Source organism: Tepidibacter sp. Z1-5 (genome assembly GCF_037844525.1).
GTDB lineage: Bacteria > Bacillota > Clostridia > Peptostreptococcales > Peptostreptococcaceae > Tepidibacter_A.
Map to the genome: position 1 here is coordinate 1 of NZ_JBBMMD010000004.1, position 113,210 is coordinate 113,210.

The window sequence follows — 113,210 nt, forward strand, 5'->3', positions numbered from 1 at the left end:
ATGGATAAAAAATCCCGAAATACTATTTCTTATACTCTCTATCTTAAAAAATTAAATATTGCAATATTCCTGTGACCTTTGCAACTCCTTAGCTTTATGGCTATGGGATGTACCCACGATTCGTGTAAAAACTGCAATAAGGAGTAAATATTTGTGAAATACAGTTTCGTAAATTACATTTTTAGAATTATAGAACTGATAATAATATAGAACTATTTATGTTATCTGTCTTAATAGGACTTATAATTAAAAATAGTTCATTATGTGTAAGTGATATATACCAAGGTTTGTGGTACTTACTTACAGATTTCAACTCTCTATTGCACTTTTTACATGAATCGTTGCCGTATGCCATTACCTTATGTTTTTTATTTGAGAAATTAAAAATTTGATTAGGAACAAACTAATTACAAAGAGCGTACTTTTTGATAGAGTTAAAAATATGTCTTCTTTAAAATCTAAAGTCGAAACCATATATATACTGAACATTATAAAAATACTAATAGATAAAAGAATATATACTTTAAAATATTTAGGGTAATAAATATTTGTCTTTTTAGGCATATATACAAATAAGAAAAGATTAAAAAAAATCATAAGATAATATATACTTATGATCTTTTGTTTTAAATCATTTACTGTAATAAAATCAATAATACCTTTTATTAAAAATACACATCCTATTATTAATAAAATAATTTTATGATTTAAAGTTGGTTCATTCATAAATTAATTCGCTCCTTTTTATGAAGCAATCTCTTTTTAATAAAATTAAAAAGAGATTGTCATACTATATATTACCCTTCATTTTTGATAGCAAAATATTGTTTTCTTGCTTTCATTATATTATCATAATAATCCCTTGATGCATTTATAAGACCATAAGATACGCTTACTCCTCCAGCTGCATAAATAGTTTTCATTGTACTTTCTGACCATTCTGGATTTTCAGTAGCGTATGCTACGATTAAAGCTCCAGCTGTGGCTCCTCCAATAATTCCTATACTATGTTCCGCTGTTTGTGCCTTATCTATATATCCTTCAAATTTTTCCGCTCTTTCTGATTTCTCACTACCATCTTTGTCTACTCTTATAGGATCACACCACTTCATAATATCCCAACTATAAGAAGGTATATCAATTATCCAATAGTATTTCTTTTTATTTGTTTTATAATATTTATAACTATGGAAGTGAACACTTTCGCTATCTATGAAAGTATCTGAGTTATAACTTCTTTTAGATCGACTTTTAGCTTCTGAATCTTTTGTATCTAGAGTATAACTTCTTCCATTTTCTTCAACTTCCATTTTCCCTGTTTCTTTATAGTAAGTAGCTATAATTCCATCATTAGATACTTTTCTAACTTCATCATTATCTTCAATTATTTTTATTTCTGAAGAGCATTCTATAGTGCTATTTTTAGATACATTTGAATTTATTTGTTCTGAGTCTGCAAAACTTATACCTACTGTTCCTAAAAGTAAACTTGCTGTAACAGCTAAAATAACAGCTTTATTTTTAACATTTGATTTCATTTTCATAAAAAATTCCTCCTAAGTTTATTAAAAATTGATTTATATAAATATTCAATTATAATGCAAATTATACAGCCATGGTACTACCATAACGACAATTAAGATTTTGAGTTTCAAATGGCCATTTAAAAACTTAATAAAATCCTTTACATAAATAAAGACAAATCAAACTGCAAAAAGTTTCAACTTTTTTCTATTTTTTTTGAAACTTTTTTTAGTTTAATTTGTCTTTATTTGTAGAAAGACAAATTAAGGAGGATTTTTATTATGAAAAAATTAGTTGCAATGATTTTATGTAGTGTTTGTTTTTTATCATTTAGTTTGGTAAGTTTTGGGGAAGAGATTAGCTCTGAAAGTAATGACATTGAATTAGGAAATACTCGAATTAATCGTTCTAAAAGATCGGCTGATTATATTTCTTCAACAGATTGCGAAATAGATTTTTATTATAGCAATGGAAAATTAGTTGTAAGTGGACATACAAAAGCATATGATAATGTAGATAATGTATCTATTGTAATTTATGTTCAAAAATATGATGAAAAATCAAGAACATGGAGAAATGTTTATACAATATCAGAAAACAAAAGAAATTCAGATTCTATAAGATGTTCAAAGTCTTATACTGTTTCTTCAGGAAAATATAGAGCTAAATCACATCATGAATTAAAAGAAGGTTCTTCAAGAGAAACCGAAAGAAATACTACAAAAACAATAAGAGTAAATTAAAAGGGCCTAAGGCCCTTTTAATTTACTCTTATTTTAATGATTTTATAATAGTTATAGCTTCCTCTTTTAATATAGTATAGTTTGTAGTTATACAAGATTTTACTCCAAAAGAAGACCACATGATTTTAAAATTTTTATTATTTATATTAATTAATGTATACTCTATATTCCCTATTTTAAAAGATTCTATAATAGAATCTTTAGCTACAGTCATTGATGAACTCGATTCATCACCCTCAAGTTTTTGAATAAGCTCAATTTTTCCTTTTTCATTAATATAATTCAATATAATTTTGTACTCATTGACAACAATAGCTTCTTCTAATTTATAAGGTAATTCTCTAAAATTAAAATCTATAAAATTACGAGCTTCTTCAATATTATTTATTTCAACAGATGAGTTATCAATTTCATCATACTCTTTTAATTCTTGTGAAGAAGATTGTTCCTCTATACTTATACTTCCTTCTGTTTTTTCACTTATATTCTTTTGCTTAAAGATTTTCCATGAATATGATTTAGTTGATGAAAAAGAGTTTACCATCATTAAAGAAATAGTTATTATAGCTGCTATTGAGGCTATTTTCTTATAGCTTTTCTTATTTTCTTTTTTGCTTTTTTCTAATCCTTGTAGCTTTCTCCATTCAAATTCAATTTCACTATTTGAAATCTGTACATCTTCTACATCTTCTTTTAAAATTTCTTTTATTAGATCGTCAATTCTATCTTCTTTATTCATTATAATCACCTTCCATATTAAGTAGATTATATAGTTTTTCTTTTGCTCTATTTACTCTAGATTTAACCGTATTTATATTTAAATCTAGTTTTTCAGAAATATCATTATATGATAATTCATTATAGTACCTCATAAAGATAACTTCTTTATATTTTACATCTAATTTGGAGATAGTATTTCTAACCTTTTGTCTTATATGATTTTTATGCATTTTGTCTATTACTTCATCTTCCATATTTTCAGATATTAAATTTAAATTTTCAGTATCATCTACTAAGGTTATTTTATTATTTCTAGTAACATAGTTTTTGGCTATATTGAGCCCTATCCTGCATATCCATGGCTTAAACTTATCTATTTCGTCTAGATTATCATACTTTTCAAAAGCCTTAATATAAGCTTCATTAGTCAGTTCCTTAGAAACTTCTTTATCCTTTGTAAAATAATAAATGGTTTTAAAAACATCTTTATAATAAGTTTTATACAAAATATGTTTTTGATCTTTACTTAAACTGCTGGATTTATTGCTACTTTTTAGTACTGCCAATTCGAGACCCCCTGTTTAGAACATTATTTTCTACAATATTCAATATTTAAAGACAATATTCTTAATTTACCATAATGTAGAAAAAATAAAAACCCTATAAAGTTTTGATTTATATAAAATCATACAGTTTATATAAAGTAAAGCTTTGTATAAATTAGACCCCTCTTTATATATATAAACAAATAAAACAGAAAAAAGTTTCATTTTATCTGCATCTCAATATCAAAATAACTAAAGATTCTTTCTCTTTCAAAGTATCTACTCCACTCAGGCTAATATAAGCCATACTCACATCTTCGCATAGCTCAAATTAGCCTAGTATATTTGGTTAAAGTGTACTAAAATAACCATGGCTAGTCTAAAGCCCCTCCTAATCATAGATTAGTCAGCTTAACACTAGCCAATATAGTCTTCATATTAAAATTTTGAGTTAATGTATATAATCATCATTAAAGGTACAGCTATCGCTAATATAGAGGCTGATAACGTAGGCAGAAATATATTAAGAATAATTAGACTGCGATAGCGGACAGTTAAATAGAAATGCTTTGAATACATAGAGACTTTGATGTTAGAGCTACACTAAGCAAGTCTTGGATTAATATTGCTTGAGGGACAAAGGAAATGTTAATTCAAGTCTTGCTGGGTTACTTGTTTAAAATAAAATAGGAATAGGGTGAGTTGGGTTTGCACTCTATTCCTTTCCTTTATGCGTGAGCTGTTGCCATTGCTTTTTATTAAAAAATGTAGGGATTTTATGTAAAAGTTTAACAAGCATTTTTTATGCAATTCTTATCTGATATTGTAGTATTATGCGAAGTTTTTTTGCATTTGAAAAATATTCCATGATATAATTAGATTTAAAATTCAAATACAATAATAGGAGAACTTTTTATGAAAAAAATTATATTTGGAATCATATTTCTTTTGTTTGTAGGAATATGTATAGACTTATATTATACCGATAGCGATTCACAAGAATTTGAAAAATATATCATGACACATATAAACAACAAAAATAAGTCAGTTATAGATTTAAAAGAAAATCTTCCATTTGAGTGGGAAAAATTCTATATTTTTGGACCATATCAATCTAAAAAAGAGATGTATAAAGAAGTAGGTTTTAAATGGTTTACCTTTGAAATTATGACAGAAGGATATTATAAAGTTGTATTCGTAAACAAATCTAAAGTAGTGTGTGATACTGATATTTCTACAGGAACTTTTAGCATGGAAACAAAATCAAATCCTGTATATAGCAATAATTCTAAATTCAAACTACAATGGACTGATGATAAATATGTTGTTTTAAAACAAATTTTAAATTAAATAAAAACATAGTTGGTAATATATGTAGACTAGATACTAAATCGATAAAACTGAGTTTAACAAAATTGTTATTCTGTGCGGTTAGAAGTCACCTAAATTTAAAGTAGGTGGCTTTTTTTATTGTTAAATATGGGAAATCAAAGAACGGTTTTGAATTGTTTTTTTGTTTTGTAAGTTTAAATAGACTATACCCTAATGAAACAAACTAAAAAGATATTAATAATGTTTCAATAGAGTTGTTTTTCGATTAAACAAACAGATGTTGAATAAAGTCTTTGACTCTATTCAAACAGAAGATGTAGTTGATAATAAGATTACTAACACTTAATTTAACATAGATAATCTAAATCAATTTAAAAAAATAAAAAAAATAGTAAAAAGTGTTGACATATGTAGAAAAAGCTAGTATTATATATACTTGTCAGCAGGAAACACATGACCTATTAGCTCAGTCGGTATAAGTAGAGAACCGAAATTTTTAATTTCGTGTGAATCACTTAGTGGTACATTAACTACTAAAACTAGACTAGGCAATAAAGCAAATTAACAATAATATGACCTATTAGCTCAGTCGGTAGAGCACCTGACTTTTAATCAGGGTGTCCCGCGTTCGAGTCGCGGATGGGTCACCAAAGCATGGCCCCTTGGTCAAGCGGTCAAGACACCGCCCTTTCACGGCGGTAACAGGGGTTCGATTCCCCTAGGGGTCACCATTAATAATTGGGCTCATAGCTCAGCTGGGAGAGCACCTGCCTTACAAGCAGGGGGTCACAGGTTCGAGCCCTGTTGAGCCCACCAATTATTTGGCCTGGTAGTTCAGTTGGTTAGAATGCCAGCCTGTCACGCTGGAGGTCGAGGGTTCGAGTCCCTTCCAGGTCGCCAAATAATTTAAAGAATAAGCTCATAGATATTAGATATCTTTGAGTTTTTATTATATAAAAAACTATATGCTAGTGTGGCTCAACGGTAGAGCAGCTGACTTGTAATCAGCAGGTTGTAGGTTGGATTCCTATCACTAGCTCCAATAAAAAAACTAAGGATTTTTGTTCCTTAGTTTTTTTTGCATACAAGTAAATTATATAATTTTCGACCTATCTCAAATCTTCACCTATAAATCTTAAAAATCTATAATGAGAAGCTATTCTAGACCATATTCGCTCAGTATAGTTATTAGCCATTTGAACGGGAGATAAATTTGTAGATATTATAGTTTTCTTTCCATCTATCAATCTTGAATTAATTATATTAAATAGTTCGCTTATAGTAAATGAGTTAGTCATTTCTGAACCCAAGTCGTCTATAATCAAAAGGTCAGATTCAAATAAAAGCTTATAATTTTGTTTATCTGTTGAAGTATAATTTTTTTCAAACTTATAATTTTTAAAAATTTCAACTATGTTATATGAAGTTTCATAAAGAACGGTATATCCCTTATCTAGAATTTTTTTAGCTATGCAACTACACATAAATGTTTTACCTACTCCAGTTTGTCCATGAAATAGCAAGTTTTCTCCATTATCTTTGCTAAAATTTAGAGTAAAGCTTTCACACAAAGAATATATATTCAACATATTTTCTTTTTGAGATATTTCGTCAGAATTAATTTTTATATCAGAGTATATATTCATATCGAATGTATCAAAATTTTGCTTTTCTATAAGCTTAGAAAAATTAGATATTTTATAAGCATCTTTAATTAATTCTTGTTTTAAACATTCACATTTACTTCCGTCTGGTCTAAATCCTTTATCCTTACAGTGATTACACTTATATTGCATTTGAAGATAGTCTGATGGAATATTATATTGAGTTAGAAGATCTTGTTTTTGTTTTTTTAAATTATCCATTTCAATTCTAGTTTTTTCAACTATTTTTTCTTGATCATCTTGATTCATCAACAAAGATTTACTTAAAGATAGACCTATTTGAAATATCTTATCGTCTATATCTTTCATTTTAGGTATCTTGTTATATACCTTATTTTTTCTCATCTCTAAATCTAATTTAGCTTTATCGCGGTTGTTCTCGTATTTTACAAATATCTCTCTTAATTTATCATTATTCACATAATCACCTACTTAAATCTCTTTTTTTGTTTTTCCATAAGAATTCGCTCTAATTCTTCTGGTGTATAGTTAGATGTTCTTTGATCAAAATTATGGAACTTAGTTTTTGTAGAGGAATACGATTTGGGTTCGTATTTCTTAGATTTAGCTTCTTCTTGAGTTTGCTCAACAGTTCTAAATCCTTTTCTATTCCAATCATTTAAAATAGCATCTATATAGTTTATAGATGGATTAGAAGTGTTTTTAGATTTAGAGCAAGCATGTAACACTAAATCCATAGGAAGATTCATATCGTTTATCCACTTATCCATAGTTCGTATTTCTTCTTTAGAAGGTGGTTTCTTAAATCCTAATGCTTCGAATATAATTTTGTATATTTCTAATCTTTCTGAGCGCTTTGAATCATGCTCTTTTATATCTTGATAAGACCTAAACCCTTTGTCATTCCAATTTTTGAGGATAGCATCTATATAAGATATAGTGGGATTGGAAGTATTCTTTGACTTAGAACAAGCGAAAGCGATTAAATCATTAGAAAATTTGAACTCATCAAGCCATTTATCCATAATTCTTCTTTCTTCCATTGTAGGTTCTCTATAAAAACCTAACTCTTTGAAAACTTTTTTGTATAAACCAAATCTCTCTGTGTTTTTTGCAAAGTGCTGCTCTAAATCTTCAATTGTATATATTTTATTATCATACCAATTTCGGATTATTCCTTCTACGTATTTTATACTTTTTATACCTCTTTTTTGCTTAGAATAAGCATAAGCACTTTTTATCATATCTGGCCCCATATTATATCTGTCCATTATATCTAATATCTGAATTTTTTCATTTGGAACTAAAGGTCTGCTTATAATTTCATTTATATAATTAAAAAGCTTAGTTATATTAGGATTCTGAGTTACAGATATAAGCTCATTAGGAGTTGTTTTCTCTTTTTTAGGATCACTAGTTTTAATAATATTTTCTATATATAATTTCTTTAAATTTAAAAACTCAACGGAATAATCCCACTGCTTGTCTTCTTCTTTAAAGTGTTTTTTTATTATTTTCTTGTCTTCCCAAAAATCCCAAGCTGATAAAACATCTGACAGAGGTATATTTAAATTCTTAGCCAAGGTCTGATTTGATACTTCTGCTTTTGATGCATCAAAGGCATATTTATAAGCTAATAAATAAACTTTTACGTATGTACCATTAGCCATTGGCATAAATATATCTATAAATATATTATCAATAGGAGTCTCTCCTAAGTCTATTTCATTAATTTCTTTAAAAAACATAAAAATCACCTCGGTCTAATTATATCACAATAAAGCGAAACTTAATTCAGACGCAATTTTCTTTCGACTGAAATTTTAGCTGCGTAAGTGCCCTATGGGTAAGCTAATCGAGAAGCTGTTAAGTTCTTAGCTCTAATATTAAGGGGAGAGAGCTTTAGAACTAGTTATAGAATCTCAAATTTTCATATTACAAAGGGGGTAGTATTCTTGTTAATCATTTTAAACAAAAAAAAGTTTTTGAAGTTATTTATTGTATTATTTTTATTATTTTCTGTTATAACATGCTTTGAAAAAATAGATCTTCAAGCATTCAAAGGAGAAAAAAAAGATGATTTAAATTCGTACACTATAAAAGCATCTTTTGATGACAAGCTAAAAAATCTAAGTTGTAATCAAAATATAGTATATGTAAATAATACTCAAAATAATTTAAATGAATTATATTTTCATATATATCCTAATGCATTCTCTAAAGAGGAATATGCACCGTTTGCTAAAAATGAATTAAAAGATGCATATCCAAATGGATTCAGTGAAGGTCATATAAATATTAAAAGTATTTTAAATGATAAAAATAAATTAAATTATTCTATATCAGGTAAAAAAGAAGATATATTAATGGTTAAATTAAATAAGGAATTAAAGCCTTCTGAAAAAATCGATGTATATATAGAATATGATGTAAAACTACCTAATTCAATAGGTAGATTTGGTTATGGAGATAACACTATAAATATCACAAATTGGTATCCAATAGCATGTGTATACGATGAAAGAGGATGGAATAAAAAAGGATATGAAAAAATAGGAGATCCTTTTTACAGTAATGTAAGTGATTTTAATGTTAGTATAGATATTCCAAATAAGTATAAAATAGCATCAACAGGAATAATAAAAAGCAATAAAAAAACAAACAATAGAAATACATTTAAAGTAGATGCTAAAAATGTAAGAGATTTTGCATTTATATTAAGTGATAAGTTCTCTATATTATCGACTAATATAAAAGATACAAACATATATAGTTATTTCTTTGATGAAAAATATGGAAAAGAAGCTTTGGATGTAGCTAAGGATTCATTGGTAGTATTCAATGATTTATTTGGAAAATATCCATATAAAACTTATTCAGTTGTCGAGTCTGATTTTTTTATAGGTGGAATGGAGTATCCTAATCTTGTTATGATTGATAAAGGTCTTTATGATCAAAATTCCAAATTTTATTTAGAGTATGTAGTTGCTCATGAAACAGCACATCAATGGTGGTATTCATTAGTTGGTAATGATGAAATAAGTGAACCTTGGCTGGATGAGGCTTTGACAGAATATTCAACAATACTGTATTTTGAACAGAAATATGGAAAGGAAGTAAAAGATAGACTTATAAAGAATATGAAAGTTAGAACTATAACTAAACAGAGCAAAAATATATTCAAAAGTACGACAGAATTTGATGATTCTATAGATTACAGCTTATGTGTATACAGCAAAGGTGCTCTTATGATAGATGATATAAGAAAAAAGGTCGGAGATGATGTATTTTTTGAGACATTGAGGAAATACTATAATGACAATATGTATAAAAATGTTACAACTAATCAATTTATGAATATATGGGAAAAAGAGGGTGTTAATACTGAAAAAATAATGGGTGGAAATAATTAACTTGAAATATGAATGGTTTGTTTGATATAATGTATGGGTAACTGTCTTGAAAGGAGCCTACTTATGAATAAGTTAAACAATATACTTAAGAAAAAATACTTACTTCATTACATAGCTTTATCTATAACTATAATAACTTGTAGTATGATATATTTTTCTACTTTATCATATGAAGTAAGCATAGATGGTAAAAACGTAGGTATAGTTGAAAGCAAGAAAGAAGTGTATGAATTAATAGAAAAGAAAAAATCGTATATAAAAAAGGAATTTGAAAAAGACGTTAAAATAGATCAAGAAATAGTATTTACTAAGTGTAGAGTAGGAAAAGATAAGATAACATCAACGGAGCAATTTAATGAAAATTTAAATGATGTTATAGATCTTACAATACAAGCATGTGCTATTAACATACAAGGTAAAGATATAGTTTTTGTAAAAGACAAGAAGTCAGCAGAAAAAGTTTTAAACAGAATTAAGGATGAAAATAAAGAAGGAATAAAAGATATAAAAGAAATAAATTTTATAGAAAAAATAGATTTTATAGAAAAAGATATAAAAATATCTAAGTTGAAAAATGAAGAATCAGCTTATAAGTATTTATTAACAGGTACAGATGAAATGCAAAAATATACAGTAAAAGATGGAGATAATCTATGGAATATATCCAGAAAATACAATCTTAGTATGGATAATATTCAAAAAGCTAATCCTCAAATAGATATCGAAAAGTTACATATAGATCAAGAAATAAATATAACTGTACCTAAGTCGTATTTAAATGTAAGAGTAACTAGTGTAGCTGCGTATGATGAAAAAATACCTTACAATATAGTTTATGAAGAGACTGCATCTCTTTATAAAGGAGATAAAAAAGTAAAGACTGAAGGTAAAGAAGGATCTAAAAAAATAACTGCAGAGGTTACTAGGATAAATGGACAAGTAAACTCGACTAATGTATTAGAAGAAGAAATAGTTGAAGATGCTCAAGATAAAATAGTATTAAAAGGTACAAAGAAAAAGCCTACTTATATAGCATCTGGAGCTTTTTCAAACCCAACAAGGGGAACATTGTCTTCAAAGTACGGAAGAAGATGGGGAAAAAATCATACCGGTATAGATATAGCAGCACCTAAAGGAACACCTATTAAGGCTTCTGATGGAGGAACTGTAGTTTTTGCTGGAACTCAAAATGGTTATGGAAAGCTTATAATAATAAATCATAATAATGGATATAAGACTTATTATGGACATTGTAGCTCGTTGGTAGCTACTAAAGGACAAAAGGTTGCTAAAGGCGATGTTGTAGCTAAGGTAGGAAGTACAGGAAGATCTACTGGAAATCACTTACATTTTGAAGTTAGAAAGAATAATGTACCATTAAATCCAACTGGATATGTTAAGTATTAAAGCTGTTGAATTTCAACAGCTTTTTTTAATATCTAAAAATAGTAAAATATATATAGATAGGAGTTGAAGAGAAAAAGTGAAAGATAAACTATCAATTGGTGAATTTGCTAAGTTAAGAAATATTACCACTGAAACATTAAGACACTATGATAGAATAGGCTTGATTAAACCTGTTAAAGTAGATTCTAAAACGGGATATAGATATTATTCTATTTTACAGTATGAAGAATTGGGAACTATTAAAGAACTTCGTCAACTAGGGATGAGCACTGATGAAATTAAGAAGTACTTTAATAATAGGAATCTAGAACAGTCTGTTAATATATTAAAAAATAAGCATTATGAACTTAAGAATAGAATAGAAGAATTACAACAATTAGAAGAAAGTATTAATGAAAAAATAGAACACTTAGAAGATATTTCAAACGTATTAGATTTTGAAAGTATAGTTATTAAACAAATTAAAGAAAGAGAAATAATTACTTTTGACAAGTACATAAAAAATGAAATTGATTTAAGTTATGCATGCCTTGAATTAGAGAATTCACTAAAAGAAGTAGCTCCTATACTTGCAAGTAATCGAATTGGAACGATTATAAAAGAAAAAGATATAGAGCTTAATAAGTATACAGAGTCAGTAGCTTTATTTTTATTTATAAAAGATAAGGCGAATATTGATGAAAATTATATAAAAAAAATTCCTAAGGGGAATTATGCTTGCATGTATTACAAAGGAAGTATTTGGGATATAGAAGTTAATTTAAAAAAATTAATCGAATATATTAATAAAGAGGGATATAAAGTATGTGGCGATGCTCTTCAAATTATTCAAATAGATATTAGTGTTACAGATAAAAGAGAAGAACTATTATTCGAAATACAAATCCCTGTAAAGTAAAACTCAATACATATGAATATAACTTTTAACTTTCCGATAAAAAGATATTGACCTTTGTGTGGCACAAAGGTTTATAATGAATTTCATTAGAGCAAAATATATGTGTATATATTTTGTTATGTTTTTTTGGAGGTAGAGATAATGAATGAAAATATATTAGGAACAGAGAAAATATCTAAATTATTTATTAAATTTTCAATTCCAGCGATAATTTCTATGGTAATAGCAGGAGCACAAACTATAATAGATGGAATATTTTTAGGAAATTTTGTTGGTCAAAATGCACTGGCTAGTGTAAATATAGTTCAACCATTTATGCAAGTTATAATAGGTTTTAGTATGATAATAAGTGTTGGTTCTCTAAGTTTTATAGGAAGAAGCTTGGGAGAAGGTAAAAAAGAAGAATCACAAAATATATTCCAAACCGCATTTATAGTTCTTACAGTAATAGCTATAACTATATTATTAGTTGGAAGGTTATTTAGCCAAGAAATTGCGGTATTATTAGGTGCAAATGAAGTATTACTAGAAGGGGTATCAATGTATGCGAGAACTATAGCTATATTTGCTCCAATAATGTCTTTAATGTTCTTATTTGGATTTATTAATAGAGTAGTAGGAAAACCAGAGTTATATTTAAAAGGTATGATTTTGAGTGTAATTGTTAATATAAGTTTAGATTTTATACTTATAAAGCAATTAAGTTTAGGAATAATGGGAGCAGCATTTGCTACAGGAATAGCATATGTAGCATCGTTCTTTATAGTAGCACATCCTATGTTAAATAAAAATAATATAGTGAATGTATTTAGTGGTAAATTTGATAAATCAGTTATAATACCTATGGCATACAATGGATCATCAGAAGGAGTAATATCAATTGCAACGGCTACAACTGCATATTTATTTAATATGACATTTATGAGAATAGCTGGGGAAGCTGGTGTTGCAGCATTTACAACAATAAACTATATATCTCAGTTTGGAACACTTATAATGTTTGGTATATCGGATGGAATAGGACCTATACTCAGCTATAATTACGGGAATAGAAAGAATGATAGATTAGATGATACATTGAAGTTAGCATCAAAGGTAAATTTAGTTGTTGGAGTAGTTTTATTTCTTATATTGTTTGTATTTGGAGAACAATTAGTATCGTTATTTGCAAGTGGAAATGAAACAATTTTAAACTTAGCAGTAAGTGGGTCAAGAGTATATGCATTTGCATTTTTATTGAATGGATTTAATATAATTAATTCGGGATACTTTACAGCAATAGGAAATGCTAGAGCCTCTATTATAATAGCAGCCAGTAGGGGGATGATATTTATAATTATAGGTATAAATATACTTCCTATGATTATAGGAAGGAGTGGAGTATGGCTCACAGTTCCATTTGCTGAATTTATGACATTTATTATAGGTATATATTTAGTAAAAAAGAATAATAATTTATGTATGAAATTAGTTTAATATTAAAGGAAAAAACCTTAAGAGAAAATTTTTCTTTTAAGGTTTTTTAGCATTTACAAATAGGGAAATTATATACTTTTTAATTCTCACAATATATAATTTAGTTATCCGAAAAATAATACTACAACATAGGGGGAATCATTTGTGAAAATATTAGTCACAGGAGGAGCTGGATTTATAGGTTCGAATTTAGTTGATAAACTAATAGGTTTAGATTATGATGTTGTTGTTATAGATGATTTGTCAACAGGCAGAGCTGAAAATTTAAATACGAAAGCTAAGTTATATAAAATGGATATATGTGATAAATATATTTTAGAAGTATTCAAAAATGAAAAATTTGATATTGTATATCATATGGCAGCTCAAATAGATATTCAAAAATCCATCAAAGATCCTATACATGATGCAATGGTAAATATAATAGGAACTATAAATATTCTAGAGGCTTGCAGAAAAAGCAATGTGAAAAAAATAATCTATTCTTCTACTGCAGCTGCTTATGGAAATCCTGATTATTTAGGAATAGATGAAGAACATTATAAAGAACCTATTTCATTTTATGGTTCATCTAAATTAAGCTCTGAATATTATATACATGTTTATTATAGATTATATGATTTAGATTATACAATTTTAAGATATTCTAACGTATATGGCATTAGGCAGGATAAAAATGGAGAAGGTGGAGTTGTATCTATATTTTTGGATAAGATTATGAATTATAAAGACGTAACAATATTTGGTGATGGAAGTGCAACAAGGGATTATATATATGTAGAGGATGTAGTTGATGCAAATATAAACTCTATAGAGTATGGAAATAGAGAAGTTTTTAATATAGGAACGGGAAAATATACATCAGTTATAGAACTGTTTGGTATTATGAAAAACATAGCTAATAAAGATATAGATATAGTATTTGAAGATGAAAGGCTTGAGGATATAAAAGATTCTTATTTTGAAATTAATAAGTCATTGAGTATGCTTAACTGGAAACCAAAATTTTGTTTAGAATATGGTTTAAAGAAGACTATAGAATATTATAAAAGTAAATATATTTAAAAAAGTTATAAACCTTAAAGTAATTATAGAAGTTTTAAATACAATGGAATAATAACGTTTATTAACTTGTCGGCTGTCTATGAATTATAGTAATATAGATTTATATAAAAGGAAACTTAATTAAATCTAAGGAGCAAATAATATGAATATGTTTTATTATGATTCCATATGTGATGGCAGTAGTATAATAAATGAAGATGTTGCTAATATAAATAAATATGGAGCTTGGATATTAGATGGAGCTACAGGTCTTAATGGTAAAAATCTAATAGATAAAGACAGTGATGCAAAATGGTATGTAAAACAGTGGGATGAATATGTTAATAAAAATTTTCATAGAACAGATATTGATTTAAAAAGAATTGTAAAAGAAGGAATTAATGTAGTAAAAGATAAGTATTACAAAAGAGTTAAAGATAAGTGTGTTAAATCTTTAGATTTACCGTCAAGTTCTATAGTTTTGACAAGATGGATTGAAGATACTTTAGAGTACTTTATATTAGGGGATTGTACTTTAATAATAGAAAATAATAATAAGTTGAATGTTATAAAAGATTATTCTGTAACTAGATTAGATAATAAGGTTTTTGAGGCAATGGATGAGATAATGAGAAAAGAAGGCAAGACATTATCTGAAGCTAAAAAAGAAGTAAGCAATTTAATTGTTAGAAATAGATTATTGAAAAATACAAATGATGGGTACTGGATATTAGGATTTGATGCAGAGGCTGTTGATAGAGGTCTTTATGGAAAGATACCATTTAGCAGTGATACAAAATTATTAATGGCTAGTGATGGTTTTTCTGCTATAACAGATAGATATAACTATATAGATATGAAAAATTTAATTCATGAGGCACAAAACAAAGGTCTAGATAATCTTTGTAGAAAGTTACGACAAATTGAAGAAGAGGATTCTAGTGGAGATAAGTATCCTAGATTTAAAAAGAATGATGATGCGTCTGCAATATATATTGAATTAATGAACAGGGTAAATTAAGAGATAAGGCAGTGGTAAACGATATTTAATTACGTATACCATTGCTTTTTTATTGTTCGATTGATAAAATTAATGAAAATGTTATTATATAGAATAGGAGACAATTAAAGGTGAAGATACTTCATATTACAGCTCAAAAACCATTCAAAACTGGAAGTGGTATATACGTTAGAAAAGTTATAGAACAATTTGATAAAAAGGGTTTTAAACAAGCTATTATTGCAGGTATTTCAAATGAAGAAAAGATAGATATAACCACTGATTTATCTTTAGAAAAATACGCTGTGTATTTTAATGTAAAAGAAATGCCTTTTCCTGTTATAGGTATGAGTGATGTAATGCCTTATGAAAGTACTAGATATAGGGATCTTGATGAAAATATGATAGATTGTTTTACACAAGCCTTCAGCAGACAAGTAATGGAAGCAGTTAAGATGTTCAATCCAGATATAATAATATGTCATCATCTGTATCTTTTAACGGCTCTTACTCGTTCATTGATAAAAGATAAAAAGATATTTGGAGTATGCCATGGCACTGATCTAAGACAACTTAAATCCATAAATCTAAAGCAAGATTTCATAAAAGATAATATAAGAAAACTAGATGCTATCTTAGCTCTTCACAATGACCAAAAGAAAGATATAAAAGAGTATTTTGATATAGAAGAAAGTAATATTCACGTTGTAGGTAGTGGATATGATGATTCGATTTTTTATTGTAGAGATTTATTTGATAAAAAAGAATATATAAAAGTCATATATGCAGGAAAAATCTCATATTCTAAGGGTTTGATACCTTTAATTAAAGCTTTCTCATCTTTAGATATACCAAAGGATAAAATTAAATTAAGTTTAGCGGGTATGGGTAATGGAAGAGAATATGAGGAAATATTAAATACAGCTAAAGAATCACCGTATAAAATTGAATTCCTTGGTAATTTAAGACAAGAGGATTTAGCAGAGAAATTTAGAAAATCAGATATATTTATACTTCCTTCTTTTTATGAAGGTTTACCACTTGTACTAATAGAAGCTTTAGCTTCAGGTTTACATGTTATTACGTCAGAAATACCAGGTGTAAGACAGTGGTTAGGAGAAAAAATAAATAATTCTGGTAAAATAAGATATGTGCCTTTACCTAGACTAACAAAAGTAGATATTCCTGTAGAAGAGGATTTGCCAAGATTTGAAAGTAATATAAAAAAGGAAATTCAGCAAGCTATAAAATATATTAATGAGAACACGTACAATGATAATCTAGATGTAAGATATCTTAGTTGGAGAGAATTAGCGAATAGAATTGAGAAAATTTTGTATGATTTTTAAATAAGATAATACATAAATATAAAAAACCTTAAGAAAATTAAAATGTACCCTATAAAGTAGACACTTAAAAAAGTCTACCATATAGGGTACATTTTATTAGGTTCAGGTTTTTTATCATTATTATTTATGTGATCTGAATAATAATTCTATCTAATATTAGCTTTATAGTTTGTTTTTTAGTTGATCTAAGGCTTGGATTACTTCTTTAGAACATACATCCATTTCTCTTAGAGCATTTTCTGCTTCATTAATATTGTTGTTGTTATATGCCTGGGTAGCTTTTTTAGCTAATTCATGAAGTCTAATATGAGGTTTCTCAAATTCAATAAAAACCTTATCATTTTTGAAATTTTTACTATCATTGCTGTAATACCATTTACCTAGACGACAATCCTTATGAGTTCCTATACTATTTATATCAATTGTATCGTAGCCTAGAATCATATTGTAGACACGCCATCTCCATATTAGATGGTCTGATATACATATATCCAATAGTTCTTTATCTTCCAAGCATAGTCCACTACTTATCATATTTAATCTTAAGCTATTTACTGATTTGCTTAAATCAAAAATAGCTTTTCCTGTTTTATCACATTCAGTTAAAAGTTTATCTGATTTTTCACTTAGAGAATTCATTTCTTCTGTAGTTTCTTCTGTAGCTGCAGTTTGTTCTTCAACATTGGAAGATATTTGAGTCATATCATTATTTACTTCTTGGATTATACCTACTATAGATTCCATTGAAATAAGTGCAGTATCAACCAAATTCTTGCCTGAATCTAGTTTTGATGCTGTTTCATCTGATTTCAATACTGATTCTTCGATATTTGTCTTAAGAACATTTATATTTTCATATATGTCTGAAATAGATTCTTTAGTATGCTCTGCTAATTTTCTTACTTCATCTGCAACTACTGCAAAACCCCTACCCTGTTCTCCTGCTCTAGCTGCCTCTATAGCTGCATTTAGTGCAAGTAGATTTGTCTGTTCGGCAATTCCTTTAACTATATCCACTACTTTATTTATTTTTTCAGCTTTATCCATTACAATTTTCATCTGCTCATTTATACTTTCTATTTCTTCAAAAGAACCTTGAACAAAAGATAAAGCTTTATTTATATTTTCACCACTCTCAAAGGCAACTTTCTCAGCATTATTTGTTTTATTAGCAACATTTTCAACAAAGCTGGCAACATCATCTATTGAAGCCGACATTTCTTCACTACTAGATGCTATACTATGGAAAGTTTCAGTTTGATATCTTACATTATTGATCATATCCTTTACAAAATCCATTTTAGTGATAAGTTCTAATGTTTCATTAACTTCCATAGTATTTTTCTTTTTATCACTACAAATTGAATCTATCATTGTATTCCATAAAGTAGCTAATTCTTTACATCCGATATCATCTTCATGAATATGTGATGCTCTTCCCTCAATCACATTACTTATTGCTTTTTTTAGATTGTCTTTACAAACTATATCCTCTTTCATATTATTTTCTGATGATTTACGTTTTAATAATTTGTCTCCAAACATTTTCTCAACTCCTTATTTGTAATATTTAATGTCATATTATGAAAAAATGCGAATATTAACTAGAATTACCTCATTACAGGTGTTTTGAATCTGATTATAAAGGCAAACTTAATTCAGATGGAGTTTTACTCCATCTGAATTTTGAGCGTAAGCAATCTAGAAGCTATAGAGCTCTAAGCTTTCGGATAATATTAGAGAATATTCTTTCTTTAATTATATGATATATAAAGATTCTATACAATCGGGTAAAATTTACCCCAAATTGGGGTATTATAAATAAATAAAAATTAATTTATATATTACTATTCTTTTTTTATAAGGTTTAATTAAGGTTTAGTTCATTTTTATTAAATGCAAACAAGGAAATTATATACTTTTAAATTTTGAAAATGTATAATCTAGTTATATAATAATTTTGTATAATATGGTTAAAATAAAGTATTACCTAAAACAAGAAATTGGAGGTAAATATATGAATAGTAAGATATTAATAATCGAGGATGAAAAACCTATATCTGATATATTAAAGTTTAATTTAAAGAAGGAAGGATATGAGATTGAGACGGCTTTTGATGGAGAGGAAGGAATAAATAAAACTTACAGTTTTAAACCGGATTTAATACTTCTTGATGTTATGATACCTGTATATGATGGATTTCAGGTTTGTAAAAAGGTAAGAGAAACTTTATCGACTCCTATAATAATGGTTACAGCTAAAGAAGAAGAAGTAGATAAGGTGTTAGGACTTGAACTTGGAGCAGATGATTATATAACAAAGCCATTTAGCGTAAGAGAACTTATGGCTAGAGTTAAGGCTAATCTTAGAAGAACTCAAATGCTAAACACAGATAATAAAAACGGAGATATAATAACTGATGGAAGTTTAAGTGTTGATTTAGTTAAATATGAGGTTAACAAGAATGATGATAATATAGATTTGACTATAAGAGAGTTTGAATTATTGAAATTTTTAATAACCCAAAAGAATCAAGTGTTTTCAAGAGAACAGTTACTTGAACAGGTATGGGGATATGAATATTATGGAGATATTAGGACTGTAGATGTTACTGTTAGAAGGTTAAGAGAAAAAATAGAAGATAACTCATCAAACCCTAATTATATAATAACTAAACGAGGAGTAGGTTATTACTTTAAGGGGGAATAGATTTTGTTTAAAAGTATAAGATACAAAATAATAGTCATATACTTCCTGTTGGTATTTATAGCTATGGCAATAGTCGGAGTGTTTATGATAAATCAATTTAAAAATTTGCATATAAATACAGCTACAAATACACTAAACAGAATAGTTGATAACATAATAAAGCCTCAAATAAGTAATATAGACTTTACAAAATATGATGATTTAAGATATGAGATTCAAAAGATACCAGTTCTTCCTGGAGAATATGAATTATTGATGATAGATTCTAATACGTATAAGGTTATTGCATCTACTAAAAGTGATAGTAGGTTAATAGGAAAAGATGCTCTTAATAATCTTAATAAAGAGGTAATATCAAATTCATTCGAGAATGGATATATGAAGGATGAAGAAAATGTGAAAAACATAGGATATATATATACTAATGAAAAGAATCAAAAGATAATAATATATGGGAAAGCATACCTTGCGAATATATATGAAGTTCTGGATGAATCTAAGAAAATATTTTTACAAGCTATAATAATGGCTTTAATAGTAACTGTAATACTGGGATTTTTAATATCAAAGACAATAACGAATCCTATAAAGGATGTAACGAGCAAAGCTTCTAAGATGGCAAAGGGAGATTTTGATCAAAAGGTAGATATAAAATCTGATGATGAGATAGGACAACTAGGAAAGATGTTCAACTATTTAACTGCTAGGCTTAAAAATACATTAGAGGAGATATCTAGTGAAAAGAGTAAACTTAATGCAATAATAAATCAAATGGGAGATGGATTGATAGCTGTTGACAATGAGGGATATATAATACATGTAAATCCGACATTTATAGAAATGCTAAGAATAAAAGAAATAGATGTTACAAAACCCGTATATGATGATATGGTTAGTAAATATAATAAAAATTTAACATTGAAGCATATAAAAAATAAAAATATATCTCAGGGAAGTGGGATAATAAAGCTTGAAAATAAAGATATATTAAGAGCTAATTTTGTATATCTTAAAAATGAGAAAGAAGAAGTAAAAGGACTTATATTAGTGCTTCAAGATATAACAGAACATGAAAAATTAGATACTATGAGAAAAGAGTTTGTAGCGAATGTATCTCATGAATTAAAGACACCTATAACAACTATAAAAAGTTATACAGAGACCTTGCTTGATGGTGCCGTTGAGGATAAGGAAATATGTAATTCATTCTTGAATGTGATAGACAAAGAATCAGACAGAATGGCAAGGCTTGTTAGTGATTTGCTTCAATTATCAAGAATGGATCATAAGAAAAATAACTTTAATTCGTCAAGATTTGATATAGATAATTTGATAAAGGATATAGTGAATAAATTAGATATTTCTTTTAAAGAAAAAAACCATATAATAAAAATCGGACTTTGTGATAAAAACATAATAATAAATGGAGATAAAGACAGAATAGAACAGGTTATTCAAAATATACTTACTAATGCTATAAAATACACACCTGATAATGGAGTAGTTAGTATAAATATAAAAGAAGAAGATGAACAAGCTATTATATCGATAAAAGACAATGGAATAGGTATTCCTAAAAAGGATGTGTCTAGAATTTTTGAAAGATTCTATAGAGTAGACAAAGCAAGGTCTAGAGACATGGGAGGTACTGGACTTGGACTTTCTATAGCGAAGCACATAATAGAACAACACGGTGGGGATATATCTGTGAAAAGTGAAGTTGGAAAAGGAACTGAATTCAAAATAAAATTACCTGTGGATAAATCTGTGGATATATAATAATTATTTAACTTATATGTAATAATTCTGTAATATTATTTGTGTATAATTTATATTAAAGGTTTAATATGGGGATAACATTAAAATTATACATATAAAGTGAAGCTTAATTCAGATGGAGTTTTTATTTTAACTGAATTTCTAGTTGAACTAATCCACAGGCTATAGAGTTTTTATTTGCAGACAGATAACTCTTAGCTTTCGGATAAATAGAATATCAAGGAGGCTTAGAAATGAAGAAGTTAGGAGCATCTTTAATTATTTGTGGAATGTTGGCTTCAAGCAATGTTGTGGCTTTTGCAGATACAAATAATTCAAAAGATGTACAAATACAAACAAATAATCAAGTAACACAAGCACCAATAGAAACACCACAAGCATCAAAAATAGAAACGCCAAAAACAGAAACAGTAAAATCAGAAATGCCCAAAATAGAAACACCAAAAAATCAACCAATAGTTAAAAATAATGAGAAAAAAGAACAAAAGTCTATTCAAATAATGAAACCTGTTTCTGATTATACAGTTACTACTAACAATAAAGTTGTTGTATCTGGAACAGGCGAAGAAGGCAGTATCGTTTATTTAGATGTTTATTTAAAAAATGATAAAGACGGTGTTTTTAAGAAAACGGATAATTCAAAGACACTTGAAATAGGAGCTATGGGATTCTTTTTAACAGAGGTAAACTTAACTCCTGGGGAGAATAAAATAGTCATAAAAAATAATAATAAAGAAAAAAATAGAATTGTAAGATATACAAAAATAGAGAATAAAAAAGAAATACAAAATAACATGGATAAAGTAACAGATAAAAGAATTCAGGATATTTTCAAAGATATAATTACCCCAAAAAAATAAATTTGGAGTGTTAAATTGTGAATAAAGAAAAATTCAAAACATATACGTTAGCAATATTGTTTTTTATGTCGGCCTTTCTTTTATTGTTGAATATAAGTTTGGTAGGATTTAAATTTGATCTTAAAAAGATATATGGAAGTCCAAATATAAAATACAATATTTATTCAGTTGTAAGACCATACAGAGTATTCGTATACTTTGGAGGAGGAAAAAGTAGTACTGAGATATTGGATATACAGGATGAATATTGGAATCAAATAAAAATCATGTTAAAGCAGGAATTGTCTAAACAAAAAAAGATAAGTGAGATAAGCTATGATAATTACTTAAGCAAAAAGAATATGAAGAGTATAGAAGCTAATTTTGCTAAAGGATTAGATGTTGAATTGATAAATAGGAGCATATTCTTAAATGAAAGTGCTATAAGTGATATTGGAAATATTCGTGAAATACTTATACCGTTGGTAGATGATAAGTCTATATATTTTTTGAATAATAAACAAAAAGTATATAAAGTAGATTTAGATAAGGTAAAGCATATAGATTTGGTAGATAAGCTTGAGAAAAAAGAATATACGGAATACTTCACTGTAGACAGCTTATTTACTATAGATAACAATACATTAATTCCTATTAAGTTAGATGGTATTTCTTATGATAATATTAGTTCGAAGAACATTATAGATGTCAAAGATGATAAGGTAGTACAAAAAATAGGAGAAAATATTTTAGGTAATAAGTATGACTTTACTAATAGGATCGTTGAGAAAAATGGCAATAATACATTCATATACGGATATGGAGAGAAGACCTTAAGAATATATAATAATGGATATATAGAATTTTTAAATGAAGATATAGAGAATAAAAATATAAGCTTGGATCAATCTTTAAATATAGCTTTAGCTTTTTTAGCTAATCAGAATATAAATATAGATAACTTATCTTTGTATAGTGTAAAACAAAACTCTATAAACAATATAAATTCATATGAATTTAATTTTTATTATAAAGTTAATAATCTCAAACTAAAGACTGATAATGTTTTTAATCCTATACAAATAAAAATAGCTGGAGAAGATGTTTATAGCTATGAGGGTTTTTTAAAAGAAGTAGATCAATCTGTGGATGGAAATAAAGATAAGAATATAATACCACCTGATCAAATACTTAACATGAATTTCTCTTTGTTGAAAAAGAACCTCAAATATCAAAGTGGTGAAGAGGTATGGAAAAATATAAACGGGATAGAGCTTATATATTTTTCTAAGGATAATCACTTTATTCCATCATGGGAAGTAACTATAGGCAATGAGGTATATGTATTTGATGCCTATAAAGGGGATGTTTTATAGAATGGATTGGTCAAAATCTAAAACCATACTAATTATTGCATTTATATTAACCAATATAGTTTTGGGATATAATCTTTATATAAATGTATTTAGATATGATAGTCAGGATATTTTTAGTGATAGTTCTATAAATAACTTGAATAAATTGTTAAGTACTAAAAATATATCAATAAATACTCAAATACCTAAAGAGATACCAAGTCTTAGTACCTTAAGTATAAAGTATGAGGACTTAAGTAAGTCTGACTTAGATGCTGTATTTAAAGGAAGTGGATTATATAAGATTCAGAATAAGCATATAATGTACAATGGAAAGTCCGATATAAATGATTTTGATATAAATGAATGTACATCGTTTACTAAGAAATTTTTGAAGAAATACAATTTTGATGATGATACTTATTTAAAGTCTACAATTAATAAACAAGATTGTATAGAAATTATATATACTGGAAAATATAAAGATTATTTTTTGGAAGATAGCTATATGAAGTTTGTATTTTATGATAATAAAGATTTTTTATTTGAAAGATTATGGATAGTTCCTATAGAGGAAAAGAAACAGAAAAAAAGAGTTATATCTAGTGTGGAAGCTATTATGTCTGCTTATAGTCAGATGCCAAAAGATTCTGTTATAAATGAAATAAGATTGGGATATTATTTTGAATCTAATAATATGGATATAGAACAAGGGGATATAGGCCCCGTTTGGAGATTAAAAGTTAATAATGAATATATATATATAAAAGCCTTTGATTTATAATTGAAGGCTTTTATATTTTCGTAAATAGCGAATTTAATGGTATAATATATTTTAAAATGATAAATTGGAGGTTGAAGATGAGTTTTAATTACGCTTCAGTAGCTAGTGGCAGTTGTGGTAACTGTCATTATTTAGAGTATAAAGATACTAAAATTTTAATAGATGCAGGGCTTAGTGGCAAGAAAATTGAAGAAAATTTAAGAAAATTAGACAAAAACCTTGAAAATATTTCAGGAATACTGATTACGCATGAACATACAGATCATATAAAAGGTGCGGGAATTTTATCGAGAAGATATAATATACCTATATACGCAAATAGAAATACTTGGAACTGTATGACAGATAAGCTTGGAAAATTGAAAGAAGATAATGTTAAATTTTTTGATAATGATATTCCTTTTATTATTGGGGATATTAATATAAAGGCTTTTCCTATTCATCATGATGCAGCTGATCCTGTGGGATATACTTTAGATAATGGAAGTACTACTAAAATAAGTGTAGCTACGGATTTAGGGCATGTATGTGATAATATAAAGAATAACTTATTTGATTCAAAGCTGGTAGTTCTTGAGTCTAATCATGATGTAGAGATGTTAAAGATGGGATCATACCCGTATTATCTTAAACAAAGGGTAATGTCTAATAAAGGACATTTGTCTAATGAAGATGCAGGTAAGTTTTGTGTAGAGCTCGTAAAAAGAGGGACTAAAAAGATATTACTTGCTCATTTAAGTAAAGAAAATAATTTTCCAGAACTAGCATTTGAAACAGTAAAAAGTGTTTTGAAAGAGAAAAACATATCAATAGGAAAGAACTTAGAACTTGAGGTCTTAAGAAGAGGAACAGTATCAAATTTATACGCTGTGTAAGGAGTGATTGAGATGAAACGAGGAGGATATTTTATAACAGGTTTAATAGGTGCTATTATAGGAAGTCTGCTTACTTTATATATAGCTCCAAACTTTATATTAGATGATATTAAAACTGGCAATGGACAAGAAAAAAATACTCAAATAGTAGTAAATTCAGGAGAAGAAGAAAGCATATATAAGGCAGTAGCTAAAAAAGCTATGCCATCAGTTGTAGGTATAACTACAGTAACTGTTGAAAAAGACCGTTTTTTTGGAATGGCTAGAGAGTCAAGCGGAGTAGGAACTGGTGTTATTATAGATGAAAGAGGGTATGTGCTTACTAATTCTCATGTTATAGGAGATGGAAATGCAAAGGAAGTTAATGTACTTTTTTATGATGGAAGTAATGAAAAGGCGGATGTTCTTTGGAATGATTCAACGCTGGATTTAGCTATAATAAAAGTAGATAAAAAAGGACTTCCAGTAGCAGAACTTGGAGATAGCGATAAGGTAGAAGTCGGAGATATAGCAATAGCTATAGGTAATCCTCTTGGACTTGAGTTTGAAAGAAGTTTAACTCAAGGTGTTATAAGTGGATTACATAGAAGCATTAAGGTAAATGAGTATGAGTCTGTAGACGATATGATTCAAACGGATGCATCTATCAACCCTGGTAATAGTGGAGGACCACTTTTAAACTCTAAAGGACAGGTTGTTGGTATAAACACAGCTAAAATTCAAACTGGAGAGGGATTAGGTTTTTCTATACCTATAAATATTGCAAAACCTATAGTAGATCAGTTTATAGAAAAAGGTGAATTTAAGAGAGTTACTCTTGGAATAAAAGCTGTAGATGCTAAATATTTTGAAGATAGAATGGGTGAAGAGCTAGCTGTAAATGAAGGTATATATGTATACCAAATTATGAGTGATTCATCAGCAGAAAAGGCAGGAATGAAAGCAGGAGATGTAATAGTTAAAATAGGAGAAACTGATATAAAGACAATGGGCAATTTAACTAGGGAGCTTTATAAGCATAGACCTGAGGATGTTGTTGAGGTTAAAGTTAATAGAGGCGGAAAAGAAAAAGTATTAAAAATAACTTTTTAGTAAATAATGCTTGGATATTTATATCCAAGCATTATTTTTATATATCTATTTTGAAAAAACTTAGTTTTTAGGATAATATATTATTAGATTGAAATTAGGGGGGATATTTGTGAAACGAGTTATAATAAATAGACTTATATACTTGACACTTATATGTATAGGAGTCTTTTTAGCTCTTGAGGACATGTACTATATAATAGCGATACCTGTAATAATGTGGTTGTTGGTTGAAAGAGTGTACTGGAAAACTTTTTATGATGGGAAAAAGATGCTTTATAAGAAGCAGTTTAAGAGTGCAGCTGGGAAGTTTGAGGCTTTTTTAAAGGAGTTGGATGAGAAGCCTTGGCTTAATAATCTTAGAATGTTCAATATAGGAATATATACTCACAACCTACAAGCCCAATGCTATAACAATATAGGAATATGCTATTTAGAATCAAAGTCATATAAAAAGGCTACTAACTACTTCAATAAAGCAATAGAGCTAGATGACTTGTTTTGTATACCTTATTATAATTTAGCAATAATAAAACTTATACATGATAATGAAGTAGATGCTAGAGACTATCTATTACAATCTATAAAAAGAGGATACAACAAAGTAAAATTTGAACAGCTTAAAGGATATGTAATGATGAAATATAAGATGTAGAAGGTATAAAAACAGGTCTATAAAAATATCTAAAAGCAATCACTAACATTTATATAGACCTGTTTTTGTGAATAGAATTAAGTTATTTAAAGAAAGGATTTAAAGATGAATATAAAAATAGTTACTGTAGGAAAGATTAAAGAAAAGTATTTAAAGCTTGGAATAGATGAGTTTAGTAAAAGGTTAACTAAATACTGTAAGTTAGATATAGTTGAACTTAATGATGAGAAGGCTCCAGAGAATTTAAGCGAAAAAGAAATGCTTATGATAAAGGATAAAGAAGGAAAGAAGATTCTATCTCATGTAAAGGATACAACTTATGCTATAGCACTTGCTATTGATGGAAAAAATTTGTCTTCAGAGGACTTAGCTAATAAGTTAAACAATCTTAGTATAATGGGAAAGAGCAATGTAACATTCATAATAGGAGGATCACTAGGTCTTTCTGATGAAGTGCTAAAAAGAGCAGATTTTAAGCTTTCATTCTCAAAGATGACATTTCCTCACCAGCTTATGAGACTTATACTTCTTGAGCAGGTGTATAGAAGTTTTAGGATAATTAAGGGGGAACCTTACCACAAATAAAGGCGGTTTTCTTTTGAATTGTTGATATGACTAGGAGGATAAGCTTTTGCCTAATAAAACATCATACCATAAGTAACGGATAAATTTATAAATAAAAAGCAGAGCCTAAAGTATCTTAATGGAAAATAATGAGGTAATACAAGATGGGTTTCTTGAATAAATTATTTAGCAAAAAATTGGATTTACAGTCCCAAGATGCATTTATACATTTTATATTGACGATATATTTACAATTAAAACAGCAGGCTGTATTGTAGTTGGTATAGTAAAAGGTTCAGATATTCGAGGCGGTGACGATGTATATATTATAGATACCAATGGAAACAGGCTGCTATCCAAAGTCATGAGTATGGAAAATCCAAGAGTAGGCAAAATGAATATAGCACCTGTTGGAAGCAATGTGGGTATTCTTTTATCCGATATTGAGGCAAAGCAGTTACATAGAGGTGATATTCTGACCAATGAAAAGAAAATTAATTAGAGGTGATTTAATTGAACGAAGTTTTATCCGATTATATTGAATGGTGTAAGGAGCCTTGCAAAGAAAGTCAAGCTATAGAAATTAAGAATCTTTATGAAAATGAAAGGTTTCAAAAGTTATATAAATATACTGAGGAAAATCCTAATATTGTAGCAGATGTATTAAAAATACTAGGGAGTTTCTTAAAGGAAATGGATATATCAAAGGCATGTGCGACTGCCCATTTTTGTGGAGCATTAATTGAAAGCAATAATGTATTTGATATAGGAAATAATTTAATAGATTTATTTGAAAAAGTGATTAATTTAAGTGCTGAATGTATAACTAAAATTCCAGATATAAATAATGTAGATTGGAACATATTACTTGAAAACTTCCCAAATGAAGTTAAGGCTTATCATGGAAGCGAGCTATTAACACTTGCAATTATGGCTGTTATTACAAGAACTTCGGAAAGTCGTTATTATTTGAGAGAAAAGAAATTATATCAAAAATTAGAACTTTTAGAGCCATATATAAGATCTATAGTATATGTAACATTTGTACATGATGCTTGTTATGATTTTAAGGTATTAGTATTAGCGCCAGAAATAAGAAAAGGTTTTTGGATGAAGGTTCATGACATTCATAACTGTTTTTATCTTTTTACATTATTAGAAGCAGAGTTATATAAAAAAGGCTGGCATAATGATTATGGACTTAAAGATTACACTTTTAATGAGGAAATTTATAATACTGCTATAGGGACTTTTTATCCTAAAAAAGTATATACAATAGAAGCTCATTGTTCTTATCAAACTTATCTTGCAATAAATGGACAAGAAGAAGAAAAATCAAATTTAAGTAACATGATTTTTGGAGAAATGCCTCCAGAGTATCTTCCAAAGCTGAAAGGATGTCCTATTATTGTTATGAAGGAAGATAACATAAAGGGACGTAGAAGCTGGGATAGTAATTTTTCTTCTAAATGCCATGATGGACTATCACCTCATATAGAAATTTTAGAGAAGCTAACAGAAAAAGAAGTAGAAGAATGGATAGATAGTTTATTAAATAAAGAACAAGAGAAAGGGATTATAAGTAAAATCCAAAAATTTATAAAATCTCTTAAATAAAATTAAATATTTTATTATATTATTATTTACTTGAATGGGATTTGAGATGGACTGCAGACTATTAGTCAAGTATCTAAGATATTCAAAATTTCAACAAGAATATTACGATATTATGAAGGAATTGGATTAATATTAAAGCAAATTGAACAGATACTCAAAAATAATGAAATAACATATGCAATATAAGTATAATAAATGAGCAAAATAAAAATAGGGTGTTGGTAGCACCCTATAGCATACAACTTTAGTTACTTAGACAACTAATAGCACTATTAATGTTAATAGTGCTATCAAGAAGAATCCTGCTCCAAATAGTAACATTAAAACGTCGTCACTAATATGTATGACCTCCCTTCGAAAGGGATGAATGATAGCAGTAGCCTATATTAGACTATTAAATTGTACATTCATATTAGTTGCTTTTTATATGCTAATAATTATTTTTTTTAATTTGGATTATATATAAAATATGATTCAATCTTCACTGAATCAACATTTTGTCCTTTCTCAGTTGGTAAATGTATATCCCCTTCTGTTGTAAATCCGTAGGGATAGCCTTCAATAGTATATTCCCTATTACTATCTGCATTATTCATTGAAAAATTATTATCTATAAACATAATATTTTTCCCTTCAAGTTGGCCAACAAATGCTTTCGTATATTTTTTGTTCTTAGAATTCTCTTCATTAAGTTCTTCTTTTTTACGAAAATCAAATTTACCATTTTCATCAACATAAACGTAAATATTAAGAGGTATAATGTTTTTTAAATATACATAATGTAATAATACAGAATGGCTTTCTTCAAGTTCCTTTAGTGTCTTGACAACTTTAATCCTTGTACCATTATGTACCTCTAAAGACTCATTATGTTTTCTTAACCTTTCAACTTCTTTTGGGGAGCAATCTATATATATTCCATTTCTCCAATCTTTATTATTTTTATTTTGTGTTTTAATGCTTTCATAAGTTTTGCTATCAATTGCACACATAGCTCCTTCTAATTTATATTTAATCTTTTTATTGAGATCATAATTTTTATCCGCAAATAATATAGAACCAGTATCAAAAATTCCTACATATATTTTACTTTCAATCTTTTCCTGAAGATTATTATCCTTAATTTCTTCTTTTGATAGTATATTCTTACCTTTGAATTCCTCTGATATCTTAAAATAATCTGTTGGTTTTATCTCATCTAAATATATCCTTACATTAATATAGTAGTCTACTTTACGCAGATCTTCCCTGGTTCTTATTGTTTTAAAAACTGTCTCGTCTTCATTAAGAAGCTCATTTTTATTATCATTTTGTTTATCGTTATTATTTTGTAATTCTGTAATTTTTTGAGTATCATTATTATTAACTGGCGATTGAAACATGAAACATAATTTAAAGACTATAACTGCTGCTATTAGTAAAATTATAATTAGTTTGAATCTTACCTTTTCCGTAGAAGCTTCTGTTTTGGGTTTTTGTTTTTTCTTTTTAATAGCCTTTTTCATTCTAGGGTTATACGTTTTTAACTTTAACGTCTTAACATTCTTGCCTTCTAACTTTGATTCTATATTCCTTAGATATTTTTTTATTCTTCTATTATAAGGTTGAAGTTCTATCAGTCTTTTAAATCGTTCTCTCGCCTTCACTAAGTTATCTGTAAAATAATAGCAGTATCCTATACTATGTAATGCTAATTCATTATCAGGATCAGAAGCTAAATATGGTTCAATATATGGTAGTGCTTCTAAATAACGGCCCATACCTGTTAAAATACTTCCAATAAACAAATTAATCCTTAAATCAAATGGATCTATTTTAAAGGCTAATTCAAAGAATTCTAATGATTTTTCTAAATGTCTAAACTGATAATAGAATTCTCCTAATATTTTTAATAATTTTTCATCGTGATTGAATATTTTATAAGCCTCGAGTAAAGATTCTTGAGCTTGGTAATAATCTCTAATTTTTAAGGACTCACTACCTTGACTATATAATGATAAATATTTTTCAATGAAATTTGGATCTATTTCTTTTATATATTCATATTTAATTTGACCAATATTTTGTAGGATTTTAAGAACTTTTTCAACTTTTTGTTCATCATATTTTTCATATAACATTCTTTCTTTATTAGTCCAATTAAAATGATAATTTAATATATACCATATATTTAGAGGCAAATCTTCATGATTTAATAAAAATTCAAATATATAATCTTCTATAATAAGTGAACTAAAGACATTCCAAACTACATCATTGTTTAATAATTTTTCCCATGCATTAATATCACTTTTTAAGGAATTATCATTATAAAGTTCATTTAGCTTATCTAAAAATTCTTCTATTTGTAGATTTACATCATTACTAGTGTGCTGTTCATAACTATTATTAATATTTTGATATTGTCTTTCAATGGTTTTTTTATCTATATTTGCTTTATCTTCCAAAATACTTACTTCATCATTAATATTTTCAACTAAGTTAATATGCAAATCTTGTTGTTTATTATTCTTAACATATTTTATAGCTGTATCGTATGTTTCCCTAAGTCTTTGATACCCTTCAGGATCATCTTCTGGATTGTATATTTTTAATAATTTTGCATAGGCTTTTTTTATAGTCTTTAAATCACTATCATATGGTATCTCCAAAATTTCCCACCAATTCATAATTAATAATATTTCTCCAATTGATCTAATTTTTCAGCAAATAACTTTACATTTTTCTCTATAAGCTTAGGATTTTGGGTTAAAAGAATTCTTTCGAAATTATCCAATAACGTTGCTATATATTCTCGTTTCTCACCAAGTGATTCTTCATATAATCTTTCTCCCCTAGCTAAAAACAACCTGTTTTCAAGTTTATCTCTTGGATGAATTTTTATATCTTTAAGCTCTAACATACGCTTCTTTATTTCTTCCTCTGACATTAAATTTTCGGAGTTTTGAATTATTAATGATTTCTTTTCTCCTGTACTTAGTAAAGTAGCTTCTACTTCTAGTAATCCATTTATATCATACGTATATCTAAGAGCTACCATTTGCTCCCCTGATTTTCCACGTGGTACTGAAACATTTAATTCTCCAAGCTTTATATTGTTTTCAACTCGTCTACTTTCACCTTGATATACTTTGATTACCATCCTGGTTTGATTATCCCTAATAGTTACTAAGCTTTCAACTTTACTTATTGGTATTGGCGAATTTCTTTCAATTATAGGTAGGAAATATCCTGATTCGTAATTATTTTTACCTAAATTATTTACTATTTCCACTCCAAGGGTATATGGACATATATCTGTTAATACTAATTCTTTCAAATCAGAATTTCTTTCTTTTAGAGCTGCTTGTATTGCTGTACCTAAGGCTACTGTCTCATCTGGATTTATATTAGAATATGGTAATTTATTAAACATTTTGCTAACTACGGATCTCACCAAAGGCATCCTCGAACTTCCGCCAATTAAGATAATTGTATCAATTTCTGCTGGTGATATGTCAGCATCTCTAAGAGCTCTTTCTACCGGATGACGTAACCTTAAAAATATATCTGAACATATTTTTGCAAATTTATTTCTATCGATTTCAGTTTCAAAAGATTCCTCGTTTATAGTTAAAATCATGCTTGCTTTCTCTTGTTCTGATAATGCTTTTTTGCAAAGCTCAGCCTGTTTGCATAAAGCTGATAATGTCTTTTTATCTAATACATTCAAATCTAAATCATTTTCTTGCAGGAAATAATCAACAAGCAGTTTATTAAAATCTTCACCACCTAAATAATTGTCCCCAGCGATAGCTTTTACTTCCATTACACCTTCAAAAAGATCTAGTATTGATATATCAAAGGTTCCTCCACCTAAATCAAATACTAAGAACTGTGTGTCTTCATTTTCCTGATGAAGCCCATAGGCTATAGCAGATGCTGTTGGCTCACTAATTAACCTTTCAACCTTGAGCCCTGCAAGTTCACCTGCTCTTTTAGTCGCCTTTCGCTGAGCATCATTAAAATAAGCAGGAACACTGATAACTGCTTCTATAATTTCTTCACATATATATTTTTCTGCGTCTTCTTTTAAAGACTTTAAGATAAATGAAGATAATTCTTCGGGTGTAAAGGTATAAGTTCCTAGATTAAACTTTTTCGATGATCCCATAAATCTTTTAAAATTAGATACTGTTGATTCAGGGTGAGTAATAAGTCTTTCTTTTGCTACATCTCCAATTAAAATTTCATTGTTCTCATCAACACTTATAATCGATGGTGTTAAATGTTTTTTTAGAACATTTGGGATAATTTGTGCTTGTCCATCTTTCCATATAGCAACTAAACTATTTGTTGTTCCCAAATCTATTCCAATAATAGCCATAATAATCTCCTCCTTAATATTAGTTAATCATATAAGGTTAATTTGTTATATATCGAATAAAACTAGTTTATTATTTTTATTAGATAACATAAGAAAACCTCCTTGTTAATGATTACTTGAAACTTCCATTTAAAAACAAGGAGATTTTCTTTTTTTATATACAAATACCTTATTATAAGTAAAGCCAATTATCTTAAATCCACTAAAATATATCACTTTCATTAAATATAATTGAAAGTAATACAAATAATCCATTCACTAAAATTAATAATTTATTGGACATAATATAAACATAATTCTGTAAATCATTTATTACATAAAAAGCTAGTTAGAGCATGTCCCATAATCACAGTCATTGAATTTATCATCGACATTTAAATGTGTTTTTATTACAATTATAACATAATTATGCTAAAAAAAAGAAAAGGATAGAATGTATATAAGTGTTTTATAATTAAGGAAATTATAATGTAAAAACTAGTTAATAGACTACAGATGGATCCGGTATTTAAACATATATTAATAATTTAAAATGGGTTTGAAATTTGTGGATTTGTATTTAATATTTATATCAAACAGAATTAGGTAAAGGTATACCAGATAATTATGTATATTTGAGATAGGAGTACTAAACAGAAAAACCTCATTTGAAGTAGTTAGGGTGAACCGTACCATAAATAGGTGCGGTTTTTTTGATTTATAGTTTCCTAAATTGTACATCGAAGATTCGAATCTTCTTAGGAGTACTAAATTACAAAAATGTAATATTAATTAGAGCAAATGTAATATAAATCGATGGTTAGATATATATGATTTTTATATAATTTAATTAAGATAAGAAATGAAAAGGAAATCAAAATGTTAAAAATTAATAGGTTAGGCAGGATTTATAATAGAATTTTGAAATTAACTTTTTACAACTGTATGACAACTTAGCAATACTTTTAATAAATTCAAAAGTTACAATTAAATCATAATAAAAAAATAAATTTAAAAGAAAGAGGGTTGAAATAAAATGATGATTAATATAATAGTAATATTATTAGCAACACCATTTATCGTGGGAATACTAGCACCTATATTTTTAGAGAAAGATATTGAAATTGTTGAATATTAATATGAATTATAAAATTAAAAAATATATAAATTTTGATGAGAAAAATTACATGAAGAATATATTTATTTCTATGTGCCTATTTAATTTACTTTTTAGTATTTTATATTGTGGCTACATATAAGCCATATCTTATTTATAAATAGGATAATGGCTTTTTTTTATTTACAACTTTATTACAAAAAAAACATAGTTCTTATATATTTGATTTGTATAATGAATTTAACGAAAGAAATTAAATACATAGGGGGAATAAATTATGAAATTTATGAAAATGAAAAAAGGATTACCAATAGCATTAATAGCAGGAATGTTATTAACAGGAGGAGTACAAAGTTTTGCAGCAATGAACAATGTATCACAAACACAAGCAGTACAAGTTAATGCACAAGTAAACAAAGAACAAGCAAAAGAAATGGCTATAAAAGCATTTGAAAAATATTTAAATACAAATATAGATGAAAAAAAATTATTTGAAGAAACAAAATTATTAAAAGTAGGAGATAAATATAATTTTGAAGGAAAGGATCATTGGAATATTACTTGGACAACATATGATAATAACAAGGATATAGAGAGTATGACAGATGCTGAGTTAGATAAGTATAATGAAGATATTCATAAGGGTATAGGTTATTGTATAGGAATAGACGAAAAAAGCGGACAAATAATGGGAATATCAATAATAGATGGAAATAGAACTTGTACAAAAGAACAAGAAATAAAAACAGAAGATGCAAAGAAAATTGTATTAGATTACATAAAGAAAAACAAACTAGTAGACAATGTAGAAAAATTAGAGTTCTTAGGAGATGTAAGAATGGATCCATCATTATGCACTATTGCATATAAATATGGAGAAAATAAAGTTGTAACTGTTTCAGTAGAGTCAGTTTCAAAAAAAGTAGCAGGTTTTAGTTATACAGATGAAGAAAGTACAAAGAAAGCAATAGAAAATACTAAAGATTATAAAGAAAAAGGACTAGTTGGATAAAAAATATATTTGAGTTAAAGAGGTATTGTAAAATTGCAATACCTCTTTAAAATTTAAACAAAATAGATATGGGGAAGGGTATTAATGAATAATTTTATGAAAGAACTTATTGAAATAGGAAAAACTATAATTATATCATTTATGTTAGTATTAGTTATAACTATGCTTATAAAGCCTACTACTGTAAATGGTCATTCCATGAATCCAACTCTTGACAATAAAGATTATCTTCTTATGGACAGAGTATCTTACAAAATAGATACTCCATCAAAAGGAGATGTAGTGGTTTTTAAATCTCAAATAACTATGGAAAATGGTAAACAAAAACATTTAATAAAAAGGGTAATAGGAACTGCTGGTGATAAAATAAAAATTGCAGATGGAAAAGTATATGTAAATGATAAAGAAATAAAAGAAAATTATATAAATGGAAGCAATACATATGGAAACATAGATACAACTGTTCCAAAAGACAGTTTATTTGTTATGGGGGATAACAGACTGCCAGGACAAAGTCTTGATAGTAGAGAGGATATAGTTGGATTTGTAAAAACAGAAGATATAGTAGGAAAAGCATTTGTAAGATTATATCCATTTAATAAAATTACTTTATTAGATTAATTAAAAAGTAAGGTTAGGTATTAGTTAAAATACTTAGCCTTATTTTTTTTACACTACCGACATGTATATCATTGTTATTTTATATATACATATTCATTCAACTCAGCTAACTTAACAGCTTAGGCTCCAAACAAATCATAGCTGACTTTGTGTAGTCTTTGCAAGGAGCAAACTGATTTAGAGCTGAACGTATCGCAGCCCTTCATAAAAACACCTCCAATAAGTTGCGCCTATCATATCATAATTAAAATAAAATTGAATATTTTACTAAATTTACATTAAAATGGTTAGAAAATTCTGATATAATAGATTCAAATGTTTTTTTAAAATGATTCTAAAGGAGAAAGATTGATGAACCAAGCTTTATTAAGTATTCTGCTAATTATATCTTCAATATTTCTTAGTAATCTAGCTATTTATGCGATTAAAAGAAAAGAAGTTCCGGGGGCTTTTGCATTTTTTATTCTTTTGATGGCAATGACATTGCATTCTTTAGGTTATACGTTTGAGCTATTAAGTGATACCGTAGAAAAGATGTATTTTTGGATAAGAATTGAATATATAGGAGTGGCTTTTTATCCTTTTCTCATTATGTTATTTGCAAGGGAGTATACAGATGAGAAAAAATTAGCTAATAGATATGTATTAAGTTTGATGATAACGGTTAATATCGCCACCTTAGTTTTTGTTAATACAAATTCTTATCACTTGCTGTATTATACTTCAGCTAAAGTTGAGTCTTCATTGGGATTCAATGTTTTGAAATTAGAAAAAGGAATTTGGTATTGTGTGCAGGTGACTGCATTATGCATTTCAAATATGTACGGCATTGTAGTTTTTGTTATGAAATCTAAAAAATCAAAAGGAGACTACAGAAAAAGATCTTTCTTTATGCTTTTGGGACTCACAATACAGATGGTAGTTTTTATTGTATATATTTTGGGATTGGGGCCAAGATATATTGACTTACTGCCATTTTCATATATATTTATGGGTCTTTTAATTGGAGTTGGGCTTTTCAGGTATGATATACTTTTTTTGACCCCCATAACTCATGAAATGGTATTTAATGCTATAGATGAAGCTGTGTTGGTTGTAGATAGGAAGGGAATGCTTATAAGCTTTAATAGAGCATCAAAACAGTTTTTCCCATCACTTGAAAACATAAGGTCTGGCGAATCTATTCGCTCGATTAGAGAATTGATTGAATATGATTTTGATTTAAATCGGGATAGTTATGAAATAGATGACAGGACATACAATTTCAAGGTTATCGAAATGAAAAACAACAGAGGGAGACTTTATGTTGTAAATGATATAACCGAATCAGAACAGGCCAAAAAACAGCTTGAAATTCTAGCAACTACGGATACGTTGACTGGAATTTACAACAGACGCTATTTTATGGACAAAATTGAAAGAGATGCGACTGCAGGTGTTTTTGTCATAATTGATATTGATAATTTCAAAGATATTAATGATAGATTCGGCCATGTTGAAGGTGATAAGGTACTGAGTTATTTTGGAGATGAATTTAAAAATTTCTTTAAAGAATATATGGTATGTAGATATGGAGGCGAGGAGTTCGCCATGTTTATTAAGAATGGTAATTTGAATGAGGCATTTAGAAAATCAGAGGTATTCAGGAAAAAAATAGCATATAGTGAACATGATTTAAGATTTACATTTTCGGCCGGAATGGCTGAATATACAACAGGTGAGATATCAAATGCAATTATTGAAGCTGACAAAAAACTTTACGAGGCAAAGGAAAAAGGGCGCAATCAAATTAGATACTAAGAGATTTTTCTATAATACAAACTGTGACATAAGCAACAAGTGATTTTAAGCGGAGGTTATAGGTAGGTTTGTCAATATTATAAAACTATGATAGTATATAATCCGATAAGAAACTCATATATGTTTTTTATAAAAAGTAAACTAAAAATAAATTTTATATATTAGAATCAAAAATGATGAATGGAGGAAATTAAATTATGACTAATCTACCAAATTGTCCAAAATGTAATTCAGAATATACTTATGAAGATGGAAGTCTTCTTGTTTGTCCAGAATGTGCTCATGAATGGTCTTTAGAGTCAGAGGCTGAAGAAACAAATGTTATAAAAGATGCAAATGGAAATATCTTAAATGATGGTGATTCTGTAACAGTAATCAGAGACCTTAAAGTAAAAGGAAGTTCATCAAGTATAAAAATAGGTACAAAAGTAAAGAATATACGTTTAATTCATAATCCATCTGATGGAGAACATGATATAGAGTGTAAGATTGATGGTTTCGGAGCTATGAAATTAAAATCTTCAGTTGTTAAAAAGGCATAGATTTAAATATAAAAGTATATAAGAAGCCCAACATTTCTTTGATTTTATAAGAAAAGGTCGGGCTTTTCTTTTTCCAAAAATCAAATCCGCTGCTTTTTTATAAAATTATGACAATAAATATTAAAAAAAATTATATAAAAATTCTAACTATAGAAAAAATCTATAATGATTTACACTAACCGACATATAATGATATACTAGTCCCAAAAACAGTCAGAGGAGTTGGAGCTAGCATGAAAAAAGCACTTATAATAATACTATCTTTAATGATGGTTATATTTGGTCTTGCAGGATGTTCAAATGATGATAAAAACCAAGAAGCAAATAATAGTTCTCAAGAGGAATATAATATTGCTGATACTCAAAAAGTTGAAGATGCACTTAAAGATGAATCTTGGGTAGTTGTAGATACACGTTTAAATGATGCTTTCAATGGATGGAAGTTAGATGGTATTAGTAGAGGTGGAAGAATTAAAGGAGCTGTAGATTTTTCTGCTAACTGGTTAAAGGTGGAAGTAGATAAAAAGAAGGTTAATAAAGAAGAGGTTTTAAATGAAGCACTTGAAACAAAGGGAATAACAAAAGATAAAAATATAGTTTTATATGATGCAAATGGAAAAGATTCTAAAGACGTGGCTGATTATTTAAAAGGAAAAGGATTTAACAACCTATACATATATGACGTTAATAAATGGGCAGATGATGAAAAATTGCCAATGGAAAAATACAAAAACTATCAATTAGTTGTACCAGCATCAATTACAAAAGATGTTATTGATGGAAAGAAACCAGAAAGCTTTGAGAATGCTAAAAATATAAAAATTGTTGAAGCGAGTTGGGGAGAAGAAAAAACTTCTTATGCAAATGGACATATTCCTACTTCGTTCCATATAAATACAGATGAAATTGAACCTCCAACAACTGAAGGTCCAATGATGTGGATGTTAGCTGATGATGAAACTCTTAAAAAAGTTGCTCTTAAATATGGATTTACGAAAGATGATACTGTAATAGTTACAGGAGAAGAACCTATGTCTTCATATAGAGTAGCTACAGTACTTAGATATATAGGAGTTAATGATGTAAGAGTTTTAAATGGTGGAACAATGGCTTGGACTATGGCAGGATATGAATTGGAAACTACAAGTAATAAAGCTACACCAGTTGAAGATTTTGGTGGAGTTATACCAGGGAATCCAGATGTTATAGATACAATGGAAGAAACTAAAGCAGGATTAAAAACACCTGATAAATTCACATTAGTAGACAACCGTACTTGGGATGAGCATATAGGTAAGTCAAGTGGATATTCATACCATGATAAAATGGGGAGAGTACCTGGATCAGTATTTGGATATGCAGGAAAAACAGATTCTTATTCATTAGACTATTATAGAAATATAGACAAGACTATGAGAAATGCAAATGAATTCCTTGATCTTTGGAAAAAACAAGGTATAGATACAAATAAGCACTTATCATTCATGTGTGGTAGTGGATGGAGAGTTGCTGAGATTTATACTTATGCTGATGTTGTTGGACTTAACGATATATCTATATTTAGTGATGGATGGATTGGATGGAGTAATGACCCTAGTAATCCAACTGAAACAGGAGAGCCTAAAAAGTAGGTGAAAAAGTTTGAAAAATAAATTTGTTAATATCACATTATATGGAATTGAGTTTATAGGATTTATAGCACTATTAGTTCTAGAGTATTTATCAGGATATAAAGCTGGTGTTATGAAACATTTATATTTTAAGAAAATGGAGTATTTAGCTAAAGTATATACTCAAGATGCAATGATGATTCATTCTATAGTACTATTAGTTGTGTTTATAGGAGTATTATTAATATGTAAGAGAAGGCTTAACTGTAATTGTAAGCGAAGTATAATTATGTTTGCTGTATATGGCATTGTTTTAATTACAGCATTTCATATGCCTTATATGAAGGAATTAAACACATATGCTTATATATTGATAGTTTTAGAAACATTAATTGCAATTGAGACGATAAGAATCATTATTAATAAATAATAAGAAGCACTATATCTTTTATAGATATGGTGCTTTTTTTGGTGGGTTATCAAAAACTAAGCTATATTAATAAAAATAGTTTAACTTAGTTTAGGCATAATAATATTTGGTATAATCTATATATAGTTAAAAACAATGTTTAATAAAGGAGATTATTATGAAGCTTATATCTTGGAATGTAAATGGCTTAAGGGCTATAGTTAAAAAGAATTTTATGGAGTTTTTTGAAGAAATAGATGCTGATATATTCTGCTTGCAGGAAATAAAACTACAAGAGGGTCAGATAGATCTTGAGCTTGAAGGATATGAACAGTACTTTAATTATGCTGAGAAAAAAGGTTACTCTGGAACGGCCATATTTACGAAATTTAAGCCTATATCAGTACAATATGGGATAGGAATAGAGGAACATGATAAAGAAGGTCGTGTCATAACTATAGAGCTTGAGGATTACTATGTTATAACAGTATATACACCAAATTCTCAAACAAAGCTTGCAAGACTTGACTATAGAATGAAGTGGGAAAATGATTTTAGAGATTATCTTAAAAATCTAGAAAAATCAAAGCCTGTTGTAGTTTGTGGAGATTTAAATGTGGCTCACAAAGAAATAGATCTTAAAAATCCTAAAACAAACAGAAAAAATGCAGGTTTTTCAGATGAAGAAAGAGAGAAGATGACTAATCTTTTAGATTCTGGATTTATAGATACTTATAGATATTTTAATCCTGATAAAGAAGGGGTATACTCTTGGTGGAGCTACAGATTCAATGCTAGAGCCAATAATGCTGGTTGGCGTATAGATTATTTTTTAGCATCAAAAGAATTGAAGGATAGATTGATTTCAGCAAATATACATACTGAAGTTATAGGATCGGATCATTGCCCTATTGAACTTATATTAAAATAAAATTATATACGTTTAATCCCAAAACAAATGGCATTAAAATAACGCTAATGTGGCAAATATTTTAATGCCATTTGTTTTTTAGTATGTATATTTAAACTTTTTAAAGCTATGAAACGTCTAAGTATAGTAAAGATTAAATAATATAAAAAATATAGAGAGGAATAGGGTTATGATAAGACGTAAAAACAAGAATTACAATGAACTCGTAAAATATATAACTGATAACCAAGAGTGTTTGTACAGATTTGCATATACTTATGTAAAGAATCAGCAAGAGGCATTAGATATAGTTCAGGAGTCTATATATAAAGCATTGTCCTCGATTGACACATTAAAAAATTCGGAGCATATGAAATCTTGGTTGTACAGAATAATAATAAATACAAGTATAAATCATATAAGGAAGAACAAAAGGGTATTACTTATAGATGAGATAAATGATAAAGGTGAATGTAGAGAATATGATTTAGATAGAAATATAGATTTATATGAAGCTATAGATAAATTGGATGAAAATCAAAAAACAATAGTAGTATTAAGATACTTTGAAGATATGAAAATAGATGAAATAGCTAAGACGACAAATTGTAATATAAGCACTGTTAAATCTAGGTTATACAGTGCATTAGATAAGCTTAAATTAATTATGGGAGAAGGGGTGTAAATATGGATAATAAACTTAAAGATTTAAAAAACGAGTATTACTCTATACAAATACCTAATGAATTAGAGAATATAGTTAATTCTACTATAAAAAATTATGAGAAAAATAATGAAAAAAGACCATCGTATATAAGAAATTTTGCACTAGCAGCATCTATATTTATTGTATTTGCAGGAATGTTTGTAACTACTTTGAATATGAATAAATCTTTTGCTCAAAGTATGAGTAAGGTTCCTATAATAGGTAGTATAGCTGAATTGTTGATATTTAAAGATTATGAAATTCATAGTGATGTAGTAGATGCAGAAATTAAAATACCTAAGGTTGAGGGGTTACCAGATAAAAAGATTGAGCAAAAAATAAATGATGAAATATATGAAAAAATGAAGTCTGGAGTAAAAGAAGCAGAAGAGAGAGCTAAGGAGTATAAAGATGCATATATATCGACTGGAGGAACTGAAGAAAGCTTTAGAAAAATAAAAGTTACAGTGGATTATAATCTTAAATCAGTTAATGATAATTTAATATCTTTTATTGTATATCAGCATGAATCATTAGCGACTGCATATGCAGAAACCTATTACTATAATATAGATATTACAAATAATGAAATTATAAATATAGAGAATATATTAGGAAAAGATTATAAAAAAATAATAGATGAGAGCGTATATACCCAAATAGAAGAAAGAAAAAAAGACGAAAATAATAGTTTCTTTGAAGGAGATATGGGATTCAATGGAATAACAAAAGTGCCTAATTTTTATATAAACAAAGATGGAAAAGTAGTAGTTGTGTTTGATAAATATGAAATAGCACCTGGATATATGGGTGAGCAAGAGTTCGTTATAGAATAATTTAAAAAAATAAAAACAAAATATAAATTAAAACAAAAATGCAATTTCGAATAAACGAAGTTGCATTTTTGTTTTAATAAAATTAATTTTAAATAAATTATAGTGCTTTGAATAAAATTTATTAATTTTTAAACACTATGATTACAGAATAATAAAATATGCTTGAACATATTATTTATAAGAGTGTAAATAAGCATTGTAAAATAATGTAGCCTGTTTGAATTCTTATAGCTATTGTATTGCATAAAGTTTAATCAGTAAAATATAGAATTTATCATTGGGTATTTAAGTAAAAATTATTTAATATATCAATAAGCGAGAATGTTGGATATATCAAATTATGAAATTTAAACAAATATATATTGCATAAATAATATGAAGTGAAAACACACAACCTATTAGAAGGAGGAGCTATTATAGATGAAGGATATAGAAACTTTTAAAAAAATATATTATTGACAAAAATAAAGGTTAAATAGTAATATATCATTTATTATAAGCACTAGTGCTAATTTTCGGGAAAAGGTGGTTGGAAATGATAAAAAATCAAAATGTAACTCCGTTATTTGATGCTTTAAAAGAGTACCGAAAAAAGGAAGTAGTCCCATTTGATGTGCCTGGTCATAAGCATGGAAGAGGATTGCCTGAACTTGCGAATTATTTAGGTGAAACAGTTTTGCAGGTTGATGTGAATTCCATGAAATGTTTGGACAATATAAGTAATCCTGTGGGGGTTATCAAAGAATCGGAAGAGCTTATGGCTCAAGCTTATTGTGCAGATCATGCATTTTTCTTAGTTAATGGAACATCATCTGGAGTTCAAGCTATGATAATGAGCGTATGTAACCCTGGTGATAAAATTATAATCCCAAGAAATGCACATAAATCTGCTATAAATGGACTTATATTAAGTGGAGGTATACCTGTATATGTTCAGCCACAGACTAATCATGAACTTGGAATAGCAATGGGAGTTTCTGTTGAAAGTATTGAAGAAGCTATTGAAGAAAATCCTGATGTTAAGGCTGTATTTATAATAAATCCAACTTATTACGGTGCAACATCGAATTTAAAACGAATAATTGAAATAGCACATAAAAAAAATATAGCAGTTATAGTTGATGAAGCTCATGGAGCTCATTTTAGATTTCACAAGGAACTTCCAATGGCAGCTATGGAACTAGGAGCAGATATGTCTGCAGTTAGTATTCATAAAACAGGAGGATCTTTAACTCAAAGCTCGGCTTTACTGCTAAATGAAGGAATTATAGATAAAAATAGAGTTAAAACAATATTAAATCTAACTCAAACTACTAGTGCATCATATTTGCTTATGTCTAGCCTTGATGTAGCTAGAAAAATGCTTGCAACTCAAGGGAATGAAGTATTTACGAGAGTATTAGAGGTTTCAAGAAAAGCTAGAGATGAAATAAACAAAATCGAAGGATTATATGCTTTTGGTAATGAATTGATAGGGCAAAGTGGAGTGTATAATTTTGACGAGACAAAGCTTGGAATATGTGTTAAAGGGATTGGAATGACTGGGTTTGAGGTGTATGATGTGCTTAGGGATGAGTATAATATACAAGTTGAACTTGGAGATGTATATAATATATTAGCAATTATAAGTGTTGGAGATGATAGTTATTCTGTAAAAAGACTTGTAGATGCTCTTAAGGATATTAGTGACAAGTATAACAAAGGCAGTGTTGATTTTGATAAGGTTGTGTTGAATAATCCTCAGATTGTAGTATCGCCAAGAGATGCTTTTTATGCTAGAAAAAAAATAATAAAGCTTGAAGATTCAGAAGGTGAAGTAAGTGGAGAATCCATCATGGCATATCCACCTGGAATACCTATAATTACACCTGGAGAGAGAATAAGTAGTGAAATTATAGAATATATAAAATTCATCAAAAATCAACATAGCATGATGACTGATACGGAGGATCCGTATGTTGAAAATATAAAGGTTCTAGGAATATAAATAAAAAGACAGAGTACTCATTTAAATGAGTACTCTGTGTTTTTATGGTTATAATAATTATTGGATTATTTTTCTGAAGTATAAAACTAAAAAAATTCGAAAAATTATTGACAAACTCAAAAAAAATAGTATAGTAGATAATGTATTTACTATAAATCAATTTTAAGTTTACAAATAGTAAACAACAGTATAAATCAATTTTAAGTTTACAAATAAGAAACTTTTAGAACAAAAATAAACTTAGTGTTTACAAATAGTAAACGAATTTATATATTTTTTAAATCTTACAATGAAAAGGAGACATGGATATGAAAATAGAACAATTAGGAAGACATATTTTAGTTGAGTATTATGATTGCGATAAGGACATTTTAAATAATCATGCTTTAATTGAGAAGTATATGGTTGAGGCGGCTAAAGAGGCAAATGCGACTGTGGTTACTAGCTGTTTTCATATGTTCAATCCATGGGGAGTTAGTGGAGCTGTTATAATTCAAGAGTCTCACCTGACAATACACACTTGGCCAGAGTATGGATATGCTTCTGTTGACTTATTTACTTGTGGAGATTCTGTGAATCCTTGGATAGCATTTGATTATCTTGAAAAGAATCTTAAAGCACAAAAAAGTGAAGCTTCAGAAGTTGCAAGAGGACTTGTAGATAGAATAAGACATAACTCTAAAGAAAAATTCGAAGAGATTAAATTTAAGCCAGACGCAGAGTAATAAAATTAGAATATAATAAAAAAATAGAGATAAATAAAGGGGTGTAAAAAATGCAATTATGGTATACGGAAGATCAAACAAATAATGTAAAATTTTCAATGAAAGTGAAAAAACACCTTTTTTCTGAAACTAGTGAATTTCAGCAAGTAGATGTTTTTGATACACATGAATTCGGAAGATTACTTACTATAGATGGACTTGTAATGGTTACAGAAAAAGATGAGTTTATATATCATGACATGATAACTCATGTTGCTATGGCTACTAATTTAGATATTAAAAATGTTCTTGTAATAGGAGCAGGGGATGGCGGAACAGTAAGAGAGCTAACAAGATATAAAAGTATAGAGAAAATCGATATGGTTGAAATAGATGAACTAGTAGTTAGAGCGTCAAAAGAATATTTACCTATAACATCGTGCAAACTAGATGATCCTAGAGTTAATGTATACTTTGAAGATGGACTTAAATTTGTAGATGGCAAAGAGAATATGTATGATTTAATAATCGTAGACTCTACTGATCCAATAGGCCCAGGAGAAGGTCTTTTTACAACAAAATTCTATACGGATTGCTATAATGCCTTAACAGAAAAAGGTATACTAATAAATCAAAATGAAAGTCCATACTACTCAGACAATGCAAGAGAGATGAGCAGAGCTCATAGAAAAATTAAAAACATATTCCCAATAGCAAAGGCATACCAATATCATATGCCGACATATCCATCTGGACATTGGTTATTTGGATTTGCATCAAAGCAATTAGATCCTATAAAAGATTTAGATAAAGAAAAGTGGAATGAATTAGGAATTAAGACTAAATATTACAATACAGACATTCACGTAGGAGCATTCGCTCTTCCTACATACGTTAAGGAGATGTTGGAAGATGAATCTGTTTAAGAATGTATCTACTTTTTTAGGTTTTGATAATGAATATGAAGAATCTGAGCTAGTTTTGTTTGGAAGTCCATTTGATGGAACAACTTCATTTAGACCTGGAACAAGATTTGCTCCTAATATAATGAGAAATGAATCATATGGACTTGAAACATATAGTCCGTACTTAGATAAAGACTTAGAAGATGTTAAAGCATTTGATGCAGGAGATTTAGAATTTCCATTCGGAAATACACAAAAGGTATTAGATGAGATATATGATTTCACATCAAAAATATTAAAAGATGGAAAAACTCCTGTTATGATAGGAGGAGAACATCTAGTATCATTAGGAAGTATAAAAGCGGTATATGAAAAGTATAATGATATATACTTGATCCACTTTGATGCACATACAGATCTTAGAGATGATTATTTAGGAGAGCCATTATCTCATGCATCAGTAATAAAAAGATGTTGGGATTTTATAGGTGATGATAAAATATATCAATTTGGAATAAGATCTGGAGAAAAAACAGAGTTTGATTGGGCAAAAAAACATACTAATTTAACTAAGTTTTCTTGTGAAGGTCTTAAAGAAGCAGTTGAAAGAATAGGAAATAATCCTGTATATATAACTATAGATTTAGATATTTTAGATCCATCTGTTTTTTCAGGAACTGGAACACCAGAACCTGGAGGAATTACTTTCAATGAAATGATGGAAGCTATAAAAACTATGAAGTCATTAAATATAGTTGGGGCTGACATTGTAGAACTTGCTCCCCAGTATGATACAAGCGGAGTTTCAAATGCAGTTGCATGCAAGGTATTAAGAGAGATGGCATTGATAATAGGAAAATAGTTGTATAATTTAATTCTATATAAAAATAACGCTTATTAAATTTAATAAGCGTTATTTTTTTTATTTTGAAATTTCGATAAAATATGTTTCACATTAAACAATTTATCTCCATACTTAGACATAACAACTGCTATTGATATAAATATACATCCTATAACCATATTTTTTGTAAAAATTTCTCCTAGAAAAATTACCGATAGTAAGCTTCCAAATAGAGATTGAAGAGATACTAATAGAAGCGTGTGTATCTGATGTATATTTTTGCGCTGTGTTTTGAATTAAGAAAGCTAGTGTAGTATTTAGTATAATTAGATATGAAATAGAAAGAAATGTATTTCTATTGAAATTATTTAAATCAGGCCAAAGAAGAAAGCGCTTATAAGGGATAAAATTCCCGCTACTATTAATTGAATACTAGTCAAAGGAATAGGGTCTATATCTTTTACATAAATACCGATTAAAACTACTTGAATAGCAAATACAACAGCATAAAGTAAAGTTAATGTATCTCCAAAACTTAAATAAAATTTATTTTGAATACTTAAAAAACCGATATCTATAATTGTTAAAAAACCGGATATAACAGAGTATATAGTTGGTTTTTTCTTATTAAAATACCAAGATACAAATGGGACAAATATAGTGTAAGTAGCAACTAAGAATGATTGCTTTCTCGCGGTTGTATACTTAAGACCTATTGTTTGAAGTGATTGTCCTTTTATATCATAAATTTTTTTAAATTGTATGAAATAAAAATATATATTAAGGTTAAAAATTACTGTATTGAGTAATAATATTAACTAAAGTATATATTTTTTTGATGATAAAAAATTATAATGGTTCTAAAAATATTATATAGATAAAAATTAGTTTGTTGTATATAATAGATATAGCGAGTATTATAAAGAATAAGTATGCATAATAAAGCTTATTTAAACTGAAGTCGCCATATTAGTGTATAGAGGAGAAGATCGATGAAAGGCTGGATTATTTACAGTGAGAATGAAACAGAAATTGTTTCGGAAAGAAATGAAGTAAATAGGTTTATTGAGGAAGCTGAATCTGAAGGAATTGAGCTTAGAGTATTAAGACCTGAACAAATAGATTTGGTTGTAACTAGTCAAAATAGAAAAAGTATATTGATTGATGGAGAGGTAACAACGTTACCAGATTTTGTACTTCCTAGAATGGGAGCTGGAACGACGTATTTTGCTTTAGCAGTTATTAGGCATCTAGAGAGACTTGGTGTACCGTGTATAAATTCATCTCATCCGATAGAGATAGTAAAGGATAAGTTGTATACACAACAGATATTAGCTGAAAATAATTTTCCATTTCCAAAAACTATGTTGGCTAAGTTTCCAATAAATATAGATTTAATAGAGAAGAACATAGGATTTCCAGCTGTTATAAAAACATTATCAGGTACTCAAGGAAAAGGTGTATTTTTAACTAATACAAAATCTTCTTTTAAGGATTTGATGCAGTTAATAGAGATAACTAATTCTAGATTGAATATAATAATTCAAGAATTTGTAAAAGATAGTTATGGAAGAGATTTGAGAGTCTTAATAGTAGGAGGAAGAGCTATTGCATGTATGGAGAGAACGGCTCCATCTGATGGTTTTAAATCTAATTTTTCAGATGGAGGAACTGTAAAAGAATATCAATTGACTCCTGAAATAGAATGGCTAGCTACAGAAGCTTGTAAAATTACTGGACTTGAGATAGCGGGTGTGGATTTATTGTTTGATGGTGATCACTATAAGATATGTGAAATAAACTCATCTCCTGGATTTAGAGGAATTGAATCATGCTGTGATATAAATGTTGCTAAAGAAATTTTTAAGTATTTAAAAATAAGATTTGGTATATACAATTAAGTTTATTGTATTTGAGGAGATTAGTATGATAAAAATACATGAAATAAATAATTTTAATTCATCATGTGATACACATAATAAAAATGAATTAAGCTTTAAAATAGCTGATTTAGTGAATTTTAATATGACACATGAAAATAAAAATAATACTTACTCAAAAGATGAAATAGAAAATTTAAGTAGAAATAAGACCGCAGAATCTATGGAAGAGTTAATAGGTAGATCTTATTTAGTTTATTTGACTAATGAAAAAAATGAAATAATAGGATGTGGAATGGTAGTTAAACAAGATGGTCTATATTTTGCTAAAACTCTTCATATCAGATCTGATTATAGAGGCCTTGGATATGCTCAGCAGATATGTGATTTGCGTGAAGATTTTCTTAGAAGTATAGGAGCGAATGAAATATATATAGAGTCTTTAAAGTATCCTAAAACTATAGAATTTCATAAAAAAAGAGGTTTTAAAGAAGCTCCTAATTATAGAGAATTAAAATATACTATACTTATGAAAAAAGATTTATAAAAAATAGGTTGATGTCAATTGTATTGACATCAACCTATTTTTTATAATGAAAGCTTTTACATATGTATTAATTTGGTAAATTTTATGTTATTATATTTAGAAATTAACAAACTAGGGGGATCTACTGTGAAATTTAAAGTTTATAAAGAGGTATTTGATAAGATTAATGATGTATGTTTTGGAGTTGTAGTAGCATATAATATAGATAATACGGTTACGAATTTTGATATTGAAAAAATTTTAAAAAATGAGATGGATGACTTGAAAAAAAAGATTGACGGCCGTAATATAAAGGAGTATGAGAGTATAATTCCTTATAGAAATGCATTTAAAAACTTAGGAATGAATCCTAATAAGTATATGAGCTCCATAGAAGATATGACAAAGAGAGTATCAAAAGGAAGTAAGCTATCTTTTATAAATCCAGTAGTAAATTTAGTAAATTCATTATCTTTAAAATATATATTGCCTATAGGTGCACATGATATGGATAATTTGAAAGATGAAATAGATGTTAGATTTTCAAAAGAAGGAGATATATTTATACCTTTTGGATCTAATGAAGTAGAAGCTGTTGAAGCTGGAGAATTGGTGTATTCTGATAGGGATAGAATAAGAACTCGTAGATGGATATGCAGACAAAGTGCTATAGGAAACATAACTGAAAATAGTAAAAATATATTTTTCCCTATAGATGGGTTTAAATCGAAGAATAGGGAAAATGTAGAGAAGGCTATGAATGAACTAGAAGAGCTTTTAGTTAAATATTTCAACTGTGAAACTAAGACTTTTTTTGTTGATGAAGATAATAGAGAGATAGATATATACTAAGGTGGTTGAGCTAAAAATGACGATAGTTGAAATATATTTAATATTTCAACTATCGTCATTTTTAAATTTAAAGGATGAAATACAGCAAAAAAATTTAGTAGTGTAAACCAAATTAAGTATTTTGCATATTATATGAATACAGTGAAATATTTAAGGGGGTATATAATGTATTTTAATCCTATGTTTTTTCAACAACCTATGAGAAAAAATAATAATAAAAGTTATATACTAGATTTTGAAAGAGGAGATGTCAATGGAGATAAAGTGGTTGATAATGTATATCTGATAGGAGATAAGCCTCATGGAGATAGTAGTCCATTTAGAGATAATATAAGAATAAAAATAATAGATGGAAAAACAGGTCGCCAATATATAATTCCACTTAAAGAAAATGCTGGATATAATCCAACTATATTCTTAGGAGATTTTACAAATGCTGGAGTAAATAATATTTTTGTAGCTATAGATTCTGGTGGAAGTGGAGGATATGCTTTTTATTATATATACTCATTCTTAAACAATAAAAGTAAGCTAATATTTGATTTTGAAAAATTTAATAAAGATAACGAATATGAAGTAAACTATATGGATTATTATGAAGCAGAAGTTATAGAAGAAAGTGATAAAGAACGATATATAATAAATCTTGAATACAAGGGAGATAAGTATTTATCTGAGATATACAATAAAGATGGAACATTAAAAGAGAGTATTAGTGGATGGGTGAATCCTCTTGGGGGATTATATCCAATAGATTTTAATAGAAATGGAGTATATGGTTTATATGCTGAGCAGAGAATAGCTGGAAGATATAATGCAGATGGAATTGGGTATGTTCAAACATCTCTTCAATGGAATGGTAGTAATTTTGCACCATTTTTCCAAACGGTTGGTGTGTTTGGATCAGAACAAGAAGATGAAGTTAAGATGTTTTGCGGGTCAGATTTTTCGGATGTAAAATATACTAATTCTGAAAATATCAAAGATGAAAAGCTTGAAGAAGCTATTATAGATTTATATAAACTAGAAAAATCAGACAATACTAGATATTATTATAATAGAATAGATTTTGATTCTGATGGAGTTCCTGAAGTATTTGTATATTTAGTAGGGGCTGCTACCTGTGGAAGTGGAGGATGTAGTGCGGCTATATTCAAAGAGTTGAAGGGTGAATATAAAGTTGTTTCACAGTTTACATTAGTTAATACACCTGTAATAGTAAGTGATACGAAAACTAATGGATATAATGATTTGATAATGTACGTATCGGGTGGAGGAATTAAGCCGTTTTGCGCTGTGGTGAAACATGATGGAAATAACTATCCTCAAAATCCTTCAATGCAACCTAAATTAGAAGAAGGAACTAAGGTTATAGGAACTGGAATAATAAATGATGAAATAAATCCAAATACAGGAATAAACATAGGGTTTTGATATCAAAACCCTATATTTTTACATATTTAAGTTATATAAATTGAAAACAATAAAAGGTTTTGTTATAATTAGGAGGGTTATACTAAAAAATGGGAGGTATATACAATGGAAATAAAAAGATATGAAGGAACAGGAAGAATGAGTCGTGCTGTTGTACATAATGGAACTGTTTACTTATGTGGACAAACTTGTTCAGATAAAGAAGGTATAAAAGAGCAAACTAAGGTTGTACTTGAAAAAATAGAAGATTTATTAAATAAATATGGATCAGATAAAAAACATATATTATCTGTTACTATTTATGTAAAAGATATGTCTATGTTCCAAGATATGAATGAAATATGGGATAATTGGGTTGAAGATGGATTTGAACCTGCAAGAGCATGTGTTGAAGCAAAGATGGCTAGAGAATCTATATTAGTTGAAATGTCAGTTGTAGCGGCTGTTAAATAAATAAAAAAATCTCCTATAACATAAAATGTTATAGGAGATTTTTTTATTTAAATTGTCGTTGTTGTTAAATTTAAATATTAAGGCTATAAACAAAAACTTAAATAGTTCGAAAAATATTATAATACATAAAACTTAAAAGGATATTAAAAAATTCTTAAATTTATAATAAATATAAATTATAATAATATATACAGACTTATGAAAGGAGTCACTATATGCATATAAATATTTTAATAGTAGAAGATGAGGAGGATATAAGAAATCTATTATCTGTTAATTTATCTAATCAAGGATATAATATAATTGAAGCATCAAATGGGATAGAAGCCTTAGAGTTGTTTTATAAAAATGATATTGATTTGATAATTATAGATGTTATGATGCCGATTATGGATGGGTTTAAGACTGTTTCTAAAATACGTACAACAAGTAAAGTTCCTATAATATTTTTGACAGCAAGAGATGATGAAACAGACAAAATCTTAGGATTTGGATTAGGTGCTGATGATTATGTTGTAAAGCCTTTTAGTATAGTAGAGGTAATTTCTAGAGTACAAGCTCATCTTAGAAGATATATAGAGTATGGTATAAATAATTCTAATAAAGTAATTACAAATGGAAGTATAAGTATAGATACTGAAAATTATATAGCTAGAAAAAATAATATAGATATAGATTTAAATCCTAAGGAATTAAAGATACTGTCGCTTTTTATGGAAAATGTAGGGCGTATATATACTAAAAAACAGATATATGAAAATGTATGGGAAGATATATATCATGGAGATGATAATACTATAATGGTTCATATAAGCCATATAAGAGAAAAAATAGAGGATGATCCTAAAAAGCCTAAATATATAAAGACTATAAGAGGAATAGGATATAGAATGGAAAAAAGTTATGGTTAAGATATCTAATCCTTTTAGAAAAATAAATATATCTACAAAGTTATTTTTAAACTATTTATTTTTATTCGTAATAGTTGTATTCATATTGATTTTTAGCTTTACAGGAGGTATGGATTATATTGAAAAACAGAATATTGGAACTATAGATTCTGTAGACATGGTGAGTCTTTATGAAAATATATATGATTATGGAATAGATAGAGCATGTAAAAAAGAGAGAATTAAAGATAATTCATATGTAGAACTGTTAGATGAAAATCTAAAAGTAATAGAAGCGTATAACAGCGTACATCCAAAAGGATATATATATGAACAAAAAGAATTTAATAAAATAATAATACCTAATTATTATTATTATCAATACTCAGAGGATATAAATGAAAAATCAAATAGTTTTAATGTTTACTATTCTAAAGAAACTGGAAATATTTTATTGGCATCTGTTCCGAACCAGGAAATCAAATTCATACAAAAGGTATTTAAAGTTACATTCACAATATTTGTATTAGTACTATTGATAGTTATAATTATTTATGCTAAATGGACTTCTATAAGCTTAGTAAAACCTATTAAATCTTTGGTTAAAGGTGTTAATGAAATAAGTAAAGGTAATTATGACACTAGAATTAATATAAAATCTAAGAATGAATTAGGTATTCTTAAGGATGCTATAAATAATATGAGTAAAAAGATAGAGGAAGAAATATTTCTTAGGGAGAAAGCTGAGAAGAATAGAAAAAGATTGATACTTGATATATCTCATGATTTAAAAACTCCTCTTACTAATATAATGGGATATTCTGAGACGATATATTATAATCTAGAATTAGATGAATCAATTAAAAATAGATATTTAAATATAATAATGTCTAATAGCAAAAAAGCTAACAATCTAATAAGTGATTTATTTGAATTATCAAAAATAGATAGTGATGATAATAAAATAGAATTTAAAAAACAGGATATATGTGAATTTGTTAGGATATTACTTATAGATTATGTTTTTGAAATAGAAGAAAATAATATGTATTATGAGTTTGATATTCCTGATTATGAGGTAATGTGTAATATATCTGATAAATATTTGCAAAGAGCTATCGGCAATTTAATAGTGAATAGTATAAAATATAGTGGAAAAGAGTCTACTATTAAAATCAAAATTAAAAAAACAGATAGTAATGCTATTATAAATATTGAGGATAATGGCATAGGAATAAAGAGCGACTCTATTAAAGACATATTTGAACCATTTGTAAGGATTGATTCTTCTAGAAACTCAAAAACTGGAGGAACAGGTCTTGGACTTGCTATAACAAGAGCAATAATAAAAAAACACGGGGGAGATATATATTTAGATTCGCATGTTGACAAAGGGAGTAGATTTATAATAATTATTCCTATGAGCAAAATATAAAAAAGCTATTCTAAAGTAGAGGGTAATTTCTACAATAGAATAGTTTTTTTATTGAAAAAATTTGTATTAGCATACACTACTTACCTGTTGAATGCATGTATATTTAATATGTATCATATATAGTAACGGTATTATTTTAAAGGGGGTATGTTATGAGGAAGGGAATTATAGGGAATATTATAGTTGCTATTTGTATATTGGCTATGGGGTTTCAATATACAGCTTATGGACAGAGAATAAATACAGGATATATATATTTTGGAGATAAGCATAAGTATCAGGATGCAGTAAACAATACTAACGATTCTCTAGATACTGTTTATCCTAGTTATTTTGATATAGATCAAGATGGAAATCTAAAAATAACTGAAACTTTGGATCAAGATTTCATAAAGGACATGCATAATCAAGGAATAAAAGTAGTTCCGTTTATTAGTAATCATTGGGATAGGAATTTGGGAAGAAAGGCTCTTTCTAATAGATATAATTTATCAGACCAAATTGCAAATGCTATAAAAGAATATGATTTAGATGGAGTTAATATAGATATAGAGAATGTTAATGATGCAGACAAAGATGATTATACTGATTTTGTAAAAATATTAAGTGAAATTATAAGTAGAGATAAAGAAATTTCTGTGGCGGTTGCTGCAAATCCAAATGGATGGACTTACGGATGGCATGGATCTTATGATTATGAAAAGTTAGCTATTTATAGTGATTATATATTTTTGATGGCATATGATGAAAGTTATATAGGAGGTCCTGAGGGACCAGTTGCTAGTATATCTTTTGTTGAAAATTCAATAAAAGAGATTCTTAAGTATGTTGATAATAATAAGGTTATACTTGGAATACCATTTTACGGAAGGTGCTGGAAAGAAGGAGATTCTTATGGAGGATATGGAGCTAGTTTAAAGAGAATAGAAGAAACTGTAAGCAAATATCTATCTGATGTTGTATTTGATGATAGATCAAAATCTGTAAAGGCTACTGTATATAAAAATGATGGAACTTATATATATTGGTATGAAAATGAAGAATCTATAATAGAAAAGATAAAGCTTGTAGAAAAGTATGATCTAAAAGGTAGTGGAAGTTGGAGCTTAGGTCAGGAAGATAAAAGTATTTGGAATTATTATTCAAGGTGGCTAGATGGGGAGTATTTAGTTGATATATACGATCACTGGGCTAGTGATAGTATATATAGTATGATAGATAATGAAATAATGAATGGAATCTCAAATATGTATTTTGCTCCTAATGATAACCTTACAAGAGCTCAAGCTGCAGTTATACTGACAAGACTTCTTGAAATAGATGATGAATATGTAAGTTCTGATAGCTTCGATGATGTATCAAAGGATTATTGGGCATATAATGAGATAGAGATAGCTAAGAAATATGGGCTTATTAATGGAAAAGAAAAGAATAAATTCTATCCAAATGATCCTATAACAAGGGAAGAAATTTCAGCTATGCTTAGCAGACTTATAAAAGATGATTATAGAGATGATAGCATTGAGTTTAATGATGTAAATGATAACATGTGGTCGTTTGATTATATAAATAAAATGAGTAGTATGGATATATTAAAAGGTTATGAGGGTGGAATGTTTTATCCAAATAGAAATTTAACTAGGGCAGAGATGTCTACTATAGTTGATAGAATATTAAAATATAATATAGAGTATATAAAATAAGAGCTGTGATTTCACAGCTCTTATTTTTTTGTACCTAATATACTTTTTTACAATCGCTAAAGTCGTATACATCCATTAAAGCCTCACCAAATCTTTGATAATGTACAACTTCTCTTTCTCTTAAGAATCTAAGCGCATCTATTATATCTGGATCATCTGTAAGATTAATAAGGTGCTCATATGTTGAACGAGCTTTTTGTTCAGCAGCCATATCGTTGTGTAAATCTGTTACAGGATCTCCTAAAATTCCTATATAAGATGCAGTCCAAGGCACTCCACTTGCATCACAAGGAAATACTGCATGATCGTGTTGTGTATATTGAGAACCAAGACCGGCAGCTTTTAGTTCTTCAGGTGTAGCATCTTTTAATAATTGATATACCATGGAAGCTATCATTTCTGCATGGCCAAGCTCCTCACTTCCTATATCTGTAAGGAGAGCTTTCGCCTTATTAGTTGGCATAGTATATCTTTGATTAAGATAAGTCATAGCTGCACTTAATTCACCATCTGGTCCACCTAACTGAGTTATTATATATTTTGCCATTTCTATATTTTTATATTTTATATTAACAGGATATTGTAATTTTTTTTCATAAATCCACATAAGTTAATCCCCCTTATTGATATTCCCATGGCCACGGATCATCTATCCAATTAAATGGATATTTAGCTAATGAAAATCCGAAATTAGTAAGTGGACCATATCGCATTTCATACATTTTTCTTAGCCTACAAGCTTCCTCAGCAAGCATATTAAAGTCCATTAAAGCCTTTTGATCTTTAGGATGGGTATCTAAGTATAAATTAAGATCAAGACAAGCAAATTCTACTTCTTGAATTTTAGTTAATAAATCATTTCTAGATATATCTTTCATAACTATTTCCTCCTAGCTGATTTCTTTTTAGAAAAATCTATTTTTTACACTTTTTATTAGAGTCTTTTTTATATGGTTTATAAAGTTCAGGAAAAATAGTTCCTCTTTTAAATCCTTTGCTTAAAGGATACATGCACATATATTTTTGTATACATATATAAGGTCTTGCAAGTTTCATGTGTATTAACCTCCTTATGAATGTCCTTAATATCATTTTATAAAATACACTTAAAAAAGGTGCTTATGATTTCTAAAAACATAAATTTATAAGAATATTATTAGGTGAGCGAAAAATGATACTCATTGAAATAACGCTACTTAGTCAACCTTTTAATCAAACTACAGACTATGCTTTATAAAATATCCTAAAAGTTCTAAACTCCCTTTGGTCAGACAAAGAACTTTCTTAACGGATATGTTAACAGCATAATCTAAGTTTGATAGTAAAAGGGTACATCAAAAGTAGCTAACATTTCAATGAGCATCATTTTTGAATTTAGTTCTTTAAAGATTGATTGGATTTAAAAGGAATTAAAAAAGGAGATATCTTTTAGATATCTCCTTTTTAATAATCTATTATGCATCAAGTGGTATTGGATTGAATACTCTTTGCGCTAACTCTTGGTCTATCATTAAAAGACCAGCTGGATTATTGTTCATAAGTCTTAATTTTTTAACAATCTTCTCAACAGACTCTTCTTCCTCTGCTTGTTCAGTTATGAACCATTGTAGAAAAGCTGTAGTTGTGTGATCTTTTTCTTCTAAAGCTATGTCCATTAAATTGTGAATTGATTTAGTTATTCCCTTTTCGTGAGTAAGAGATAATTCAAATACTTCAAGAGCAGATTTAAAGTCATTCTTTGGCTTATCTAAAGCTTCAAGTTCAACTGATCCTCCTATTCTTCCTATGAAATTGAATATTTTGTAAGCATGAGCTTGTTCTTCTTGAGCTTGAACATGGAAGAAATTGGCGAATCCATCTAAATTTTGATCCAAGCAGTAAGCCTCCATAGCTATGTATAAATACTGTGAATAAAATTCTTTTTGAAGCTGAGAATTAAGTGCATCTATTATTCTTTTATTACCCATAAAAATACCTCCATTTAAAATATATTCTTTAATAATTTAACCTCGAAAAATTAATCTATTCAAATATATACACATAATATATAGGTTTTAAACCCTTAAAAACTAAAACTCAAAAAGTGATAAATGTATTGCAATTATAAGAAAAATTATATATTATGTTTAATAATATATAAAAATGTAAATGAAGGGAGGAATAATAATAACTATTTCGCATCTAAAAGAATCCATGGCGCCAAATTTTAATATAAATGAAGAATATAAATTGGGAGAATTTGATTTCAATTTCATGGCAGAATTTATATTAAAAAATGAGAAATATTTTTTGAACAAGAAGAATGTAGTATGGGGATATGAAAATAGAGAATATGTTCTTGTTAAAAAAATAGAAACAATAACCGAAGACGATGTATATCAAATACAAAAGATAGCTGAAAATGCCATGGACGAGTTTGTAAATCTGACTGAAAATCACATGTCAACACACATAACTGTATTTATTGAAAGCTCTAATATAGATGATAATATTAAAAATAATATTAAAAATATATCTATCAAAAAAAGTTATATGTGGGGAATAAAAGGATGGAGTGATGTCAGAGTTATAATATTTGACTGCATCAACAAAGATTTTACATTCAACAAAGCATCAAAAGAAATAATAAACTTTTATAAGGAGGTATTACTATGAATTCATTAACACTTTTATTGGTTGGAGGCATAATACTTCTGATAGGATATGTATCTTATGGAGGATATCTTGTTAAAAAATGGGGAGTAAATGATAAAAATATAACTCCAGCTCATACAAAAAACGATGGTGTAGACTATATGCCAGCTAAAGCGCCAGTATTATTAGGACATCACTTTGCATCAATAGCAGGTGCAGGACCTATTGTTGGACCTATTCAAGCAGCAATATTTGGATGGATTCCAGTAACTTTATGGATATTAATAGGTGGAATATTCTTTGGAGGAGTTCAAGATTTCGGATCTTTATTTGCATCTATAAGACATGAAGGTAAATCTATAGGTGAAATAATAGAAGTAAATATAGGAAGAACAGGTAAAAAGTTATTTGCTATATTTGCATGGCTTACACTTCTTCTTGTAATAGCAGCATTTACTAATATAGTTGCAGCTACATTTGCTTCAACACCTCAAGCTGCATCATCATCTTTATTATTTATATTACTTGCAGTTGTATTTGGATTTTTAGTATATAGAAAAGGTGTTCCTCTAGGAATCGGTAGTGTAATAGGAGTAATATTCTTAATGTTATGTATGTATCTTGGTATGAAATTCCCTATTTCATTAAGTAAAGAAACATGGATAATAATACTTTTGGGTTATATATTTATAGCATCAGTAACACCTGTATGGATACTTCTTCAACCAAGAGATTATTTAAATTCATTCTTATTATATGCAATGATTATAGGAGCAGTTCTTGGTATTGTCATAACTAAGCCTGTAATTCAAATGAGTGGATACACAGGATTTAATGTAGGTGGAAACTATTTATTCCCAATACTATTCGTAACAGTAGCATGTGGTGCTATATCAGGATTCCACTCTTTGGTTGGATCTGGAACATCATCAAAGCAGCTAGATAAAGAATCAGATGCCAAAAAAATTGGTTATGGTGGAATGCTAATAGAATCACTACTTGCAATAATTGCTATAATTACAGCCACTTATTTAGGAGCAGATAAACTAAAAGAACTATTATCTCAAGGTGGACCTATAAATGTATTTGCAGATGGTATAGCAAACTTTATGAATTCATTTGGAGTTCCATTTGAACTTGGAAAATCATTTACGGCTTTATCTATATCTGCATTTGCTCTAACAAGCCTTGATACATCAACACGACTTGCAAGATTTATATTCCAAGAGTATTTCGAATCTAAAGAAGGAACTAATACAGTTTTAACTAATAGATACATATCAACAGGGATAACTGTTGTTCTTGGAGGAACACTAGCATTTATGGGATACAAAGCAATATGGCCGATATTTGGTTCAGCAAATCAACTTCTTGCAGCATTAGCTTTACTTGCAATAGCAGCTTGGCTTGCAAATACAGGTAAATCTAATAAGATGATTTTAGGACCTATGGTATTCATGTTTGCTGTTACTATAACTGCACTAATACTTCTTATAAAGACTAATATAGCGTCAGGACAATTTATAATAGTAGTATTTGCAGTATTACTGCTAGTACTTTCATTAATACTTCTTATACAATCATATGATGTATTATCAGGAAAGAAAAGAAAAGCAACTAAAAAGTCTTAAAATACAAAAAGTCTCTCTTAAATTTAAGAGGGACTTTTACTTTTGATTGAAAACGGATATTATATTATATATAATGATTAAACTGAAGATAAATATTAGGAGGTCAAAAGTAAATGATGTTACTTGCAAATGAATGGAAAAACTATGAATTAATAGATACTGGAGATGGAGAAAAGTTAGAGAGATGGGGAGAATATGTATTAAGAAGACCAGATCCTCAAATAATATGGCCACTTCAAGATGAATGGGATCTATGGAGAAAGCCGCATGGACACTATCATAGAAGCAACAGAGGTGGAGGAGAATGGGAATATAAAAAGAAAACACCTGAAAAATGGACTATAAAATATAAGGACTTATCTTTTTATATAAAACCTACAGGATTTAAGCATACAGGATTGTTCCCAGAGCAAGCTGCTAACTGGGATTGGATAATAAATAAGATACAAAAGGCTAATAGACCTATAAGAGTACTGAACTTATTTGCATATACAGGTGGAGCTACAGTTGCATCAGCTTATGGGGGAGCTGCTGAGGTTTGCCACGTAGATGCTGCAAAGGGAATGGTTAACTGGGCTAAAGAAAATATTCAACTATCTGGACTTGGGGATAGAAAAGTAAGATTTATAGTAGATGATGTATTTAAATTCGTTCAAAGAGAAATAAGAAGAGGAAGAAAATATGATGCTATAATAATGGATCCTCCATCTTATGGAAGAGGACCTGGAGGAGAAGTTTGGAAGATAGAAGAAAAGTTATGTGAATTTATACAACTTTGTATGAATGTATTATCAGACGATCCGCTATTCTTGCTTGTAAATTCATATACATCAGGTTTTTCGCCTGTAGTTATTGAAAATATATTAAGATCATCTATAGGACAAAAATATGATGGAAAAATAACATCTGGAGAAATAGGAATACCTGTAACTAAAACAGGATATGTTCTTCCTTGTGGAATATTAGGAAGATGGGAGTCAAAATAATGAACATATTATATGAAGATAATCACATAATAGTAGCAGAAAAGGAAGTAAATATATTATCTCAAGCAGATAACACTAATGATAAAGACATGTTGTCTATGGTAAAAAAATATATAAAAGAAAAGCACAATAAGCCTGGAAATGTATATTTAGGACTTGTACATAGATTAGATAGACCGGTTGGAGGATGTATGGTGTTTGCAAAAACATCAAAAGCGGCATCAAGACTTTCAGAACAAGTAAGAAATAGAAGTTTTGAGAAAACGTACTTAGCTGTAATAAGAGGTACTTTAAATGATACACATGGAACATTTAAAGATTATTTATACAAGGACACTAGAACTAATATGTCTAGAGTTGTAGATAAGAATTTTAAAGGAGCTAAAGAAGCGATTCTTGAATATGAAGTTCTAGGTTATGATAAAAACTTAAGTTTAGTTAAAATAAAATTAAAAACAGGGAGACCTCATCAAATAAGAGTTCAACTTTCAAGCAGAGGTAATGCATTATACGGAGATCAAAGATATGGTGAAGATGTAAATAAGCATGGACAGCAAATTGCACTTTGGTCTTATGAGATGGGAATAACTCATCCTACACTTAAAGAGGATATGAAATTTAGATGTATGCCACCTAAACAATATCCTTGGAACTTGTTTGATATATAGATTAAGATAATATATTTATAGTATTCAAGTAGCGCTTAGATGAAAATGAAGGCTATTAAAAATATTTACAACATTAGCGGTATTTTAATGTCATTTGTTTTGGGATTAAGAGCTATAATTTTTCCAAATTAGAGATTTGATCAATTGGTATTTTATAGTGAATAAATAATTACATTTGTACGAAATCTAGGTAACTAACATTTTAATAACCTTCATTTTTTAAGTTTGAATCTTAAATTTTGTATAGATTTTATAAGGAATTTCTTTACAGAAAGAGGTAAGATGGATTTTATATTATAGATAGTTTTGATAACCTACAAAGCATAAAAAATACCTAGATTCTGTTTTTACAAAATCTAGGTATTGAAATTATGGATTTAAAATTTTTATTTAGCTAAAGCCTTCATTTCTTCTTTTTGCTTTAGATTCTCGATTATAACAGCACAAGATGCATCTCCTGTTACATTTACTGCTGTTCTTAACATATCAAATATTCTATCTAATCCAAATAACAGAGGAAGACCTTCTACAGGTATATTAGCAGCAAGTAAAACTGCAACAACTAATAAAGAAGGACCAGGTACACCTGCTTGACCGATAGAACCAACCGTTGCTGTAAGGATTATAGCTACATATGATGCCATAGTAAGCTCTATTCCAAAATATTGAGCAAAGAATACTGCTACAAGAGCATAGTATATAGAGTTACCATCCATGTTTATAGTGGCTCCAAGTGGAAGCACGAAAGAAGTTACTTCTTTAGATACTCCAAGCTCATCTTCGCAAGTCTCCGTAGTTATAGGAAGAGTTCCCATAGAAGAAGCTGAAGAAAAAGCTACTGAAAAAGGCTTCATAACCTTTTTTATAAATAAAGATGGAGAAATCTTAGAAAGCATTCCTACCATTACTGGATAAAATACAAACGTATGAACAGCAAGAGCTACTATATAAACTCCGAACAACTTAAATATAGGTTTTAAAGAGTCGAATCCAAATGTAGCTATTGAATAAACCATAAGAGCAAACACTCCAATTGGAGCAAATAATAATACTTTATTTATAACCCAAATAAGTGCGTCTGTTATACAATCAAATACTTTTAATATAAATTCCTTTTTTTCATCATTGAGGCTAGATATACCGAATCCTAGAAATAAACTGAAAAATAGTATTTGAAGCATATTTCCATCTACAAGTGCTTTTACAGGGTTGGTTGGTATTATTCCTTTAATAGTTTCCCAAAAACCAGGTAAATTCCCTTTATCAGCATATTCATTAGAAAACATTGTCGCTATAGAGTTATCAACACCTACTCCGGGTTGAGTTAAATTACCTATTATTAAAGCTAGTACAACTGCAAATGCTGTTGTAAACATATAATAAGCAAATGTAGCTCCTCCTATTTTACCGGCAGATTTAGTGTTTCCAATGGATGCAGCACCTGATATTATAGATGTTGCAACTAAAGGTATAACAACCATTTTAAGAAGTTGCATAAATATATCTCCTAGGTTAGAGCAAATATTTGATGCAAAAAAGATTCCGACATTAGTCTTATAAATAAAATATCCAACTAATATTCCAAGTATCATAGAAATAATTATCATTAGTCCTAAGTTTTCACATAACGATTTAGATTTTTTCATGAAAGTTTCTCCTTTTTAAAAATATTATTACAATCATTGCAATTAACTTTTTTAAGTATAACACAACATAAACTTAATTTAAATAAGAAAAAAATTAAAAAACTAATTAAATTAAAGGGAATGTTGTGTTTAATGTAAAAAAAAAGATACAAAATGTATCTTTTTTCTAATCGTTATTTCGTTTATAACTATTATGAACTTTTTCATAAAGGTTTACATTCATATATTTTAAACTTTCTAGATACTTTACAACATTTCCTAGATAAGGAAGGTTCTCGCCTAAATAATTTTTTTCTATCTTAATTCTTTCCTGATTTATAGGACATGATTCTATATGTTCTTGTCCGCAGTTTTTACATTTAGTTAGAACTTTTGCTAGCTTTAATTCGTAATATCTATCTTTTTGTATTATATTTGATCTAAAAATAAGAAGTATCAATGATATTAGTATTACAAAATATGAGGCTATACTCAGTGGTTTTATATATACAGATGGAAGATAAGTATATAAACCAACTGTACCGAAGAACATAAATACAAAAGCTGCTATTATTTTCATGGTTACTTCAGGTATTTTTTTACCTAGTAATTTTCCAACGAGTATGCCAAGACCACCAGTTACTATCATACCAGTTACAGTTCCAAATAAAACTAATAAAGGATAATTAGAGTTAGCTCCAAGGGTCATAGCTGTAAGTTGAGTTTTATCTCCAAGTTCTCCAATAAAAAAAGCAAAAGCTACAGTTAATATAGGTCCGTACTTGGAATTTATATCTTCATCATCATCATCTTCAATATCAATTTTTAAAGACCATAAACCAAATAATATGAATAACAAAGATGCAAACAGTTGAACCTGTCCAATGGGAACAAATTTACTTATATAACTGCCAAGTGCTATAGCTAGTCCATGATTAAAAAAAGCTCCTATAAAAATTCCTATAAGTACATATAATGGTTTGAATTTTGATGCAAATGCAAGAGCTAGAAGTTGAGTTTTATCTCCCATTTCGGCCAATGTTATTAAAACAAAAGCTTTAATAAATTCATTCAAAAAAATTCCTCCTTAGTAAACGGTTAAATGTATAATATAATAAAGTGAACATCTCTATTATTATATTATATAAAAAAATATATACAACCTCTTCTTATAAAGTGAAACTTAATTCAAATAGAGTTTTTACTCAAGTTGAATTTTTAGCTTTCTGATAAATAAAAAATTAATAAATTATTGGAGTGATATACATGAATTATTATACAGGATTTTTTATAGATGAACCTATAGGAAATAATATCTTTTCGCACAAAGACAGAACACAAAAGAATATATACGTTGCACCATTAAAAAATGGAACATTAGATGACGTAAAAATAGGAAATAATATAGCATTTTGTGAAATTGAGTTTGATAAAGAAATAAAGACTCTAGGACTTGAAAATTTTATTGAATACGATTTTAATGGGAAAGATATATATGTATTTGATAATCACAATCATGCATTTTATTTTTGGATAAAATCATTAAAAAATAAAAAGTTTAAAAAAGGAATAAAGCTAATTCATATAGACCAACATAAAGATATGAGAGATCCTGAAGAATATATAAACAATATAGACAGTATGGAGGAAGTCTTTAATTATACCAACTTCAAACTCAATGTTGGGAATTTTATAAAACCTGCCTTAAATACAGGAATATTCTCTGAAGTATTTATAATGGATAGCTTAAGTAGTTTTAGTGAAGAAATAAATGAAGAAATAGTTCTAGATATAGATTTGGATATATTTTCAAAAGATATGGATTACATAGACTATGACTTGAAAATATCTAAAATAAGAGAATTAATAAATAAATCAAATGTAATAACTATAGCTACAAGTCCATTTTTTATAAATCAAGAGTATGCAATAAATGTATTAAAAGATATATTTGAAATTTGATTGAAATTAAAAATATATTTGATATAATTAATATTTAGGTAATTTATTAATTAAGGAGGAACAATTATGAGTTTATTCGAAAAATGGCAGCAATTAGCTGAGAATCATAAAAGTGAAGAAGAGGAAGTTAAGTTTTGGGAAGAATACTTAAAATTAGAAGCTGGAGTATACGATAAAATTTTAAATGATAAAAATGATGTAATAAAAGGAAAAGTTTCTGATTTAGCTAAAGAATATGGAATTAGCGAAGAATACTTCATGGGATTTTTAGATGGAATAAGTGAAAGTATAAAAAATGAAATTGAATTAGAAAATTTAGAGTCGGACAGTGAAGTAACTGTAGAAATAGATTTTGAAAAACTATATTACAATATGAATGTAGTAGAAGCTCATTGGTTATATAACCTAGAGGGATGGAACGATATATTAACTGCAGAAAAAAGAAAAGAAATACAAAAGAAGTACAAGTCTTCTAAGACTGTAGTTAAAGAAGAAAAAATAGGAAGAAATGATGCTTGTCCATGTAACAGTGGTAAGAAATATAAGAAGTGTTGTGGAAAATAAGCCTAATATATAGGCTTATTTTTTTTATCCTCATACATCTTCTTATCTATAAGTTTAAAAAGATCATGTATGCATAAGTCTTCATTGAAGATAATCTCTTGCATACCTACTCCAAATGAAATAATATCTTTTAAAGATTTTCTTATTTCCTCTATTCTAATTTTAGCTGTATTAAAATCTACATTTTTTAGAAGTATTAAAAATTCATCTCCTCCATATCTTGCAAATAAATCATCTTTATGTATAAATGTTCTAACTGTATCTGAAAATATCTTTAATATATTGTTTCCCTCGTGATGCCCAAACGTATCGTTTATATATTTAAAGTCGTTTAGGTCTACAAGTATTAACACACACTTACAATTTATATCTATTTTATTGAATTTTTTTAAAAAGTATTTCATATTCATAGTTTTTGTCAAATGATCATAGTGTGCATTATGATTTAATTCATATAATAGATTTATAATATTTAAAGATTGATCCATTTGTGATTTTATAAAGTTTGCAAGCTTTAAATCACTCTTTGTAAAATATTTATATGATTCTAATGAATCTATATTTATTATACCTGAAAATTTATTATCGATATGAATTGGTATAGATAACGTTGATTTTATATCTAATAAACCCATATTAATCAATGTATTATATTTATCAAAATTTAGATGCGTATCATAGTGTTCTTGTGGATTATGTATTATAAATGGTTTTTCTAATTTTGATTTTTTGCAATAATAAAGCTCTTTCTTTTTGAAAGATACATTGCTTATTTTTTCGAAATTATATCCTATAACAGCTTTATATTCCACAATATCCTTGCATTCGTTATATACTAAAAAAGAAGCTTTTGATCCTTTTGTAATTATTTTTAATAACTCTGTTAATATAAATAGATATATCTCTTCTATATTGTTTGAAGAAAGAATATCTCTATTCATATCAAAGATAAAATTATTAATTTTATTAGTCTTTTTAAATATAGGCAACAACTTTATATTTCTATATATTACAATAATTATCAGTATAATTATAAAAAGTATAAATAAGGATTTCAATATCATATTTTCCCACCTTCTCAACAAAATGGTTCTTTAGAACTATTTTAACATATTTTACTATAAAATAGGTTGCATAAATTATTTTTAATATTCTATAATTATTGAATTTAATTTAAAATAAGATAAAAAAATGTTAATATATAGATATAATAAGAATAAAACATAAAATTGGGGGTAATATTATGTACAAATTAAAGTTTATTCATGATGATGATTTGACTGTTAAAGAGTTTGAAACAAAGCAGGAATTAGACTTTTATATAAATCAAAACAGTATAAAAAAAATTTGGCATCAAATAGAAAAAATAAGTAGAGTTATACCAAACTTAAAAGACGATAAACGACAAGGAGAGTAAAAATGTTTAAAAAGCTTAATAATATAAAATTTAAAATACTTACAATTCCATTAATAATTATGTTTATAATAATATCAATCATATCTTTTATAAATATAGGTATATCCAAAACAAGGCTGATAGACCAAATGGAGCTTGATGGAATTAATCTAGCAAATCAAATATTTAATCAAATTCAAAACAATGAACAATCTATAAAAATTATAAATGGAAATATAGAAAATGATATAAGAAATTTAGGATATTTTTTATCAGATAATTATTCATCTATAAATAATGATTATTTAATTAATATAGCAAATACATTTAAAGTAGATGAAATAAATATAACAGATTCTAATGGTGATATAATATATTCTAATCTTGAAAGTAGTATGGGAGCTCATTTTGGAGAGGATCATATATCATCCACTGTACAATATGGAAACGATAGTGAGTTTATGGAGAACATAAGAAAATCAAGAGAGACGGATGATTATTATAAATATGGGTATGTAAAAATGCCTAATGGAGGTATGATACAGGTAGGGATACTTGCAAATAAAGTAGAGGACCTAGAAAGAAGTCTTAGTATACAGAGTTTATTAGATGAACTTGCTAATGAAGAGAACATAGAATCTGTGTTTTTAGTGGATAAAAATTATACTATAACAAGCTCTTCTAACAAAGAGGATATAGGAACTATAACAAAAAGTGAAAAATTAAGATTAGCTATAGATAATCAAGAAATTTATTCTAGTAAATATCACGATAATGATTTAAATAGGGATGTATACGATATACTAGTGCCTATGTATAAAGATGATGTCAATATAGGGTCTTTAGATATATCTATATCTATGGATAATATCAACAAGGCTATAGCTTCAAATGTAAGGATGTCTATAATTGTTGGAATAATAGCATTTGTAATATCATCTATAATATTTTACACTATTTCAAATAATATATTAAATGTTATAAAAAATCTGGTTGAGTCATCTAAAAGAGTAGCTAGAGGTGAACTTGTGGATGACATAGACATAAAAACGAATGATGAGACTGGAGTACTATGCCATAACTTTAAAGACATGATAAAGAGTCTTAAATCGATAGTAGACAATGTAAAAGCTCAAGCATCTAGTACAGATGATATGTCTAATCATTTGACGGGAATATCAAAGGAAATGACTTTAGGTATTGAAAGCATAGTTTTATCTATACAAAATATAGCTGACGGAACAACATCTCAGTCATATGGTCTTGATAATATAAATGAAATACTTAATAATTTTACATACAAACTTACATGTATAATAGATGATATAAAGGATGTTGATTCTAATTCAAAAGAGATAAGTTCAACTATAAGTGATAGTAGTGAAAATGTAGAAAAGGTTATATCTTCAGTCGAGAATGTTATAATAGTATTCGAAGAGTTAATAGAAAAAATAACTATAGTTGGTCAAGATATAAATGAGATAAATAAAATAACTTCATTAATAAATAAAATAGCAGATCAGACTAATTTATTAGCTCTTAATGCATCTATTGAGGCAGCAAGAGCTGGAGAACAGGGAAGAGGATTTGCAGTTGTAGCTGATGAAATAAGAAAGCTTGCAGAGCAAACCAAGGATTCATCTCAAAATATAAATGAATTAATACAGACAATATCAGGTGCAACTGAAAGTATGGTACAGACTAGCGGTATAGTTAACACTGAACTTTCAAATCAAAAAACAGATATAGATATAGCTATGAGTTCATTTAATAAAACTATTTTAGGTATAAATGATATAATCCCTAAAATAGATGAAATAAATAGATCTGCTACAAGCCTTAATAATGAAAAAAATATTATACTTGAAAAAATAGAAGAAGCATCTTCTATTGCACAAGAAATATCAGCATCAACACAGGAAATATCAGCATCCTCAGAGCAAATGAGTGAGTCTGTAAGTCAAGTTTCATCTATGGCTAGCGATTTGACTGATATGACTAAAAATATGAGTGATTATATAAATGAGTTTAAATAGATAAAAATAGACTGTATCTAAAGATACAGTCTGTTTTTTATATATTAAGGTATTATAAATTTTTTGTTTTTTGCATAACTTATTAAAAAAGCTACACTTGCAACTATTTTTGAGCAACGGAGCCTGTAAGGATCGTTGGCGACATGAGTCACCGCGTTAGGGAGTAGACGAATTTTTTATTTATCTAATTTAGAAAGTTCTACAGCTAGTTTTGCTGCAACTTTTGCGTTATTGTAAACTAACTCAATGTTAGAATCCAAGCTCTTTCCACCAGTCAGGGCTTTAACTTTTCCAAGTAAGAAAGGAGTACACTCTTTTCCTTTTATTCCTTTCTCATCAGCTTCTTTTAAAGCATCTTCTATAGCATTAGTTATAGTGTCGCAATCCATTTCAAATTCTTCTGGTATAGGATTTGATACTACAACTCCTCCATCTAAGTTTAAATCCCACTTAGATTTTAGAGCTAAAGCTAATTCAGCTTCACTATCTACTTTGTAGTCAACATTGAATCCACTTTTTCTAGTATAGAAAGCTGGGAATTCTTGAGTTTTGTAACCTACAACTGGAACACCGTTAGTTTCTAGGTACTCTAGAGTTAAACCGATATCTAGTATTGATTTACAACCAGCACATACTACTGCAACATTAGTGTGTGCAAGTTCTTGAAGATCAGCAGATATATCAAAAGTTTGCTGTGCTCCTCTGTGTACTCCACCGATTCCACCTGTTGCAAATACTTTTATTCCAGCAAGTGCTGCTATGATCATAGTAGATGCAACTGTTGTTGCTCCATCTAATTTTTTAGCTACTATGAATGGTAAGTCTCTTCTACTAGCCTTTAATACAGAATCACTTTTACCTAGATACTCAAGCTCTTCAGGGTTAAGTCCAACTTTTAATTCTCCATTAAGGATTGCTATTGTAGCAGGTATTGCTCCGTTTTCTCTTATTATAGATTCAACAGTTTTAGCCATTTCTATGTTTTGAGGATAAGGCATACCGTGAGATATTATAGTAGACTCAAGAGCAACTACTGGAGTTCCCTCATCTAATGCTTTTTTTACTTCTGGATTTATTTTCAAATATTTTTCTAACATAATTTCATCTCCCTTAAAGTTTTTTCTATATTTTGAGTTGACATATTTGGATTTATTGTATTTTGATGAGATAGAGCAAGTATAGATGCACTCATCGCAAATTTAGCACTATAAGTTAAATCGTATTTATTAATATGGCTATAAACAAGTCCTGCTATAAATGCATCGCCTGCCCCTGTAGCATTAACTACATCTACTTTTGGATTTTTTACAATACTAGATTCTTGTTCATTTGCACAAAATACTCCATCTTTGCCAAGGCTTATAAATATTCTTTTAACTCCTTTATCTAAGAAATATTTAGCACATTTATCAAGATCATCTTCTGTATTGATTTTTATACCTGAAAGTGATTCAGCCTCATATTTATTAGGTTTTATAGTGTGGAACATTCCTATAAGATCCTTGACTTTCTCACTTTTTTTAGTTGAAACTGTATCTAGGAAAAAATCTACTTCCTTAAAGTTTGATAATAGATACTCAATTACATCTTTTGGCATGTTAGTATCTATAACACCTACTTTAGAATTTTTTATTATATTTGATTTTTGTTTTATAAAATCTATGGTTATTTTATCGAATATATCCATAGAAGCTATAGCTACTTTCATATCACCGCTTTCATCTAATATAGATAGATAAGTTGATGTTGCATAATCAGTAGATATTAAACAGTTTTCCATGTCGATTCCAACTAATTTACTTTCTTTTAATATCTTTTCACCATAGATATCATTTCCAAGAGCTGATATTAATTTTGTATCTACATCCATCTTAACAAGATTCTCTGCTATATTACGACCTACTCCACCTAGAGATATCTTCATTTGACCTGGATTTGAATCATTCAAAATTAAGTTTTCATTTGGAAAACCTTGAAGGTCTATATTAGTTCCTCCTATTACGGTTACATAATCTTCGTTTTTTAGTATATAGCCTTTTCCTTTTATATATCCTTTTTTACTTAAATTGGTTATATGGACAGCTACAGAAGATCTAGTTATTCCAAAATAATCAGCAATTTCCTGTTGAGATATCAACGGATTGTTTCGTATAAATTCTAAAATTTCTTTTTCTCTACTAGTCAAATTAATCACCAAGCTTCTGTTTAGATTATAAACTTTTGTTTACAGAAAGTATAACATACTATTTTTATTTTTTCAATAATAAATTTAAATATACTTGTACCAAAAAAGACTTCTCTTTAGAGAAGTCTTTTTTGGCTATATAACAGCACTTATGCCAAGTATGGCTATAATCATAACGATTACTATAAACATAAATTTTAGAACGAATTTAAGCCAAGTATTATAAGGAACTCTCGCTATAGCAAGTCCTCCCATAACAACTGCACTTGTCGGAGTTAATAAGTTAACTGTACCAGATGCAGATTGATAAGCTGTTATAACTATATCTCTTGAAACACCAGCAAAGTCACCAAGAGGAGCCATTATAGGCATTGAAAGTGTAGCAAGGCCTGATGTTGAAGGTATTAAGAATGACATAGGTATATAGAATAAATAAGTAAGAACAGCAAATACAGATGAACCTAGACCAGATAGAGCATGTTCTCCCAGACTTAATACTGTATCTGTAATATTACCAGCGTTCATAATTACTGTTATACCACGAGACAATCCAACTATTAATGCTACTCCTAAAAGGTCTCTAGCTCCAGCTACGAATGATGATATTAATTCATCTTCATCCATACCATAGACAAGACCTATTATAATAGCAAATACTAAAAATAAAGATGTTAATTCGCCAAACCACCATCCAAAAGTTGGTATAGCAGTGATGCCTATATCAGAAAACGGTATAACACCGTATATCATTATAGCAAAAGTTAAGCAAAATAAACCAAGAACAAGCTTTCTTTTACCATTAAGTTCTGGAAATTCATTTTCATTATTTTGAGAAAGGAAATGTTTTTTGTTATCTTCATACATATTGTAAACTAGAGATTTTGAAGGATCAGCTTTAACTTTAGCTGCATATCTCATTACGTATATTATAGCTACTATTTCACCTATAACTAACATAAAGAATCTAAGTCCTATACCAGTACCTAAAGATATACCAGCAAAACCAGATGCTATTCCTGTTGCGAAAGGGTTTACAGTAGATCCTAAAACTCCCATTCCAGCTCCTAAAAGTATTACTCCAACAGCAGTTAATGTATCGTATCCAGCAGCTATAAATACAGGGATAAGAAGGGGATAAAATGCTATAGTTTCCTCTGCCATACCGAAGCTTGTGCCTCCAAGTCCAAATAGTACCATTAAAAATGGAATCATAATCTTCTCTCTACCTTGTAGTTTGTGAACTATTCGTGCTATACCAGCATCTATAGCTCCTGTTTTCATTACAACTCCTAAAAATCCTCCTATTATAATGACGAATAGAGCGACATCTACAGCTCCGTAAAAACCGTTAATAGGAGATAAAACAACATCTTTGAGCCTCTGAGGTGTAGGATCAACTAAGTGATATGAATCAGGTATTGGAGTTTTTTCTGGAGTATAATCATATTTACCAGCTGGAACAATCCAAGTTAGCAATGCTACAAATATTATTATTGCAAATAATATTGTGTAAGCACTTGGCATTTTAAATTTTTTCATAAAGATAACCTCCTTGTAGTCAAATTATTTGCTATTTTGTTAGTTCGTATACGGCTTTAGCGTATATTTTAGTTGATTTGATTAAATCTTCTATTTCTATATATTCATTTGCTTGATGCTCAACCTTAGGTCTGTTAGGAAATACTGCTCCAAATGCTACACAATTATCAATAGCTCTTGCATAAGTAGCTCCTCCAGAAGATAGAGGAGTAGAATCAAGACCTGTTTCTTCTTCATAAACTTTTTGTAATGTTTTTATTAGAAAGTGATCTGCTGGAATATATATTGATTTTAGATAATCGTATTCTTCGTACTCTAAGTTATAATTAGATAGCTTCTCTTTTAAAGCATTTACTACTGTTTCTTTTTTAACTGTAACTGGAATTCTTATATCAAGTCCTATCTGTTCTATATTTTCATCTATATTTATTTTACCTAGATTTAATGTGAGTTTTCCAGAAGCTTCGTCTTCACAGTTAGAAAGTATATTGTCTCCGTTATAAGTTTCTCCTATTATATTTGCAATAAATTCTATTGAGTTAGATTTTACGCCTATATTATTTAGGGCTATACACAATCTAGAAATGGCATTTATTCCGTAGTGAGGGTTACAAGCATGAGACGCTTTTCCGATAACTGTTAATGAATTTGAATTAGATGTATATTCGAAGTTTAAGTTATCAAGTTCTTTAGATAATTCATTTAGTTTATCACCGGAATATGTTATTCTATCTGGAACAGCATTATATGCATTTCCTCCACTTAATTTTAGATTGGATGAATTTGAACATTTTATATTAGCTTGTAATAGTCCTTTTTCTGCATTTATCATAGGAAATATAGAATCAGGTGTAAAACCATAAGAAGGTATTTCTTCATTTTCTACGTATTTAGAAATTCCGCCCCAAAGATTTTCCTCATCTGTACCGAATATAAATCTTATTCTTTTATTAAATTTAATATCTAGATTCATAAGTGCTTTAACTGCATATATAGCGGCTATTGTAGGGCCTTTATCGTCTTGAGTTCCTCTTCCATATAATTTATTATCTTCTATTACAGCACCATAAGGATCATGTTTCCAATCATGTATTTCTCCTTCTGGGACAACGTCAAGATGACCAAGTATACCTAGCATTTCATCTCCTTGGCCTATTTCTGCATATCCATAATATCCATCTTTATAATATGTTTTAAATCCTAAAGATTCACATAATGCTAAAGTCTTTCTTAGTGCATTATCGATATTTTCTCCAAATGGAAATTTATCCGTACTATCAGATATTACACTAGGTATTTTAATTATTTCTTGTATAGATTCAATTAAATTGTCTTTAATATTTTCGACACTTAAATCTATATTCATAAAAATCATCTCCTTTTATTATATGATTTTGCTCATTTATGTAAATTTATATACTTAAATGAAATTCCGTTAATAATAGTATATGAATTTTATTATGTTAAATCAAATACAAAGTTCAAATTTGGAAAATAAAATAGAAAAATATGTATAACCAGCAATGATTAAGACGGTTGTAATTAAATATGATGTAGAAAAATGTCGTTACAAACAAATGAAAATCAAATAAATTCGACAATGAAATGCGTCGAATTATAGAAAAAGATAACGAATGAAAATTAAAACGAAAAAACAATAAAAAAAATAATTGACATTACCAATGAATGGAAACTATACTAAAAACATACATATAATTTATGTTTTATATATTTAAAATTTAGATTAGGGAGGAGAAGGGGGATGCCAAAGGAAAATATTTTGAATATATATTCTGAAATTGGAAAGTTAAAAAAAGTTCTTTTACATAGACCTGGTAAAGAAATTGAAAATTTAACTCCTGACTTAATGGATAGATTGCTATTTGATGATATTCCATATTTGGAGGTTGCGAGGCAGGAGCATGATACATTTGCAAATATACTTAGATCAAATGATGTTGAGGTACTCTATTTAGAGGATATGGCAGCTGAATCTATCAAGGACTTTGGAATAAAAGAGGCTTTTGTAGATGAATTTATAAAAGAAGCTAATATAGACAGTAGTAAGAAAAGAGAGCTTGTTAAAGAGTATATTTTAGGATTTTCAAATGAAAGAGATATGATAGATAAAATGATGGAGGGTGTTAGAAAAGAAGAAATAAGAGATTATAAAAAGACTTCGTTAATAGATATTGTAGGTTCTAATTATCCGTTCATAGTAGATCCAATGCCGAATTTATACTTTACAAGAGACCCATTTGCAACTATAGGACAGGGAATATCTTTAAATCATATGAGAACAGTAACAAGAAATAGAGAAACTTTATTTGCTAAGTATATATTTAAATATCATCCTGAATATAAAGATAAAAATATACCTATATGGTTTGATAGACACAATAATACATCTATAGAAGGTGGAGATGAACTTATATTAAACGATAAGGTTATAGCCATTGGCATATCTGAGAGAACAGATGCCTATTCTATAGAGTCTATAGCTAAAAATATATTTGAAAAAGATGAAAAGTTTGAAGTGGTCCTTGCTTTTGATATACCAAAAAAAAGAGCTTTTATGCACCTTGATACTGTATTTACAATGGTAGACTACAATAAATTCACTATACATCCTGAAATAGAAGGCCCTTTAACTGTATATTCAATAACCAGAGGAGATAAAGATTTAAAACTTGATATTAAAAAAGAGACTATGTGTCTTAGTGATATTCTAAAAAAATATTTAGCGGTTGATGAAGTCGCTTTAATAAGATGTGGTGCAGGAAATATGATAGATGCTGGAAGAGAGCAATGGAATGATGGATCTAATACTTTGGCAATTGCCCCTGGTGAGGTAATTGTTTATTCTAGAAATCATGTCACTAATAGATTACTTGAGAAAAATGGAATTAAACTACACGTTATGCCATCTTCAGAATTATCAAGAGGTAGAGGTGGTCCAAGATGTATGTCTATGCCACTTGTTAGAGAAAACTTAAGATAAATGGGAGGTTTTTTAAATGCCAGTAAATTTAAAAGGAAGAAACTTTATAACATTAAAGGATTTTACACCAAATGAAATCAGATATATGTTGGATTTATCTATGGATTTAAAAAATAAAAAAAGAGCAGGAATAAAGGGGAATCTACTAGAGGGTAAAAATATTGTTTTATTATTTGAAAAAACATCTACTAGAACAAGATGTGCATTTGAGGTTGCTGGTTTTGATGAAGGTGCTAATGTAACATTTTTAACGAATTCTCAAATGGGAAAAAAAGAATCTATAGAAGATACAGCTAAGGTTTTAGGAAGGTATTATGATGGAATTGAGTTTAGAGGATTTAAACAAGAAACTGTTGATTGTTTAGCAAAGCATGCAGGAGTTAGTGTATGGAATGGTCTTACTGATTTATATCATCCTACTCAAATACTTGCAGATTTTTTAACTGTAAAAGAGCATGTAAATAAAAGCTTTAATAAAATCAAGTTTGTATATGTTGGAGATGCTAGAAATAATATGGGGAACTCTCTTATGATAGGTGCAGCTAAAATGGGAATGGAATTCGTTGCGCTTGCACCAAAAGAGCTATGGCCGTCTAAAGAATTAGTAGATGAGATGAATGAAGTTGCTAAAGAGACAGGAGCCGTAATTAAGCTTAGTGAAAATGTTGATGATGTTAAAGGTGCTGATGTAATTTATACAGATGTTTGGGTTTCTATGGGAGAAGAAGATCAGTTTGAGCAGAGGATAAAATTATTAACTCCGTATCAAGTTAATATGGATATGATGAATAAAACTCAAAATGAGGATGTTATATTCCTTCATTGTCTGCCTTCATTCCATGATCAAAATACTGTAGTTGGAAAAGAAATATATGAAAAATTCGGTCTTGAGTCGATGGAAGTTACAGATGAAGTATTTAGGTCTAAGTATTCTAAGGTGTTTGATGAGGCTGAAAATAGAATGCATACTATAAAGGCTGTTATGGTTGCAACTATAGGAAACCTATAATAAGGAGGATTTATTTATGAGTAACAAAATCGTTGTTGCGCTTGGAGGAAATGCTCTTGGAAAAAATCCTAAAGAACAATTAGAATTAGTTAAAGAAACGGCAAAGCCTATAGTTGATTTAATACAGGAAGGAAATAATGTTATTGTAGCTCATGGAAATGGTCCTCAGGTTGGTATGATAAATTTGGCTATGCCTGATATGCCTTTTCCTGAATGTGGAGCTATGAGTCAGGGATATATAGGTTATCATCTTCAAAATGCAATTAGGGAAGAGTTTTTGAATAGAAATATGAATATTTCTGTATCGACAGTAATAACTCAGGTTATAGTGGATAGAGATGATAAAGCGTTTAGTAATCCTACTAAACCTATAGGAGCTTTTTATAATGAGAATGAGGCTAAAAAACTTGAAGAAGAAAAAGGATATGATATGAAAGAAGATGCAGGTAGAGGGTATAGAAGAGTGGTTCCATCACCTATACCTGTAGATATTGCAGAAAAGGAGACTGTTAAAACATTAGTTGATAATGGACATGTAGTTATAACTGTTGGAGGCGGAGGAATACCTGTTATAGAGGATAATAATTCTTTAATAGGAGTCCCTGCTGTTATAGATAAAGATTTTGCAAGTGAGAAAATTGCAGAGATATTAGATGCTGATTATCTTATAATTCTTACGGCTGTAGAAAAGGTAGCTATAAACTTTGGCAAGGAAAATGAAGAACTGCTAGATAAAATAAATATTGATGATGCATATAAATATATAGATGAAGGTCATTTCGCACCTGGATCTATGCTTCCTAAGGTTAAGGCTGCTATAAAGTTTGCAGAGTCTAAGGAAGGAAGAAAGTCTCTTATAACATCTCTTGAAAAAGCAGGTGATGGAATACAAGGTAAAACAGGTACATTAATTGTAAGATAACAACTTTCTAATATAATTAAATCTCAATGTTCCCCATAGTGGGGAACATTATTTTTTTGCAAACATAAAATATAGTAATCCCACTAGGCAGGAGGAATAAGATGAAGATAGGAGATTTGGTTGTTAGAAAATCACATGGAAAAGATGTTTTATTTAGGATAATAGATATTTTAGAAAGTAAAAATAGAAAAAAACAAGTTGTTTTAAAAGGTATAGATTTTAGGCTTATGGCTGATTCATCTGTAGATGATTTGGAAATGGTAGGTCAAGAAAATTTCAGACAATATGTTTTTAGTAGACAAATAGAGAATTTGTTAACACGAGCTGTAAAAAATAGAAGTGATAGACAAAAAAAGTATTATAGGAATGGCTTTGGAAGACCTGGAAAGGTACTTCACCTAGATGGTGATGGTGAATATCTAAAAATATGCTTAGAAGCTTATAAAAAACTAGACATTGAAGCTGTAGGAAAGGTAGTTGCAGAATCAGATCAACATAAAGTAGTGGGAGAGCTTCTAAAAGAATATTCACCAGATATATTGGTTATTACAGGTCATGACTCTATACTAAATTCTAATAATAATATTAAAGATTTAAATAATTATAGAAATTCTAGAAATTTCGTAAAGGCAGTTTTGGAAGCTAGAAAATATGAAAATGCCATGGATGAACTTGTTATTTTTGCAGGAGCTTGTCAATCAAATTATGAGGCTATATTAAATGCAGGAGCAAATTTTGCAAGTTCTCCTAATAGAATATTAATACATTGCTTAGATCCTGTTTTGATAGTAGAAAAAATAGCATATACAAGGATTGATAAAGTAATGCCTCTTGAAGAGGTTTTTCAAAATACTATAACGGGAATAAAAGGCGTAGGTGGTTTTGAAACAAGGGGAAAGTACAGATCTGGATTGCCTAAATCTCTATATGAATAGAGGTGATACTGTGGATAGAAAATTTAGGAATCTTATAGCATATAAAGTATCTAAAAACATTCCACAAGAATTCCATATGCAGGCTATTATGTGTCAAGCTATTATAGAGAGAACTAATGTATTCAGAAATATATCGGATGGAAATTTTAAAAAAGAAGAATTTAATATAGAAGATATATACGATAAGGCACTTGAAGCTGTTGATAATACTCATAATTTAGTTATAATGTTTAATGATTCTCCAATTTGTGCATATTACCATGTCTGCTGTGGTGGAAGCACAGAAAATAGTGAGTATTTATTGAATACAAAAATAGATTATTTGAGAGGAATTACTTGTGAGGAGTGTATTATAAATAAGGAATCAGAGAATATAGTAGATGTGGATTTAGAAGAACTTGAATCAGCATTTAAATGTCATATGTCTCAAAATTTAATGAATGAATATTCTGTAAATAATATACTGAAAGTTTTAGGAAAAACTAATGGAAATAGAATAGAGAATATACTAGTTTTTAATGAAGAGGTCAAGGGAAGTGTATTTAGTGAAAACTTAAATTTAGATTCTTGTAGATTTGGGTTTAGACCTATAAAAATAAGATTCTATACAAAAGGGATAGGTCATGGATTGGGTCTTTGTCAATATGGGGCAAATGAAAAAGCAAAAAATAATTGGAACTATGAACAAATTTTGAATCATTATTATACAAATGTAAATTTATTGAAGATAGATGATTTTAATTTAGATTTACCTCTTAAAAATAAAAAAATATTTATAGATGCTGGTCATGGAGGCGAGGACTTAGGTTATACTAATGAATTGTTAACAGAAAAAGAAATTTCACTAAGAGTAACATTAAAGTTACAGGAAAAGTTAGAAAAAGCAGGTGCTTATGTATATTTATCCAGATCGATTGATGAATATATATCTTTAGATAAAAGAGTAGACATGATAAAAAAATCTAATCCTGACTTCTTGATTAGTATACATCTAAATAAGTCTAAATTTGAAGGAGTAAGTGGAGCAGAAGCTATATATTACTGGGGAGATATAAATGGAAAATCAATAGGAGAAAATATACTAAGTAATTTAAAAAATAACATGAATATAAAAAATAGAGGGGCAAAGGAAGGCAGGATATATATACTGAAAGAAAGTGGTTGTAATGGAGTGTATTGTGAATTAGGTTATATATCTAACCCCTTAGAAGCAGAACTTTTAGCTAAGGATGATTTTATTGATAATATAGCTGATAATATAGTATGTAGTATATTTGAGTATTATGAAAATAATATATTGACATAAAACATGAAAATAGATAAAATATAATTTTATATATTTGACATTAACGTTGAGATGTGATATTATGTAAACATACAATGGAGAAGAAGGTGATTTTTTGGCTACGAAACACACTTTGGATCAGATAAGAAAAGACATAGAAAAACATGTTGGAAAGAACGTAGTTCTAAGAGCTAACAAAGGCAGAAAAAAGATGATCGTTAAAAAAGGAATCTTAGAAAATACGTACCCTAGTATATTTGTTGTAAAAATAGATGATAGTAATTGTACTAGAGTATCTTATAGTTATTCGGATGTACTGACATCTACTGTTAAGCTTCAAATTTGCACAAAAGAAAATATGAGTGTATCTTAATTCCATCTAAAATAGGTGGAATTTTTTTTGATTTAGTTAAATATAATAATAATGTGATATTTGTATATATTTAACTAGGGGGGATAAGGATGGATTTAATAAAGGATATAATGAAGATAGACAATAGAAGTGATTTTGGAAGGTTTCAAACTTTCTTAGAATCTGAAATTTTAGTACCTGATACAAAGAATGATGTTTTTGAAATAGTAAAGACAGAGGCTTACATATCTTTAAAAAAGGAAGAATTGATGCAAGGTAAAATAATATTAAGAGGAGATTTAAATTATAATACTATTTATATAACTCAAGATAAACAGGTTACCAATTTAAGAGGAAAAATAGATATAAACGAAGCAATAGAAAAAGAAGATATCTCATCAGATATGAAGAGTATATTACTGAGCAATATAGAGCATATAGATTGTAGCATAATAAATGAAAGAAAGATAAAACTAGGATGTTTAATAAATATTACCGGTAGTTTATTTTCAAGGGAAAAAGTTGACATAATAAGAGATATAACTGGAATTGATGATATACAAACTATTAAAAAAGAAATATACTATGATGACATAATAGGAATTGAAAAATCAGATACAATAGTGAAAGAGATAATAAATCTGGGAGAAAATGAAGATATTAGTTGTGTATTGTCATTAAATCCAAAGATATTATTAAAGGAAACTAGATTATCAGATAACAAGGTTATATTAGGAGGAGTAGTTGAACTCAGCCCTATTGTTTTAAATAAAGAAGGAGAGATGAATAAGTTAAGATCTAATTCAGTAGAGTTTACACAGTTTATAGAAGTACCTGGAGCTATGCAAGGAATGAAAGAAGACTCTTATATGAATTTGACAGATTTTAAATTTAATTTGAAAGATGATGATTCAGGAAAAACTAATCTATTAGAAATAGATGCAACTGTTAGTACAAAAGTTAAAATATCAGAGAATAGAGTAAAAGAAACTCTTCAAGATGCGTATTGTCCATATAAAGATTTAAAGCTTGAAGATAAAATCTTTAATTTAAATAAAATAGTTAATTTTGGGGAAGATGATTTTATAATAAATGAGGTTATACAAAATGATAAAGATGACATAGAAATGAAAGAAATATTGAATGTAGATTCAAAGTTATTCATAACAGATACGTTTATAATAGAAGAAAAGGTAAACATAGAAGGTATAATTCATGTTGATATACTGTATACTCCTGAGGAAGGATTAAGACCTGTATATAGCATGAGTGAGGAAATACCATTCAAACAATCTCTAGATTTAAGTAATATTAATGATAGTATGAAGTCGTATTCAAATATATATATAGATAGCATAAGTTATAGCATACAAAAAAATGAAGTTGAATTAAAGATAAAAGGAAAAACTAGATTTGAAGTCGTAGAGGATTTAAAGAACTCATTTGTAATGAATGGAGAAATTATAGGAGATATAGATTCTTCATCAAGACCTAGTATAACTATATATATAGCAAAAGAAAATGATACTCTTTGGGATGTAGCAAAAAGATATAATACAACATCATTAGAGATAGCTCAAACTAATGATATGAATGAAGAAGATTCTTTAAAAGAGGGTCAATATTTAATAATAGAAAAGAAAGTAACATTAGATATATAAAGATAAAAAGTCCTAATATTATTTTGATATTGGGGCTTTTTATATACAAGGAAATTATATAATTTCTGACTTATGAATAACATTGATAAGTGAACTGAATTTACAACTATTTTGAGCAACGGAGCCTGAAGGACTCGTTGGCGACATGAGCTATGCGTTAGCATAAAGCGAATTTTTTATCTTTATATCAATTTAATTATAGTATAATATATAATAAAGCATTAAATCGATTTTTAAATCAATTAGGAGGAAGATATGAAAAGCTTGAATTTAAAATGTAGAGCGAAAATAAATTTATCCATAGATGTACTTGGTAAAAGAGAAGATAATTATCATTTAGTAGAAATGATTATGCAAACCATAGATTTATATGATAATGTAAATATAGAAGAAATAGATAGTGGTATAATTATAGAGAGTGATAATGAACATGTTCCTACTGATTCTAGCAATATAGCTTATAAGGCAGCTGATTTGATAAAGCAAAAATTTAATATAGATAAAGGTGTAAAAATAAGAATAAATAAAAACATACCTGTAGCTGCTGGATTAGCAGGAGGAAGCACCAATGCAGCTGCTGTTTTGGTTGGGATTAACAAAATGTGGGATTTAAAATTAACTCAAGATGAACTTATGGAACTTGGATTACAGCTTGGAGCAGATGTACCTTTTTGTATATTAGGAGGAGCTGCGATAGCTAGAGGAATAGGAGAAAAGTTAACTAGAATAAAAGGTCTAGGAAATGTTAAAATACTTATATGTAAGCCAGATATACTGGTTTCGACAAAATGGGTATATCAAAATCTAGATGCTAATGAGATATCTAAAAGACCTAATACAAAAAATATATTAAATAATCTTGAGGAAAATGATGTACAAGCTTTGGCTAATAATATGGTTAATGTACTTGAAAGTGTAACTGAAAATGAGTATATACAAATAAAAGAAATAAAGAAAAAAATGATTGAATACAATGCATTAGGATCTATGATGAGTGGAAGTGGGCCGACTGTATTTGGAATATTCAATAACTTAGAATATGCACAAATGGCAAAGAAAGAATTACAACAAGTATACAAACAAACATATTTGGTTAATACTTACAAGGGAGGAATTGAAATTGAAGGATAACTTAGAAAAATTAAAGTTAGAAAATTACAAACCTTTGAGGGATATAGTATTTGAATATTTAAGAGAATCAATATTAAAAGGAAAATTAGAGCCTGCACAAAGACTTATGGAGGTTCAATTAGCTGAACAGTTAGGGGTTAGTAGAACTCCAGTTAGGGAGGCTATCAGAAAATTAGAATTAGAGGGATTAGTAGTTATGCTTCCTAGAAAGGGAGCATATGTTGCCGATGTATCATTAAAAGATATAATAGAGGTTTTGGAAATAAGAGCAGCGTTAGAAGGACTTGCAGCATCTGTTGCAGCAGAGAGAATGACAGATGAAGATTTAGAAAAATTAGAACTTATATCTTATCAATTTAAGAAAAGCTTAGAAAATGGAGATATAGATATGATGGTTAAAAAGGATATAGAATTGCATGACCTTATATTCAATTCAACAAACAATCAAAAACTTATTCAAATAAATAACTCTTTAAGAGAGCAAGTTTATAGATTTAGAGTAACATATATATCTGATCATGATACTTCTAAGAACTTAGTGAAGGAACATGAAGATATAATAGAGGCTATATATAATAGAAATTCTAAAGAGGCTATGCAAAGGTCTACTGCACATATAGAAAATGCTCAAAATTTCATAATAGAGAAATCTAGAAGAAAGAATAGTGAAAAATAAAAGTCCTAAAATTTTAGGACTTTTATTTTTTTTTATGTATTTTAATTCGGTTTTAGGAAAAATTATATATAGATATACCAAATTATTATAGAAAGTTATATGAATTGGGAGTTATAGGAGTTGATAAGATGTATTTAAGCAGCTTGTTTTTAATAGTAGGTATATATATGCTGACGTGGGACTGTAATGTTTTGAAAAAAAAGAAGTTAAATAAAGAATACAATATATCTAAATTTATAGGAATAGTCTATATTATGATATCTTTTGCATACTTTATATATTACGTAAATAGGAGGTGACTACATGCAAGTTAAAAAAGATGAATATAAGCTTGAATATAAGCTCGATATTATAAATAAAACATTTAAAGATTGTGATGACTTAGTTATAAGAGAGATTGATGTTGGAGTTGAGAATGAGTGTAAAATGGCAATTGTCTACATAGACGGTATGACGGATAAGGCAATTATCAGTGAATTTGTTTTGAATAATTTAATGATTGCAGCTAGATTAGCTATGCCTAATGATATAAAGAATAATATAAAAGATTTAATAAAGAAAAAAACTATAGCAATAACTGAAATAAAAGAAATAAAAGAAATTGAAGAAAGTATTAACAATATACTCGCAGGAGAAACACTTTTGTTTATAGACAATGTCGAGGAATCCATACTATTATCCTCAAGAGGATGGCCAACTCGTTCAATATCAGAGCCTCAATCTGAGGTTGTAATAAGAGGTCCTAGAGAAGGATTTACTGAAACTTTGAAAGTAAATACATCTTTAGTTAGAAGAAGGATAAGAGATACAAATTTTAAAATAAAAAATCTATCATTAGGAGAAAAATCAAAAACTGATGTAGCTTTGTTATATATAGAAAATATAGTTAATAATAATGTTTTAGAAGAAGTTAAAAAAAGACTAGATGAAATAGATATAGATATAATTCAAGAAAGTGGAGATATAGAACAGTTAATAGAAGATAACTGTTATTCTTTATTTCCTCAAATACAATATACAGAAAGACCAGATGTAATATCGGCATCTTTATATGAAGGCAGAGTTGCAATATTAGTAGATAATACACCTTTTGCACTTATAGTTCCGGTTACACTAACTACATTCTTACAATCTCCTGATGATTATTATGAAAGATGGATAATATCTAGTTTTGTAAGAATCATAAGATTGATTGCAACAGGATTTTCTTTGTTCTTACCAGCGCTTTATATAGCTATAAGTTCTTATCATCCAGATATGTTACCAACAGACCTTGCGGTATACCTTGCAGCAACAAGACAAGGAGTTCCTTTTCCAGCTTTTACAGAGGCATTTATAATGGAGGCAACATTAGAGTTATTAAGAGAAGCTGGAGTTAGACTTCCAAGGGCTATAGGATCTACAATAGGTATTGTAGGTGGTCTTGTAATAGGTCAAGCTGCTGTTCAAGCTGGTATAGTAAGTCCTCTTATGGTAATCATAGTTGCTATAACTGCAATATCTTCTTTTGCAATACCTAGTTACAATATGGCAATAGGATTTAGAATATTTAGATTCGGATTTATGCTGATGGCGTCTATATTGGGTCTTTATGGAATAATATTAGCATTTTTAGTTATGCTAATAGATTTAGCGAATTTAAGAAGTTTTGGAATCCCTTATTTAGAACCATTATGTTCTGTTGGAGAAAACTTCAAAGACCTTAAAGATACGATTATAAGAGCTCCTATACCATCTATGAATACAAGACCAAAGATGTATACAAAAAGAAATAGTAATAGATTGGATGATAAAAGAAAAGAGATATTCGGGGAGGATGATATTAAAAAATGATTTCAACTAAAGAAAAAATAAGTACATCTCAGATGATAACACTTTTGATGAGCACAGTACTAGGTGTAGGTATTTTATCTTTGCCAAGAAACTTAGTAAGTCAAGTTAAAGGAGCAGGGTTTATAGTTATAATAATATCAACTATTATATGCATTTTATTTGGATACTGTATATATAAAGTTGTATATAGATTTCAAAATAAAAGTCTTATGCAGATAAGTTCAGATATTTTGACTAAACCCATTGCATACTTAATATGTATGTTGTTCGTAGCATACTATTTGATAAATATTAGTATGGTAACACGTATATTTGGAGAAGTTGTAAAAATGTATATGCTAAAGAAAACGCCTATAGAGGTAATAATAATATCTATGTTATTTGTATGTGCTTACGGTTCAAGAAAAGGAATAGAAGGTATAGCTAGGATATCTCAGATAATATTTTTCTTGATGATGATACCTATAATGTTCATATTTTTCTTTTCGCTTGAGAGTGCCGATTTCACTAATTTAATGCCTATTTTTGATATTGAATTATCAAAGATATTGCCAACTGTATTCTTAACTACTTTCGCATTTTCAGGATTTGAGACAATGCTTGTACTGGGTATTTTCATGAAAGATCCGAAAGATGGGTTTAAGATACAGTGGATATCATTGTCTGCAGTAGGAATTGGATCGATATTTTTTACAATAATAAGCGTAGCTGTATTTGGACAAGTTGAAACTACACACTTAATGTGGCCTACATTGACTATTGTAAAAGTCATAGATATACCTGGTGCATTTTTAGAAAATCTAGATGCGTTGATAATGGGAGCTTGGACATTAAATATATTTATAACAGTATGCATTTTCTTGTTTTGCACATCTTTAATAATGGGAGATATGCTTAATTGTAAAGAAATAAATTATTTTGATTATGCTATTGTCCCAATTGTATATATATTAGCCTTATATCCTGACAATTTAGCTCATATATATGATTTGTTGAAAAATAAATATACAGTCGGGTTACAATTGCTAGCTTTTGGAGGTATCCCTTTTATACTATTTTTATTTTCTAAATTTAGTAAGAAGGTGAAAAAAGTATGAAACAAAAATATACGATTTTAATTCTAACAATGATTATAAGTGCACTACTTACCGGATGTTGGGATAAGGTTGAAATAAATAACAGGGGGTTTGTAATAGGACTTGGAATAGATAAATTAAAAGACGATGAAAAGAAAAAGGAATCAAACGAAATAAGAGTATCATTTAAAATACCTAATGTTGCTCTTCTTGGAACAAAACAAACACCTACTAAGGAATCATCTTTTTATTGGGAAGCTGAAGGAGAGACGTTTGATACTGTAATAAATGAAATAGAAGCAAAATCTCCGTTTGACTTAGAATTATCTCACAACAAGGTAATAATACTAGGAAAGGAAATACTTCAAGATAAAAAGTTACTCAAGCAAATACTTGATGGAATAGATAGAAATAGATATTTTTCAAGAAAATTGTATCTGTTAGCATCAGACGAAGATGCTTCAGATATTATAGGGATTAAACCTAATGAACAACCTCTTGTAGGAGTATACTATGGAAATATATTAAATTCTGCGGTATCTAATGGGACAGTAATAGATGGGAGCTTGAATAAGATTATGCAGGAAATGCAAGAAAATAAAAGCATTGTATTTCCTCTTACTACTAAAACTTATAACAATAAGAGAATAGAAATTATTGGGGGAGTTGCGGTAAAGGATTTTGAACTTAAAGAAGAATTGAATGAACCAGAATGTAGATTTTTAAATATGATAACTCAAGATAATTACAATTTAATAGATATACATGTCGACTATAAAAGTGTACCTGTTTCTTATAAAATAACTAGTACTAAAAGCGAAATGAAGGTAACTGAAAAAAACAATAATTTGATGTTAGATTTATATATAGATACTGAAGGAGATATAACTCAGCATGAACTTGGAGTGAAAGGGCTTGTAGCTAATGATAAAGGTATAAAAGATGTAGAAAAATTATCTGAGGATAAGATAAAAGAAAATGTAAATCACCTGATATCTAAATTACAAAAAAATAGCCTAGATCTTATAAATGTAAAGAGTACATTGTATAAATATAACCAACCTTTATATAAAAAAGTTGATGAAGATTTTGATCAGTACTTTAAAAATATGAAAGTTAATGTACATGTAGAAAGTAAAATTAGAAGAATAGGTATAATAAGGTAAAGAAAGGACAAAATAAAGATATAAAATAAATTAATTCGGGGGGATAAATTATGAAAAAAGTTTTAATTGTATTTTTTATATCTTTATTTTGTTTTATGAGTACTATATCTTACTTAAATGATATATATAAAAACAGAGATAATTATAAAGAAAAATTGATAAGATTTCATGTTATAGCAAATAGTGATTCTCAAAATGATCAAGAATTAAAGTTAAAAGTTAGAGATAAAATAATAGCATTTTTATCTCCAAAGTTAGAAAAATCAAAAAGCATAGAAGAGACTAAAGATATTATTACAAATAATATTAAAAACATACAGAAGATAGCTTCAGATGAAATACATGAAAATAATAAAGAATATGCAGTAACAGCGAGTTTAGATTACTCAAATTTTCCTACAAAAAAATATTCTAATATAGTATTACCTGCTGGAGAGTATAAAGCATTAAAGGTTGTAATAGGAGACGGTAAAGGTAAGAACTGGTGGTGCGTAATGTTTCCACCACTATGTTTTATAGATATAAATCATGGAATAACAAACGATAAAACCGAGAAAAATTTGAGAAAAGTCCTTACCAAAGAAGAATATAAAATGATATTAGTTGATAATAAAGATGTTAAATTAAAATTTAAAATAGTAGAAATATTAGAAAAAATAAAGAACAAGAACATTAAATTAGATTTAGTCAAAAGATAATAGGAGTGATCTATTTTGAAAAAAATACTATTATTAGTTTCAGTGTTTTCGATATTAATATTATCGTGTATAGCATTTTATGTAGATGATTATATATCATATGGTCAATCTAATATATTTTGGGGTTCAAAAGGCGATGATGTTAAAGTAGTTCAAACTAAGCTTAAAGACTGGGGATATTACAATGGATCTATAGATGGAGTATATGGATACAAAACCTATGAATCTATAAAGAAATTCCAAAAAAAGAATAATTTAAAACAAGATGGTGTAGTTGGAGATGAAACTAAAAAAGCACTTGGAATACAAACTCAAACTAAAAAGGTGGCAACGTCTAGAAATGATGAGATATATCTCTTATCCCAGGCTATAACAGGAGAAGCTAGAGGTGAGCCTTATATAGGACAGGTAAGTGTAGGGGCTGTTATTTTAAATAGAACTAAAGATTCTAGATTTCCACACTCAATAGCTGGAGTTATATATCAACCAGGAGCATTTACTGCAGTTGATGATGGTCAGATAAATATGAAACCATCACAATCGTGTATAAAAGCTGCAAATGATGCCATTAATGGATGGGATCCAACAGGTGGAGCGGTATACTATTGGAATCCGGCAACAGCTACGAGCTCATGGATATGGAAATTAAAACCTATGTTTAAGGTAGGCAAGCATTGGTTTGCAAAAGAAACTTACTAGAAAGAAGTGATATTTTGAATTTAAATAAAAAAACAAATATATTATTGGGTTTACTTGTTATTTGCTTTATATGGGGAATGACAGGATATTCACAAAAAACAGCATACAAGAGAAGTTTAAATGCTCAATATCAAAGAATGTTTTACGATGTTATAGGCAATGTAGAGACTATACAATCAGATTTATCTAAGGTTAATGTAAGTAATTCTACAAATCAAAATATAGTACTTCTTACAGATATAATGAGTCAGTCTTATTCTGCTCAAGATAAAATATCTCAGCTTCCCCTTAATCACAAGTCTATGGCAAAGACTGAAAAGTTTTTAACTCAGACAGGGGATTATGCTATAACATTGGCAAAAGAAGCTTTAGACGATAAACATCTAAATGAAAAGGAAAGAAAAAAAATATCAGAACTTCAAGAAAGTGCTCAATATTTATCAAAAGAATTAGGAAAAGTACAGTCTGATATAGCAAAGGATAGAGTTGAGTTCACAGATATTGCATCAAAAGCAAATAAAAAAATGAAAAAATCAAATCCAAACATAATGGCAACTAGTATGATAAGAATAGAGGAGAGGATGGGTGAAACACCAGAACTTATCTATGACGGTCCATTTTCAGAGCATATAGGGAATATAAAACCTAGACTTAAAGGAGATAAAATAGACAAAGACAAAGCCAAAGAAATAGCTTCAAATTTTCTGAAATACAAAAAAATAGAAGAACTTAATTATGATGGAAGAATAAAGAATAATTCAATTCCAGGATATATATTTAATAATGGAAATATAAGTTTATCTGTAAGTGAAACTGCTGGAAAAATAGTATGGATGATAGATACAAGAAAAATAGGACAGCCTTCTATAGATAAGAAAAAGGCTCTTGAATTGGCTAAAAAGTTTTTAAAAGATATTGAATATGAAAATATGGTTCCTACTTATTCTCTTACTAACAATGGAGCAACAACATTCAATTTTTGCTATAAACAAGAAGGCGTTAGTATATATCCAGATTTAATCAAAGTAAAGGTGGCGCTTGATAATGGAGAGATAGTAGGGCTTGAATCACAAGGATATTTAATTAGCCACTTCGATAGAAAGATAAGAAAACCAGAGGTTACACTTGAAGATGCTACCAAAAATATAATAGATGGTGCGAAAATATTAAAGCATAAATTGAGTATTGTTCCTAGTGAAGGAAAAAAAGAAAAACTTTGTTATGAATTTAAAGTTGAGTATAAAGGAAGAGATTTCTTAATATATGTAGATGCTATAACAGGTAAGCAACAAAAAATATTTGAATTAATAAAAAATCCAAATGGTACATTAACTATGTAGTATAAAGAAGCTTATTGCTTCTTTATTTTTTTGTAAAAATAAAATATAATCAAAAAGGTAGTATATAGCATATAATTATAAATAACATATATTGGGAAAGAGGGTGTTTTTGTGGAAAAAATTAATGTGGCTTTAATATTTGGAGGAAAATCTGGAGAACATGAGGTTTCTTTATCATCTGCTTCTTCTATATATAAATATATAAACAAGGAAAAGTATAATATATATACAATAGGTATAACTAAAGATGGAAACTGGATGTACTATGAAGGAGACGTAGAAAAAATAAAAAATGGAAGCTGGGAAAAAGAAGCTAAAAAAGATGTTAAAATAAATTTGATACCAACTTTAAACCAGCAGGTAGGTTTAGAATTTGAGGATAATACATTTAAAAAAATAGATGTGTTATTTCCAATTTTACATGGTCCATATGGGGAAGATGGTTCTATCCAAGGGTTGTTTGAAATAAGCAATATAGCATATGTTGGATGTAATGTATTAGCATCTAGTGTTGGAATGGATAAATTAGTTTGTAAAAAAGTATTTGAACAGGAGAATATACCTCAAGTTAAATATACTTATACTACAAGATGTGAATTTGATAATGATGAAGAAGGGCAATTAAGCTCAATAGAAAGCATGATTCCGTATCCGATATTTATAAAGCCTGCAAATTTAGGATCTAGTGTTGGAATATCAAAGGCTAAAAATAAAGAAGAGCTAACAAAAGGAATAAAAGAAGCTTTAGAATACGATAGAAGAGTAGTTTTAGAAGAAGGTGTGGATGCAAAAGAGATAGAAGTATCTGTTTTAGGAAATGAAAAAGTAAAAGCTTCAGTGGTGGGAGAGATAATACCTGCTAAAGAGTTTTATGATTATGAAGCTAAGTATTTAAATGAATCATCAAAACTTATAATACCAGCAAAAATAGAAGAAAATATAAGTGAACAAATTAGAGAAATGGCTATAAAAGCGTTTAAATCAATTGATGGATGTGGACTTTCTAGAGTGGATTTTTTTGTAGAAAAACGAACTAACAATATATATATAAATGAAATAAATACTATGCCTGGATTTACTAATATAAGTATGTATCCTAAGTTATGGGAAAGTACAGGGATTTCATATGATAAGTTAATAGATGAACTTATAAACTTAGCTATAAAAAGACATGAGGAAAAATTAGCTAAGAAGATTTAAATGAGGTGGATGAAATGGGAGAAAATGTTTTAATAAAAATAAACACTGTTCAAATGGATTTCAAAGGTAATAAAGATAATATAGAATTAATAACAGAAGGAAAGCTATATGTGAAAAATAATGCTACTTATGTAGTATATGAGGAATCTGAGATATCGGGTATGAAAGGTACTACTAGTAGATTGAAAATAACTGAAGATTGCATAGTTATCAAAAAAATAGGTAGAAATAATTCTGAATTAGTATTTGAATTAGGGAAAAGATTCAAAACACTGTATAGGACACCTCATGGAAGTTTTGATATGGAAATTGTAACTAAAAAAATAGAAATAAATACAATTAATTCTCATAAAAATTTGGATATAACAATAGAGTATGATTTAAACATAAGTGGTTTATTTGAAGGTAAAAACTCTATAAATATAAAAATAAATTAGAAAGTCATATAAGAAACGGTAAAAAGTAGTTCAATTTGCACTACCTTTTATCGTTTTTATTTGTTATTATAATTATGAATAAATATGACAAAAAAAATTATCGTTATAGAGGTGATTCATTTGAAATCTAATGAAAATAAAATGGGAATTTCTATTGTTTTGACTATACTAATGGTCGGACTGTTAATTACATCATCTTTTATTTTATTATTACAATTTGAAGGTACTGAAAAATTAATGTATACATTAAATAGTTTGGGAATAATAAAAAGTATGGATAAAGAACTAAAAGAAGAAATTGAAGAATTTCCATATATCTCTATTATATCTAATTATGACAAAAATAAAATTGATAATTTAAAACATAATGAAAGATTAATGTATTACAAAATAAAAAAGCATTCTCAGCTTAAGCCTGATGAAATACAAGCGCTACTCGATCTTATGAAAGAATCAAAATTTAGATATGACTATTACATATCTGCTATGAAAACAGAGGATCATTTGAATTTGATATCGTATGAATATATATATTCTATACTTCCAGATGAATATAAACAATTAATAAATAAAAATATACAAGGGAAATCATATGAATATAAAGAAGTATATACAAATGGAATTTATTTTAAATATTTAACTGACACTTATAAAGATGATTACGAAATGATATTTAATGATTACAATATGGGTTATCTTGAAACTAAAGAGTATTATAGAAGGAACAATAGTTTTAATAGCAATTTCTATATTAGATGTATGAATAATATAGATTTGTATAAGGATATTAATAGATACTATATAAAATGCATAAATAAGAGGGATATATAATGATTATAAATAAAGTTAGAGAAACAATTAAAAAGCATAATTTAGTAAATGATGGGGATAAAATAATACTAGGGGTTTCAGGAGGACCTGATTCTATATGTATGCTCCATATATTGAATTACTTAAAAGATGAATTTAATATAAAGATATATGCAGCTCATTTAAATCACAAAATAAGGGGAATTGAAGCACAAAAGGATGCTATGTATGTAGCAAAGATATGTGATATTATGAGAGTTCCATGTTTTATAAGAGCAATAGATGTTCCAGCTTATTGCAAGGAAAAAGGAGTTTCATTGGAAGAAGGAGCTAGAATATTAAGATATAATATGTTCTTTGAAATAAAAGATAAGATATATGCTAATAAAATAGCTATTGCTCACAACATAAACGATCAAGCAGAAACTGTTATTATGAGAATGATGAGAGGGACTGGACTTCAAGGATTGAAGGGAATACAGTATAAAAGAGAAGACGGTATTATAAGACCTCTACTGGATGTAGATAGACAGGATATAGAAAAATACTGTGAGCAAAATAATTTAAATCCTAGAATAGATCAAACTAATTTAGAAGAAATATATACTAGAAATAAAATAAGACTTAAACTAATTCCATATATGGTTGAAAATTTTAATCCAAATTTAAAGGAATCTATAGCGAGAATGACAAATCTACTAAAGGATGATAGTGACTTTATAATGGAACAATCAAATAAATCATTTGATGAGATGTGTTCTAAAATATCTGACAATATGATATCAGTTGATGTAGATAAATTTAGAAATACTCATAAAGCTTTAAAAAATAGAATTATTAGAAAATGTATTGATTCTGTTTTAGGGAACATAAAAGGAATAGAACAAAAACATATACAGGATGTAAATGATTTGATTAATTCAGATAAAAATAATATTAGAATAGATTTACCTAAAGGAATACTGGTATATAAAAAGAGTGGAAGTATAATATTTACAGATGAAGAGATTATAGAAGAAAAAATAAGTTATGATTATATTATTCCTAAAAGTGGATATATAAAAATAAAGGAATCAAATACTATAGTTGAGAGTAAAATATTAAGTATTGATGAATATAAAAAATCTAGCAATGACAAATATGTGAAATTCTTCGACGCTGATAAAATTAAAGGAAGTTTGCATATAAGAAATAGAAGAAATGGTGACAAAATTAAATTACTAGGATCGGGGGGGAGTAAAAAAATAAAAGACTTGTTCATAGATTTAAAAATACCTAAAGAAGAAAGAGATTTGATTCCGATTTTATCGGATGAAAAAGGAATCATTTGGGTTATAGGACATAGAATGAGTGAAGATTATAAAATAGATTCAAATACTGAGAATATTTTAAGAATAAGCTTTAGAGCTTTATAATCTCAATATTATTACAAGTAGAGTATATAACTTAGTTGTATTGTATTGGTGTTTTATTTATGATAGAATAAACTAAAATTGTTGACCTGAGAGAAAGGAGGGCTCTATTTGAAGAAATTATTTAAAGGAGCAACTTTTTATTTGCTTGTATTTATAATAATAGTTTCAATAGTCCAAACTCTTGGTAAACCTTCAAAGGGAATAGAAAATCTAGATTTTTCTTTGGTTTATCAGGAATTAGTTAAAGAAAATATATCAGAGCTTACATTTACAGATGAGATAATTGAAGGAACAATAAAGAGTAATAACACACATTTTAGGTCTTATGTACCTTATGCGGTAAGTAAAGACAATCTTTCGGATATTGTTTTAAAACAAGTTACAGAAGGAAAGCTTGTACTTATAGGAAAACCAGAACCTCAAACACCTTGGTTCTTTGAAATACTACCATCTATATTTATGATACTTATATTTGTAGTATTTTGGTTTGTATTTATGCAGCAATCACAAGGTGGAGGAAGCCGTGTTATGAATTTTGGAAAGTCAAAAGCCAAACTTCATAAAGGAGATGAGAAGAATAAAGTTACATTTGATGATGTAGCAGGTCTTGAAGAAGAAAAAGAAGACCTTCAAGAAGTGGTGGATTTTCTTAAGAATCCTAAAAGATATATCGATCTTGGGGCTAGAATACCTAAAGGAATATTAATGGTAGGTCCTCCAGGAACTGGTAAAACATATCTTTCAAGAGCTGTTGCAGGAGAGGCTGAAGTTCCGTTTTTCAGTATAAGTGGTTCGGACTTTGTAGAGATGTTCGTAGGAGTAGGAGCATCTAGAGTTAGAGATTTATTTGAACAAGCTAAGAAAAATTCTCCATGTATTATATTTATAGATGAAATAGATGCTGTAGGTAGAAAAAGAGGAGCAGGTCTTGGCGGAGGTCATGATGAGAGAGAGCAAACTCTAAATCAACTTTTAGTTGAGATGGATGGATTTGGTGTTAATGAAGGTATAATAATAATGGCAGCTACAAATAGACCGGATATACTAGATCCAGCTTTACTTAGACCAGGTAGATTTGATAGACAAGTGCTTGTTGGAGCTCCTGATGTTAAAGGTAGAGAAGCGATACTTAAGGTTCATGCAAAGAACAAGCCGTTATCAGATGATGTTAACTTAAAGGTTTTAGCTAGAAGAACTCCTGGATTTACTCCAGCAGATATAGAAAACCTTATGAATGAAGCAGCTATATTAACTGCTAGAAAAAGAGAGAAGACTATAAAAATGGACACTATAGAAGAGTCTATAACTAAGGTTATAGCTGGTCCTGCTAAAAAGACTAGGGTAATAAGTGAAAAAGAAAGAAAGTTAACAGCATATCATGAGGCTGGTCATGCAGTTGCGGCGCAACTTCTTCCTAATACAGATCCTGTACATCAGGTAACTATAATACCTAGAGGAAGAGCCGGAGGATTTACTATGCAGCTTCCAAAAGAAGATAAGTATTATGCGACTAAGATGCAAATGCAAGAAAATCTTATAGTTCTTCTTGGAGGAAGAGTTGCAGAATATCTTGTTCTTGATGATATATCAACTGGAGCTCAAAATGATTTAGATAGAGTATCTCAAACAGCAAGAGCTATGGTTACAAGATATGGTATGAGTGAAAAATTAGGACCTATGACGTTTGGCGATAATTCTGATGAGGTATTCTTAGGAAGGGATTTCACTTCAAAGAGAAATTATTCTGAGGAAGTCGCATCGGAAATAGATAGAGAAATAAGTGGAATAGTAGATGAAGCTTATAACAGAACTAAAAAGCTATTAGACGATAACATAGATAAACTACATTATGTTGCTAAATGTCTTTTAAAATACGAGACGTTGGATGTAAATCAGTTTAAACAAGCATTTAATAAAGAATTATCACTTGAAGATTACGATGAAATATCTGTTGATAAAGAAGAGGATAATGAATAAGGTTGAGATTTCTCAACCTTATTTTTTTTGTCTTATTTTAAATTTGTTGAAAATAAATTATATAGAATATATAAGTGTATATTTTATGTAATTTAAAGCTGTAGTTTAAGCAAGTGGATTTTTTTAAGTAGATTATAGTTGATTAATTCAAATTGTCTAAACAGTTTTAAAATTACAACAAAACAAGAAGGATTTAGTTAAAAAATGTAGAAAATAAGTAAGTATGTATGCAATTCAAATTTCACAAATGTACAATTATGAAATTTTAGAATCATGAACTTTCATAATCAAATATAAGGGGGCGAAATGAATGAGTTGTAATAATAAATTACAAGATTGTTTTAAAAAGTGGGAAGAAGAAAACTTAGAAAAAGCTTTATCTAAATTTGGGGAGAGAAAACCTCGATTTTTATCAGGATCGAATGAAGAGGTGAAAAGACTGTATACACCTCTTGATATAGAGGATGTTGATTATTGTGATTTAGGATTTCCGGGACAGTACCCTTTTACCAGAGGTGTACAGCCTACTATGTATAGAGGAAAGTTATGGACAATGAGAATGTATGCTGGCTTTGCAACTGCAGAAGAGTCAAACAAAAGATATAAGTATCTAATAGAGCAGGGTTCTATGGGTCTATCGGTAGCATTTGATCTTCCTACTCAAATGGGATATGATTCAGATGATTCTATTTCTGAAGGAGAAGTTGGGAAGGTTGGGGTTGCAATAGATTCTCTTGAAGATATGGAAATATTATTTGAGGGAATCCCTCTTGATAAGGTTTCAACATCTATGACTATAAATGCTCCTGCATCTGTTTTGCTTGCAATGTATATAGCGGTTGCACAAAAACAAGGTGTTAGCATGGATAAATTAAGAGGAACTATTCAAAATGATATACTCAAAGAATATGTTGCAAGGGGAACTTATATATTCCCAACAAAACCTTCTATGAGACTTATAACTAATATATTTGAATATTGCTCTAAAAATGTTCCGAAGTGGAATACAATAAGTATATCTGGATACCACATAAGAGAGGCTGGATCTACTGCTATTCAGGAAGTAGCATTTACTTTATCCAATGGAATAGCATATGTAAATGCAGCTATAGATGCAGGTCTTAATGTAGATGATTTTGCTCCAAGGCTTTCATTTTTCTTTAATGCACATAATGATTTATTTGAAGAAATTGGTAAGTATAGAGCTGCGAGAAGATTGTGGGCTAAAATTATGAAGGAAAGATTTAAAGCTAAAAAAGAAAAATCATTGATGCTTAAATTCCATACTCAAACAGGGGGATCAACTCTTACTGCTCAACAGCCTGAAAATAACATAGTTCGTGTTGCTATTCAAACTCTTGCGGCTGTTATGGGTGGAACTCAATCTCTTCATACTAATTCTAAAGATGAGGCATTGGCTCTTCCTACTGAGGATTCTGTTAGAACGGCACTTAGAACTCAACAAATAGTAGCTCATGAAAGTGGAGTAGCGGATACTATAGATCCACTTGCAGGTTCTTATTATGTTGAGAGTTTAACTAATAAAATAGAGGAAGAGGCAATGGAATTAATAGAAAAAATAGACGCTCTTGGTGGATCTGCTGCTGCTATAGATAAGGGATATATGCAACAAGAAATAATGGAGAGTGCATATAGATATCAAAAAGAAATAGAAAATGATGAAAGAATAATAGTCGGTATGAATAAGTTTAAGATAGAAGAAGAAGCTCCAAAGGATCTTTTAAGAGTTGACCCTAGTGTTGGAGAAAGAAAGATAGAAAAACTAAAAGAATTAAGAGATAGAAGAGACAATGAACTTGTTAAGAAGAACTTAGATGATTTAAGAAAGGCTTGTCAGGGCGATGATAATTTAATGCCTTACATTCTTGATGCTGTTAATTCGTATGCAACGCTCGGAGAAATCTGTGGTGTTATGAGGGAAGAGTTTGGTGAATATAAACAAAGTGTAATGATATAGTATAAAGGGGGAGAAAATAATATGAGACCTATAAGAGTATTAGTTGCAAAGCCTGGACTTGATGGGCATGATAGAGGAGCGAAGGTTATAGCAAGAGCTTTTAGAGATGTAGGGATGGAGGTTATATACACAGGACTTAGACAAACGCCTGAACAGATAGTTCAAACTGCGATTCAAGAAGATGTTGATGTTGTTGCAATGAGTATTTTATCTGGTGCTCACAATCATCTTCTTCCAAAGGTCGTTAAACTTTTAAAAGAAGAAGAAGTTTATGATGATATACTTGTAATTGGAGGGGGAGTTATTCCTGATGAGGATATTCCTTATCTTAAAGAAAATGGAATAGCAGAAGTATTCACTCCGGGTACAACAACTACTACAACTATAGATTTTATAAAAGCAAATCTAAAAAGATCAATAGATTAATAAGGTTGTGAAAATATGGATCTTATAAAAAACTTATTAGAAGGGAATAAGAGAGCTTGTGCAAGGCTTATTTCTATAATAGAAAATGAACAAGAAGGTTATTTTGATATATTAAAAGATATACATAGAAATACAAAAGGAGCGTATGTAATAGGTATAACAGGTCCTCCAGGAGCAGGAAAATCAACTTTGACTGATAAATTAGTAAAAAAACTTAGAAAAGTGGGTAAAAAAGTTGGGATTATAGCAATAGATCCAACTAGCCCCTTTTCTAAGGGAGCTATACTTGGAGATAGGATAAGGATGGGTGATTTGAATTTAGATCCAGGCGTATTTATAAGGTCAATGGGAACTAGAGGTTATTTAGGAGGATTGTCTAAAGCCACTTATGGAGCAATAAAAGTTATGGATGCTTATGGGTGTGATTATATATTTGTTGAAACTGTAGGTGTTGGACAGTCAGAGGTTGATATAGTTAAAACTGCTGATACTACAGTTATGGTTATGGTTCCTGGTCTTGGAGATGATATACAAGCTATAAAAGCAGGGGTTATGGAAATTGGAGATGTATTTGTTGTAAATAAATCTGATAAAGAAGGAGCTAAAAGAACTTTACTTGAGATAGAGATGATGTTAGATTTTAAGAAGGATTGGGATTTTAGACCTCCTGTTTCAATGGTTGTTGCAAATGATGGAAGCGGAGTAGATGAATTGCTTCAAAATATTATTAATCATAAGAGTTATCAACAAGAAAGTGATGTATTAAAAAGTAAGGTGCTTCAGAGAACTAAGTCTGAAATAAAAGAGATAATAAATAGAAAAATAGAAAGAGAAATTCAAAATATACAAAGTGAAAAAGAAGTAGAGGATATGATAATTAAAACATTAAGCAAAGAGTCTGATCCTTATACTGTAAGTGAGAAAATATTTAATAAACTTATAAAGTGAAACTTAGAATTTTTATTTTGCTGATAACTTGTTAAGATAGCTACATTTGCAACTATTTTGAGCAACGGAGCACGTAAGGGATCGTTGGCAACATGAGTCAGTGCGTAGAGACTAGACGAATTTTGATTAAAAAGGGGGATATTGATATGGATATAAGTAGGGTTGATCATATAGGTATAGCTATTAAAAATCTTGATGAGACTTTAAAGTTTTATGAGGATGTTCTTGGAATAAAGTGCGAGGGAATTGAGATTGTTGAAGATCAAAAGGTTAAGGTGGCATTTTTACCTGTTGGAGATACTGAACTTGAACTTTTGGAATCAACTTCTGAAGATGGACCTATAGCTAAGTTTATTGAAAAAAATGGTGGTAGAAATGGACTTCAGCATATAGCTGTAAGGGTAGATGATATAGAGAAAGCTATAGAAGAAGTTAAGGAAAAAGGATATAGAATGATAGATGAAAAGCCTAGATATGGAGCAGGTGGAGCAAAAATTGCATTTTGTCATCCTAAGAGTACTCATGGTATATTACTTGAATTAAGCCAAAGGGATTAGAGAGGGGGATTTAAAATGTCACAAAATAAGCTGGAGATTCTTTTGGATAAAAGAGCTAAGATAGAGCTTGGTGGAGGAGAAAAAAGAATACAAAAGCAACATGATTCTGGAAAGCTTACAGCAAGAGAAAGACTTAATATATTGTTTGATGAAGGAACTTTTGTTGAGTTAGATGCTTTTGTAAAACATAGATGCAACCATTTTGGTATGGAAAAAGTAGATGCTCCTGGAGAAGGAGTTGTAACAGGATATGGGAAGGTAGAAGGTAGATTGGTTTATGCATTTGCTCAAGATTTTACTGTTTTAGGAGGATCTCTTGGAGAGATGCATGCTAAAAAAATGGAAAAGGTTATGGATATGGCTCTTAAAATGGGAGCTCCTGTAGTTGGCCTTAATGATTCTGGTGGAGCTAGAATTCAAGAGGGTGTAGATGCCTTGGCAGGGTATGGAAAAATATTTTATAAAAATACTATAGCTTCTGGTGTTATTCCTCAAATATCTGCCATAATGGGGCCTTGTGCAGGGGGAGCAGTTTATTCACCAGCACTTACTGATTTTATATTTATGGTTGATAAAACTAGCCAGATGTTCATAACTGGTCCTCAAGTCATAAAGACTGTTACAGGAGAAGAAGTTAGCGCACAAGATCTTGGTGGAGCTATGACTCATAATGCCACATCTGGTGTGGCACACTTTGTATCTGAATCTGATGAGGACTGCATAATGGGAATTAGAAAATTACTTAGCTTTTTGCCTTCTAATAATTTAGAAAAAACTCCTATATTAGATTGTGATGATTTTAATGAAAAAATAGATATTCTAGACACTATAATGCCTGATAATTCAAATAAACCGTATAATATGAAAGATATAATAACAAGTGTAGTTGATGATAGTGATTTCTTTGAAGTTCAACCTTATTTTGCAAGAAATATACTTACGGGATTTGCAAGAATTAATGGAGAATCTGTAGGAATAATAGCTAATCAACCTACATATATGGCTGGGTGTCTTGATATAAATGCATCTGATAAAGCTTCTAGATTTATCAGAACTTGTGATGCATTTAATGTTCCTATTTTAAATTTTGTAGACGTTCCTGGATTCTTACCGGGTACATCTCAAGAGTATGGGGGAGTTATTAGGCATGGAGCTAAGATGCTTTATGCATATAGTGAAGCTACGGTTCCAAAGGTTACTATAATAACAAGAAAGGCTTATGGAGGATCTTATCTTGCTATGTGTTCTAAAGATTTGGGAGCTGACATTGTATATGCTTGGCCAAGTGCTGAAATTGCAGTTATGGGACCTGATGGAGCTGCTAATATAATATTTAGAAAAGATATAAAAGCTTCTGATGATCCTGCATCGGTTAGAACAGAAAAGGTTAAGGAGTATAGAGATGAATTTGCAAACCCTTATCAAGCAGCTCAAAGAGGTTTTGTAGATGATGTTATACAACCATCTTTAACTAGAATCAGACTTTGCGATGCTTTTGATGTTTTAAAATCGAAAAGGGAAAGTAGACCTCCTAAGAAACATGGAAATATTCCACTTTAAAATAAGAGGGTGAAACTATGAATTTGACTAATTTATTAGATGTTATGAAAAATGATATAACAGCACTTACAAAATCGGAACAATTGATTGCTAGTTTAGTTGTTACGCTACTTGCTATGTGTATAGTATTTGTGGTTCTTATGATTATAATGTATGCTGTAAAAATCATGACAAAATCTAGCTCTGAACCTAAAAAGGAGAAAAAGCAAATAATTGTAAAACAAGATGTAAAACCAGATCAAGATGATAAAGAAATAGTTGCAGCTATAAGTGCAGCTGTAGCTTGTGCTTTAAATACATCGACTAATAATATTATTATTAAAAAGATAAAGAAAAGTGAAAACAGTGATAATGCGTGGTCAAAGCTTGGAAGAATAGAGCAAATGAGTTCAATGCTAGGGGGATATGAATATGATAAAAAAATTTAATGTTAAGGTAAATGGGGTTTGTTATGATGTTGAAGTGGAAGAAATAAAAGGAAGTTCGACTTCTTCAAAACAAAAAAACTTATCTATTAATGAATCGAAAGCAATTGAGCCTAAGGTAGAAAAAAATATTCCTGTAAAAGAAGAAGTTAAGTTGAATAATAATATATCTAGTAATTCAGGTTCTGCTAATTCAGTAAAAGCTCCTATGCCTGGAACTATAAATGATATAAAAGTTAATAAGGGAGATAGTGTTACTAAGGGTCAAGTTCTTTTAATACTTGAAGCTATGAAAATGGAAAATGAGATAATGGCACCAACAGATGGCGTTATCGAAGATATACATGTAAGTAAAGGGGCATCTGTAAGTGCGGGTGAGATTATTATAGGTATTGCTTAAAAAAGTAAGAAAGGGGATTACCCATGGGAGAAGTTGTATTTAATTTCATACAAAGTACGGGTATATACAATGTTATCACAGATTTTGGATTGTACTATAAGCAGATAATAATGATTGGGGTAGGTTGCTTTTTATTATATCTAGCTATAAAAAAAGGGTTTGAGCCTCTTTTACTGGTTCCAATAGCATTTGGTATGATTCTTACAAATTTACCGTTATCAGATATTATGAGTCATCCTCAGATTCTTTTAAATATACATCCTATCAAAACACAAGATGCAGCTATGCAGGCACAACAAGGGATTTTGGCTGTTGATATTAAGAATAAGTTTCCTGGAGGGCTACTTCACTATCTATATCAAGGAGATGAACTTGGTATATTTCCTCCTTTAATATTTATGGGTGTTGGAGCTATGACTGACTTTGGACCATTAATAGCAAATCCTAAGAGCTTGCTTTTAGGAGCCGCTGCTCAATTTGGTATATTCTTTACATTTATAGGTGCTATATTCTTAAAGTTTGATGCTCAAGCAGCATCGTCAATAGCTATAATAGGAGGGGCAGATGGACCTACTGCTATATATTTAACTGCTAAGTTAAAGCCGGAATTATTAGGTCCAATAGCGGTTGCTGCTTATTCTTATATGGCTTTAGTTCCTATAATTCAGCCACCTATTATGAGATTGTTAACTACTAAGGAAGAAAGAAATATAGTTATGGATCAGTTAAGACCAGTATCTAAAAAGGAAAAGATAATATTTCCTATAATGGTTACTATAATAGTTTCTCTGATATTACCATCTGCTTCTACTTTGATAGGAATGTTAATGTTCGGTAATTTATTCAAAGAATCTGGAGTTACTGATAGATTATCAAAGACTGCATCAAATGAGCTTATGAATATAGTTACTATATTCTTGGGAATTTCAGTAGGAGCAACTGCAACTGGAGATGCTTTCTTAACTTTTCAAACAATTGAGATATTTATTCTTGGAGTTATAGCATTTAGCATAGGAACTGCAAGTGGTGTTGTTTTGGCTAAGATAATGAATAAATTCTCTAAGAATCCGATAAATCCACTTATAGGCTCGGCTGGAGTATCAGCAGTACCCATGGCTGCAAGGGTTTCTAATAAGGTAGGACAACAAGAAAACCCAGGAAACTTCCTTTTGATGCACGCTATGGGACCAAATGTTGCAGGGGTTATAGGTTCAGCTGTTGCAGCTGGAGTATTACTTAGTTTATTTGGTTAAATAAATTGTATAGTATTTAAGCTAAAATAAAGCTTATTAAAATAACGTAAATGCGTTAAATGTTTTTATAAAACTAAGAATTACATCGTATTGAATATCCTAAAAGTTCTAAACTCGCTACACTCAGACAACGAACTTTCTTAACGGATATTCAAACGATGTAATACAAGTTTTATTCAAAAACATTTAAATGATTTACTAACATTTTAATAAGCTTTATTTTTAATATAGGGTCTTTCTAAACTATGTGTGTTTTGATATAGTTTTCTTATACTATTTAATTTGAAAAGAGGGATTGTATGAGAAGTGAGATAATTAAAATCCTATTAGATAATAAAGATGAGTTTGTATCTGGGGAAGATATATCTGAAAAATTAGGAATAACTAGAAGTGCTGTAAGTAAGCATATAAAGAATATAAAAAGTCAAGGTTATGATATAGAATCTATAACTAGAAAAGGTCATAAGATAATTGGATGCCCTGATGTGTTAAGTGGTGGTATTATAAAGCATGATTTAAATACAAGATTTATAGGGAAAGAAGTTATTCATTTTGATACTATAGGTTCTACTAATGATTATGCGAAGAAGATAGCTGTAGATTCTATTGACGGAACTGTTGTCGTTTCGGAAGAACAGACAAGCGGAAGGGGAAGAAGAGGTAAAGGATGGCATTCTATTAAGGGAGATGGTATATGGCTAAGTATTGTACTGAAGCCAGATATATATCCTCATAAGGCTCCTTTTATAACTCAAATAGCAGGAGCAAGCATTGTTAAGGCTCTTAGAAACCTTAAAATAGATGCTTATATAAAGTGGCCAAATGATATTATTGTAAATAATAAAAAGGTAAGTGGCATATTAACAGAACTTGGAGCAGAAATAGATAGAATAAATTATATAGTACTTGGCATTGGTATGAATGTTAAGACTATGGATTTTCCAGATGATATACAGAGTATAGCAACGTCTATACTTAAAGAAGGTAATAATGTAAAAAGAATAGATATATTAAAGAATATATTGGAAGAATTTGAAAAATTATATTTAGATTATGTAGAAAGAAATGACAAATCTAATTGCATAAAAATATGTAAAGAAAGTTCTGCTATACTGGGGAAAAAAATATATATAATAAATGGGGATCAAAAAAGAAAGGTAAAATGTATAGATATAAATCAAGAAGGTAATCTTGTAATAATAAATAAAGATAATGATATTGAAGAACTAATATCTGGAGAAGTATCTATAAGAGGAGAGCATAATTATGTATAACAGTATATTGGACATTGATGGAATAAAAATAGGACAAGTTGAAGATTTAAAGGGAATTACAGGTTGTACAGTTATAATTTGCGAAAAAGGGGCTTGTTGCGGAGTTGATGTTAGGGGATCTGCGCCTGGAACTAGAGAGACTGATCTTTTAAATCCTATAAATATGGTAGATAAAGTACATTCTATAGTATTATCTGGAGGTTCTGCGTTTGGACTTGAGTCTACTTGTGGGGTCATGAAATATTTGGAAGAGAATAATATTGGATTTGATGTGGGGGTTACGAAGGTACCTATAGTAGTAGGAGCTGTATTGTTTGATCTTCATGTTGGAGATTGTAGTATAAGACCGGATTATAATATGGGATATAAAGCTTGCGAGGAGGCATCAAGCACTGAATTAAAGCAGGGGAATTATGGTGCAGGTTTTGGAGCTACTATTGGTAAATTCAAAGGTATTGATTATGCAACAAAGGGCGGAATAGGAAGTTATTCTATAAAGCTTGATAATGGATTAGTTGTAAGTGCTATAATCGCTGTTAATCCGTTTGGAGATGTCTATGAAGGAGATACTATAATAGCAGGTTGTCTTGATAATGATAAGAAAAACTTTGTAAATACTGTGGAGCTTATGAAGTCTGGGGTTAATTCAAAAGATTTTTCTATGCAAAATACTACTATAGGGGCTGTTATTACTAATGCTAAGTTTAATAAAGCTGAATGTGCTAAATTAGCTCAAATGTCTCATAATGGTTATGCTAAGGCTATATCACCTATACATACTATGTATGATGGTGATACTATATTTGCCATGGCAACTGGAGAAATAGAAGCTGATCTAAATCTAGTTGGAACATTGGCAGTACAAGTAGTTCAAAAAAGTATAATAAATGCGGTGAAAAATGCAAGTTCGATAAAACATATTCCGTCGTTTAAAGACTTAAAGCTTAAATAATAAAAAAGTCTTTATTTGATAGATTTTGAATGTAAACTTTTTTGAAAACCATAAGGGAAATTATATTTATCTACAATTTAAAGATGAATGTAATTTCCTATTTATTATAAAAAATTTGCTGTTGAAACTTGTATACAATATTGATAAAATTAAATAGTTATGGCGGGCATCCAAATAGGAGTCTGACCGTATTGATATAAATATAAAAAATTAAAAGAAGTCTGGCATCTATATGAGCCAGAACCGGAGGTGTAGAAATTGATCGCGACAAGAAGTTTATCAACAAGAAAAATGACAGTAATAGGAATGCTAGGAGCCGTTTCTATAGTATTGGGTATGACGCCACTAGGATTTATCCCTATAGGACCTACTAAGGCCACTATAATGCACATACCAGTAATTATTGCAGCTATGATTGAGGGTCCTTTGGTTGGAGCTATTGTGGGACTTATATTTGGAATATTTAGTATGATACAGAGTATAACAAGCCCAACTGTAGTATCATTTGTATTTTGGAATCCATTAGTATCTGTAGTGCCAAGAATATTGATTGGTATAGTTTCTTATTACTCTTATGCATCAATTAAAAAAATAATAAAAAACGATACATTGGCAGTCGCTTTTACTGGTGCTATAGGAACATTAACTAACACTGTGGGAGTTCTTTTTATGATTTATATGCTTTATGGAGTTAGATTTGTTGAGGCTATAGGACAAGATATAAGCTCGGTAGGTAAGATAATAATGGGAATAGGAATAACTAATGGTATACCAGAGATGATAGTTGCTATATTAATAGTAACAGGCGTAATGAGGGGACTTAAGCTCATATCAAAATAGAAAGAAGGTAAATAATATGCTACTTGTATTTGATGTAGGGAATACAAATACAGTATTAGGAGTTTATGACGGAAAAAAATTAAAGCATCACTGGAGAATAAGTACAGATAAAAATAAAACTTCTGATGAATATGGAATGCTTATAGATAGTTTATTTAGATATGAAAATATTAAATTTGATAATATAAAAGACGTTATAATATCGTCTGTAGTTCCTAATGTAATGCATGCATTAGAGAATTTTTCGAAAAATTATTGTAAGAAAGAACCTTTAGTAGTAGGTCCTGGAGTAAAGAACGGTATAAATATAAAATATGATAATCCAAAGCAGGTAGGAGCAGATAGAATAGTTAATGCGGTTGCAGGCTATGAAAAATACAAAACAGCTCTTATATTAGTTGATTTCGGAACTGCTACAACATTTTGTGCAGTATCTGATAAAGGAGAATATTTAGGTGGAACTATATGTCCCGGAATAAATATATCTAGCGAAGCTTTATTCCAAAAAGCATCAAAGCTTCCTAGAGTAGAGCTTATAAAACCTGGTATGACTATATGTAAAAATACTGTATCGGCTATGCAATCAGGTATAATATACGGATATGCAGGTCTTGTAGATAATATAGTTAAAATGATGAAATTAGAAATTAAAAGCGATAATGTAAAGGTAGTTGCAACAGGAGGATTATCTACACTTATAGCTTCAGAATCTCAGAGTATAGATTATGTAGATAAATTCTTGACACTAGAGGGTCTTAGAATAATATATGATAGAAATAAAGAATAGCTATAATTGAATTGGGTCAAAAGCCCAATTCTTTTTGTTCTATATTAAAGAAATTATATATTTATTAAATCTGAGGGAAACTTATATGGTTAAGCAAAAAATGGCGCTCGTTGAAATGTCGTTACTTAGTCAATTAAATGAGCGTCATTTTTAATTGCCAATAAATCTTTAGAATAAAAATTTTTTATAATAAATTGCAGATGGAGGTCGTTTTATGAATATTGGAAATGTAGAAATAGATAATAAAGTATTTTTAGCACCGATGGCTGGAGTTACAGATCTTCCATTTAGACTTTTGTGTAAAGAAATGAATTGTGGTTTATTATACACAGAAATGATAAATGCTAAAGCTCTTTGTTATGATGATGACAATACAAAGTCTATGCTTAAGATGAATTCTAAAGAACATCCTGTTAATATTCAAATATTTGGATCGGAAGTTGAGTATATGGGTAAGGCTGCATATATATTAAATAGTTATCCAAATGAATTACTTGATATAAATATGGGGTGTCCAGCTCCTAAAGTAGTAAAAAATGGAGATGGATCAGCTCTTATGAAAAATCCAAAACTTGCATCAAAGATATTAAAAGAAGTAGTTAAGAATTCTGAAAAACCGGTGACTCTTAAGATAAGAAAAGGATGGGATGCAGGGAGTATAAATGCTATTGAAATAGCAAAAATAGCAGAAGATGCAGGTATTAGTGCGATAGCTATTCACGGTAGAACAAGAGAAGAGTTCTATTCAGGAAAGGCAGATTGGGATATAATAAAGAATGTAAAAGAATCGGTTAGTATACCTGTAATAGGAAATGGTGATATATTTGAAGTTGAAGATGCTGTTAATATGATAAATAAAACAAATTGTGATGCGGTAATGATAGGAAGAGGATCACAGGGAAACCCGTGGATATTTAAAAGAGTTTCTCATTATATGAAAACAGGTGAAGTGCTTCCAGAACCTACTAAACAGGAAAAACTAACTACAGCTATTAGGCATTTAAGTATGTCAATAGAGTTAAAAGGTGAGTATATAGGAATAAGAGAAATGAGAAAACATTTGGGGTGGTATTTAAAAGGACTTAAAGGATCTGCTAAAGTGAGAGACGAAATAAATAAGCTTGAAAGTTATGATGCAGTTAAAGATAAATTAACATCTTATTTAGAAGAGTCCTTGACATAGCAAAAATAGTAACTTATAATATAGCGCAAATGCTAAATAAGATTCAATTTAATTCAAACATTATTTATTTAACATAAAGTGAAATTTAATTCAGATGGAATTTTTACTCCAACTGAATTTATAGTTGCGTAAGTGACCTTTTGGGTAAACAAATCCAGAAGTTGTAGAGTCTTATATTTACCATTAAGACTGAGGTATATTAAAACTCTTAGCTTTTGGATAAAGTGAAACTTATATTAACTAAATTTAAAATAAATCGGATTGTATAAATCTGAATAAAAAAAGGAGATGTGGGGAAATGGATACTACTAAGGAAGTATTATTAACTAAAGAAGGACATAAGAAAATAGAAGATGAATTAGAGTTTTTAAAGGCGGTAAGAAGAAAAGAAGTAGCAGAAAGAATTAAGATAGCTATATCTTTTGGAGATATATCGGAGAACTCAGAGTATGATGAAGCTAAAAATGAACAAGCTCAACTTGAAGAAAGAATATTAAAGCTTGAGAATATGCTTACGAAAGCTGTTATCATAGATGAAAGTAAAATAGATTTGAGCATAGTTACTATAGGCTCTGTAGTTAAAGTCAATGATATCGACTTTGATGAAGAGGTAGAATACACTATAGTAGGTTCAGCAGAAGCAGATCCATATGAATTTAAGATTTCGAATGAATCTCCTGTTGGAAGAGCTCTTTTGGGAAGAAAAGTAGGAGATAAAGTAGACGTTCAAGTTCCTGATGGAATGGCTAAGTTTGAGATTTTAGAAATAAAAAGATAATATGGAGGGGAATTAGATGACTGAAGAACTAAATTTAAATGAAATGCTTAAGATAAGAAGAGAAAAATTATCAAAACTTCAAGAAATGGGTAAAAATCCGTTTAAAGTAGAAAAGTATGACTTAACTCATCATAGTATAGATATAAAAGATAACTTTGAAGAGTTAGAAGGAAAAGAAGTTTCAATAGCTGGACGCTTAATGAGTAAAAGAGTTCAAGGGAAAGCATCTTTTGTTGACATACAAGATCAAGACGGAAGAATTCAATGCTATGTAAGAAAAGATAGAATAGGTGAAGAAGAGTATGATTTATTCGTAACGTATGATATAGGAGACATAGTAGGAATAAAAGGAGAAGTTTTCAAAACTAAAAAAGAAGAAATATCTGTAAAGGCAAACGAAGTTCAACTTTTAAGTAAATCGCTTCAAACACTGCCAGAAAAATTCCACGGACTTAAAGACCAAGATTTAAGATACAGACAAAGATACGTAGATTTAATAGTTAACCCTGAAGTTAAGAAAGCCTTCTTGACAAGAAATAAGGCTACAAAAGCTATTAAAGAATACTTAGACAATAGAGGATATCTAGAGGTTGATACACCAATACTTAACACTATAGCTGGTGGAGCATCTGCAAAACCATTTATAACTCACCATAATACTTTAGGAATAGATATGTACTTAAGAATAGCTAATGAGCTTTACTTAAAGAGATTAATAGTTGGTGGATTTGAAAAAGTATATGAGATGGGCAGAATGTTTAGAAATGAAGGAATGTCTATAAAGCATAACCCTGAGTATACTTGTATAGAATTATACGAAGCTTATGCTGATTATAAAGACATGATGGAAATGACTGAAAATATAGTTGCATATGCTGCTCAACAGGCTCTTGGTACTACTAAAATCAATTATCAAGGAACTGAGATAGATTTTACTCCGCCATGGAATAGAATGACTATGCAAGAAGCCGTAAAGCAATATGCTGGTGTTGATTTTGATCAAATCAAGACGGATGAAGAAGCTGTAAAAGTAGCAAAGGAAAAAGGATTAGAAATAAAGCCAGAGATGACTAGAGGACATGTTATAAATGATTTATTTGAAGAATATGCAGAACAGCATTTAATTCAACCGACATTTATAACTCATCATCCAGTAGAGGTATCTCCTCTTGCTAAACGTAATCCGGAAGATCCATCTATAACTAATAGATTTGAAGCATTTGTAAACACTTGGGAGATAGCTAATGCATTCTCTGAACTTAATGATCCTATTGATCAGAGAGGAAGATTTATGGCTCAATTAAGACAAAGAGAATTAGGAGATGACGAAGCTCATATGCTAGATGAGGACTTTTTAAATGCATTAGAAGTAGGTCTTCCTCCTACAGGTGGATTAGGAATAGGAATAGATAGAGTTATGATGCTTTTAACTAACGCAAGTTCGATAAGAGACGTAATATTATTCCCAACTATGAAACCTATAGTAGATAAAGTTGATAATATAGAAGAATAGGAATATATACACTCCCAGACTTTATTAAAGTCTGGGACTTTTTTATCAAATGAAATAAATAGGGTAAAATGTTGGAATTTGAATATTAATTAATAGAGGAAAGTATGATATTATTATAGAATGTAATATAGAATGTGAAAATTTAGATTAAAAGCTTTATATAAGTAAGTTATAAAATTGGAAAGCGAAATCATAAAGCAAATTTTGATATAAATATTATGAAAAGAGGGAGTGAGATGTTAATAAATTGGATATGCTTAATATGTATAGTATCTATTGTAACTCAAGTAATGATTTTTCTTTATTTCAATGCATTATCTGATATAAAAAGAAATAAACCTGTGAAAAGAAAAAGAAGAGAATCTTACCAAAACCAATACTCTAAAACGTCGAATTATACTGATAAAATAGCTAAATAAAGAATAAATAAAAGAAAAATTTAAAAAAGTGTTGACGAATATGTCCAAAGGTGATATATTATTACTTGTCCTCAACAACGAGGCAAACACGAAACACACAATGAACTTTGAAAATTAAACAGTAGGTTATAAATAAATCACAAACAGTGATTTTCGGAATAAACAAACATAAAGTCAGTTACTGAGTACTGACAAACTTTTATT

The 113,210-nt window shown here is 28.8% G+C and carries 105 protein-coding genes and 5 tRNA genes; 91 read left to right on the forward strand and 19 right to left on the reverse strand.

Annotated features, from left to right (window positions below; genetic code table 11):
- Positions 1–797 precede the first annotated feature (797 nt).
- Complete coding sequence (locus WJW32_RS00715) at positions 798–1,544, reverse strand: geobacillin-26 family protein (RefSeq protein WP_340253513.1); 747 nt, start codon at positions 1,542–1,544, stop codon at positions 798–800.
- Between the two features lie 261 nt (positions 1,545–1,805).
- Between WJW32_RS00715 and WJW32_RS00720 the strand changes: the two genes are divergently transcribed.
- Entirely contained in the window at positions 1,806–2,267 is a 462-nt protein-coding gene (locus tag WJW32_RS00720; RefSeq protein ID WP_340253515.1) for a DUF6147 family protein, read from the forward strand.
- Positions 2,268–2,295: 28 nt separating this feature from the next.
- Here the strand turns inward: WJW32_RS00720 and WJW32_RS00725 are convergent, their stop codons facing one another.
- Positions 2,296–3,006: a hypothetical protein gene (locus WJW32_RS00725; RefSeq protein ID WP_340253517.1), complete on the reverse strand. Its 711-nt coding sequence runs from the start codon at positions 3,004–3,006 to the stop codon at positions 2,296–2,298.
- Entirely contained in the window at positions 2,999–3,553 is a 555-nt protein-coding gene (locus WJW32_RS00730; protein WP_340253519.1) for an RNA polymerase sigma factor, read from the reverse strand. The genes WJW32_RS00725 and WJW32_RS00730 overlap by 8 nt, the downstream gene beginning before the upstream one ends.
- 894 nt (positions 3,554–4,447) lie before the next feature.
- Between WJW32_RS00730 and WJW32_RS00735 the strand changes: the two genes are divergently transcribed.
- The 6 genes from WJW32_RS00735 to WJW32_RS00760 all read left to right on the forward strand — a co-directional run bounded on the left by WJW32_RS00735 (position 4,448) and on the right by WJW32_RS00760 (position 5,906).
- Positions 4,448–4,882 (forward strand): hypothetical protein, encoded by a 435-nt coding sequence (locus WJW32_RS00735; RefSeq protein WP_340253522.1) that lies wholly within the window; start codon positions 4,448–4,450, stop codon positions 4,880–4,882.
- A 556-nt stretch (positions 4,883–5,438) separates the two neighbouring features.
- Positions 5,439–5,514, forward strand: a tRNA-Lys gene (locus tag WJW32_RS00740).
- 6 nt (positions 5,515–5,520) lie between these two features.
- Positions 5,521–5,595, forward strand: a tRNA-Glu gene (locus WJW32_RS00745).
- A 9-nt stretch (positions 5,596–5,604) separates the two neighbouring features.
- Positions 5,605–5,680 (forward strand) — tRNA-Val (locus WJW32_RS00750).
- Between the two features lie 7 nt (positions 5,681–5,687).
- A tRNA-Asp gene (locus WJW32_RS00755) sits at positions 5,688–5,764 on the forward strand.
- A gap of 67 nt (positions 5,765–5,831) precedes the next feature.
- Positions 5,832–5,906: transfer RNA gene (locus WJW32_RS00760), tRNA-Thr, on the forward strand.
- A 67-nt stretch (positions 5,907–5,973) separates the two neighbouring features.
- On the opposite strand, the gene WJW32_RS00765 is transcribed toward WJW32_RS00760, so the two are convergent.
- Both WJW32_RS00765 and WJW32_RS00770 read right to left on the reverse strand, forming a co-directional pair.
- Positions 5,974–6,948: an ATP-binding protein gene (locus WJW32_RS00765; RefSeq protein ID WP_340253525.1), complete on the reverse strand. Its 975-nt coding sequence runs from the start codon at positions 6,946–6,948 to the stop codon at positions 5,974–5,976.
- An 8-nt stretch (positions 6,949–6,956) separates the two neighbouring features.
- The gene (locus WJW32_RS00770) at positions 6,957–8,237 is read right to left on the reverse strand and encodes a DnaD domain protein (protein ID WP_340253528.1); all 1,281 of its coding nucleotides are present in this window, start codon (positions 8,235–8,237) and stop codon (positions 6,957–6,959) included.
- Between the two features lie 207 nt (positions 8,238–8,444).
- Here WJW32_RS00770 and WJW32_RS00775 point away from each other — a divergent pair, with 207 nt between their 5' ends.
- From WJW32_RS00775 to WJW32_RS00805, 7 genes are all read left to right on the forward strand, one after another.
- Positions 8,445–9,902, forward strand: a complete 1,458-nt coding sequence (locus WJW32_RS00775; protein ID WP_340253531.1) for a M1 family metallopeptidase — start codon at positions 8,445–8,447, stop codon at positions 9,900–9,902.
- 63 nt (positions 9,903–9,965) lie between these two features.
- Positions 9,966–11,309, forward strand: a complete 1,344-nt coding sequence (locus tag WJW32_RS00780; RefSeq protein WP_340253533.1) for a LysM peptidoglycan-binding domain-containing M23 family metallopeptidase — start codon at positions 9,966–9,968, stop codon at positions 11,307–11,309.
- Between the two features lie 76 nt (positions 11,310–11,385).
- Positions 11,386–12,207 carry a MerR family transcriptional regulator gene (locus tag WJW32_RS00785; protein ID WP_340253536.1) on the forward strand — a complete coding sequence of 274 codons (822 nt, stop codon included), beginning with the start codon at positions 11,386–11,388 and terminating at the stop codon, positions 12,205–12,207.
- 141 nt (positions 12,208–12,348) lie between these two features.
- Positions 12,349–13,683 carry an MATE family efflux transporter gene (locus WJW32_RS00790; protein WP_340253539.1) on the forward strand — a complete coding sequence of 445 codons (1,335 nt, stop codon included), beginning with the start codon at positions 12,349–12,351 and terminating at the stop codon, positions 13,681–13,683.
- Positions 13,684–13,827: 144 nt separating this feature from the next.
- Positions 13,828–14,748, forward strand: a complete 921-nt coding sequence (locus WJW32_RS00795) for an NAD-dependent epimerase/dehydratase family protein (RefSeq protein WP_340253541.1) — start codon at positions 13,828–13,830, stop codon at positions 14,746–14,748.
- A 142-nt stretch (positions 14,749–14,890) separates the two neighbouring features.
- Positions 14,891–15,748 (forward strand): hypothetical protein, encoded by an 858-nt coding sequence (locus WJW32_RS00800; RefSeq protein WP_340253544.1) that lies wholly within the window; start codon positions 14,891–14,893, stop codon positions 15,746–15,748.
- Positions 15,749–15,858: 110 nt separating this feature from the next.
- A complete protein-coding gene (locus tag WJW32_RS00805; RefSeq protein WP_340253547.1) occupies positions 15,859–17,076 on the forward strand; it encodes a glycosyltransferase family 4 protein in 1,218 nt (405 codons plus the stop codon).
- 162 nt (positions 17,077–17,238) lie between these two features.
- Here WJW32_RS00805 and WJW32_RS00810 read toward each other — a convergent pair whose 3' ends face one another.
- Entirely contained in the window at positions 17,239–18,621 is a 1,383-nt protein-coding gene (locus WJW32_RS00810; RefSeq protein WP_340253550.1) for a methyl-accepting chemotaxis protein, read from the reverse strand.
- 472 nt (positions 18,622–19,093) lie between these two features.
- On the opposite strand from WJW32_RS00810, the gene WJW32_RS00815 reads away from it, so the two are divergent.
- The 11 genes from WJW32_RS00815 to WJW32_RS14855 all read left to right on the forward strand — a co-directional run bounded on the left by WJW32_RS00815 (position 19,094) and on the right by WJW32_RS14855 (position 29,529).
- On the forward strand, positions 19,094–19,786 hold the full coding sequence (locus WJW32_RS00815) for a winged helix-turn-helix domain-containing protein (protein ID WP_340253553.1): 693 nt from the start codon (positions 19,094–19,096) through the stop codon (positions 19,784–19,786).
- 3 nt (positions 19,787–19,789) lie between these two features.
- Positions 19,790–21,565, forward strand: coding sequence for a two-component system histidine kinase PnpS (gene pnpS / locus WJW32_RS00820; protein ID WP_340253556.1), 1,776 nt, complete (start codon positions 19,790–19,792; stop codon positions 21,563–21,565).
- 233 nt (positions 21,566–21,798) lie between these two features.
- The gene (locus tag WJW32_RS00825) at positions 21,799–22,425 is read left to right on the forward strand and encodes a hypothetical protein (protein ID WP_340253559.1); all 627 of its coding nucleotides are present in this window, start codon (positions 21,799–21,801) and stop codon (positions 22,423–22,425) included.
- Between the two features lie 17 nt (positions 22,426–22,442).
- A complete protein-coding gene (locus tag WJW32_RS00830; RefSeq protein WP_340253562.1) occupies positions 22,443–23,780 on the forward strand; it encodes a hypothetical protein in 1,338 nt (445 codons plus the stop codon).
- Between the two features lies 1 nt (position 23,781).
- On the forward strand, positions 23,782–24,543 hold the full coding sequence (gene yycI / locus WJW32_RS00835; RefSeq protein ID WP_340253565.1) for a two-component system regulatory protein YycI: 762 nt from the start codon (positions 23,782–23,784) through the stop codon (positions 24,541–24,543).
- 77 nt (positions 24,544–24,620) lie between these two features.
- The gene (locus WJW32_RS00840; RefSeq protein WP_340253568.1) at positions 24,621–25,418 is read left to right on the forward strand and encodes an MBL fold metallo-hydrolase; all 798 of its coding nucleotides are present in this window, start codon (positions 24,621–24,623) and stop codon (positions 25,416–25,418) included.
- A 12-nt stretch (positions 25,419–25,430) separates the two neighbouring features.
- The gene (gene htrA, locus WJW32_RS00845) at positions 25,431–26,510 is read left to right on the forward strand and encodes a serine protease HtrA (protein WP_340253571.1); all 1,080 of its coding nucleotides are present in this window, start codon (positions 25,431–25,433) and stop codon (positions 26,508–26,510) included.
- A 109-nt stretch (positions 26,511–26,619) separates the two neighbouring features.
- Positions 26,620–27,162, forward strand: coding sequence for a tetratricopeptide repeat protein (locus WJW32_RS00850; protein WP_340253574.1), 543 nt, complete (start codon positions 26,620–26,622; stop codon positions 27,160–27,162).
- Between the two features lie 105 nt (positions 27,163–27,267).
- Positions 27,268–27,747, forward strand: coding sequence for a 23S rRNA (pseudouridine(1915)-N(3))-methyltransferase RlmH (rlmH, locus tag WJW32_RS00855; protein WP_340253577.1), 480 nt, complete (start codon positions 27,268–27,270; stop codon positions 27,745–27,747).
- Positions 27,748–28,239: 492 nt separating this feature from the next.
- Complete coding sequence (locus WJW32_RS00860) at positions 28,240–29,343, forward strand: hypothetical protein (RefSeq protein ID WP_340253579.1); 1,104 nt, start codon at positions 28,240–28,242, stop codon at positions 29,341–29,343.
- Between the two features lie 60 nt (positions 29,344–29,403).
- A complete protein-coding gene (locus tag WJW32_RS14855) occupies positions 29,404–29,529 on the forward strand; it encodes a hypothetical protein (protein ID WP_445330192.1) in 126 nt (41 codons plus the stop codon).
- 260 nt (positions 29,530–29,789) lie between these two features.
- Here WJW32_RS14855 and WJW32_RS00865 read toward each other — a convergent pair whose 3' ends face one another.
- A complete protein-coding gene (locus WJW32_RS00865; protein ID WP_340253582.1) occupies positions 29,790–31,994 on the reverse strand; it encodes a hypothetical protein in 2,205 nt (734 codons plus the stop codon).
- Between the two features lie 20 nt (positions 31,995–32,014).
- On the reverse strand, positions 32,015–33,709 hold the full coding sequence (locus WJW32_RS00870) for a molecular chaperone HscC (protein ID WP_340253585.1): 1,695 nt from the start codon (positions 33,707–33,709) through the stop codon (positions 32,015–32,017).
- A gap of 1,373 nt (positions 33,710–35,082) precedes the next feature.
- On the opposite strand from WJW32_RS00870, the gene WJW32_RS00875 reads away from it, so the two are divergent.
- The 21 genes from WJW32_RS00875 (at position 35,083) to WJW32_RS00975 (ending at position 56,864) form a co-directional block, all read left to right on the forward strand.
- Positions 35,083–35,817 carry a hypothetical protein gene (locus tag WJW32_RS00875; RefSeq protein ID WP_340253588.1) on the forward strand — a complete coding sequence of 245 codons (735 nt, stop codon included), beginning with the start codon at positions 35,083–35,085 and terminating at the stop codon, positions 35,815–35,817.
- Between the two features lie 84 nt (positions 35,818–35,901).
- The gene (gene lepB / locus WJW32_RS00880; RefSeq protein WP_340253591.1) at positions 35,902–36,438 is read left to right on the forward strand and encodes a signal peptidase I; all 537 of its coding nucleotides are present in this window, start codon (positions 35,902–35,904) and stop codon (positions 36,436–36,438) included.
- Positions 36,439–36,789: 351 nt separating this feature from the next.
- Entirely contained in the window at positions 36,790–38,238 is a 1,449-nt protein-coding gene (locus WJW32_RS00885; RefSeq protein WP_340253594.1) for a histidine kinase N-terminal 7TM domain-containing diguanylate cyclase, read from the forward strand.
- Positions 38,239–38,435: 197 nt separating this feature from the next.
- A complete protein-coding gene (locus WJW32_RS00890; protein ID WP_340253597.1) occupies positions 38,436–38,780 on the forward strand; it encodes a zinc ribbon domain-containing protein YjdM in 345 nt (114 codons plus the stop codon).
- A 233-nt stretch (positions 38,781–39,013) separates the two neighbouring features.
- A complete protein-coding gene (locus WJW32_RS00895) occupies positions 39,014–40,411 on the forward strand; it encodes a sulfurtransferase (protein WP_340253600.1) in 1,398 nt (465 codons plus the stop codon).
- Between the two features lie 10 nt (positions 40,412–40,421).
- A complete protein-coding gene (locus WJW32_RS00900; protein WP_340253603.1) occupies positions 40,422–40,820 on the forward strand; it encodes a hypothetical protein in 399 nt (132 codons plus the stop codon).
- A gap of 157 nt (positions 40,821–40,977) precedes the next feature.
- On the forward strand, positions 40,978–41,730 hold the full coding sequence (locus tag WJW32_RS00905; RefSeq protein ID WP_340253606.1) for an exodeoxyribonuclease III: 753 nt from the start codon (positions 40,978–40,980) through the stop codon (positions 41,728–41,730).
- Between the two features lie 169 nt (positions 41,731–41,899).
- A complete protein-coding gene (locus tag WJW32_RS00910) occupies positions 41,900–42,394 on the forward strand; it encodes an RNA polymerase sigma factor (RefSeq protein WP_340253609.1) in 495 nt (164 codons plus the stop codon).
- Between the two features lie 2 nt (positions 42,395–42,396).
- The gene (locus tag WJW32_RS00915; RefSeq protein ID WP_340253611.1) at positions 42,397–43,251 is read left to right on the forward strand and encodes a DUF3298 and DUF4163 domain-containing protein; all 855 of its coding nucleotides are present in this window, start codon (positions 42,397–42,399) and stop codon (positions 43,249–43,251) included.
- A gap of 535 nt (positions 43,252–43,786) precedes the next feature.
- Positions 43,787–45,238, forward strand: coding sequence for an aminotransferase class I/II-fold pyridoxal phosphate-dependent enzyme (locus WJW32_RS00920; protein ID WP_340253614.1), 1,452 nt, complete (start codon positions 43,787–43,789; stop codon positions 45,236–45,238).
- Positions 45,239–45,546: 308 nt separating this feature from the next.
- On the forward strand, positions 45,547–45,963 hold the full coding sequence (gene speD / locus WJW32_RS00925; RefSeq protein ID WP_340253617.1) for an adenosylmethionine decarboxylase: 417 nt from the start codon (positions 45,547–45,549) through the stop codon (positions 45,961–45,963).
- A gap of 50 nt (positions 45,964–46,013) precedes the next feature.
- Positions 46,014–46,868 carry a polyamine aminopropyltransferase gene (gene speE / locus WJW32_RS00930; RefSeq protein ID WP_340253620.1) on the forward strand — a complete coding sequence of 285 codons (855 nt, stop codon included), beginning with the start codon at positions 46,014–46,016 and terminating at the stop codon, positions 46,866–46,868.
- Complete coding sequence (gene speB / locus WJW32_RS00935) at positions 46,855–47,709, forward strand: agmatinase (RefSeq protein ID WP_340253623.1); 855 nt, start codon at positions 46,855–46,857, stop codon at positions 47,707–47,709. Before speE ends, speB begins: the two co-directional genes overlap by 14 nt.
- A 974-nt stretch (positions 47,710–48,683) precedes the next feature.
- Complete coding sequence (locus WJW32_RS00940) at positions 48,684–49,592, forward strand: ATP-grasp domain-containing protein (protein ID WP_340253626.1); 909 nt, start codon at positions 48,684–48,686, stop codon at positions 49,590–49,592.
- A 25-nt stretch (positions 49,593–49,617) separates the two neighbouring features.
- Positions 49,618–50,118, forward strand: coding sequence for a GNAT family N-acetyltransferase (locus WJW32_RS00945; RefSeq protein ID WP_340253629.1), 501 nt, complete (start codon positions 49,618–49,620; stop codon positions 50,116–50,118).
- 126 nt (positions 50,119–50,244) lie between these two features.
- Positions 50,245–50,949 (forward strand): B3/B4 domain-containing protein, encoded by a 705-nt coding sequence (locus tag WJW32_RS00950; protein WP_340253632.1) that lies wholly within the window; start codon positions 50,245–50,247, stop codon positions 50,947–50,949.
- 165 nt (positions 50,950–51,114) lie between these two features.
- The gene (locus WJW32_RS00955) at positions 51,115–52,383 is read left to right on the forward strand and encodes a hypothetical protein (RefSeq protein ID WP_340253635.1); all 1,269 of its coding nucleotides are present in this window, start codon (positions 51,115–51,117) and stop codon (positions 52,381–52,383) included.
- 105 nt (positions 52,384–52,488) lie between these two features.
- The gene (locus tag WJW32_RS00960) at positions 52,489–52,836 is read left to right on the forward strand and encodes a RidA family protein (RefSeq protein ID WP_340253638.1); all 348 of its coding nucleotides are present in this window, start codon (positions 52,489–52,491) and stop codon (positions 52,834–52,836) included.
- A 215-nt stretch (positions 52,837–53,051) separates the two neighbouring features.
- Entirely contained in the window at positions 53,052–53,747 is a 696-nt protein-coding gene (locus WJW32_RS00965; protein WP_340253641.1) for a response regulator transcription factor, read from the forward strand.
- Positions 53,740–55,161, forward strand: a complete 1,422-nt coding sequence (locus tag WJW32_RS00970; RefSeq protein WP_340253644.1) for a HAMP domain-containing sensor histidine kinase — start codon at positions 53,740–53,742, stop codon at positions 55,159–55,161. Before WJW32_RS00965 ends, WJW32_RS00970 begins: the two co-directional genes overlap by 8 nt.
- Positions 55,162–55,313: 152 nt before the next feature.
- Positions 55,314–56,864, forward strand: coding sequence for an S-layer homology domain-containing protein (locus tag WJW32_RS00975; RefSeq protein WP_340253647.1), 1,551 nt, complete (start codon positions 55,314–55,316; stop codon positions 56,862–56,864).
- Between the two features lie 34 nt (positions 56,865–56,898).
- Here the strand turns inward: WJW32_RS00975 and WJW32_RS00980 are convergent, their stop codons facing one another.
- From WJW32_RS00980 to WJW32_RS00995, 4 genes are all read right to left on the reverse strand, one after another.
- Positions 56,899–57,471 (reverse strand): manganese catalase family protein, encoded by a 573-nt coding sequence (locus WJW32_RS00980; RefSeq protein WP_340253650.1) that lies wholly within the window; start codon positions 57,469–57,471, stop codon positions 56,899–56,901.
- Positions 57,472–57,484: 13 nt separating this feature from the next.
- A complete protein-coding gene (locus WJW32_RS00985) occupies positions 57,485–57,742 on the reverse strand; it encodes a spore coat protein CotJB (protein WP_340253653.1) in 258 nt (85 codons plus the stop codon).
- 37 nt (positions 57,743–57,779) lie between these two features.
- Entirely contained in the window at positions 57,780–57,920 is a 141-nt protein-coding gene (locus WJW32_RS00990) for a spore coat associated protein CotJA (protein ID WP_340253656.1), read from the reverse strand.
- 398 nt (positions 57,921–58,318) lie between these two features.
- On the reverse strand, positions 58,319–58,831 hold the full coding sequence (locus tag WJW32_RS00995; RefSeq protein ID WP_340253659.1) for a ferritin: 513 nt from the start codon (positions 58,829–58,831) through the stop codon (positions 58,319–58,321).
- A gap of 181 nt (positions 58,832–59,012) precedes the next feature.
- On the opposite strand from WJW32_RS00995, the gene WJW32_RS01000 reads away from it, so the two are divergent.
- The 4 genes from WJW32_RS01000 to WJW32_RS01015 all read left to right on the forward strand — a co-directional run bounded on the left by WJW32_RS01000 (position 59,013) and on the right by WJW32_RS01015 (position 62,783).
- Positions 59,013–59,519: a hypothetical protein gene (locus tag WJW32_RS01000; protein WP_340253662.1), complete on the forward strand. Its 507-nt coding sequence runs from the start codon at positions 59,013–59,015 to the stop codon at positions 59,517–59,519.
- Positions 59,516–61,129, forward strand: a complete 1,614-nt coding sequence (locus WJW32_RS01005) for a carbon starvation CstA family protein (RefSeq protein WP_340253665.1) — start codon at positions 59,516–59,518, stop codon at positions 61,127–61,129. The genes WJW32_RS01000 and WJW32_RS01005 overlap by 4 nt, the downstream gene beginning before the upstream one ends.
- 113 nt (positions 61,130–61,242) lie before the next feature.
- Positions 61,243–62,115: a class I SAM-dependent methyltransferase gene (locus tag WJW32_RS01010; RefSeq protein ID WP_340253668.1), complete on the forward strand. Its 873-nt coding sequence runs from the start codon at positions 61,243–61,245 to the stop codon at positions 62,113–62,115.
- Positions 62,100–62,783 carry an RluA family pseudouridine synthase gene (locus WJW32_RS01015; RefSeq protein ID WP_340253671.1) on the forward strand — a complete coding sequence of 228 codons (684 nt, stop codon included), beginning with the start codon at positions 62,100–62,102 and terminating at the stop codon, positions 62,781–62,783. Before WJW32_RS01010 ends, WJW32_RS01015 begins: the two co-directional genes overlap by 16 nt.
- A 386-nt stretch (positions 62,784–63,169) precedes the next feature.
- On the opposite strand, the gene WJW32_RS01020 is transcribed toward WJW32_RS01015, so the two are convergent.
- The gene (locus WJW32_RS01020) at positions 63,170–64,429 is read right to left on the reverse strand and encodes a dicarboxylate/amino acid:cation symporter (RefSeq protein ID WP_340253674.1); all 1,260 of its coding nucleotides are present in this window, start codon (positions 64,427–64,429) and stop codon (positions 63,170–63,172) included.
- 166 nt (positions 64,430–64,595) lie between these two features.
- The gene (locus WJW32_RS01025; RefSeq protein WP_340253677.1) at positions 64,596–65,483 is read right to left on the reverse strand and encodes a TMEM165/GDT1 family protein; all 888 of its coding nucleotides are present in this window, start codon (positions 65,481–65,483) and stop codon (positions 64,596–64,598) included.
- 191 nt (positions 65,484–65,674) lie between these two features.
- Between WJW32_RS01025 and WJW32_RS01030 the strand changes: the two genes are divergently transcribed.
- Together WJW32_RS01030 and WJW32_RS01035 are read left to right on the forward strand one after the other, a co-directional pair.
- Positions 65,675–66,370, forward strand: a complete 696-nt coding sequence (locus tag WJW32_RS01030) for a UPF0489 family protein (protein ID WP_340253680.1) — start codon at positions 65,675–65,677, stop codon at positions 66,368–66,370.
- A 66-nt stretch (positions 66,371–66,436) separates the two neighbouring features.
- Positions 66,437–66,934 (forward strand): SEC-C metal-binding domain-containing protein, encoded by a 498-nt coding sequence (locus WJW32_RS01035; protein WP_340253683.1) that lies wholly within the window; start codon positions 66,437–66,439, stop codon positions 66,932–66,934.
- A gap of 2 nt (positions 66,935–66,936) precedes the next feature.
- Here WJW32_RS01035 and WJW32_RS01040 read toward each other — a convergent pair whose 3' ends face one another.
- Positions 66,937–67,998, reverse strand: a complete 1,062-nt coding sequence (locus WJW32_RS01040) for a sensor domain-containing diguanylate cyclase (RefSeq protein ID WP_340253686.1) — start codon at positions 67,996–67,998, stop codon at positions 66,937–66,939.
- A 179-nt stretch (positions 67,999–68,177) separates the two neighbouring features.
- Between WJW32_RS01040 and WJW32_RS01045 the strand changes: the two genes are divergently transcribed.
- Both WJW32_RS01045 and WJW32_RS01050 read left to right on the forward strand, forming a co-directional pair.
- Positions 68,178–68,351 (forward strand): hypothetical protein, encoded by a 174-nt coding sequence (locus tag WJW32_RS01045; protein WP_340253689.1) that lies wholly within the window; start codon positions 68,178–68,180, stop codon positions 68,349–68,351.
- A 2-nt stretch (positions 68,352–68,353) separates the two neighbouring features.
- Positions 68,354–70,366 (forward strand): methyl-accepting chemotaxis protein, encoded by a 2,013-nt coding sequence (locus WJW32_RS01050; protein WP_340253692.1) that lies wholly within the window; start codon positions 68,354–68,356, stop codon positions 70,364–70,366.
- Between the two features lie 176 nt (positions 70,367–70,542).
- Here WJW32_RS01050 and WJW32_RS01055 read toward each other — a convergent pair whose 3' ends face one another.
- The 4 genes from WJW32_RS01055 to pepV form a co-directional block, all read right to left on the reverse strand.
- Positions 70,543–71,463 carry a pseudouridine-5'-phosphate glycosidase gene (locus WJW32_RS01055; RefSeq protein ID WP_340253695.1) on the reverse strand — a complete coding sequence of 307 codons (921 nt, stop codon included), beginning with the start codon at positions 71,461–71,463 and terminating at the stop codon, positions 70,543–70,545.
- Positions 71,457–72,560 (reverse strand): PfkB family carbohydrate kinase, encoded by a 1,104-nt coding sequence (locus tag WJW32_RS01060; RefSeq protein WP_340253696.1) that lies wholly within the window; start codon positions 72,558–72,560, stop codon positions 71,457–71,459. Before WJW32_RS01060 ends, WJW32_RS01055 begins: the two co-directional genes overlap by 7 nt.
- A 126-nt stretch (positions 72,561–72,686) precedes the next feature.
- Positions 72,687–74,090 (reverse strand): YfcC family protein, encoded by a 1,404-nt coding sequence (locus WJW32_RS01065; RefSeq protein WP_340253699.1) that lies wholly within the window; start codon positions 74,088–74,090, stop codon positions 72,687–72,689.
- 31 nt (positions 74,091–74,121) lie between these two features.
- Complete coding sequence (gene pepV / locus WJW32_RS01070; protein WP_340253702.1) at positions 74,122–75,456, reverse strand: dipeptidase PepV; 1,335 nt, start codon at positions 75,454–75,456, stop codon at positions 74,122–74,124.
- Between the two features lie 396 nt (positions 75,457–75,852).
- Between pepV and arcA the strand changes: the two genes are divergently transcribed.
- The 37 genes from arcA to WJW32_RS01250 all read left to right on the forward strand — a co-directional run bounded on the left by arcA (position 75,853) and on the right by WJW32_RS01250 (position 113,006).
- Positions 75,853–77,091, forward strand: a complete 1,239-nt coding sequence (gene arcA / locus WJW32_RS01075) for an arginine deiminase (protein ID WP_340253705.1) — start codon at positions 75,853–75,855, stop codon at positions 77,089–77,091.
- Positions 77,092–77,107: 16 nt separating this feature from the next.
- Positions 77,108–78,100, forward strand: coding sequence for an ornithine carbamoyltransferase (gene argF / locus WJW32_RS01080; RefSeq protein WP_340253708.1), 993 nt, complete (start codon positions 77,108–77,110; stop codon positions 78,098–78,100).
- Between the two features lie 16 nt (positions 78,101–78,116).
- Complete coding sequence (arcC, locus tag WJW32_RS01085; RefSeq protein ID WP_340253711.1) at positions 78,117–79,022, forward strand: carbamate kinase; 906 nt, start codon at positions 78,117–78,119, stop codon at positions 79,020–79,022.
- Between the two features lie 101 nt (positions 79,023–79,123).
- Complete coding sequence (gene yabG, locus WJW32_RS01090; protein WP_340253714.1) at positions 79,124–79,957, forward strand: sporulation peptidase YabG; 834 nt, start codon at positions 79,124–79,126, stop codon at positions 79,955–79,957.
- Positions 79,958–79,967: 10 nt separating this feature from the next.
- On the forward strand, positions 79,968–81,263 hold the full coding sequence (locus WJW32_RS01095) for an N-acetylmuramoyl-L-alanine amidase (protein ID WP_340253717.1): 1,296 nt from the start codon (positions 79,968–79,970) through the stop codon (positions 81,261–81,263).
- 94 nt (positions 81,264–81,357) lie between these two features.
- Entirely contained in the window at positions 81,358–81,615 is a 258-nt protein-coding gene (locus tag WJW32_RS01100) for a Veg family protein (protein WP_340253720.1), read from the forward strand.
- A gap of 89 nt (positions 81,616–81,704) precedes the next feature.
- Positions 81,705–83,255, forward strand: a complete 1,551-nt coding sequence (locus WJW32_RS01105) for a DUF3794 and LysM peptidoglycan-binding domain-containing protein (protein WP_340253723.1) — start codon at positions 81,705–81,707, stop codon at positions 83,253–83,255.
- A gap of 255 nt (positions 83,256–83,510) precedes the next feature.
- The gene (ispE, locus tag WJW32_RS01110; RefSeq protein ID WP_340253726.1) at positions 83,511–84,386 is read left to right on the forward strand and encodes a 4-(cytidine 5'-diphospho)-2-C-methyl-D-erythritol kinase; all 876 of its coding nucleotides are present in this window, start codon (positions 83,511–83,513) and stop codon (positions 84,384–84,386) included.
- Positions 84,376–85,062 (forward strand): GntR family transcriptional regulator, encoded by a 687-nt coding sequence (locus WJW32_RS01115; protein WP_340253729.1) that lies wholly within the window; start codon positions 84,376–84,378, stop codon positions 85,060–85,062. Before ispE ends, WJW32_RS01115 begins: the two co-directional genes overlap by 11 nt.
- A gap of 128 nt (positions 85,063–85,190) precedes the next feature.
- Entirely contained in the window at positions 85,191–85,361 is a 171-nt protein-coding gene (locus WJW32_RS14860) for a CLC_0170 family protein (protein ID WP_445330190.1), read from the forward strand.
- Between the two features lie 4 nt (positions 85,362–85,365).
- Positions 85,366–86,895, forward strand: coding sequence for a spore germination protein (locus WJW32_RS01120; protein WP_340253732.1), 1,530 nt, complete (start codon positions 85,366–85,368; stop codon positions 86,893–86,895).
- Positions 86,892–87,992, forward strand: a complete 1,101-nt coding sequence (locus tag WJW32_RS01125; protein WP_340253735.1) for a GerAB/ArcD/ProY family transporter — start codon at positions 86,892–86,894, stop codon at positions 87,990–87,992. Before WJW32_RS01120 ends, WJW32_RS01125 begins: the two co-directional genes overlap by 4 nt.
- The gene (locus WJW32_RS01130; protein ID WP_340253738.1) at positions 87,989–89,137 is read left to right on the forward strand and encodes a Ger(x)C family spore germination protein; all 1,149 of its coding nucleotides are present in this window, start codon (positions 87,989–87,991) and stop codon (positions 89,135–89,137) included. Before WJW32_RS01125 ends, WJW32_RS01130 begins: the two co-directional genes overlap by 4 nt.
- Before the next feature lie 50 nt (positions 89,138–89,187).
- Positions 89,188–89,835: a stage II sporulation protein R gene (gene spoIIR, locus WJW32_RS01135; RefSeq protein ID WP_340253741.1), complete on the forward strand. Its 648-nt coding sequence runs from the start codon at positions 89,188–89,190 to the stop codon at positions 89,833–89,835.
- A gap of 15 nt (positions 89,836–89,850) precedes the next feature.
- Positions 89,851–90,534: a spore cortex-lytic enzyme gene (sleB, locus tag WJW32_RS01140; protein WP_340253744.1), complete on the forward strand. Its 684-nt coding sequence runs from the start codon at positions 89,851–89,853 to the stop codon at positions 90,532–90,534.
- The gene (gene ypeB, locus WJW32_RS01145; protein ID WP_340253747.1) at positions 90,510–91,874 is read left to right on the forward strand and encodes a germination protein YpeB; all 1,365 of its coding nucleotides are present in this window, start codon (positions 90,510–90,512) and stop codon (positions 91,872–91,874) included. Before sleB ends, ypeB begins: the two co-directional genes overlap by 25 nt.
- 111 nt (positions 91,875–91,985) lie before the next feature.
- Positions 91,986–93,074: a D-alanine--D-alanine ligase gene (locus WJW32_RS01150; RefSeq protein WP_340253750.1), complete on the forward strand. Its 1,089-nt coding sequence runs from the start codon at positions 91,986–91,988 to the stop codon at positions 93,072–93,074.
- 14 nt (positions 93,075–93,088) lie between these two features.
- On the forward strand, positions 93,089–93,511 hold the full coding sequence (locus WJW32_RS01155) for a DUF1934 domain-containing protein (protein ID WP_340253753.1): 423 nt from the start codon (positions 93,089–93,091) through the stop codon (positions 93,509–93,511).
- Between the two features lie 120 nt (positions 93,512–93,631).
- Positions 93,632–94,342, forward strand: coding sequence for a hypothetical protein (locus WJW32_RS01160; protein WP_340253756.1), 711 nt, complete (start codon positions 93,632–93,634; stop codon positions 94,340–94,342).
- Positions 94,342–95,736: a tRNA lysidine(34) synthetase TilS gene (gene tilS / locus WJW32_RS01165; protein WP_340253759.1), complete on the forward strand. Its 1,395-nt coding sequence runs from the start codon at positions 94,342–94,344 to the stop codon at positions 95,734–95,736. Before WJW32_RS01160 ends, tilS begins: the two co-directional genes overlap by 1 nt.
- A gap of 108 nt (positions 95,737–95,844) precedes the next feature.
- On the forward strand, positions 95,845–97,713 hold the full coding sequence (ftsH, locus tag WJW32_RS01170; protein ID WP_340253762.1) for an ATP-dependent zinc metalloprotease FtsH: 1,869 nt from the start codon (positions 95,845–95,847) through the stop codon (positions 97,711–97,713).
- Positions 97,714–98,023: 310 nt separating this feature from the next.
- Complete coding sequence (locus tag WJW32_RS01175; protein WP_340253765.1) at positions 98,024–99,691, forward strand: acyl-CoA mutase large subunit family protein; 1,668 nt, start codon at positions 98,024–98,026, stop codon at positions 99,689–99,691.
- Positions 99,692–99,712: 21 nt separating this feature from the next.
- Positions 99,713–100,117, forward strand: coding sequence for a cobalamin B12-binding domain-containing protein (locus WJW32_RS01180; protein WP_340253768.1), 405 nt, complete (start codon positions 99,713–99,715; stop codon positions 100,115–100,117).
- A 15-nt stretch (positions 100,118–100,132) separates the two neighbouring features.
- On the forward strand, positions 100,133–101,065 hold the full coding sequence (gene meaB / locus WJW32_RS01185) for a methylmalonyl Co-A mutase-associated GTPase MeaB (protein ID WP_340253771.1): 933 nt from the start codon (positions 100,133–100,135) through the stop codon (positions 101,063–101,065).
- A gap of 146 nt (positions 101,066–101,211) precedes the next feature.
- Entirely contained in the window at positions 101,212–101,622 is a 411-nt protein-coding gene (gene mce / locus WJW32_RS01190) for a methylmalonyl-CoA epimerase (protein WP_340253774.1), read from the forward strand.
- 15 nt (positions 101,623–101,637) lie between these two features.
- Positions 101,638–103,182: a methylmalonyl-CoA decarboxylase subunit alpha gene (mmdA, locus tag WJW32_RS01195; RefSeq protein ID WP_340253777.1), complete on the forward strand. Its 1,545-nt coding sequence runs from the start codon at positions 101,638–101,640 to the stop codon at positions 103,180–103,182.
- A 17-nt stretch (positions 103,183–103,199) separates the two neighbouring features.
- Positions 103,200–103,610 carry an OadG family protein gene (locus tag WJW32_RS01200; RefSeq protein WP_340253780.1) on the forward strand — a complete coding sequence of 137 codons (411 nt, stop codon included), beginning with the start codon at positions 103,200–103,202 and terminating at the stop codon, positions 103,608–103,610.
- Positions 103,594–104,007 carry a biotin/lipoyl-containing protein gene (locus WJW32_RS01205; RefSeq protein WP_340253783.1) on the forward strand — a complete coding sequence of 138 codons (414 nt, stop codon included), beginning with the start codon at positions 103,594–103,596 and terminating at the stop codon, positions 104,005–104,007. Before WJW32_RS01200 ends, WJW32_RS01205 begins: the two co-directional genes overlap by 17 nt.
- Before the next feature lie 23 nt (positions 104,008–104,030).
- Complete coding sequence (locus WJW32_RS01210) at positions 104,031–105,260, forward strand: sodium ion-translocating decarboxylase subunit beta (RefSeq protein WP_445330191.1); 1,230 nt, start codon at positions 104,031–104,033, stop codon at positions 105,258–105,260.
- 299 nt (positions 105,261–105,559) lie between these two features.
- Positions 105,560–106,534, forward strand: coding sequence for a biotin--[acetyl-CoA-carboxylase] ligase (locus tag WJW32_RS01215; protein WP_340253786.1), 975 nt, complete (start codon positions 105,560–105,562; stop codon positions 106,532–106,534).
- A complete protein-coding gene (locus tag WJW32_RS01220) occupies positions 106,527–107,486 on the forward strand; it encodes a P1 family peptidase (protein ID WP_340253789.1) in 960 nt (319 codons plus the stop codon). The genes WJW32_RS01215 and WJW32_RS01220 overlap by 8 nt, the downstream gene beginning before the upstream one ends.
- A 258-nt stretch (positions 107,487–107,744) precedes the next feature.
- Entirely contained in the window at positions 107,745–108,326 is a 582-nt protein-coding gene (locus WJW32_RS01225; protein WP_340253792.1) for an ECF transporter S component, read from the forward strand.
- Between the two features lie 16 nt (positions 108,327–108,342).
- Complete coding sequence (locus WJW32_RS01230; RefSeq protein ID WP_340253795.1) at positions 108,343–109,113, forward strand: type III pantothenate kinase; 771 nt, start codon at positions 108,343–108,345, stop codon at positions 109,111–109,113.
- 214 nt (positions 109,114–109,327) lie between these two features.
- Positions 109,328–110,296, forward strand: a complete 969-nt coding sequence (dusB, locus tag WJW32_RS01235) for a tRNA dihydrouridine synthase DusB (RefSeq protein WP_340253798.1) — start codon at positions 109,328–109,330, stop codon at positions 110,294–110,296.
- A 298-nt stretch (positions 110,297–110,594) separates the two neighbouring features.
- A complete protein-coding gene (gene greA, locus WJW32_RS01240) occupies positions 110,595–111,074 on the forward strand; it encodes a transcription elongation factor GreA (RefSeq protein ID WP_340253801.1) in 480 nt (159 codons plus the stop codon).
- Between the two features lie 16 nt (positions 111,075–111,090).
- Complete coding sequence (lysS, locus tag WJW32_RS01245) at positions 111,091–112,587, forward strand: lysine--tRNA ligase (RefSeq protein ID WP_340253804.1); 1,497 nt, start codon at positions 111,091–111,093, stop codon at positions 112,585–112,587.
- Between the two features lie 236 nt (positions 112,588–112,823).
- The gene (locus WJW32_RS01250) at positions 112,824–113,006 is read left to right on the forward strand and encodes a hypothetical protein (RefSeq protein ID WP_340253807.1); all 183 of its coding nucleotides are present in this window, start codon (positions 112,824–112,826) and stop codon (positions 113,004–113,006) included.
- Positions 113,007–113,210 lie beyond the last annotated feature (204 nt).

What these genes read in the sequence shown, in the direction of transcription:
- WJW32_RS00715 (WP_340253513.1), bottom strand. Translation starts at nt 1,544, where the DNA reads ATGAAAATGAAATCAAATGTTAAAAATAAAGCTGTTATTTTAGCTGTT.
- WJW32_RS00720 (WP_340253515.1), top strand. Translation starts at nt 1,806, where the DNA reads ATGAAAAAATTAGTTGCAATGATTTTATGTAGTGTTTGTTTTTTATCA.
- WJW32_RS00725 (WP_340253517.1), bottom strand. Translation starts at nt 3,006, where the DNA reads ATGAATAAAGAAGATAGAATTGACGATCTAATAAAAGAAATTTTAAAA.
- WJW32_RS00735 (WP_340253522.1), top strand. Translation starts at nt 4,448, where the DNA reads ATGAAAAAAATTATATTTGGAATCATATTTCTTTTGTTTGTAGGAATA.
- WJW32_RS00770 (WP_340253528.1), bottom strand. Translation starts at nt 8,237, where the DNA reads ATGTTTTTTAAAGAAATTAATGAAATAGACTTAGGAGAGACTCCTATT.
- WJW32_RS00780 (WP_340253533.1), top strand. Translation starts at nt 9,966, where the DNA reads ATGAATAAGTTAAACAATATACTTAAGAAAAAATACTTACTTCATTAC.
- WJW32_RS00790 (WP_340253539.1), top strand. Translation starts at nt 12,349, where the DNA reads ATGAATGAAAATATATTAGGAACAGAGAAAATATCTAAATTATTTATT.
- WJW32_RS00800 (WP_340253544.1), top strand. Translation starts at nt 14,891, where the DNA reads ATGAATATGTTTTATTATGATTCCATATGTGATGGCAGTAGTATAATA.
- WJW32_RS00810 (WP_340253550.1), bottom strand. Translation starts at nt 18,621, where the DNA reads ATGTTTGGAGACAAATTATTAAAACGTAAATCATCAGAAAATAATATG.
- WJW32_RS00815 (WP_340253553.1), top strand. Translation starts at nt 19,094, where the DNA reads ATGAATAGTAAGATATTAATAATCGAGGATGAAAAACCTATATCTGAT.
- WJW32_RS00825 (WP_340253559.1), top strand. Translation starts at nt 21,799, where the DNA reads ATGAAGAAGTTAGGAGCATCTTTAATTATTTGTGGAATGTTGGCTTCA.
- yycI (WP_340253565.1), top strand. Translation starts at nt 23,782, where the DNA reads ATGGATTGGTCAAAATCTAAAACCATACTAATTATTGCATTTATATTA.
- WJW32_RS00840 (WP_340253568.1), top strand. Translation starts at nt 24,621, where the DNA reads ATGAGTTTTAATTACGCTTCAGTAGCTAGTGGCAGTTGTGGTAACTGT.
- htrA (WP_340253571.1), top strand. Translation starts at nt 25,431, where the DNA reads ATGAAACGAGGAGGATATTTTATAACAGGTTTAATAGGTGCTATTATA.
- rlmH (WP_340253577.1), top strand. Translation starts at nt 27,268, where the DNA reads ATGAATATAAAAATAGTTACTGTAGGAAAGATTAAAGAAAAGTATTTA.
- WJW32_RS00870 (WP_340253585.1), bottom strand. Translation starts at nt 33,709, where the DNA reads ATGGCTATTATTGGAATAGATTTGGGAACAACAAATAGTTTAGTTGCT.
- WJW32_RS00875 (WP_340253588.1), top strand. Translation starts at nt 35,083, where the DNA reads ATGAAATTTATGAAAATGAAAAAAGGATTACCAATAGCATTAATAGCA.
- lepB (WP_340253591.1), top strand. Translation starts at nt 35,902, where the DNA reads ATGAATAATTTTATGAAAGAACTTATTGAAATAGGAAAAACTATAATT.
- WJW32_RS00885 (WP_340253594.1), top strand. Translation starts at nt 36,790, where the DNA reads ATGAACCAAGCTTTATTAAGTATTCTGCTAATTATATCTTCAATATTT.
- WJW32_RS00890 (WP_340253597.1), top strand. Translation starts at nt 38,436, where the DNA reads ATGACTAATCTACCAAATTGTCCAAAATGTAATTCAGAATATACTTAT.
- WJW32_RS00895 (WP_340253600.1), top strand. Translation starts at nt 39,014, where the DNA reads ATGAAAAAAGCACTTATAATAATACTATCTTTAATGATGGTTATATTT.
- WJW32_RS00905 (WP_340253606.1), top strand. Translation starts at nt 40,978, where the DNA reads ATGAAGCTTATATCTTGGAATGTAAATGGCTTAAGGGCTATAGTTAAA.
- WJW32_RS00910 (WP_340253609.1), top strand. Translation starts at nt 41,900, where the DNA reads ATGATAAGACGTAAAAACAAGAATTACAATGAACTCGTAAAATATATA.
- WJW32_RS00915 (WP_340253611.1), top strand. Translation starts at nt 42,397, where the DNA reads ATGGATAATAAACTTAAAGATTTAAAAAACGAGTATTACTCTATACAA.
- WJW32_RS00920 (WP_340253614.1), top strand. Translation starts at nt 43,787, where the DNA reads ATGATAAAAAATCAAAATGTAACTCCGTTATTTGATGCTTTAAAAGAG.
- speD (WP_340253617.1), top strand. Translation starts at nt 45,547, where the DNA reads ATGAAAATAGAACAATTAGGAAGACATATTTTAGTTGAGTATTATGAT.
- speE (WP_340253620.1), top strand. Translation starts at nt 46,014, where the DNA reads ATGCAATTATGGTATACGGAAGATCAAACAAATAATGTAAAATTTTCA.
- speB (WP_340253623.1), top strand. Translation starts at nt 46,855, where the DNA reads ATGAATCTGTTTAAGAATGTATCTACTTTTTTAGGTTTTGATAATGAA.
- WJW32_RS00940 (WP_340253626.1), top strand. Translation starts at nt 48,684, where the DNA reads ATGAAAGGCTGGATTATTTACAGTGAGAATGAAACAGAAATTGTTTCG.
- WJW32_RS00945 (WP_340253629.1), top strand. Translation starts at nt 49,618, where the DNA reads ATGATAAAAATACATGAAATAAATAATTTTAATTCATCATGTGATACA.
- WJW32_RS00955 (WP_340253635.1), top strand. Translation starts at nt 51,115, where the DNA reads ATGTATTTTAATCCTATGTTTTTTCAACAACCTATGAGAAAAAATAAT.
- WJW32_RS00960 (WP_340253638.1), top strand. Translation starts at nt 52,489, where the DNA reads ATGGAAATAAAAAGATATGAAGGAACAGGAAGAATGAGTCGTGCTGTT.
- WJW32_RS00965 (WP_340253641.1), top strand. Translation starts at nt 53,052, where the DNA reads ATGCATATAAATATTTTAATAGTAGAAGATGAGGAGGATATAAGAAAT.
- WJW32_RS00970 (WP_340253644.1), top strand. Translation starts at nt 53,740, where the DNA reads ATGGTTAAGATATCTAATCCTTTTAGAAAAATAAATATATCTACAAAG.
- WJW32_RS00975 (WP_340253647.1), top strand. Translation starts at nt 55,314, where the DNA reads ATGAGGAAGGGAATTATAGGGAATATTATAGTTGCTATTTGTATATTG.
- WJW32_RS00980 (WP_340253650.1), bottom strand. Translation starts at nt 57,471, where the DNA reads ATGTGGATTTATGAAAAAAAATTACAATATCCTGTTAATATAAAATAT.
- WJW32_RS00985 (WP_340253653.1), bottom strand. Translation starts at nt 57,742, where the DNA reads ATGAAAGATATATCTAGAAATGATTTATTAACTAAAATTCAAGAAGTA.
- WJW32_RS00990 (WP_340253656.1), bottom strand. Translation starts at nt 57,920, where the DNA reads ATGAAACTTGCAAGACCTTATATATGTATACAAAAATATATGTGCATG.
- WJW32_RS00995 (WP_340253659.1), bottom strand. Translation starts at nt 58,831, where the DNA reads ATGGGTAATAAAAGAATAATAGATGCACTTAATTCTCAGCTTCAAAAA.
- WJW32_RS01000 (WP_340253662.1), top strand. Translation starts at nt 59,013, where the DNA reads ATGAAGGGAGGAATAATAATAACTATTTCGCATCTAAAAGAATCCATG.
- WJW32_RS01005 (WP_340253665.1), top strand. Translation starts at nt 59,516, where the DNA reads ATGAATTCATTAACACTTTTATTGGTTGGAGGCATAATACTTCTGATA.
- WJW32_RS01010 (WP_340253668.1), top strand. Translation starts at nt 61,243, where the DNA reads ATGATGTTACTTGCAAATGAATGGAAAAACTATGAATTAATAGATACT.
- WJW32_RS01015 (WP_340253671.1), top strand. Translation starts at nt 62,100, where the DNA reads ATGGGAGTCAAAATAATGAACATATTATATGAAGATAATCACATAATA.
- WJW32_RS01020 (WP_340253674.1), bottom strand. Translation starts at nt 64,429, where the DNA reads ATGAAAAAATCTAAATCGTTATGTGAAAACTTAGGACTAATGATAATT.
- WJW32_RS01030 (WP_340253680.1), top strand. Translation starts at nt 65,675, where the DNA reads ATGAATTATTATACAGGATTTTTTATAGATGAACCTATAGGAAATAAT.
- WJW32_RS01035 (WP_340253683.1), top strand. Translation starts at nt 66,437, where the DNA reads ATGAGTTTATTCGAAAAATGGCAGCAATTAGCTGAGAATCATAAAAGT.
- WJW32_RS01040 (WP_340253686.1), bottom strand. Translation starts at nt 67,998, where the DNA reads ATGATATTGAAATCCTTATTTATACTTTTTATAATTATACTGATAATT.
- WJW32_RS01045 (WP_340253689.1), top strand. Translation starts at nt 68,178, where the DNA reads ATGTACAAATTAAAGTTTATTCATGATGATGATTTGACTGTTAAAGAG.
- WJW32_RS01050 (WP_340253692.1), top strand. Translation starts at nt 68,354, where the DNA reads ATGTTTAAAAAGCTTAATAATATAAAATTTAAAATACTTACAATTCCA.
- WJW32_RS01055 (WP_340253695.1), bottom strand. Translation starts at nt 71,463, where the DNA reads ATGTTAGAAAAATATTTGAAAATAAATCCAGAAGTAAAAAAAGCATTA.
- WJW32_RS01065 (WP_340253699.1), bottom strand. Translation starts at nt 74,090, where the DNA reads ATGAAAAAATTTAAAATGCCAAGTGCTTACACAATATTATTTGCAATA.
- pepV (WP_340253702.1), bottom strand. Translation starts at nt 75,456, where the DNA reads ATGAATATAGATTTAAGTGTCGAAAATATTAAAGACAATTTAATTGAA.
- arcA (WP_340253705.1), top strand. Translation starts at nt 75,853, where the DNA reads ATGCCAAAGGAAAATATTTTGAATATATATTCTGAAATTGGAAAGTTA.
- argF (WP_340253708.1), top strand. Translation starts at nt 77,108, where the DNA reads ATGCCAGTAAATTTAAAAGGAAGAAACTTTATAACATTAAAGGATTTT.
- arcC (WP_340253711.1), top strand. Translation starts at nt 78,117, where the DNA reads ATGAGTAACAAAATCGTTGTTGCGCTTGGAGGAAATGCTCTTGGAAAA.
- yabG (WP_340253714.1), top strand. Translation starts at nt 79,124, where the DNA reads ATGAAGATAGGAGATTTGGTTGTTAGAAAATCACATGGAAAAGATGTT.
- WJW32_RS01105 (WP_340253723.1), top strand. Translation starts at nt 81,705, where the DNA reads ATGGATTTAATAAAGGATATAATGAAGATAGACAATAGAAGTGATTTT.
- ispE (WP_340253726.1), top strand. Translation starts at nt 83,511, where the DNA reads ATGAAAAGCTTGAATTTAAAATGTAGAGCGAAAATAAATTTATCCATA.
- WJW32_RS14860 (WP_445330190.1), top strand. Translation starts at nt 85,191, where the DNA reads ATGTATTTAAGCAGCTTGTTTTTAATAGTAGGTATATATATGCTGACG.
- WJW32_RS01120 (WP_340253732.1), top strand. Translation starts at nt 85,366, where the DNA reads ATGCAAGTTAAAAAAGATGAATATAAGCTTGAATATAAGCTCGATATT.
- WJW32_RS01125 (WP_340253735.1), top strand. Translation starts at nt 86,892, where the DNA reads ATGATTTCAACTAAAGAAAAAATAAGTACATCTCAGATGATAACACTT.
- WJW32_RS01130 (WP_340253738.1), top strand. Translation starts at nt 87,989, where the DNA reads ATGAAACAAAAATATACGATTTTAATTCTAACAATGATTATAAGTGCA.
- spoIIR (WP_340253741.1), top strand. Translation starts at nt 89,188, where the DNA reads ATGAAAAAAGTTTTAATTGTATTTTTTATATCTTTATTTTGTTTTATG.
- WJW32_RS01155 (WP_340253753.1), top strand. Translation starts at nt 93,089, where the DNA reads ATGGGAGAAAATGTTTTAATAAAAATAAACACTGTTCAAATGGATTTC.
- tilS (WP_340253759.1), top strand. Translation starts at nt 94,342, where the DNA reads ATGATTATAAATAAAGTTAGAGAAACAATTAAAAAGCATAATTTAGTA.
- WJW32_RS01175 (WP_340253765.1), top strand. Translation starts at nt 98,024, where the DNA reads ATGAGTTGTAATAATAAATTACAAGATTGTTTTAAAAAGTGGGAAGAA.
- WJW32_RS01180 (WP_340253768.1), top strand. Translation starts at nt 99,713, where the DNA reads ATGAGACCTATAAGAGTATTAGTTGCAAAGCCTGGACTTGATGGGCAT.
- meaB (WP_340253771.1), top strand. Translation starts at nt 100,133, where the DNA reads ATGGATCTTATAAAAAACTTATTAGAAGGGAATAAGAGAGCTTGTGCA.
- mce (WP_340253774.1), top strand. Translation starts at nt 101,212, where the DNA reads ATGGATATAAGTAGGGTTGATCATATAGGTATAGCTATTAAAAATCTT.
- mmdA (WP_340253777.1), top strand. Translation starts at nt 101,638, where the DNA reads ATGTCACAAAATAAGCTGGAGATTCTTTTGGATAAAAGAGCTAAGATA.
- WJW32_RS01200 (WP_340253780.1), top strand. Translation starts at nt 103,200, where the DNA reads ATGAATTTGACTAATTTATTAGATGTTATGAAAAATGATATAACAGCA.
- WJW32_RS01205 (WP_340253783.1), top strand. Translation starts at nt 103,594, where the DNA reads ATGATAAAAAAATTTAATGTTAAGGTAAATGGGGTTTGTTATGATGTT.
- WJW32_RS01210 (WP_445330191.1), top strand. Translation starts at nt 104,031, where the DNA reads ATGGGAGAAGTTGTATTTAATTTCATACAAAGTACGGGTATATACAAT.
- WJW32_RS01215 (WP_340253786.1), top strand. Translation starts at nt 105,560, where the DNA reads ATGAGAAGTGAGATAATTAAAATCCTATTAGATAATAAAGATGAGTTT.
- WJW32_RS01220 (WP_340253789.1), top strand. Translation starts at nt 106,527, where the DNA reads ATGTATAACAGTATATTGGACATTGATGGAATAAAAATAGGACAAGTT.
- WJW32_RS01230 (WP_340253795.1), top strand. Translation starts at nt 108,343, where the DNA reads ATGCTACTTGTATTTGATGTAGGGAATACAAATACAGTATTAGGAGTT.
- dusB (WP_340253798.1), top strand. Translation starts at nt 109,328, where the DNA reads ATGAATATTGGAAATGTAGAAATAGATAATAAAGTATTTTTAGCACCG.
- greA (WP_340253801.1), top strand. Translation starts at nt 110,595, where the DNA reads ATGGATACTACTAAGGAAGTATTATTAACTAAAGAAGGACATAAGAAA.
- lysS (WP_340253804.1), top strand. Translation starts at nt 111,091, where the DNA reads ATGACTGAAGAACTAAATTTAAATGAAATGCTTAAGATAAGAAGAGAA.
- WJW32_RS01250 (WP_340253807.1), top strand. Translation starts at nt 112,824, where the DNA reads ATGTTAATAAATTGGATATGCTTAATATGTATAGTATCTATTGTAACT.